General features: G+C 68.0%; 121 protein-coding genes, 2 tRNA genes and 1 pseudogene (2 of these 124 only partly in view). 55 read left to right on the forward strand and 69 right to left on the reverse strand.

The window, feature by feature from the left end:
• Together ACGFH6_RS01140 and msrA are read left to right on the forward strand one after the other, a co-directional pair.
• Positions 1–1,218: the 3' portion of a PLP-dependent aminotransferase family protein gene (locus ACGFH6_RS01140; RefSeq protein ID WP_393379419.1), read on the forward strand. It extends 225 nt beyond the left edge of the window; only the last 1,218 of its 1,443 coding nucleotides appear in the window; the start codon falls outside the window, past its left edge; the stop codon is at positions 1,216–1,218.
• 88 nt (positions 1,219–1,306) lie between these two features.
• Positions 1,307–1,951, forward strand: a complete 645-nt coding sequence (gene msrA, locus ACGFH6_RS01145; protein ID WP_393379421.1) for a peptide-methionine (S)-S-oxide reductase MsrA — start codon at positions 1,307–1,309, stop codon at positions 1,949–1,951.
• Positions 1,952–1,989: 38 nt separating this feature from the next.
• Here the strand turns inward: msrA and ACGFH6_RS01150 are convergent, their stop codons facing one another.
• Positions 1,990–4,872, reverse strand: a complete 2,883-nt coding sequence (locus tag ACGFH6_RS01150) for a BTAD domain-containing putative transcriptional regulator (protein ID WP_393379423.1) — start codon at positions 4,870–4,872, stop codon at positions 1,990–1,992.
• 172 nt (positions 4,873–5,044) lie between these two features.
• Here ACGFH6_RS01150 and ACGFH6_RS01155 point away from each other — a divergent pair, with 172 nt between their 5' ends.
• Both ACGFH6_RS01155 and ACGFH6_RS01160 read left to right on the forward strand, forming a co-directional pair.
• The gene (locus tag ACGFH6_RS01155) at positions 5,045–5,587 is read left to right on the forward strand and encodes a DUF6653 family protein (protein ID WP_393379424.1); all 543 of its coding nucleotides are present in this window, start codon (positions 5,045–5,047) and stop codon (positions 5,585–5,587) included.
• Positions 5,588–5,625: 38 nt separating this feature from the next.
• Entirely contained in the window at positions 5,626–6,540 is a 915-nt protein-coding gene (locus tag ACGFH6_RS01160; RefSeq protein ID WP_393379426.1) for an alpha/beta fold hydrolase, read from the forward strand.
• A 57-nt stretch (positions 6,541–6,597) separates the two neighbouring features.
• On the opposite strand, the gene ACGFH6_RS01165 is transcribed toward ACGFH6_RS01160, so the two are convergent.
• The 4 genes from ACGFH6_RS01165 to ACGFH6_RS01180 form a co-directional block, all read right to left on the reverse strand.
• Positions 6,598–7,224 carry a histidine phosphatase family protein gene (locus tag ACGFH6_RS01165; protein ID WP_393379428.1) on the reverse strand — a complete coding sequence of 209 codons (627 nt, stop codon included), beginning with the start codon at positions 7,222–7,224 and terminating at the stop codon, positions 6,598–6,600.
• Between the two features lie 11 nt (positions 7,225–7,235).
• Positions 7,236–7,724, reverse strand: coding sequence for a bacterioferritin (bfr, locus tag ACGFH6_RS01170; protein ID WP_393379429.1), 489 nt, complete (start codon positions 7,722–7,724; stop codon positions 7,236–7,238).
• Positions 7,711–7,920 (reverse strand): bacterioferritin-associated ferredoxin, encoded by a 210-nt coding sequence (locus ACGFH6_RS01175; RefSeq protein WP_393379431.1) that lies wholly within the window; start codon positions 7,918–7,920, stop codon positions 7,711–7,713. The genes bfr and ACGFH6_RS01175 overlap by 14 nt, the downstream gene beginning before the upstream one ends.
• Before the next feature lie 61 nt (positions 7,921–7,981).
• Positions 7,982–8,803: a class I SAM-dependent methyltransferase gene (locus ACGFH6_RS01180; RefSeq protein WP_393379433.1), complete on the reverse strand. Its 822-nt coding sequence runs from the start codon at positions 8,801–8,803 to the stop codon at positions 7,982–7,984.
• A gap of 178 nt (positions 8,804–8,981) precedes the next feature.
• Here ACGFH6_RS01180 and ACGFH6_RS01185 point away from each other — a divergent pair, with 178 nt between their 5' ends.
• Genes ACGFH6_RS01185 through ACGFH6_RS01200 form a run of 4 tightly spaced genes read left to right on the forward strand, consistent with a single transcriptional unit; the run spans position 8,982 to position 10,571 of the window.
• Positions 8,982–9,911, forward strand: a complete 930-nt coding sequence (locus tag ACGFH6_RS01185) for a hypothetical protein (RefSeq protein WP_393379435.1) — start codon at positions 8,982–8,984, stop codon at positions 9,909–9,911.
• 18 nt (positions 9,912–9,929) lie between these two features.
• Entirely contained in the window at positions 9,930–10,109 is a 180-nt protein-coding gene (locus ACGFH6_RS01190; RefSeq protein WP_393379436.1) for a hypothetical protein, read from the forward strand.
• Positions 10,106–10,306 (forward strand): hypothetical protein, encoded by a 201-nt coding sequence (locus ACGFH6_RS01195; protein WP_393379437.1) that lies wholly within the window; start codon positions 10,106–10,108, stop codon positions 10,304–10,306. The genes ACGFH6_RS01190 and ACGFH6_RS01195 overlap by 4 nt, the downstream gene beginning before the upstream one ends.
• Entirely contained in the window at positions 10,287–10,571 is a 285-nt protein-coding gene (locus ACGFH6_RS01200) for a hypothetical protein (RefSeq protein WP_393379439.1), read from the forward strand. Before ACGFH6_RS01195 ends, ACGFH6_RS01200 begins: the two co-directional genes overlap by 20 nt.
• Positions 10,572–10,580: 9 nt before the next feature.
• On the opposite strand, the gene ACGFH6_RS01205 is transcribed toward ACGFH6_RS01200, so the two are convergent.
• Positions 10,581–11,111 carry a DinB family protein gene (locus ACGFH6_RS01205; protein ID WP_393379441.1) on the reverse strand — a complete coding sequence of 177 codons (531 nt, stop codon included), beginning with the start codon at positions 11,109–11,111 and terminating at the stop codon, positions 10,581–10,583.
• Positions 11,112–11,330: 219 nt separating this feature from the next.
• Between ACGFH6_RS01205 and ACGFH6_RS01210 the strand changes: the two genes are divergently transcribed.
• The 3 genes from ACGFH6_RS01210 (at position 11,331) to ACGFH6_RS01220 (ending at position 13,667) form a co-directional block, all read left to right on the forward strand.
• Positions 11,331–12,155 carry an alpha/beta fold hydrolase gene (locus ACGFH6_RS01210; RefSeq protein ID WP_393379442.1) on the forward strand — a complete coding sequence of 275 codons (825 nt, stop codon included), beginning with the start codon at positions 11,331–11,333 and terminating at the stop codon, positions 12,153–12,155.
• Between the two features lie 91 nt (positions 12,156–12,246).
• Entirely contained in the window at positions 12,247–13,068 is an 822-nt protein-coding gene (locus ACGFH6_RS01215) for an alpha/beta fold hydrolase (RefSeq protein WP_393379444.1), read from the forward strand.
• Between the two features lie 77 nt (positions 13,069–13,145).
• A complete protein-coding gene (locus ACGFH6_RS01220) occupies positions 13,146–13,667 on the forward strand; it encodes a GNAT family N-acetyltransferase (RefSeq protein WP_393379446.1) in 522 nt (173 codons plus the stop codon).
• 58 nt (positions 13,668–13,725) lie between these two features.
• Here ACGFH6_RS01220 and ACGFH6_RS01225 read toward each other — a convergent pair whose 3' ends face one another.
• A complete protein-coding gene (locus ACGFH6_RS01225) occupies positions 13,726–15,201 on the reverse strand; it encodes a M28 family metallopeptidase (RefSeq protein ID WP_393379448.1) in 1,476 nt (491 codons plus the stop codon).
• 164 nt (positions 15,202–15,365) lie between these two features.
• Here ACGFH6_RS01225 and ACGFH6_RS01230 point away from each other — a divergent pair, with 164 nt between their 5' ends.
• On the forward strand, positions 15,366–16,115 hold the full coding sequence (locus ACGFH6_RS01230) for a DinB family protein (RefSeq protein ID WP_393379450.1): 750 nt from the start codon (positions 15,366–15,368) through the stop codon (positions 16,113–16,115).
• A 92-nt stretch (positions 16,116–16,207) separates the two neighbouring features.
• The gene (locus tag ACGFH6_RS01235) at positions 16,208–17,092 is read left to right on the forward strand and encodes an SDR family oxidoreductase (protein WP_393379451.1); all 885 of its coding nucleotides are present in this window, start codon (positions 16,208–16,210) and stop codon (positions 17,090–17,092) included.
• On the opposite strand, the gene ACGFH6_RS01240 is transcribed toward ACGFH6_RS01235, so the two are convergent.
• Entirely contained in the window at positions 17,089–17,487 is a 399-nt protein-coding gene (locus ACGFH6_RS01240; RefSeq protein ID WP_393379452.1) for a nuclear transport factor 2 family protein, read from the reverse strand. The genes ACGFH6_RS01235 and ACGFH6_RS01240 overlap by 4 nt on opposite strands.
• 80 nt (positions 17,488–17,567) lie before the next feature.
• Between ACGFH6_RS01240 and ACGFH6_RS01245 the strand changes: the two genes are divergently transcribed.
• Entirely contained in the window at positions 17,568–18,317 is a 750-nt protein-coding gene (locus ACGFH6_RS01245) for a hypothetical protein (RefSeq protein ID WP_393379453.1), read from the forward strand.
• Here ACGFH6_RS01245 and ACGFH6_RS01250 read toward each other — a convergent pair.
• On the reverse strand, positions 18,314–19,702 hold the full coding sequence (locus ACGFH6_RS01250) for an FAD-binding oxidoreductase (protein ID WP_393379455.1): 1,389 nt from the start codon (positions 19,700–19,702) through the stop codon (positions 18,314–18,316). The two genes, ACGFH6_RS01245 and ACGFH6_RS01250, sit on opposite strands and share 4 nt — an antisense overlap.
• 281 nt (positions 19,703–19,983) lie before the next feature.
• Here ACGFH6_RS01250 and ACGFH6_RS01255 point away from each other — a divergent pair, with 281 nt between their 5' ends.
• Positions 19,984–21,231, forward strand: a complete 1,248-nt coding sequence (locus ACGFH6_RS01255) for a lactate racemase domain-containing protein (RefSeq protein ID WP_393379457.1) — start codon at positions 19,984–19,986, stop codon at positions 21,229–21,231.
• Positions 21,232–21,253: 22 nt separating this feature from the next.
• Entirely contained in the window at positions 21,254–22,705 is a 1,452-nt protein-coding gene (locus ACGFH6_RS01260) for a flavin-containing monooxygenase (RefSeq protein ID WP_393379459.1), read from the forward strand.
• Positions 22,706–22,967: 262 nt separating this feature from the next.
• On the opposite strand, the gene ACGFH6_RS01265 is transcribed toward ACGFH6_RS01260, so the two are convergent.
• A complete protein-coding gene (locus tag ACGFH6_RS01265) occupies positions 22,968–24,341 on the reverse strand; it encodes a cystathionine beta-synthase (RefSeq protein ID WP_393379461.1) in 1,374 nt (457 codons plus the stop codon).
• 94 nt (positions 24,342–24,435) lie between these two features.
• Between ACGFH6_RS01265 and ACGFH6_RS01270 the strand changes: the two genes are divergently transcribed.
• Complete coding sequence (locus ACGFH6_RS01270) at positions 24,436–25,464, forward strand: SGNH/GDSL hydrolase family protein (RefSeq protein WP_393379463.1); 1,029 nt, start codon at positions 24,436–24,438, stop codon at positions 25,462–25,464.
• A gap of 197 nt (positions 25,465–25,661) precedes the next feature.
• Positions 25,662–25,892 (forward strand): DUF4287 domain-containing protein, encoded by a 231-nt coding sequence (locus ACGFH6_RS01275; protein ID WP_131363087.1) that lies wholly within the window; start codon positions 25,662–25,664, stop codon positions 25,890–25,892.
• A gap of 77 nt (positions 25,893–25,969) precedes the next feature.
• On the opposite strand, the gene ACGFH6_RS01280 is transcribed toward ACGFH6_RS01275, so the two are convergent.
• From ACGFH6_RS01280 to ACGFH6_RS01290, 3 genes are all read right to left on the reverse strand, one after another.
• Entirely contained in the window at positions 25,970–27,220 is a 1,251-nt protein-coding gene (locus tag ACGFH6_RS01280; RefSeq protein ID WP_393379465.1) for a VOC family protein, read from the reverse strand.
• Positions 27,221–27,337: 117 nt separating this feature from the next.
• The gene (locus ACGFH6_RS01285) at positions 27,338–28,177 is read right to left on the reverse strand and encodes a Bax inhibitor-1/YccA family protein (protein WP_393379467.1); all 840 of its coding nucleotides are present in this window, start codon (positions 28,175–28,177) and stop codon (positions 27,338–27,340) included.
• A gap of 290 nt (positions 28,178–28,467) precedes the next feature.
• The gene (locus ACGFH6_RS01290) at positions 28,468–29,217 is read right to left on the reverse strand and encodes a DUF4118 domain-containing protein (protein WP_393379469.1); all 750 of its coding nucleotides are present in this window, start codon (positions 29,215–29,217) and stop codon (positions 28,468–28,470) included.
• 113 nt (positions 29,218–29,330) lie between these two features.
• Between ACGFH6_RS01290 and ACGFH6_RS01295 the strand changes: the two genes are divergently transcribed.
• Genes ACGFH6_RS01295 through ACGFH6_RS01310 form a run of 4 tightly spaced genes read left to right on the forward strand, consistent with a single transcriptional unit; the run spans position 29,331 to position 31,701 of the window.
• Entirely contained in the window at positions 29,331–30,530 is a 1,200-nt protein-coding gene (locus ACGFH6_RS01295) for a GNAT family N-acetyltransferase (protein ID WP_393379470.1), read from the forward strand.
• A 4-nt stretch (positions 30,531–30,534) separates the two neighbouring features.
• Positions 30,535–30,909: a VOC family protein gene (locus ACGFH6_RS01300; RefSeq protein ID WP_393379472.1), complete on the forward strand. Its 375-nt coding sequence runs from the start codon at positions 30,535–30,537 to the stop codon at positions 30,907–30,909.
• Between the two features lie 20 nt (positions 30,910–30,929).
• Positions 30,930–31,124 (forward strand): hypothetical protein, encoded by a 195-nt coding sequence (locus ACGFH6_RS01305; RefSeq protein ID WP_393379473.1) that lies wholly within the window; start codon positions 30,930–30,932, stop codon positions 31,122–31,124.
• Positions 31,125–31,155: 31 nt separating this feature from the next.
• Complete coding sequence (locus ACGFH6_RS01310; RefSeq protein WP_393379474.1) at positions 31,156–31,701, forward strand: hypothetical protein; 546 nt, start codon at positions 31,156–31,158, stop codon at positions 31,699–31,701.
• On the opposite strand, the gene ACGFH6_RS01315 is transcribed toward ACGFH6_RS01310, so the two are convergent.
• The gene (locus tag ACGFH6_RS01315) at positions 31,684–32,016 is read right to left on the reverse strand and encodes a hypothetical protein (RefSeq protein ID WP_393379476.1); all 333 of its coding nucleotides are present in this window, start codon (positions 32,014–32,016) and stop codon (positions 31,684–31,686) included. The genes ACGFH6_RS01310 and ACGFH6_RS01315 overlap by 18 nt on opposite strands.
• A gap of 226 nt (positions 32,017–32,242) precedes the next feature.
• Here ACGFH6_RS01315 and ACGFH6_RS01320 point away from each other — a divergent pair, with 226 nt between their 5' ends.
• On the forward strand, positions 32,243–32,995 hold the full coding sequence (locus ACGFH6_RS01320) for a hypothetical protein (protein WP_393379478.1): 753 nt from the start codon (positions 32,243–32,245) through the stop codon (positions 32,993–32,995).
• A 144-nt stretch (positions 32,996–33,139) separates the two neighbouring features.
• On the opposite strand, the gene ACGFH6_RS01325 is transcribed toward ACGFH6_RS01320, so the two are convergent.
• Positions 33,140–33,514: a hypothetical protein gene (locus tag ACGFH6_RS01325; protein WP_393379480.1), complete on the reverse strand. Its 375-nt coding sequence runs from the start codon at positions 33,512–33,514 to the stop codon at positions 33,140–33,142.
• A 274-nt stretch (positions 33,515–33,788) separates the two neighbouring features.
• On the opposite strand from ACGFH6_RS01325, the gene ACGFH6_RS01330 reads away from it, so the two are divergent.
• Complete coding sequence (locus ACGFH6_RS01330) at positions 33,789–34,304, forward strand: CbrC family protein (RefSeq protein WP_393379481.1); 516 nt, start codon at positions 33,789–33,791, stop codon at positions 34,302–34,304.
• A 254-nt stretch (positions 34,305–34,558) separates the two neighbouring features.
• Here the strand turns inward: ACGFH6_RS01330 and ACGFH6_RS01335 are convergent, their stop codons facing one another.
• The gene (locus tag ACGFH6_RS01335; protein WP_393379483.1) at positions 34,559–35,080 is read right to left on the reverse strand and encodes a cupin domain-containing protein; all 522 of its coding nucleotides are present in this window, start codon (positions 35,078–35,080) and stop codon (positions 34,559–34,561) included.
• A 74-nt stretch (positions 35,081–35,154) separates the two neighbouring features.
• Here ACGFH6_RS01335 and ACGFH6_RS01340 point away from each other — a divergent pair, with 74 nt between their 5' ends.
• From ACGFH6_RS01340 to ACGFH6_RS01360, 5 genes are all read left to right on the forward strand, one after another.
• Entirely contained in the window at positions 35,155–35,760 is a 606-nt protein-coding gene (locus ACGFH6_RS01340; protein WP_393379485.1) for a TetR/AcrR family transcriptional regulator, read from the forward strand.
• A gap of 507 nt (positions 35,761–36,267) precedes the next feature.
• The gene (locus tag ACGFH6_RS01345; RefSeq protein ID WP_393379487.1) at positions 36,268–36,537 is read left to right on the forward strand and encodes a hypothetical protein; all 270 of its coding nucleotides are present in this window, start codon (positions 36,268–36,270) and stop codon (positions 36,535–36,537) included.
• A 146-nt stretch (positions 36,538–36,683) separates the two neighbouring features.
• Positions 36,684–37,160, forward strand: a complete 477-nt coding sequence (locus tag ACGFH6_RS01350; RefSeq protein ID WP_393379488.1) for a hypothetical protein — start codon at positions 36,684–36,686, stop codon at positions 37,158–37,160.
• A 235-nt stretch (positions 37,161–37,395) separates the two neighbouring features.
• Complete coding sequence (locus ACGFH6_RS01355; protein WP_393379490.1) at positions 37,396–37,848, forward strand: hypothetical protein; 453 nt, start codon at positions 37,396–37,398, stop codon at positions 37,846–37,848.
• A 461-nt stretch (positions 37,849–38,309) separates the two neighbouring features.
• A complete protein-coding gene (locus ACGFH6_RS01360) occupies positions 38,310–38,669 on the forward strand; it encodes a hypothetical protein (RefSeq protein WP_393379491.1) in 360 nt (119 codons plus the stop codon).
• A 184-nt stretch (positions 38,670–38,853) separates the two neighbouring features.
• Here ACGFH6_RS01360 and ACGFH6_RS01365 read toward each other — a convergent pair whose 3' ends face one another.
• The 6 genes from ACGFH6_RS01365 to ACGFH6_RS01390 form a co-directional block, all read right to left on the reverse strand.
• Positions 38,854–39,312 carry a hypothetical protein gene (locus ACGFH6_RS01365; RefSeq protein ID WP_393379492.1) on the reverse strand — a complete coding sequence of 153 codons (459 nt, stop codon included), beginning with the start codon at positions 39,310–39,312 and terminating at the stop codon, positions 38,854–38,856.
• A gap of 584 nt (positions 39,313–39,896) precedes the next feature.
• Positions 39,897–40,616, reverse strand: a complete 720-nt coding sequence (locus ACGFH6_RS01370) for a class I SAM-dependent methyltransferase (RefSeq protein ID WP_393379493.1) — start codon at positions 40,614–40,616, stop codon at positions 39,897–39,899.
• A gap of 160 nt (positions 40,617–40,776) precedes the next feature.
• A complete protein-coding gene (locus ACGFH6_RS01375; protein WP_393379494.1) occupies positions 40,777–40,947 on the reverse strand; it encodes an ankyrin repeat domain-containing protein in 171 nt (56 codons plus the stop codon).
• 75 nt (positions 40,948–41,022) lie between these two features.
• A complete protein-coding gene (locus ACGFH6_RS01380; protein ID WP_393379495.1) occupies positions 41,023–41,649 on the reverse strand; it encodes a CbrC family protein in 627 nt (208 codons plus the stop codon).
• Positions 41,650–41,692: 43 nt separating this feature from the next.
• Complete coding sequence (locus ACGFH6_RS01385) at positions 41,693–42,286, reverse strand: hypothetical protein (protein ID WP_393379496.1); 594 nt, start codon at positions 42,284–42,286, stop codon at positions 41,693–41,695.
• A gap of 155 nt (positions 42,287–42,441) precedes the next feature.
• On the reverse strand, positions 42,442–42,993 hold the full coding sequence (locus ACGFH6_RS01390; RefSeq protein ID WP_393379498.1) for a hypothetical protein: 552 nt from the start codon (positions 42,991–42,993) through the stop codon (positions 42,442–42,444).
• 162 nt (positions 42,994–43,155) lie between these two features.
• Between ACGFH6_RS01390 and ACGFH6_RS01395 the strand changes: the two are divergent.
• Positions 43,156–43,353, forward strand: a pseudogene (locus ACGFH6_RS01395) (DUF6924 domain-containing protein); the annotation flags it as partial.
• Entirely contained in the window at positions 43,349–43,579 is a 231-nt protein-coding gene (locus ACGFH6_RS01400; RefSeq protein ID WP_393379500.1) for a DUF6924 domain-containing protein, read from the forward strand. The pseudogene ACGFH6_RS01395 and the gene ACGFH6_RS01400, both read left to right, overlap by 5 nt.
• A 66-nt stretch (positions 43,580–43,645) precedes the next feature.
• Here the strand turns inward: ACGFH6_RS01400 and ACGFH6_RS01405 are convergent, their stop codons facing one another.
• The 4 genes from ACGFH6_RS01405 to ACGFH6_RS01420 form a co-directional block, all read right to left on the reverse strand.
• Positions 43,646–43,882: a hypothetical protein gene (locus ACGFH6_RS01405; protein ID WP_393379502.1), complete on the reverse strand. Its 237-nt coding sequence runs from the start codon at positions 43,880–43,882 to the stop codon at positions 43,646–43,648.
• A gap of 584 nt (positions 43,883–44,466) precedes the next feature.
• Positions 44,467–44,549 (reverse strand) — tRNA-Leu (locus tag ACGFH6_RS01410).
• A 25-nt stretch (positions 44,550–44,574) separates the two neighbouring features.
• Complete coding sequence (locus tag ACGFH6_RS01415; RefSeq protein ID WP_393379503.1) at positions 44,575–45,141, reverse strand: peptide deformylase; 567 nt, start codon at positions 45,139–45,141, stop codon at positions 44,575–44,577.
• Complete coding sequence (locus tag ACGFH6_RS01420; protein ID WP_393379504.1) at positions 45,138–45,644, reverse strand: glycine cleavage system protein R; 507 nt, start codon at positions 45,642–45,644, stop codon at positions 45,138–45,140. Before ACGFH6_RS01420 ends, ACGFH6_RS01415 begins: the two co-directional genes overlap by 4 nt.
• A 104-nt stretch (positions 45,645–45,748) precedes the next feature.
• On the opposite strand from ACGFH6_RS01420, the gene ACGFH6_RS01425 reads away from it, so the two are divergent.
• Both ACGFH6_RS01425 and ACGFH6_RS01430 read left to right on the forward strand, forming a co-directional pair.
• Positions 45,749–46,870 (forward strand): sensor histidine kinase, encoded by a 1,122-nt coding sequence (locus ACGFH6_RS01425; RefSeq protein WP_393379505.1) that lies wholly within the window; start codon positions 45,749–45,751, stop codon positions 46,868–46,870.
• Positions 46,867–47,526, forward strand: a complete 660-nt coding sequence (locus ACGFH6_RS01430) for a response regulator (RefSeq protein ID WP_393379507.1) — start codon at positions 46,867–46,869, stop codon at positions 47,524–47,526. The genes ACGFH6_RS01425 and ACGFH6_RS01430 overlap by 4 nt, the downstream gene beginning before the upstream one ends.
• Here ACGFH6_RS01430 and ACGFH6_RS01435 read toward each other — a convergent pair whose 3' ends face one another.
• Positions 47,527–48,834, reverse strand: coding sequence for an NAD(P)/FAD-dependent oxidoreductase (locus ACGFH6_RS01435; RefSeq protein ID WP_393379508.1), 1,308 nt, complete (start codon positions 48,832–48,834; stop codon positions 47,527–47,529). It lies immediately after the preceding gene.
• 297 nt (positions 48,835–49,131) lie between these two features.
• Here ACGFH6_RS01435 and ACGFH6_RS01440 point away from each other — a divergent pair, with 297 nt between their 5' ends.
• The gene (locus ACGFH6_RS01440) at positions 49,132–49,521 is read left to right on the forward strand and encodes an ester cyclase (RefSeq protein WP_393379510.1); all 390 of its coding nucleotides are present in this window, start codon (positions 49,132–49,134) and stop codon (positions 49,519–49,521) included.
• Between the two features lie 103 nt (positions 49,522–49,624).
• Complete coding sequence (locus ACGFH6_RS01445; protein WP_393379512.1) at positions 49,625–50,743, forward strand: serine hydrolase domain-containing protein; 1,119 nt, start codon at positions 49,625–49,627, stop codon at positions 50,741–50,743.
• 41 nt (positions 50,744–50,784) lie between these two features.
• On the opposite strand, the gene ACGFH6_RS01450 is transcribed toward ACGFH6_RS01445, so the two are convergent.
• The 3 genes from ACGFH6_RS01450 to ACGFH6_RS01460 form a co-directional block, all read right to left on the reverse strand.
• Positions 50,785–51,114 (reverse strand): nucleoside triphosphate pyrophosphohydrolase family protein, encoded by a 330-nt coding sequence (locus ACGFH6_RS01450; protein ID WP_393379514.1) that lies wholly within the window; start codon positions 51,112–51,114, stop codon positions 50,785–50,787.
• A 19-nt stretch (positions 51,115–51,133) separates the two neighbouring features.
• Positions 51,134–51,964 (reverse strand): uracil-DNA glycosylase, encoded by an 831-nt coding sequence (locus tag ACGFH6_RS01455; RefSeq protein ID WP_393379515.1) that lies wholly within the window; start codon positions 51,962–51,964, stop codon positions 51,134–51,136.
• 83 nt (positions 51,965–52,047) lie between these two features.
• Positions 52,048–53,505 (reverse strand): MFS transporter, encoded by a 1,458-nt coding sequence (locus tag ACGFH6_RS01460; RefSeq protein ID WP_393379516.1) that lies wholly within the window; start codon positions 53,503–53,505, stop codon positions 52,048–52,050.
• A 133-nt stretch (positions 53,506–53,638) separates the two neighbouring features.
• Here ACGFH6_RS01460 and ACGFH6_RS01465 point away from each other — a divergent pair, with 133 nt between their 5' ends.
• The gene (locus ACGFH6_RS01465) at positions 53,639–54,220 is read left to right on the forward strand and encodes a TetR/AcrR family transcriptional regulator (protein WP_393379518.1); all 582 of its coding nucleotides are present in this window, start codon (positions 53,639–53,641) and stop codon (positions 54,218–54,220) included.
• On the opposite strand, the gene ACGFH6_RS01470 is transcribed toward ACGFH6_RS01465, so the two are convergent.
• The 16 genes from ACGFH6_RS01470 to ACGFH6_RS01545 form a co-directional block, all read right to left on the reverse strand.
• Positions 54,217–55,134 carry an exopolyphosphatase gene (locus tag ACGFH6_RS01470; RefSeq protein ID WP_393379519.1) on the reverse strand — a complete coding sequence of 306 codons (918 nt, stop codon included), beginning with the start codon at positions 55,132–55,134 and terminating at the stop codon, positions 54,217–54,219. The genes ACGFH6_RS01465 and ACGFH6_RS01470 overlap by 4 nt on opposite strands.
• Complete coding sequence (locus tag ACGFH6_RS01475; RefSeq protein WP_393379521.1) at positions 55,127–55,609, reverse strand: DUF501 domain-containing protein; 483 nt, start codon at positions 55,607–55,609, stop codon at positions 55,127–55,129. Before ACGFH6_RS01475 ends, ACGFH6_RS01470 begins: the two co-directional genes overlap by 8 nt.
• Positions 55,606–56,211: a septum formation initiator family protein gene (locus ACGFH6_RS01480; protein WP_393379523.1), complete on the reverse strand. Its 606-nt coding sequence runs from the start codon at positions 56,209–56,211 to the stop codon at positions 55,606–55,608. Before ACGFH6_RS01480 ends, ACGFH6_RS01475 begins: the two co-directional genes overlap by 4 nt.
• A gap of 21 nt (positions 56,212–56,232) precedes the next feature.
• Positions 56,233–57,513, reverse strand: coding sequence for a phosphopyruvate hydratase (gene eno / locus ACGFH6_RS01485; RefSeq protein ID WP_393379524.1), 1,281 nt, complete (start codon positions 57,511–57,513; stop codon positions 56,233–56,235).
• 38 nt (positions 57,514–57,551) lie between these two features.
• Positions 57,552–58,097: an RNA 2'-phosphotransferase gene (locus ACGFH6_RS01490; protein ID WP_393379526.1), complete on the reverse strand. Its 546-nt coding sequence runs from the start codon at positions 58,095–58,097 to the stop codon at positions 57,552–57,554.
• The gene (locus tag ACGFH6_RS01495; RefSeq protein ID WP_393379528.1) at positions 58,094–58,936 is read right to left on the reverse strand and encodes a LysR family transcriptional regulator; all 843 of its coding nucleotides are present in this window, start codon (positions 58,934–58,936) and stop codon (positions 58,094–58,096) included. The genes ACGFH6_RS01490 and ACGFH6_RS01495 overlap by 4 nt, the downstream gene beginning before the upstream one ends.
• Positions 58,937–59,601: 665 nt before the next feature.
• The gene (locus ACGFH6_RS01500) at positions 59,602–60,108 is read right to left on the reverse strand and encodes an NUDIX domain-containing protein (RefSeq protein WP_393379530.1); all 507 of its coding nucleotides are present in this window, start codon (positions 60,106–60,108) and stop codon (positions 59,602–59,604) included.
• A gap of 2 nt (positions 60,109–60,110) precedes the next feature.
• Positions 60,111–60,965 (reverse strand): phosphotransferase enzyme family protein, encoded by an 855-nt coding sequence (locus ACGFH6_RS01505; RefSeq protein WP_393379532.1) that lies wholly within the window; start codon positions 60,963–60,965, stop codon positions 60,111–60,113.
• Between the two features lie 42 nt (positions 60,966–61,007).
• Positions 61,008–61,991: a MazG family protein gene (locus ACGFH6_RS01510; protein ID WP_393379533.1), complete on the reverse strand. Its 984-nt coding sequence runs from the start codon at positions 61,989–61,991 to the stop codon at positions 61,008–61,010.
• A 9-nt stretch (positions 61,992–62,000) separates the two neighbouring features.
• Positions 62,001–62,630: a hypothetical protein gene (locus ACGFH6_RS01515; protein ID WP_393379535.1), complete on the reverse strand. Its 630-nt coding sequence runs from the start codon at positions 62,628–62,630 to the stop codon at positions 62,001–62,003.
• Between the two features lie 28 nt (positions 62,631–62,658).
• Positions 62,659–66,297, reverse strand: a complete 3,639-nt coding sequence (gene mfd, locus ACGFH6_RS01520; RefSeq protein ID WP_393379537.1) for a transcription-repair coupling factor — start codon at positions 66,295–66,297, stop codon at positions 62,659–62,661.
• Positions 66,294–66,869, reverse strand: a complete 576-nt coding sequence (gene pth, locus ACGFH6_RS01525; protein ID WP_360442070.1) for an aminoacyl-tRNA hydrolase — start codon at positions 66,867–66,869, stop codon at positions 66,294–66,296. Before pth ends, mfd begins: the two co-directional genes overlap by 4 nt.
• Before the next feature lie 42 nt (positions 66,870–66,911).
• Complete coding sequence (locus tag ACGFH6_RS01530; RefSeq protein ID WP_393379539.1) at positions 66,912–67,559, reverse strand: 50S ribosomal protein L25/general stress protein Ctc; 648 nt, start codon at positions 67,557–67,559, stop codon at positions 66,912–66,914.
• A gap of 269 nt (positions 67,560–67,828) precedes the next feature.
• The gene (locus tag ACGFH6_RS01535; protein WP_393379540.1) at positions 67,829–68,590 is read right to left on the reverse strand and encodes an NAD(P)-binding domain-containing protein; all 762 of its coding nucleotides are present in this window, start codon (positions 68,588–68,590) and stop codon (positions 67,829–67,831) included.
• Between the two features lie 23 nt (positions 68,591–68,613).
• On the reverse strand, positions 68,614–69,255 hold the full coding sequence (locus tag ACGFH6_RS01540) for a response regulator transcription factor (protein WP_393379542.1): 642 nt from the start codon (positions 69,253–69,255) through the stop codon (positions 68,614–68,616).
• The gene (locus ACGFH6_RS01545) at positions 69,243–71,210 is read right to left on the reverse strand and encodes a sensor histidine kinase (protein WP_393379543.1); all 1,968 of its coding nucleotides are present in this window, start codon (positions 71,208–71,210) and stop codon (positions 69,243–69,245) included. Before ACGFH6_RS01545 ends, ACGFH6_RS01540 begins: the two co-directional genes overlap by 13 nt.
• Before the next feature lie 136 nt (positions 71,211–71,346).
• Between ACGFH6_RS01545 and ACGFH6_RS01550 the strand changes: the two genes are divergently transcribed.
• Together ACGFH6_RS01550 and ACGFH6_RS01555 are read left to right on the forward strand one after the other, a co-directional pair.
• Positions 71,347–72,006 carry a hypothetical protein gene (locus ACGFH6_RS01550; protein WP_393379544.1) on the forward strand — a complete coding sequence of 220 codons (660 nt, stop codon included), beginning with the start codon at positions 71,347–71,349 and terminating at the stop codon, positions 72,004–72,006.
• 111 nt (positions 72,007–72,117) lie between these two features.
• Complete coding sequence (locus ACGFH6_RS01555; protein WP_393379545.1) at positions 72,118–72,594, forward strand: hypothetical protein; 477 nt, start codon at positions 72,118–72,120, stop codon at positions 72,592–72,594.
• A 53-nt stretch (positions 72,595–72,647) separates the two neighbouring features.
• On the opposite strand, the gene ACGFH6_RS01560 is transcribed toward ACGFH6_RS01555, so the two are convergent.
• The 3 genes from ACGFH6_RS01560 to ACGFH6_RS01570 form a co-directional block, all read right to left on the reverse strand.
• A complete protein-coding gene (locus tag ACGFH6_RS01560) occupies positions 72,648–73,628 on the reverse strand; it encodes a ribose-phosphate diphosphokinase (RefSeq protein WP_393379547.1) in 981 nt (326 codons plus the stop codon).
• A gap of 14 nt (positions 73,629–73,642) precedes the next feature.
• Entirely contained in the window at positions 73,643–75,130 is a 1,488-nt protein-coding gene (glmU, locus tag ACGFH6_RS01565) for a bifunctional UDP-N-acetylglucosamine diphosphorylase/glucosamine-1-phosphate N-acetyltransferase GlmU (RefSeq protein WP_393379548.1), read from the reverse strand.
• Between the two features lie 155 nt (positions 75,131–75,285).
• The gene (locus ACGFH6_RS01570; protein WP_393379549.1) at positions 75,286–76,338 is read right to left on the reverse strand and encodes a hypothetical protein; all 1,053 of its coding nucleotides are present in this window, start codon (positions 76,336–76,338) and stop codon (positions 75,286–75,288) included.
• A 214-nt stretch (positions 76,339–76,552) separates the two neighbouring features.
• Here ACGFH6_RS01570 and ACGFH6_RS01575 point away from each other — a divergent pair, with 214 nt between their 5' ends.
• The 3 genes from ACGFH6_RS01575 (at position 76,553) to ACGFH6_RS01585 (ending at position 77,898) form a co-directional block, all read left to right on the forward strand.
• Positions 76,553–77,050 carry a DUF664 domain-containing protein gene (locus ACGFH6_RS01575; RefSeq protein WP_393379551.1) on the forward strand — a complete coding sequence of 166 codons (498 nt, stop codon included), beginning with the start codon at positions 76,553–76,555 and terminating at the stop codon, positions 77,048–77,050.
• Between the two features lie 13 nt (positions 77,051–77,063).
• Complete coding sequence (locus tag ACGFH6_RS01580) at positions 77,064–77,396, forward strand: VOC family protein (protein WP_393379553.1); 333 nt, start codon at positions 77,064–77,066, stop codon at positions 77,394–77,396.
• 133 nt (positions 77,397–77,529) lie between these two features.
• Positions 77,530–77,898 carry a VOC family protein gene (locus tag ACGFH6_RS01585; RefSeq protein WP_393379555.1) on the forward strand — a complete coding sequence of 123 codons (369 nt, stop codon included), beginning with the start codon at positions 77,530–77,532 and terminating at the stop codon, positions 77,896–77,898.
• A gap of 7 nt (positions 77,899–77,905) precedes the next feature.
• Here ACGFH6_RS01585 and ACGFH6_RS01590 read toward each other — a convergent pair whose 3' ends face one another.
• On the reverse strand, positions 77,906–78,388 hold the full coding sequence (locus tag ACGFH6_RS01590) for a hypothetical protein (RefSeq protein ID WP_393379557.1): 483 nt from the start codon (positions 78,386–78,388) through the stop codon (positions 77,906–77,908).
• A 219-nt stretch (positions 78,389–78,607) separates the two neighbouring features.
• Between ACGFH6_RS01590 and ACGFH6_RS01595 the strand changes: the two genes are divergently transcribed.
• Together ACGFH6_RS01595 and ACGFH6_RS01600 are read left to right on the forward strand one after the other, a co-directional pair.
• Positions 78,608–79,429 (forward strand): alpha/beta fold hydrolase, encoded by an 822-nt coding sequence (locus tag ACGFH6_RS01595; RefSeq protein WP_393379558.1) that lies wholly within the window; start codon positions 78,608–78,610, stop codon positions 79,427–79,429.
• 22 nt (positions 79,430–79,451) lie between these two features.
• Positions 79,452–79,775 (forward strand): hypothetical protein, encoded by a 324-nt coding sequence (locus tag ACGFH6_RS01600; RefSeq protein ID WP_393379560.1) that lies wholly within the window; start codon positions 79,452–79,454, stop codon positions 79,773–79,775.
• A gap of 6 nt (positions 79,776–79,781) precedes the next feature.
• Here ACGFH6_RS01600 and ACGFH6_RS01605 read toward each other — a convergent pair whose 3' ends face one another.
• From ACGFH6_RS01605 to ACGFH6_RS01615, 3 genes are all read right to left on the reverse strand, one after another.
• Positions 79,782–80,438, reverse strand: coding sequence for a nucleotidyltransferase domain-containing protein (locus ACGFH6_RS01605; protein ID WP_393379562.1), 657 nt, complete (start codon positions 80,436–80,438; stop codon positions 79,782–79,784).
• Between the two features lie 8 nt (positions 80,439–80,446).
• A complete protein-coding gene (locus tag ACGFH6_RS01610) occupies positions 80,447–80,851 on the reverse strand; it encodes a GNAT family N-acetyltransferase (protein ID WP_393379564.1) in 405 nt (134 codons plus the stop codon).
• Positions 80,852–81,198: 347 nt separating this feature from the next.
• The gene (locus ACGFH6_RS01615) at positions 81,199–81,699 is read right to left on the reverse strand and encodes a hypothetical protein (RefSeq protein ID WP_393379566.1); all 501 of its coding nucleotides are present in this window, start codon (positions 81,697–81,699) and stop codon (positions 81,199–81,201) included.
• A gap of 138 nt (positions 81,700–81,837) precedes the next feature.
• Here ACGFH6_RS01615 and ACGFH6_RS01620 point away from each other — a divergent pair, with 138 nt between their 5' ends.
• The gene (locus tag ACGFH6_RS01620; protein ID WP_393379568.1) at positions 81,838–82,107 is read left to right on the forward strand and encodes a hypothetical protein; all 270 of its coding nucleotides are present in this window, start codon (positions 81,838–81,840) and stop codon (positions 82,105–82,107) included.
• Positions 82,108–82,416: 309 nt separating this feature from the next.
• On the opposite strand, the gene ACGFH6_RS01625 is transcribed toward ACGFH6_RS01620, so the two are convergent.
• Both ACGFH6_RS01625 and ACGFH6_RS01630 read right to left on the reverse strand, forming a co-directional pair.
• Positions 82,417–83,346, reverse strand: coding sequence for a phosphotransferase family protein (locus ACGFH6_RS01625; protein ID WP_393379570.1), 930 nt, complete (start codon positions 83,344–83,346; stop codon positions 82,417–82,419).
• A gap of 885 nt (positions 83,347–84,231) precedes the next feature.
• Positions 84,232–84,303 (reverse strand) — tRNA-Gln (locus ACGFH6_RS01630).
• A 123-nt stretch (positions 84,304–84,426) separates the two neighbouring features.
• Between ACGFH6_RS01630 and ACGFH6_RS01635 the strand changes: the two genes are divergently transcribed.
• The 6 genes from ACGFH6_RS01635 to ACGFH6_RS01660 all read left to right on the forward strand — a co-directional run bounded on the left by ACGFH6_RS01635 (position 84,427) and on the right by ACGFH6_RS01660 (position 91,619).
• A complete protein-coding gene (locus ACGFH6_RS01635) occupies positions 84,427–85,434 on the forward strand; it encodes an acyl-CoA desaturase (protein WP_393379571.1) in 1,008 nt (335 codons plus the stop codon).
• Between the two features lie 65 nt (positions 85,435–85,499).
• Entirely contained in the window at positions 85,500–86,141 is a 642-nt protein-coding gene (locus tag ACGFH6_RS01640; RefSeq protein ID WP_131362973.1) for a TetR/AcrR family transcriptional regulator, read from the forward strand.
• A gap of 205 nt (positions 86,142–86,346) precedes the next feature.
• Positions 86,347–87,531, forward strand: a complete 1,185-nt coding sequence (locus ACGFH6_RS01645) for a sensor histidine kinase (protein ID WP_393379573.1) — start codon at positions 86,347–86,349, stop codon at positions 87,529–87,531.
• Positions 87,532–87,609: 78 nt separating this feature from the next.
• Positions 87,610–88,275 (forward strand): response regulator transcription factor, encoded by a 666-nt coding sequence (locus ACGFH6_RS01650; protein ID WP_393381141.1) that lies wholly within the window; start codon positions 87,610–87,612, stop codon positions 88,273–88,275.
• A 103-nt stretch (positions 88,276–88,378) separates the two neighbouring features.
• Entirely contained in the window at positions 88,379–89,158 is a 780-nt protein-coding gene (locus ACGFH6_RS01655) for an ABC transporter ATP-binding protein (RefSeq protein ID WP_393379575.1), read from the forward strand.
• Position 89,159: 1 nt separating this feature from the next.
• Positions 89,160–91,619, forward strand: coding sequence for an ABC transporter permease (locus ACGFH6_RS01660; protein ID WP_393379577.1), 2,460 nt, complete (start codon positions 89,160–89,162; stop codon positions 91,617–91,619).
• On the opposite strand, the gene ACGFH6_RS01665 is transcribed toward ACGFH6_RS01660, so the two are convergent.
• Both ACGFH6_RS01665 and ACGFH6_RS01670 read right to left on the reverse strand, forming a co-directional pair.
• The gene (locus tag ACGFH6_RS01665) at positions 91,620–91,967 is read right to left on the reverse strand and encodes a VOC family protein (protein ID WP_393379579.1); all 348 of its coding nucleotides are present in this window, start codon (positions 91,965–91,967) and stop codon (positions 91,620–91,622) included.
• Between the two features lie 2 nt (positions 91,968–91,969).
• A complete protein-coding gene (locus tag ACGFH6_RS01670) occupies positions 91,970–92,758 on the reverse strand; it encodes a methyltransferase domain-containing protein (RefSeq protein WP_393379581.1) in 789 nt (262 codons plus the stop codon).
• A gap of 97 nt (positions 92,759–92,855) precedes the next feature.
• On the opposite strand from ACGFH6_RS01670, the gene ACGFH6_RS01675 reads away from it, so the two are divergent.
• Entirely contained in the window at positions 92,856–93,353 is a 498-nt protein-coding gene (locus tag ACGFH6_RS01675) for a MarR family winged helix-turn-helix transcriptional regulator (RefSeq protein WP_131519133.1), read from the forward strand.
• A 441-nt stretch (positions 93,354–93,794) separates the two neighbouring features.
• Here the strand turns inward: ACGFH6_RS01675 and ACGFH6_RS01680 are convergent, their stop codons facing one another.
• On the reverse strand, positions 93,795–95,597 hold the full coding sequence (locus ACGFH6_RS01680) for an ABC-F family ATP-binding cassette domain-containing protein (protein WP_393379583.1): 1,803 nt from the start codon (positions 95,595–95,597) through the stop codon (positions 93,795–93,797).
• Between the two features lie 49 nt (positions 95,598–95,646).
• Here ACGFH6_RS01680 and ACGFH6_RS01685 point away from each other — a divergent pair, with 49 nt between their 5' ends.
• Positions 95,647–96,504: a fructosamine kinase family protein gene (locus tag ACGFH6_RS01685; RefSeq protein WP_393379585.1), complete on the forward strand. Its 858-nt coding sequence runs from the start codon at positions 95,647–95,649 to the stop codon at positions 96,502–96,504.
• A gap of 287 nt (positions 96,505–96,791) precedes the next feature.
• On the opposite strand, the gene ACGFH6_RS01690 is transcribed toward ACGFH6_RS01685, so the two are convergent.
• Complete coding sequence (locus ACGFH6_RS01690; RefSeq protein WP_393379587.1) at positions 96,792–98,690, reverse strand: GTP-binding protein; 1,899 nt, start codon at positions 98,688–98,690, stop codon at positions 96,792–96,794.
• 295 nt (positions 98,691–98,985) lie between these two features.
• On the opposite strand from ACGFH6_RS01690, the gene ACGFH6_RS01695 reads away from it, so the two are divergent.
• From ACGFH6_RS01695 to ACGFH6_RS01705, 3 genes are all read left to right on the forward strand, one after another.
• Positions 98,986–100,311 carry a hypothetical protein gene (locus tag ACGFH6_RS01695; protein WP_393379588.1) on the forward strand — a complete coding sequence of 442 codons (1,326 nt, stop codon included), beginning with the start codon at positions 98,986–98,988 and terminating at the stop codon, positions 100,309–100,311.
• 167 nt (positions 100,312–100,478) lie between these two features.
• Positions 100,479–101,828 (forward strand): class I tRNA ligase family protein, encoded by a 1,350-nt coding sequence (locus tag ACGFH6_RS01700; protein ID WP_393379590.1) that lies wholly within the window; start codon positions 100,479–100,481, stop codon positions 101,826–101,828.
• Position 101,829: 1 nt separating this feature from the next.
• The gene (locus ACGFH6_RS01705) at positions 101,830–102,195 is read left to right on the forward strand and encodes a hypothetical protein (RefSeq protein WP_393379592.1); all 366 of its coding nucleotides are present in this window, start codon (positions 101,830–101,832) and stop codon (positions 102,193–102,195) included.
• Positions 102,196–102,200: 5 nt separating this feature from the next.
• On the opposite strand, the gene ACGFH6_RS01710 is transcribed toward ACGFH6_RS01705, so the two are convergent.
• From ACGFH6_RS01710 to metG, 10 genes are all read right to left on the reverse strand, one after another.
• Positions 102,201–102,590, reverse strand: coding sequence for a type II toxin-antitoxin system VapC family toxin (locus tag ACGFH6_RS01710; RefSeq protein ID WP_393379594.1), 390 nt, complete (start codon positions 102,588–102,590; stop codon positions 102,201–102,203).
• Complete coding sequence (locus ACGFH6_RS01715) at positions 102,587–102,841, reverse strand: type II toxin-antitoxin system Phd/YefM family antitoxin (protein ID WP_393379595.1); 255 nt, start codon at positions 102,839–102,841, stop codon at positions 102,587–102,589. Before ACGFH6_RS01715 ends, ACGFH6_RS01710 begins: the two co-directional genes overlap by 4 nt.
• 50 nt (positions 102,842–102,891) lie before the next feature.
• Positions 102,892–103,824, reverse strand: a complete 933-nt coding sequence (locus ACGFH6_RS01720; protein WP_393379597.1) for a 4-(cytidine 5'-diphospho)-2-C-methyl-D-erythritol kinase — start codon at positions 103,822–103,824, stop codon at positions 102,892–102,894.
• Between the two features lie 63 nt (positions 103,825–103,887).
• Complete coding sequence (gene rsmA, locus ACGFH6_RS01725) at positions 103,888–104,709, reverse strand: 16S rRNA (adenine(1518)-N(6)/adenine(1519)-N(6))-dimethyltransferase RsmA (protein WP_393379598.1); 822 nt, start codon at positions 104,707–104,709, stop codon at positions 103,888–103,890.
• 69 nt (positions 104,710–104,778) lie between these two features.
• On the reverse strand, positions 104,779–105,900 hold the full coding sequence (locus ACGFH6_RS01730; RefSeq protein WP_393379600.1) for a ubiquitin-like domain-containing protein: 1,122 nt from the start codon (positions 105,898–105,900) through the stop codon (positions 104,779–104,781).
• Positions 105,901–106,120: 220 nt separating this feature from the next.
• Positions 106,121–106,735: a nitroreductase family protein gene (locus tag ACGFH6_RS01735; protein ID WP_393379601.1), complete on the reverse strand. Its 615-nt coding sequence runs from the start codon at positions 106,733–106,735 to the stop codon at positions 106,121–106,123.
• Positions 106,722–107,645: an ornithine cyclodeaminase family protein gene (locus tag ACGFH6_RS01740; protein WP_393379602.1), complete on the reverse strand. Its 924-nt coding sequence runs from the start codon at positions 107,643–107,645 to the stop codon at positions 106,722–106,724. The genes ACGFH6_RS01735 and ACGFH6_RS01740 overlap by 14 nt, the downstream gene beginning before the upstream one ends.
• On the reverse strand, positions 107,639–108,553 hold the full coding sequence (locus ACGFH6_RS01745; protein ID WP_393379604.1) for a TatD family hydrolase: 915 nt from the start codon (positions 108,551–108,553) through the stop codon (positions 107,639–107,641). Before ACGFH6_RS01745 ends, ACGFH6_RS01740 begins: the two co-directional genes overlap by 7 nt.
• A gap of 10 nt (positions 108,554–108,563) precedes the next feature.
• A complete protein-coding gene (locus tag ACGFH6_RS01750; protein WP_393379605.1) occupies positions 108,564–108,989 on the reverse strand; it encodes an SRPBCC domain-containing protein in 426 nt (141 codons plus the stop codon).
• Positions 108,990–109,053: 64 nt separating this feature from the next.
• Positions 109,054–109,591 carry the final stretch of a methionine--tRNA ligase gene (metG, locus tag ACGFH6_RS01755; RefSeq protein ID WP_393379607.1) on the reverse strand. 1,217 nt of this gene lie beyond the right edge of the window, so only the last 538 of its 1,755 coding nucleotides appear in the window; its start codon lies off the right edge, out of view; its stop codon occupies positions 109,054–109,056.

The following is a 109,591-nucleotide window of genomic DNA, read 5'->3' on the forward strand; positions in this document are numbered from 1 at the left end:
GGCTATCTGATGAGTCGCCGCGGGTCGGGCAGTGTGACCGCCCTCCCGTCCAAGGTCGCGCCTGAACTCGGGCGGCACCACGCGCCTGGGATCGATACGGACGGGCTCTACGACTTCACCTGCGCGGCGCCGTCCGCCGTACCGGGGATCAGTACGGCGGTGGCGGAGGCTGCCGGGGACCTGCCGGTGCATCTGGCGACGCCCGGGTACCACCCGCAGGGCCTGCCGGTGCTGCGCTCGGAGATTGCGGCGGCCTATGCGGAGCGCGGGTTGCCGACGACGGCGGACCAGATCATCGTGACCGCCGGTGCGCTGGCGGCGACGTCGATCGCGATCCGGGCGATCACGCAGTTCGGCGACCGGGTGCTGACCGAGAGTCCGACGCATCCGAACTCCGTCGACGCGATCCGGCGCAGCGGCTGCCGGGTGGTGGCGGTGCCGATGAGCCCCGGCGGCTGGGACCTTCCCTTGCTGGAGGCAACGATCAGGCAGACGGCGCCGCGGGCCGCCTGGATGGTCGTGGACTTCCAGAACCCGACCGGCTGGTTGATGCCGGCCGCCGACCGGCAGCGGCTGGCGATCGCGTTCGCCCGCAGCCGGACGACGGCGATCGTGGACGAGACGTTGTTCGAGCTGTCGCTGGACGGCCAGGAGATGCCGCCGCCGTTCGCGTCGTACGACCCCGAGGGCGTGATCACCGTCGGGTCGGTGAGCAAGTCGTTCTGGGGCGGGCTGCGGATCGGGTGGATGCGGGTGCCGGAGGCGCTGGTCGCGCGGATCCTGGACGCGCGGGCGTCGATGGATCTGGGGGCGCCGGTGCTCGAGCAGTTGGTCGTCGCCGGGTTGCTGCGGCAGCGGTCGGCGATTCTGCCGGAGCGGCGGGCGGAGCTCGCGCGGCGGCGGGATGCGTTGGCGTCGGCGGTGGCTTCGGAGTTGCCGTCGTGGCGGTTCCGGGTGCCGGGTGGTGGGTTGTCGCTGTGGTGTGAGTTGCCCGAGCCTGTTGGGTCGAGTCTGGTCGGGGTCGCGCAGCGCAACGGCGTACTGCTGGTGTCCGGTTCGCGGTTCTCGCCGGATGGTGGGTTGGAGTCGTTCATCCGGTTGCCGTTCACGCTCGACACGGATGCGCTGCGTGATGGGGTCGGTCAGTTGGCCGCGTCGTACGCGTCGCTGACCACGGGCGGGGCGCCGGCCCGGCGTTCGGCGGCCATGATCGCCTGACGTCATCTCGCCGTAAGGGGTGTGGGGAAGGTTCGCCTTACCCCTGGCGTTGAAGGATCATGAGAGTACTTCTGCGAGAGGCGTGAGAATGTCGTTCTTCAAGCGCAACACAGCCCTGGTCGAGCCCGAGGCCGCACTGCCCGGCCGGCCGGAGCCCGGATTCGCCGTACCGGCGGACAACATCGTGCTCGGTACGCCGCAGACCGCTGCTGCCCCTGAGGGGTTCGAGGAGGTCTGGTTCGGCACCGGATGTTTCTGGGGCACCGAGGAGATCTTCTGGCAGCAGCCCGGGGTCTACACCACGGCCGTCGGCTACGCGGGTGGTTACACCCCGAACCCGACGTACGAGGAGGTCTGCACCGGACGCACCGGCCACACCGAGGCCGTGCGAGTCGTCTACGACCCCACCAAGACCACCTTCACCGACCTGCTGAAGGTCTTCTGGGAGACCCACGACCCGACACAGGGCATGCGCCAGGGCAACGACCTCGGCTCCCAGTACCGTTCCGCGATCTACTACACCACCGACGCCCAGCGTGCCGAGGCCGAGCGCACCCGCGACCTCTACGCCCCCGTCATCAAGCCCCTCGGCTACGGCGACATCACCACCGAGATCGCCCCCGCCACCACCTTCTACTACGCCGAGGGCTACCACCAGCAGTACCTGTCCGACTACAAGAACCCCAACGGCTACCGCTGCCACAGCAACACCGGCGTACCGTTCCCGGCCTGACAAGGGCTGACGTGGTGACCTGGTCTACCTAGACCAGGTCACTGCTGGTTCAGGGCCTTGGTGGCCAGGGTGTGTGGGTCTCCGGCCAAGGCCAGGTAGAAGAACTGGCGGGCGTGGGTGTTGGCGTGTTCGGCCCAGGTGAGGACCTGCTGGAGGGTGTGGGATGCCGCTTCGTCGTCGCCCTTCGAGCGGAGGGCGGTGGCGAGGCCGACGCGGGCGAGGGCCGCGAACCAGCCTGCTCCGGCTGCCTCGGCTGTCATCAGCGCTTCGCGGTAAGCGCCTTCGGCCGCGGCCTGATCGCTGTCCAGCAAAGCGGTCCGGCCGACCTGGACCAGCGCGAACGACACATAGTGGTTGAGCTGGGTACGACGGGCCGCGAGGACGGCTCGTTCGGCCTCTGCCCGAGCTGTCGCGGTCTGGCCCCGGAGCTCCGCGACCCGGCTGCACATCAGGTACGCCCAGCAGCGGAACGGTTCGTAACCGATCAGGGCAGCCCGGCTGAGTACTTCGTGACTCGCCTTGTCGAGGTCGTCCTGCTCGCCGGAGCGAAGTGCTCGAACGCAGGTGACCAGGTCGTTCGCAGCGACGTACCAATGCTCTCCCATCGCATCCATCACGGCCCGGGCTTCGGCGAGAAGAACAGCGGCTCGCTGGTGATCGCCCGCGACCTCGAGCGCCAGCCCGATCGACTGCTGGGACCAGGCGATGGTCCACGCGTCAGCGGACTCCCTGGCGAGGGCGAGGGCCTGCTCGCCGGCGGCGACGGCGTACTCCAGATCGAACTGCTGCCCGGCCAGGTAGGAGCTCACGGTCAACGCGCGGACACGCAGCAAGGGGCGCACCTGACCACCTGATCCACGCAGCGCGGCATCGATCCACTCACGTCCGACGGCATGGCGGTCACTGCTCGACCAGAACCACCACAGGGCGCAGGCGATCCGCAGGGAGTCCTCGAACGTCCCGCTGGAGACAGCCGTTCGCTGGGCTGCCTGGAGGTTGCCGAACTCCGACTCCAGCCGGAGCTGCCAGGTCCGGTAGTCCTTCGACGTCAGGCCGGCCTCGGCGTCTTCGGCCAGAGCGACGAAGTAGTTGCGCTGCGTCCGGCTCGCGTCCGCCAGCAGACCGGTCTCCTGGAGCCGTTCGCGGCCGTACTCGCGAAGGGTCTCGAGCATGCCGTAGCGCCCGCTCAGCTGTCCTGCTCCTTCAGGCACGACGAGTGACTTGTCGACGAGCTGCGTGAGCAGATCCAGGGTTCCGGCCGGGTCGATGCCGCCGACCCGGGCCAGCGCCATCGCGGCCTCGATCGAGCAGCCGCCCTCGAAGACCGAGAGCAGGCCGAACAGGGTCCGCTCCCGGTCGTCCAGCAGGTCGTAGCTCCAGTCGATCGTGGCCCGGAGCGAATGATGGCGCGCCGGCGACATCCGGCCGGGAGAAACGAGCAGCGTGAAGCGGTTGCCGAGCTCGGCGGCGATGTAGGTCACCGGCAGGGCTTTGGTCCGGGCCGCGGCCAGCTCGATCGCGAGCGGGAGCCCGTCGAGGTGCCGGCAAAGATCTGCAACCTCGGCCGCGTTGTCCGCTGTGAGCTCGAAGGTGCTCACCCGCTGCGCTCGCTCCTCGAACAGCCGGACCGCTTCCGTTGCGGCCAGCGGCGGCACGAGCCAGTGGATCTCGCCCACGATGCCGAGCGGTTCGCGGCTCGTGGCCAGCACGTGGAGCCGTGGACAAGCCGACAACACCAGCTGCGCCCACTCGGTGACGCCCGGGAGGAGATGCTCACAGTTGTCCAGGACCAGCAGCAACTGGCGAGGGCGCAGGTATTCGAGCAGGCCGGCTCCGGCCGACGCGGGTCCGTCGTCCGCGCTGGGCGACAGCCGCCCGGCGGCACCGCCGGCAAGTGCGGAGGCGACGGCCTGCGGTACGGCGGTCGCATCGGCGAGCGGCTCCAGCTCGACCATCCACACTCCGTCGGCGAAGTCGTCACCGCTGGCCGACGCGGCCTCGATCGCGAGGCGCGTCTTGCCGGATCCGGCCGCGCCGGTCAGTGTGACCAGGCGATGTTCGCCGACTGCGCGCCGTACCTGCGTCAGCTGGGCTTCTCGTCCGACGAAGCTCGTGAGCGGGATCGGCAGGTTGCCCTGGCCGGCCGGCCCGGCTCGAGCAGGTGAGCCGTCCAGAGGCGACCAGTTCAGCGCCGGGTCGTGCCGCAGTACCGCTGCCTCCAGGTCACGCAGCTCGGGCCCGAGGTCGATACCGAGGTCCTCGGCCAGCAAGGACCGGGCCCGCTGCAGCGCCGCCAGCGCGTCGGCCTGCCGCCCGCAGCGGTAGAGCGCGACCGTCAGGTGCGCCCAGAGTGTCTCCCAGTACGGGTGCTCCCGCACCGACGACTCGAGCTCGCCAACGACCTCGCGGTGGTGGCCGAGCCGTAGATCGGCGTCGATCCGGTCTTCGAGCACGTTCAGCCGCAACTGTTCGAGGCGGACCGCGTCGGCGCGGGCCCAATCTCCGTCGAACTCCGTCAACGCGGGACCACGCCACAGCTGTTCGGCCCGGCGGAGAACGGCGCAGGCCGACTGGATGTCACCCAGCCGCAGCTCGGCCCGTCCCTCGGTGGCGAGCCGCTCGAACCGGACGGCGTCGACGTCCTCCGGCGAGATGTCCAGCACGTACGTCGGCCCCTGACTGGTGATCGTCTCCCGGCCGACCGCCTTGCGCAGGCGTGACACCTGGTGCTGCAGCGTGTTGCGCGCATCCGAGCCCGGCTCGGTCCCCCAGACAGCGTCGACCAGCGTCTCGACCGGCACCGGCCGAGCCGCGTTCAGCGCCAGGATGGCGAGCACTGCGCGCTGCTTGGTCCCGGCGACCGCGACGGCCTTCCCGTCGGCGTCCTCGACCTCGATCGAGCCGAGCAGCTTCACCCTCACGGCATCTCACCCCCGGCATTTCACGCTGCCTCGGACCCGCCGCCTCGTCAATGCCGCCGCCACGGCAGCGCGACGGCAGCCCCGCGGCAGTGAACGGCCCCGCGAGGGGAATCCGGTGGCAGCGCCTCGGCGCAGTCTGCGTCTCGAAAGCACCGACCCCCTGGAGGTACTGATGAGCACACACTCGGCCACACCCACTCGCGAGACCAGGCTCGCGCGGATGTTCGGCCTCGAAGGCGGCAACTGGATGCGGCACGCGAATCCGGTCAGCGTCTGGACCCGGTTCGCTGTCCTGCCGCTACTCGCGATCTCGGTCTGGAGCCGGGACTGGATCGGCTGGTGGTCGCTGATCCTCATCGGGCTGTCGCTGGTCTTCATGGTCGTCAACCCGGTGTTGTTCCCGGCTCCGTCGTCGACGCGCCACTGGACGTCCAAGGCGATGTTCGGCGAGCGCATCTGGGCCGACCGGAACTCCGTCGAGATCCCGGACCAGTTCCGGCTGTCCCGGACACCCAACGTCACCTACGGATTCCAGGTCTTCGGTATGGCGCTCCTGACCTACGGGCTCGTCGTACTGGGGCCGCCGGGCCTGATCGCCGCCGTCGCCGGTCTCGTGATCGTGCAGTGCGCGAAGGCCTGGTGCCTGGACCGCATGGTGCTCCTCTTCGAGGACATGAAGAGCCGCCGCCCGGAGTACGCCCGCTGGGAGTTCTGACCTCCCTGCAATTCCTACTGAAAGAACGGACCAAGATCATGAACAGACGAACCTTCATCGCCGGTACGGGCGTCGCGCTCGCGGGTGCCGCAGGCACGGCCACACCGGCAGCCGCCACCGACGACCAGCAGAACTTCCTCTTCGTGCACGGGGCCTGGCATTCCTCGGCGCACTGGAACGACGTCGCCGAACGCCTCACCGCGATGGGTCACCGAGCCTTCGCCATCGACCTTCCCGGCAGCGGGCTCAACGCCGCCTACCCGCAGTCGTACCTCAGCAACGACTTCGCCGCGTTCGCGACCGAGCCGTCACCGATCGCGAACATCGGCCTCGCGGACTACGTGAAGGCTGTCACCGACCAGGTCGAGAAGATGGCCGAACACGGCAAGGTCACCCTGGTCGGTCACAGCATGGGCGGCCTGACGATCACCCGCGTGGCAGAGGCCGTCCCGCACCTGCTGCGGCGGCTGGTGTACCTGAGTGCCTATGTGCCGGTGAACTTCGCCTCCGCCAACGACTACAGCCAACTCCCGGAGAACCAGACCGGGATCTCCGGTGCGATCGTCGTCGCGGATCCGGTGGCCACCGGTGCGGTGCGGATCAACCCGCGCAACGGCGATCCGGAGTACGTCGAACGCGGCCGGCAGGCGCTGTACAACGACCTGACCACCGACGACTACCTCAGGTTCGCCGTCGCCTTCAACCCGGATCTCCCCGTGCGGGTGGGGATCGAGGACGCCCGGGGCAGCGCGCAGCGCTGGGGCAAGGTCCCGCGTCTGTTCATCCGGACCACCGAGGACCACACCGTCCCGCCGGCGTTGCAGGACCGGATGATCCGCGAGGCCGACGCGGCGACACCCCGGAACAAGTTCGTGGTCCGCACCCTGCCGTCCAGCCACTCCCCGTTCGCCTCAATGCCCGACCGGCTCGTGAAGGCCCTGGTCCAGCGCTGACCCCGGATGAAGAGCCCTCGGTTGCCCCGCCTTTGGAGGCGGTGGCACCGAGGGCCTTCAGATGTGCGGCTCTGCGGGGAAGCCGGTCCAGCGCAGGTCGGCAGGCAGATGTCGCATGTCGTTGTAGACCAGGACCGAGGACGGGCGGCCGGGCGCGAACCGGAGGACAGTCAGTGCCGCGTTGCAGTGGTTGAGAGCGAGCCACCGCCACTTCGGCGAGTCCATGGTGTGTCGAACCAGCCAGCCGACCACGAAGTTGTGGGTGATCAGCAGCTGGTGTTGTTCGTCGTTGCCGTCCACCGGCCCGGTGAACTGCTCGAGGGCCGCGCGCGCCAGCTCGGCTCCGCTTTCGAGCTCCTCGGCCGTGAACTGCTGGAGGAAGCGCAGCAGGAAGTCAGCCGAGTCCGCCGGCAGCTCGTCCCGCGTCGGCACATAGGGGACATAGTCTCCGGCTGCTTCCGAATCCTCCAGCAGAACGTCGTTCTGGAGCTCCTGCTGGACCAGGCGCGCGGTTTGGGCTGCCCGGGGAAGCGGACTGTGATGAAGAGACGAGAATGGGACGTCCTTCAGTCGCTGTCCGAGCAACACGGCCTGACGACGGCCCTTCTCTGTCAACCCACTCTGATCCGGCACCGCCTCGGCATGCCTGACGAGGTACAGGTAACGCGTGGCCGTAGTGGTCATGCGGTCAGGTGTCAGCCGGGTGATTTGCCGGGCTCGATCTGCTGGGCGAGGTACTGCTGGACGCCGACGCGTTCGATCGCGTCGAGTTGGGACTCGAACCAGTCCACGTGCGTCTCCTCGTCGCGGACCATCTCCTCGAACACCGCTGCGGTGCCGTGGTCGCCGAGGTCGTGGCACTCCTTCGCGGCGGCGTTGAACTGCGCCACCGCGACGAGCTCGCCCTCGAGGCCCAGCCGGAGCATCTCCTGGGCGTCCTCACCGACCGCCACAGCGCCGAGCTTCTGCAGATTCGGGTGGCCGTCGAACAGCAGGATGCGGCTGATCAGCGCATCGGCGTCCTTCATCTCGTCGATCGACAGGTCGTAGAAGGCCTTGCCGAGCCGCCCGAATCCCCAGTTGTCGAGCATCCTGGCCTCGAGGAAGTATCCGTTGATGACCGTCAGCTCGAGGGTGAGCGCCTCGTTGAGCAGTACGACGACGCGTGGGTTAACCGGCTGCACCTGCCACCTCCGTGATTGAGGCTGCCGAGACCGACCTCCCATGCTGGCACAACAACCGCTTCAACGAGAAGACACAGCCGCCACAGTTCCGTCCCGCCCCGGTCGACCCGCAGACCTGCGCGAGCGTGCGAGCGCCGCGGTCGATGCTCTCGACGACGTCGCGGTCGCTGACGACCTCACAGTGGCAGACAATCACACAGGTGAGGCTACCCTAACCGTCCAGTGCTCGTCACGGCCGTGTCCAGGACCTGGCTCGGTCAGAACCGGTAGTGCAGGACGATGGTTCCCTTCCGGGACCACGCCGTACTGCGGGCCTGGGCTCGGTAGTAGAGGCGGAGGACGGACGGGAACTGCGCGACCTCGGGTTCGCGGCTGATCAGGATCTCCTTGATCAGTTGCAGCTTCGGGTTCCAGCGCTCGAAGTCGCGCGGGTCGTCGACACCGGGGAACTTGATCAGGTCCGCGACCGTCTTGGTGCCGCGCGAGTGCCGGGCCGCCCAGACGGCGAACTTGGTGTAGCTGTTGAAGACCAGGTTGCCGCTCGGGAAGTGCTCGACCAGCCGCTCCAGGAGACCTGTCACCTCGTCCTGGCTGAGGAACCCGAACAGACCGTCGGCCACGATGATCGCCGGCTTGTCGGAGGGTACGGCGTCCAGCCAGCCCTTGTCGGTCACGTCGGCGGCGATGTTGTGGGAGTGCGGACGCTCCGGGATCAACTCCCGGCGTGCGGTGACGACCTCGGGGAAGTCGACGTCGTACCACTCGACGGTGTCCGGCGGGGCGAGCCGTTCCCGGCGGGTGTCGAGGCCGGCGCCCAGGTCGAGGCCGACGGCATCGGGGTGACGGTCGATGAACCTCGACGCCACCTCGTCCATCTTCTTCGCCCGGATGGTCGCGTTCAGGAGCAGGTTGGTGTCGATCTTGAGCCGCTCGTAGTCGTAGCCGGACGTACGGACGATCTGGTCGGCCATGGCATCGCCGAGGATCGGGGTCGGTCTGCGGTTGTCGAGTGCGCGGCAGCACAGCGTCAGCCACAGGCTGTCCTCGAGCGGCGTGAAGGCCGGAAGCGTGGTCCCCATGGCGGATCCCTCCGGGTTGGCGATGGACTTCGCACCACCCTCGCCGCCGCCACGTCCGACGGCATCATCCGTATCGAGTGATTTCGGTGTCGCTGCATGAGTTTGCATCGCAGGTCGCCGGGTACCTGCCGAGTGGCTGGGGGCCTGATAGGTGATTCGACATCAGGGAGGCAGCGACATGGCCGGAACAGGCACCGCAGGCAGGTTGGCGAAGGCCTGGGGCAACGGGGTCAAGGACCTCCCGCAGAACGCGTCCTGGCTGCTGTCGAAGGCGTTGACGCCTTTGGATGCGACGAAGGATGCCGCCGGCAGCGCGACTCATGCGGCTGGAAGCGGCCTGGTGGACATCGCTCGCCACGCAGGTGCATCCGTCATGGATGTACTGCCCGTGGGCGACTCGATCGAACTGCGCCTCCAGCGAGCCAGAGCCGCGGCCGACGAGGCCAAGCAGGCCGAGGACGACGCGGTACGCGAGGCCGAGGAGGCGAAGGCGCGCAGCGACGAGGCGCGTCAGGTCGCCGAACGGTGCCGGGCGTACGTGCGCGACGTCGAGCGGGAGCAGACACAAGAGGTCAGCGACAAGGTCGCCGAGGCACGCCGCGAGGCCGATGCGCGAGTGGAGCGGGCTCGGGCCTCGGCACAGGCAGACGCTGACCGCGTCGTGCAGCGGGCGCAGGCGGAGGCGGACGACCGGGTCGCGAAGGCCCGCGAGGAGGCCGAGGCGGCACAGTCGAAGGCCAAGCAGGCGATGGCCGACGCGACCGCCAGCCTGGCAGAGGCCAGGCGGCTGGCGGACGAGGCCACCGAGGCGACGAAGGCTGCGGCCGAGGAGGCACACCGACAGGCCGCGCAGCTTGCCGCGGACGCCGATCGCGAGGCCAAGCACGCCGACGAACGGGTCCGCGAGGCCGAACAGGTCCGGTCTCGAGCGGCCGCACAGCGCAAGCGCAACGGCGGTGGGAATAGCAGCGCTGCCGACCTCAACGAGATGACCAAGACGGACCTGCTGAACCTAGCCACGGCCGAGGAGGTCAAGGGCAGGTCGGCGATGAGCAAGACCGAACTGGTGACCGCCCTGAAACGCTCGACCGGAACCAAGCGGCGATAACCAGGAGTGGAGACGATCATGGGACTGTTGCACAGGAAGAGCCGGACCGAGCGGATGGTCGAGCAGATCGCGACCGGCACGACGAACGCGATGCGCCGCGGCGCTGTGCGCAACGGCCTCGCCGCCGCCGCAGCAGCGATCGGTGTGAGCGCGGCCAGCGCCGTGGTCTCCTCGCGGCGGCAGAAGGACAAGAAATGAAGCTGCGCACCGCGGCGGTGTTCGGCGTGGGGTACGTGCTCGGGGCCAAGGCGGGACGTGAACGCTATGTTCAGATGGTCGAGGCGCTCCAGCGGGCGTCGCAGCGGCTCGACGAGGCTCGCCGTCAACGCGGCAAGCCTTCCCGAACCGGGAGTGACGGGCTCGACAGCTATCTGGATGAGACCAGCCCGAACTAGCACCCTGGCCGGCGGGGCCGTCGTACACACCTCGCTGGTCGCCCGGCTGCTCGGAGTGAGGCTTTTGACCGTCGAGGGGACAGTTGTGCTGTCACCGGTCTCGTTCGGCGACCCGCCCGCGGACAGTGTTCCGGCTGTCCGCGTCGACACCACGACATCCCCCGTGGACGCCAGGACCGCACCCCAAGGGATAGGCGCCAGGCTCGGACCGTCGGCGCGCCTGATCGACGAGAGCGTCAAGGACCTGCACACGCTGGACCACTGAACCAGCGGATCAGCCCATGGTCTTCTGGCCGTCGATCGTTTCGCGGATGATGTCGGCGTGGCCGGCGTGCTGCGCGGTCTCGGCGGTGATGTGCAGGAAGACCCGACGTACCGTCCAGAACACGCCCGGTGGCTGCCACGGCGCGGCCGGGAGCTCGTAGGCGACGTCGAGGTCGAGAGTGCGGACCAGGTCGTCGGTCGCGGCGGCGACCTTCTCGTACTCCGCCAGCACGCCGGCCAGCGTCTCGCCCTCGGTGAGCCGGAACTGGTTCTCCCACTCGGCGATCGCTTCCGGGGTGTACTCGGTCTGCTCGGGCGCCTGCTGGTCTGGACCCGTCTGGGCGAAGCCGGTCCACATCCGCTCGACCGCGGTGACGTGCTTGATCAGCCCGCCGACGGTCAACGCGCTGACCGTACTGCGAGTGTTCGCCTGCTCGTCCGTGAGCCCTTCCGCGGTGTGCCGAAGGAAGTACCGATGCTTGGCAAGGAAGTCGAGAATGTCGGCCCGCTCACCAGTCAGAACCTGCTCGTTCGTCGTCATGCTTCGACCCTAGGAGCCGTAGCGGCCAGGGGGTGTCCGCTACTTGGGGGCTCCTCAGATCGGCTGTCGGGGGCTAGGGTGGCGTGGGGGTGGTGAGGTCACCAAACCCGTTGCTGACAAAGGGTTTCGGGCTGACGACGATTCGGTACCGGGCTCCTGGTCCCGCGTGCCGTTCGTGGCCGGGGACAACTTCGTCACGCACTTTGAGGGGGCACCACAGTGGGAATGATCACGACCAGCGACGGCACCGAGATCTTCTACAAGGACTGGGGCAGCGGTCAGCCGATCGTCTTCAGTCACGGTTGGCCGCTGTCGGCCGACGACTGGGACAACCAGATGCTGTTCTTCCTGCAGCAGGGGTACCGCGTCGTCGCCCATGACCGCCGCGGTCACGGCCGGTCGACGCAGACCGGCGACGGCCACGACATGGACCACTACGCCGACGACCTCGCCGCGGTCGTCGAGCATCTCGACCTGCACGACTGCCTCCACGTCGGCCACTCGACCGGCGGCGGCGAGGTCACGCACTACCTCGCCCGGCACGGTGAGACCCGGGCCGCCAAGGCCGCACTGCTCTGCGCGGTACCGCCACTGATGGTGAAGACCGACGCCAACCCGGACGGCCTGCCCAAGGAGGTCTTCGACGACCTGCAGGCCCAGCTGGCGGCGAACCGCTCGGAGTTCTACCGCGCGCTGCCGTCCGGACCGTTCTACGGGTACAACCGGCCCGGCGCGGAGGCATCCGAGGCGGTCATCCAGAACTGGTGGCGCCAGGGCATGATGGGCGGGGCCAAGGCGCACTACGACGGCATCGTCGCGTTCTCCCAGACCGACTTCACCGAGGACCTGAAGCAGATCGGCATCCCGGTGCTGGTGGTCCACAGTGAGGATGACCAGATCGTTCCGTACGTCGCAGCAGGCCCGCGGTCCGCGGAGCTGCTGAAGAACGGGATCCTGAAGACGTACAAGGACCTCCCCCACGGCTTGCCGACCACCCACGCCGACGTGGTCAACGCCGACCTGCTGGAGTTCTTCCAGTCCTAGCGCTCTGCCCCCGCACCACCACACTCATCAACTGACTTCGTCATGCTCGCGCGCCCTCCCGGCGACAGTCGCCTGACGAAAGGACCTGTCGATGAACAGGAACCGATCACCGCTCTTCCGTGTGCTGACCGTGCTCACGGCCGTCCTGGGTCTGGTGCTGACCGCGATAACGCCTGCGGCGGCGTCACATCCCGGTGGCCCGAAACCCACCATCGTGCTGGTCCATGGTGCCTGGGCCGACGGATCCAGCTGGTCCAAGGTCACCAGCCGTCTCCTGAACGACGGCTACACCGTCCGCGTGCCACCGAACCCGCTGCGCAACCTCACCACCGACGCCGCAACCATCAGAAGCTTCCTGTCCACGTTGTCCGGACCCGTCGTCCTGGTCGGTCACTCGTACGGCGGCGCCGTCATCACCAACGCGGCGACGGGCAACTCGAACGTCAAGGCACTGGTGTACGTCGACGCGTTCGCACCCGCTGCGGGTGAAACGATCTTCCCGCTGGCCGGCGAGGACTCCGCACTGAACGTCGACCCCACCACTGTCTTCGACTTCGTCCCCTACCCGGGCGCGCCCGCCGGTGACGTCGACCTCTACCTCAAGCGCGAGACCTTCCTGACGTCGTTCGCGTCCGGCGTCCCACAGCACGAGGCCGAGAACCTCTACCCGTCCCAGCGACCGTTGACGTTGAGCGCCGGAAACACACCGTCAGGTACGCCGGCGTACCTGACCATCCCGTCCTGGTACGTCCTCGGCACCGGAGACCTCATCATCACCCCCGACGCCCAGCTCGCCATGGCCACCCGAGCCAACGCCAAGATCACCAAGATCAAAGCCGGCCATCTGGGCCTGATCTCCAAGCCCAGCCCCATCACCAAAGTCATAGAACAAGCCGCCCGAGCATCCCGCTGACAGGTCCGCCACCCGGGAGCTGGTTGTGCGCGAAAACCCAGCGACCGGGTGGCGGTTCTGCGGTTACATTCCCAGGCATGCAGACGGAAGGGGATGTGGTGGGTGGCGGGTATGCGATCCGGGTTTTGCGGGATGGGGATCCGGTGGTTATTTCGGGGGCGTTCACGGCCATCGGGTGGGACAAGCCGGTTGAGCAGTATGAGAAGTATTTGGCTGAGCAGGCCGCCGGGGTGCGGGATGTGTTGGTGGCGACTGTCGACGGTGAGTTCGTCGGCTATGTGACGGTGCGGTGGGAGTCGGCGTACTTCGACGGGCTGCCGGAGATCCAGGACTTCAATGTGCTGCCGCCGTACCGGCGCCGCGGGATCGGCAGCGGGTTGATGGACGCGGCCGAGGCTTTGGTGGCACAACGGTCGGCGGTGGTCGGGATCGGCGTCGGTCTGTACGCCGACTATGGCCAAGCCCAGCGCATGTACGTCCGCCGCGGCTACCTCCCCGACGGCCAAGGCCTCATGTACGGCAACCAACCAGTTGCCCCAGGCAACACTGTCCGACTGGACGACGACGCCACCCTGATGTTCACCAAGTCACTGGTCTGACCCGTGAAGGGGTGCGTCTCCACCCCGCATCGGGGGCGGGGTGGAGACGCGGCTGGGGTTAGTCGGGGATGGTGGTGAGGTTGAAGGCGTAGCGGGCGGTGGAGTCGGCGATGGCGTCGGAGTTGACGTCCAGGGCGGTCGCGTTCACGTTGGTGAGGGTGTCGCAGGCCTGGTGGTAGCAGACGTCGTACGCGACGCCCGGCGTACCGCCGAACAGGTTTGCTTCCTCAGGTGTCTTCTCGCCTTCGGCGCCGGTGAAGATGCCGCCGGCGGGGATGCCTGCCGCGATGAACGGGCCGTAGTCGGAGCGACCGTCGAAGTCGGTGCCGACGTGACCGAGGCCGCGGCTGTCGAAGAACGTCTCCAGCCGCTGCTCGATCTGGTCCGAGCCAGGCGGTCCGGCCGGTGCGCCGGTCGCGTCGGAGTCGTCGCCGTCGTACAGCTTGTAGGCGAAGTTCGGCGAGGCGATCATGTCGAAGTTGAGGTACAGCCGGATCCGTTCCCGATCCGCCGCGGACAGCTTCGCGACGTACTGGTCGGACCCGAGCAGCCCGAGCTCCTCGGCGGCCCAGAACGCGAACCGGACCTTGTTCTTCACCGGGACCTTGGCGAGTTGCAGCGCGGTCTCCAGGATCGCGGCCGCACCGGAGCCGTTGTCGTTGATCCCTGGGCCTTCCGGCACGCTGTCGAGGTGAGCGCCGACCATGACCACGTTGTCCGGATCGCCCTTCTTGGTTTCGGCGATCACGTTGTAGTCGGTGCCGAGTTGCAGGTTCGCGTCGACCTTCAGATGAACGACCGCGCTCGGATTCGCGGCCAGCTCGGTGCCGATGGAGAAGTCGGCGTACACCATCGGGATCTCGAGTCGCCACTCACCGAGGTCGAGCGGTCCCGCATCCGTCCGGCCCGGCTGGCCCTCGTTGAAGACGATGATCGCGCTGGCTCCGGCGTCGCGAGCGTTCTGCACCTTGGTGATGAACGGACACGTGCCGCGCTGGACCAGCGCGATCCGGCCGGCCACGAAGCCGGCGAAGTCCGACGTCTCGCATCCACTCGTCGAGGTCGGGGTGGGTGTCGGCGGCAGGACCAGGTCCACGGCCTGGATCTGCGCCGTCACGTCACCGGACGGCGACGGCTGGAAGGTGAAGAACTGATCGTTCGGTACGTACGTCTGACCGCCGGTCACCGCGAGCGTCGGCGGGCTGTTCTCCGTCCAGCTCTCGACGAAGTTGGCCGGATCGAGTTTGACCTTGTACCCCACGGCCCCGAGCCGGAGTGCGACGTACGCAACCGAGAGGTCGTAGCCCTTGGTCCCGGCCGCACGGGTCCCGCCGGAGGTGTTGGCGATCGCCTGCAACGCGTCGAGGTGCTTCTTGACGTTCTTGCCGTCGACTTTCTTGACCAACTGCTTGGCGTAGTGCTCGTCGTTCGGTACGGCGCTCGCCGGTGCCTGCTGCCCGGCGACCAGGGCGAGCACAACGGCAACGCCGACGGCGCCACGACGACGGTAGGGATGATGACGGAAAACACTCATAGCTCCCCCACGAAGCGGATCGACCAGTCCCCCAGGTCCCACGCTGCTCGCAATCTAACCCGGCCGATCAGACGCGGCCAGACCTCGCGAGATGTCCGGCCGGATTGCTGCGTTTATTGAGGTTCCGGAAGGGGGGTGTCCGGAATGTGTTCTAGCGTGAAGATATGGAAAACGTCGATGCGATCGAGCGGGCTGATTTGCAGGGTGTCTTGGTTCGGGATGCTGATCTGCGCGGCGCCCGGTTCGAGCGGGTGAAGCTGCGTGGCGCGGTGATGCGCGGGATGGATCTCGGCCAGGTGCGGATCGACGGTGACATCGAGGGTCTGGTGATCAACGGTGTCGAGGTTGAGGCCTATGTGTCCGCCGAGCTGGACCGGCGGTACCCCGATCGCGCGAAGATGCGGCCGACCGACGTACCCGGGTTCCGGGAGGCGTGGGATGTGGTCGAGCGGCTGTGGGACGGGACGGAGGAGCGGGCGCGGAAGCTGCCGCCCGAGTTGCTGCACGAGAGCGTGGACGGGGAATGGTCGTTCATCCAGACGCTGCGGCACCTCGCGTTCGCCACGGATGCGTGGATCTGCCGGGTGATCCTGGGTAACCCCGCGCCGTGGCATCCGCTGGATCTGCCGTTCGACGAGATGGCCGAAACACCCGGCGTTCCGCGGGATCGCGACGTACGCCCGTCCCTCGAGGAAGTCCTGGAGTTGCGCCGGGACCGGATGGCCGTCGTACGCCGGTACGTCGACGGCCTCACCGAGGACGCCCTGAACGCCGACACCACCCCCGTCCCCGGGCCCGGCTGGCCGCCGCCCGACAACTACCCCATCCGCGAGATCCTCCTGCTGCTCCTCAACGAGGAATGGCAACACCGCCTGTACGCCGAACGCGACCTCGCCATCCTCGAGTCGACCTAGCGCCTGGTTGCCGACCACAACCTCCGTGATCTCGGGTTGAGGGGTTGTGTGGGTGGGGGTTGGGGGTCACCTTCGAGGTAGGGGGTGGGTTGATGTTGCTGGTCGTGGGTGGGACGGGTGAGTTGGGTGGGCGGGTTGCTCGGCTGCTGGTCAAGGCCGGGCAGGAGGTGGTGTGCCTGGTGCGGCCGCAGTCGGATGGAAGTCGGCTGGAAGAGGCTGGGGCGAAGGTGGTTCGGGGGGATCTCACGGACAGCGCGAGTCTGCGGAAGGCGTGTGAGGGCGTCAGCACGGTTGTCGCCACCGCGACTGCGATTGCTCGGCTGTTGGCGCGCGTACCTGGACCGTCGCTGCACGAAGTCGACGAGGTGGGGATGGTTGCCCTGGTCGACGCGGCCCAAGCGGCCGGTGTGGAGCGGTTCGTCTATGTTTCGTACGCCGGTGTCGAGGCGGGTCTCGGTCTACCGATCGAGCGTGCCAAGCTGGCTGTCGAACAGCGACTGAAGGCCTCGAGTATGCGGGCCGTCATCGTGCGGCCGGATGCCTTCCACGAGATTCATCTGGCACCACCGGGCCGCTTCGACATCGCCACCGGCAAGGTGTCGACGATCGGGAAGGGCGACGCCAAGCAGCGCTGGGTGAGCACCGACGACGTCGCGGCTCTCGTCGCGGCTGTGGCGGTCGAGCCCGATCCGCCCGAGCTGATCGAGTTCGGCGGACCGGAGGCGCTCAGCCGGAACGAAGCAGTCGCAATCGCCGAGCAGTTCACCGGCCGGCGCCTGAAGGTGCAGCACATGCCGCGGCCCGTCGTCCGCGTGATGGTCCGCATCCTCAGCCGCACCAACGACGGGATGGCGTCGGCGTTGGGTGTCGGCCTGCTCCAGGACCTGCACGACGCACCCTGGGACGACGAACCGTTGCGCAGCCGGGGCATCACGCCGCGCTCCACCACCGACTACCTCCGCGACTGCACGAGCTAGGCCTCCAGCGCGTCCGCGTGCCGATGGAAGACCTTCCAGGCGCCGGCTTCGCGGCGGTAGAGCTGGGTCACGCGCAGCGTGTACTGGCGCGGCTCCCCCTGCCAACTCGCGCTGGTGTGTTCGTAGCCGATCGTGTACCCGACGTCCCCGCTGACGTCAGCTGAGATCAGTTCGAAGGTGTACGACGTACAGTCGGTGAAGTTCTTCTCCAGGCGCCCGAAGATCTCCTCCGCCGTGGTCGCGGTCGTTCCCGTCATCCAGGCACCGAACACGGTCACCGGATCGCGCACCGACCAGATCGCCCGCCGCGGCCCGGAATCACCGTTGTGGATGGCAACTTCCGCCTCCCGGAGCTGCGTCCCCACCCAGTCCAGAAACTCGTCCCGTTCGCTCATGATCCCCTCCCCTTCCTTGCAGTGAACCCACGCGCTCCGGCAAGCGTCAACCATTGCGGGCCGGATGAGAGGGTGGGCGCGTGCAGTGGCTGAGGCGGCAGGCGGGATTGTTGTCGGGGTTGGGGCTCGTGTGCGGGCTGGGGTGGGCGATCGCGGTGTCGACGGCGATGCCGAGCTGGTTCGATCCGGGTGAGGCGTGTGCGAAGAAGCTCCACGGCGGCAGCCCGGACAGCACGATCGAGGTGCACACGTCCTGGTTCCCGCCGTCGGCCACCTGTGACTTCGGTGGCGGCGACGTACGCCAGTACATGTCGACGACTCGATCGACGGTGCTGTCCGTTCTCGGCGTACTGATCCTTGTCGTCCTGGTGACCGGTCTCGTGCTGACGATCAAGCGGTTGTCCGGCGAGCCGGGTCCGACCCGGCCTGCGGAGGGGGTCGAGCTGCGGCGACGCAGGCGCAACCAGTTGACCTTCGGAGCGTTGGACGTACTCCTCGCCGTCGCTGTGCTGGTGTTCTTCAACGCGGTCGCGATTGTGCTCGGCGAGATCGTCGGCGGGGTCCTGTTCGTCGTCACCACGATCGCCGGACTGAGCGCGCTCTGCACCGCCCTCGATCGGCATATGGGTCCATTGCCCAGTACGGCGCTCGAGAGCCGGCGGCGAGGCACCGTCACGGGCGCGACCCTCTTCGGCGTGATCTTCACCGCGACCGCGGTCACCGGCCAGCTACCGTTCTTCCGCCTGTGGGCAGCCCCGCTGGCCGCACTCACGTACGCCGCCGTCGTACACCTCCAATGGTCCCGGCAGCGCGATCCGGTGAAGGTCTAGCCCGGCCAGCCCGGCTCGATGTTCTGGTTCAGGTGGAAGACGTTCTCGGGGTCGTACTCGCACTTCACCCGGGACAGCCGCTGGTAGTTCGCCTCACCGAATCCGGCGATCACCCGGTTCTGCCCCTCGTTGCCGATGAAGTTCAGGTACACATACCCGGTCGCCCACTCCTTCAGGTCGGCGCACAGATCCCGCGCCCAGCGGATCCCGCGCGCGTCGTCCGCCGGTTCCGCCCACAGCCCGAACGGATGTGCCACCCAGGCGGCCTCGCGGTGCGGCAGCGGCCACTTGTCCGCGGCCCGCAGTACCTCACCGCCCCACGGCACGAGCAACTGCTGCGACGGTGACGGCGACGGCATGTCCACCACCCGATCGCAGAAGGCCTGGATCGCCGGATCAGGCAGCGACGACAGGTGCTCGGCCGACCAGTAGTTGCGGAACCCTGGCGGATCGTCGAGCGCCGACTGCACCGCGTCGTACGGCATCTCCGCGACCAGCTGCCCCTCCGGCGCCAGCGCGAACAGCGGCGCGAGCGTGTCCCGCAGCTCCGCCTCGCCGCCGGCGTAGACCGCGCCCACCGCGACGACGAGCTTGCCCTGCAGGTGTTGCGGCACGAAGTCCTCGGGCGGCCCGGTCAGATAGATCGCCCCGCCACCGAGCTCCTCCGGCGCCCCCTGCTCGAGGAGATCCCGGTACGCGCGGATCACCGCCGGGCCCGCGTCGGCGGGCCACAGCATCATCGCGAGGGTGACCGCCGGCAACGGCTGGAGCTTGAACGTCATCGACGTCGCGACCCCGAAGTTCCCGCCGCCGCCGTGCAAGGCCCAGAACAGCTCGGTGTTCTTCGTCTCGTCCGCGATGATCAACCGTCCGTCGGCGGTCACCAGTTCGACCGACACCAGCGCGTCGCAGGCCAGGCCGAACTTGCGTTCCAGCCACCCCGATCCGCCACCGAGGGTGAGCCCGGCGACACCGGTCGTCGACACCCGGCCGCCCGTCGTCGCCAGCCAGTACGGCCGGCAGGCCCGGTCGAAGTCACCCCAGGTCGCGCCGCCGCCCACTCGCGCGAGCCGCGCCTCCGGGTCGATCTGTACGTCGTTCAGCCGGCGCAGGTCGACGACCAGGCCGCCCTCGGTGACCGCCGTCCCGGCCACGCCGTGACCGCCGCCGCGGACCGCGATCTCCAGGTCCCGGCCGACGCCGTACCGGACCGCCGCCTGGACGTCGGCCGCGGACTCACACTGCGCGATCATCGCCGGCCGCTTGTCGATCATCGCGTTGAACACCGTCCGGGCGTCGTCGTACGCCGCGTCCCCGGACCGCAGGACCACTCCCCCGAATCCCTCGGGTCGCGCCCCCGGCGGCCGTTCGATCGTGTCGGACATGCTGATTTCCCCCTTGCACTAGCTCCCGCTCCCCCAGGTGCCACCCCGATCGTGCAACGCCGCCACCAACCGGTCAACGGCTGAACCCGGGTGTCAAGGGCACGTCTCTCGATTCCCTGCAGTAGCGAGCAGGTGCTCGGCGGAGTGCAGCGCAAGGCGGAGGGCGAGGCTCGGAGTGGGGTTCTCCGTGCCTCGTCCTCCAACGCCGCGATGTGCCCGCCGAGTGCCGCGCAGCACGCAGGGAGTCGAGAGACGTGCCCTAGGGTCGGTAAGGTCGGGGTGTGAGCACAGCGGCGGTGATCGGTGGAGTGGGCCAGGTCCTGACCGACGACGAGGTGATGAGCTTCGTCGGCGACTCGTTGGCCGGTGCCGGGCTGGACGGGCGCAGTGTCTGCGTGATCGTCCCGGACGCCACCCGGAGCTGCCCGCTCCCGTTGCTGATGAAGGCGGTCCACCAGGCCCTCGACGGCCGGGTCAGCAAGCTCACCACCTTGGTTGCCCTGGGCACGCATGCGGAGATGACCCCGGACCAGCTCCGCGACCACCTCGGCGGCGAGTACGACGGCGTACTGAATCACGAGTGGTGGAAGCCGGACACGTTCGTCGATCTCGGCACGATCAGCGCGGACCGGGTCGGCGAGATCTCCGACGAGATGCTGCGCGACGAGGTCCCGGTCAAACTCAACCGGGCCGTGGTCGAGCACGACGTCGCGCTGGTCGTCGGCCCGGTGTTCCCGCACGAGGTGGTCGGCTTCTCCGGCGGCAACAAGTACTTCTTCCCCGGTGTGGCCGGCCAGGAGGTGATCGACCTGTCGCACTGGCTCGGCGCCCTCATCACCAGCGCGAACATCATCGGTACGCCGGGCATCACGCCGGTGCGGGCGCTGATCGACGAGGCCGCGTCGCTGATCCCGGCGGAGAAGCTCGCGCTGTCCGTGGTCGCGCAGTCCGGCACGGACTCCCTGCACGCGATCGCCTTCGGCGACACCGCCTCCTCGTGGCGCGCGGCGGCCGAGATCTCCGCCCAGACCCACATCCGCTATCTGGATCAGCCGGTCCGGCGGGTGGTCTCGATGATGCCGGCGAAGTACGCCGACATCTGGACCGCGGCGAAGGGCTTCTACAAGGTCGAGCCGATCGTCGCCGACGGCGGCGAGGTCATCCTGCACGCGCCGCACGTGACCCGGCTGGCCGCGATGCACCCGGAGATCGAGGAGATCGGGTACCACTGCCGCGACTACTTCATCGGCCAGTGGGAGAAGTTCCGCGACCTGCACTGGGGTGTGCTCGCCCACTCGACCCACCTCCGCGGCGCCGGCACCTGGGACCCGGCGACCGGCGAGCACCTCCGCGTCCAGGTCACGCTGGCCACCGGCATCCCGGAGGACGTCGTCCGCGGCGCCAACCTCGGCTACCTCGATCCGGCGAGCGTCGACCTGGCCGCCCTCGAGAACGACCCCGGGACCTTGGTCATCCCGAACGCCGGCGAGATCCTGCACCGGCTGAAGCAGCCATTCCCAGCGGAGTGACCGGCCGGTAACCTTCGTCGGTATGACGGAGGTCGTGATCATCGGGGCCGGGTTCGCCGGGCTGTGTATGGGGATCAAACTGCGGCAGGCCGGGTGCGAGGACTTCGTCATCCTCGAGAAGGCCGCCGAACTCGGCGGCACCTGGCGAGACAACACCTATCCCGGCTGCGCGTGCGACATCCCGTCGTACCTCTACTCGTTCTCGTTCGAGCAGAATCCGCACTGGACCCGCATGTTCGCGCCCTGGGACGAGATCCTCGGCTACCTCCGGCACTGCGCGGTCAAGTACGGCATCACGCCGAAGATCCGGTACGGCGCCGAGGTGACCGAGGCCGCGTTCGACGAGGCCACCGGGCAGTGGACCGTGACCGTGAACGGCGACGAGACCATCGAGACCCAGGCCCTGGTGACCGGCGTCGGCAGCCTGCACGAACCCAAGCGGCCGGACCTCCCCGGCCTCGATTCCTTCGCCGGTACGACGTTCCACTCGGCGCAATGGGATCACGGGCACGACCTGCGCGGCCGCGACGTCGCGGTGATCGGGACCGGCGCGTCCGCGATCCAGTTCGTGCCGCGGATCGCGGAAGAGGTAGCTCACCTCGACGTGTTCCAGCGGACCGCGCCATGGATCACACCGAAGCCGGACCGCGCGATCGGACCGATGGAACGCCGCCTGCACGAACGGTTCCCGGCCGGCCAGCGAGCGATCCGCAACGTCATCTACTGGGGCCTCGAGGGCCGCGGCGCCGGCTTCGCGGGCAACCCGAAGTTGATGAAAGGCCTTGAATTACAGGCGAAACGGCACCTGCGCAAGCAGGTGCCGGATCCCGATCTGCGGGTCCGGCTCACGCCCGACTACCAGATCGGCTGCAAACGGATCCTGATCTCGAACGACTACTACCCGGCCCTCGCCCGCCCGAACGTGGACCTCGTCACCACCCCGATCACCCGGGTCACGCCGACCGGCGTGGTCACCGCCGACGGGATCGAGCGGCCGTGCGACACGATCGTGCTCGGCACCGGGTTCGACGTGTCGGCGAACCTGACCCGGATGCCGATCCTGGGCAAGGACGGCATCGACCTGGCCGACCACTGGAAGCGCGAGGGGATCGGCGCGCACCTCGGCATCACCGTCGCCGGCTACCCGAACCTGTTCCTCCTGGCCGGCCCGAACACGCTGCTCGGTCACTCCTCGATGGTGTTCATGATCGAGGCCCAGGTCCGCTACGTCATGCAGGCCCTGCACCTGCTCCGCCGCCGCGGAGCGTCGTACGTCGAGGTCCGCGAGGAGGCGCAGGAGCGGTTCGTCGGCGGGATCCAGGGTGAGCTCGGCGACACGGTCTGGCAGTCCGGCTGCAGCAGTTGGTACCTGGACGCGGCCGGGCGCAACTCGACGATCTGGCCGGAGTTCACGGTGTCGTACTGGCGCCGCACCCGGCGGCTCGATCCGGCCGACTTCGTCCTTGTCCATTAGGGGTTTACCCGCACTCCCGAAGTAGGAGTCGGCAGGCCCCGGCGTACGACCTTGGGATGAAGGCAAGACCGGTCCGAGGGCCGATGTCCGAGCGGCCCCGGTGAAGGATTCTTGAGGTATGGAAATTCTTCAGATTGCCGGAGCGGCGGCGATCGTGATCGGCATCGTGGTCACGGTCCTGCTCGCCATCGTGCCCTCGGTCGTAGACCGATAAGTCTCCCCCCACCGGGGAGTCAGCCCGCGCGGTCACCCCGCGCGGAGGTCAGCCGGCGGACAGGTGGACCAGGAGGTCCTGACGGGTCAGGACGCCCACCGGTTTGCCGTCGTCCAGCACCATCAGAGCGTCGCGGTCCTCGAGCAACTGGACCGCCCGGGTGACCGGTTCGCCGGCGCCCAGGGACGGCAGCGCGGGATCCATGTGCAGCTCGACCATGTCGGCCAGCCGGGCCTTGCCGGAGTACAGGGCGTCCATCAGCGTCCGCTCCGACACCGCCCCGGCGACCTCGGCCGCCATCACCGGTGGCTCCGCCCGGACCACCGGCATCTGCGAGACGCCGTACTCGCGCAGGATCTCGACCGCCTCGGCGATCGTCTCGTGCGGGTGCGTGTGCACCATCGGCGGCAGGCCGCCGTCCTTGCGGGCCAGGATCTCACCGAGCGTGACGCCCTGCCGGGTGTGCGCGAGGAACCCGTACTGCGCCAGCCAGTCGTCGTTGAACACCTTCGTCAGGTAGCCGCGGCCGCCGTCCGGCAGCAGGACCACGACGACAGCTTCGGGATCGTCGAGTTCGTGCGCGAGCCGGATCGCGGCCGCCGCGGCCATACCCGCGGAGCCGCCGACCAGCATGGCCTCCTCGCGGGCCAGCCGCCGGGTCAACGCGAACGAGTCCGCGTCCGAGACCTCGATCACCCGGTCGCAGATGTCCCGGTCGTACGTCTCCGGCCAGAAGTCCTCGCCGACACCCTCGACCAGGTACGGCCGGCCGGTGCCACCGGAGTACACCGAGCCCTCCGGGTCCGCGCCGATGATCTGCACCCGGCCGCCGGAGACCTCCTTCAGGTACTTGCCGGTGCCGCTGATCGTGCCGCCGGTGCCGACGCCCGCGACGAAGTGGGTGATCCTGCCCTCGGTCTGCTCCCACAACTCCGGACCGGTGGTCTCGTAATGGGAGCGGGGATTGTTCTGGTTGGCGTACTGGTTCGGCTTCCAGGCACCCTCGATCTCGCGGACCAGGCGGTCGGAGACGTTGTAGTACGAGTCCGGGTGCTCCGGCGCCACCGCGGTCGGGCAGACCACGACCTCGGCGCCGTACGCCTTCAGGACGTTGCGCTTGTCCTCACTCACCTTGTCCGGGCAGACGAAGACGCACTTGTAACCCTTCTGCTGGGCGACCATGGCCAGCCCGACCCCGGTGTTGCCGGACGTCGGCTCCACGATCGTGCCACCCGGCTTCAGCTCGCCGGAGGCTTCCGCGGCCTCGATCATCCGGACCGCGATCCGGTCCTTCACCGAGCCACCGGGGTTGAAGTATTCGACCTTCGCCAGCACCAGCGGCTTGGCGCCGTCGGTCGTACTCCCCAGCTTCACGAGTGGGGTGTTGCCGACCAGGTCCAGGAGTGAGTTCGCGTAGCGCACGTCCTAACTGTAGTGCTCATCCGGCCGGACGAAGTCGGGCGCGTCTTTGCCGTATTTCACTTGCTTGTCTGTCACAGCGTGTAATCCTGGAGGTATGACAAGAGCCCGGGCCGCGAAGCGACTGGCCCAGGCCGCAGCCTTCGGGGGCGGGGGACTCGGACTCATCGGTGCCACCGTGTACGGCGTACTGACCGCTGAGGCCGAGTACGCGAAGCGCGTGATCGGGCCGATGCGTTATTACCCCACTCCGGGCGACGGCCTGTACGGCCGGTATCCAGGACGACCGATCACCTTCGCCATGCTCGGCGACTCCAGTGCGGCCGGGTACGGCACCGAGTCGCCGGACGAGACGCCCGGGGTGATGCTCGCCTCCGGACTCTCCGAACTGGCCAAACGGCCGGTTCGGCTGGTCGACGCGGCGAAGACCGGAGCGAAGTCGACCGACCTCGCCGGGCAGGTGGACACCGCCCTGCAGGCCGGGCCGCATGTCGCGGTCATCCTGATCGGCGTGAACGACGTGAAGGCGAAGATGCCACCCTCGACGTCGGTCCGGCTGCTGTCGGCCGCGGTCCGCAGGTTGCGGGCCGCGAACTGTGAGGTGGTGGTGGGCACCTGCCCCGACCTGGGTGTGGTCCGGACGATCATGCCGCCGCTGCGGCAGGTCGCCCGGTCCTGGAGTCACCGGCTGGCCGCCGCTCAGACCATCGCAGTGGTCGAGGCAGGCGGCCGGACTGTGTCTTTGGGCTCCCTGCTCGGCGAGGTGTTCCGGACCAACCCGTCGATGTGGGGCCGGGACAACTTCCACCCCTCGGCCACCGGGTACGCCGCCGCGTCCGCCGCGCTGCTGCCGTCGGTGGCGGCCGCGGTGGGGGTCGGGCCGGAGTCGTTCGTGCATCCGGAGCCGTTCCGGGGCGAGGCGATCCTGCCGATCGCGGAGGCCGCCGTCCAGGCCGCTCGGACGGCCGGCACCGAAGTCGCCGCGACCGAGGTCGCCGGGCGGGAGCGCGGCCCGCGGGGTCCCTGGGCCTCCTTGCGCCACCGCCGCCGCCACCCGAAGGCCGAGGTCGACCGGGTCGACGAGGACACCAGCGAGACGACAGACGCCGTACCGGTCGGAAGCTAGGGCCGCGTCACCCGCCACGTCCGTGACGAGCCGAACGGTCTTGCCGCGACACGTGCTCAACACCCCGCCCTGGAAGAGGCTTGGGACGATTTCGTGCGTCCGCTGAGCGGGGACATTCATGGCGGAAGTCTTGCCTGCGGGTGTCCTCGTGGTGCACAGTCGATAACTACGCGGTACCCCGATGACGGGAGGCGAAGATGGGCTTGAGCCACTCCGAGGAGACGCATCAGCGTCTGGTGGAGAGGGTGCCCAGGTGCACCGGACGTGAGATGACCGAGTGGTTCCAGCTGATGAACGACGGACCGTCGTTCCTGCGCTTCGATGACCGAGTGAGATGGCTCTCCAGCGAGTACGCCCTCGCCCACGGGCACGCAACCGCCATCGTTCACGAGTACGACCTGGTCCGGGCGCACCGGCGAATGAGCTGACCCCCGAAGGAGAACCTCACAAGACCTGCCCTTTCAGGTGGAAGGGCGGGTCTTCGCCGTTCCGGGGGAGTTCTCGGTCAGAGGTCGGCGATGACGGCCACCTCGTTGCCGTCGGGGTCTGCTAGCCGGTGGTGGTTCGGGGTTCGGGAGATGAGGCGGCCGCCGGTCGAGAGGGCCGCGGTGACGCGGTGTTGGACTTGGTCTTGGGGGACCGCCAGCTCTAGGTGGAGGCGGTTGCGCTGGTGGTGGCGGGGCTCGTCGGCCGGGTCCAGTTGCTGGAAGAACAGGACCGGGTTGAGTCGGCGCGGGTCGTAGATGTCGGTCAGGAACAGCCGGGGGTCGTGCTGGTAGCCGAGCAGGGCAGTCCAGAACGCGCGGACTGCTGGTACGTCGACCGCGTCGAAGCCGAGCTGGACGAAACGCAGGCGCGTGGGATCGGCGGAGAGTCCTAACTCACCCGCTGCCTTCTGGACCCCAGCGGCCAGGTCCACGAACGCGGGCAGAGGTGCGTCCTCGTCGTCCTCCCACTGATCCTTTCCGCTGTCGATCGTGACGCCGTCCGGGCGTACGTCGACCAGGACCGGCACACCACCGTCGTCCGCCAGCTGGGCGACCGCCGTCGCCAGAGCGACCGCCTGCTCGGTCGATGTGGTCGGGTAGAACGTCATCGCGCCGAAGTTCGCCAGCCAGTCGGTGGTCTCCGTCGAGAGCTCACCCCCGGCGACCAGGTCGGCCTCGTTGCCCTCATTGTCGGCGAGCGTGAGCTCGTAGGCGCCGAACGGCTCCTGACCGAGAGCCGCCTTGACCGCATCCACCGCGGCGGGGTCCCGGCCGACGTCGACGTGGATCCGGTTGCGCAGCGGCCGTGGCTCATCCAGCCCGCGGATCGACACGGCCGGATCACGCCGCAGGGGATCCCGGAGACTGTCGGCACCGGCCGGCTCATAAGCCAGCATGGTCTGCCAGAAGTCCTTCACCGACGGTGTGTTCGCGGCATCGATCACCAGCCGCATGACCTGCAACGCCGCCGGATCCGCCGCCAGGCCCAGCTCGCGAGCCGCCGCCGAAACCACACTGGCCAACTCCACGTCTGCCCCGGTCAGATCCGCCGACGGGCCGCCGATCCGCACCCGCACACCACTGGCGCGCAGATCCACATCCGGGAGACCGTCACCGCCCGTCAGACCCGCGATCCGGGCGGCCAGCGCCGCACCCACGCTCAGCGAGGGCGCGTCGTACCAAGCACTCGCCGCACCATCGACCACCCGCCAGTCACCGACTCCGTCGGCTTGCTGGAACTCGGTGGCGGTCACTCGTTCCTGGGTCATGGCCTCAGACTAGGACCACATCCGGACGATTCCCGTCCGGATCCGCGAACTGCCCGAGAAAGGCCGAAGGGCCGGTCCACCTGGCCCGGCCCTTCGGATGTCGTGGTGAGTGTGGGGTCAGTCGCCGCCGCGCAGGATCGCGAGGATGCGCAGCAGGTTCCAGTACAGCCAGACCAGGGTGACGGTCAGACCGAACGCGGCCCGCCAGGCCTCGCTCTGCGGGGCGCCGTGGCGAACACCCTGCTCGATCATGTCGAAGTCGAGGATCAGGTTGAAGACCGCCAGCCCGGCACCGATCGCGGCGAACAGCAGGCCCATCGCGCCGAAGCCGCCGATCCCGGAGTTGAAGCCGAACAGGCTCGCGATCAGGTTGATGACGAGTACGCCGGCGAAGCCCATCGTCGCCAGGATCACCATCTTGGTGAACCGCGGCGTGACCTTGATCTGGAAGTACTTGTACGTCGCCAACGTCAGCGCGGCCGTCACGAGCGTGGCCAGCACCGCCTGCACGATGATGCCGGAGTCGCCGACCCAGTTCGCGATGAACTTGCTGCCGATCCCGAGGAACACACCCTCGGCCGCGGCGTACAGCATCACCAGCACCGGGTTGACCCGGCGCGAGAAGGACAGCACCATCGCCAGCGCGAACGCGACCAGGGCACCGGCCAGGAACGCCGGGGTGACCACGCTGACCGGGATGACGTTCCAGGAAATAGCGGCGACGATCGAGACGACACCCAAGGTGGCGGCGGTCCGGACGATCACGTCGTCCATCGTCATGGGGCGGCTGTCGGCCGGCGCGCCTTGGTACTGCTGGGGCGGCATGCCGGGACCGCCGTACTGGCCCGGCTGCTGGTAGGGACCCGGCTGACCGTACGGAGCTGCCCCGGGATAGGCCTGGCCTTGGCCAGGCGCGAACGCACTCGACCGGTTCAGGACCGGGTTACTGCTCTGCATGTCTGTCAATCCTCCTGGTGACCCACATCCGGGGCCGTAGCGAGATACTACGGTCCCACCCTTAACAACATCTGAGAATCACTCGTCTGTTCCCCAACCGAAATCCCCACCTGGCAAACGGTTGCACAACTCAATCGCTCCCCGATGCAACCCCCGAAAACCCCGCCAGCAACCACCCAACCCGCTCCGCCGGCAGGACCCGGCCCAGACGCGGCTCGGCGTCGTACCTGTATGGGCAGGTACGACGCTTTGCCGGTGGCCACCCGGGACGTGGTGCTCCCGCAGGCCGATCAGAGGTGCGGGTGGAGGGGTTCCTGGGTGGAGAGGGCGGCGCCGACCTGGTCGGCCAGGGCCACCGCGACGAGGCGCTGCTCGAGATCGGGGCGGGCGATCCGGGCGGCGGCGGTGAGGAGGAAGCGGCCGCGGGTCGCGCCGGCGTGGTGGACGGACAGCTCGATCTCGGAGTTGGTCGGCAGGCCGTCCCGCTCGACCTTCAGCACATGTCCGCCGCGGGTCACCGTCCCGTCGGCGTTCAGCTGTGGCGCCGACGTCTGCTTGTCCCCGGCAACGAACTTCGCTCCGTCGATCCCCAGTACTGCGGTCAGTTCCGCCCGCACGTGGTCGATCAAATCGTCGGCGGACCCGCCACTCGCAACAGCCTGGGAGGTCGTGATCACACCGTCGAGGTAGCCGCGGTGCCGCGACGCCCGGGCTTGTTGCCGACGGCCCCAGATCGCGATCTCGCTGACGACGACACCGATCAGGACCAGCAGGATCGTGGTCTCGACGTCGTCGCGACTGTCGATGGTGAACGTGTTGTACGGCACGGTCAGGAAGAAGTCGAACCACACCGCGCTCGACACCGCGGCCAGTACGCCGGCCAGCCGGATTCCGAACGCGGCGACCGCCACGATCACCACCGCCAGCAACAGTGCGGCGTTGGCGTTGTCGAAGCTGTCGCGGAACGGCGTCAGCAGTGCGCAGACAGCAGGTGGTGCGAGCAGCGAGGCCGCCAGCACGGGATTGCGGTAACTCTCCACACCTCTATTGATGCTCGCCGTACCCCGCCCGATCAACACTTCTCACAGACGTCTATCAGAGTCCGATGAAATCCGGTGGCCGATCGGAGGCGCCGGACCTAGGTTGGGTTGCCATGGCGTATCGGATCCGGCCGGCCACACCGGCAGATTTTGAGTTCCTGACCGACGTTGTCCTCGAGGCGACTCGGGCGCAAGGGCGCTTGCCGGCGGATTTCGACGAGGCTGCGTGGCGGGCCGGATTCGCCGGGTGGTCCGTCGAGCAGGCCGAGGGCCCGTCGGCTTTGTCCGTGGTCGAGGTCGACGGCCGTTCCGCGGGCCGGCTGCGGGTGAGCCGTACGCCGGAAGCCGTTGAGCTGAACGGGATCCAGCTCCATCCGTCGGTGCAGAACCGCGGCATCGGTACGTCGATCATCGCGGAACTGCAGGCCGAGGCGGGGGCTCGCGGCGTACCGCTGGAGCTGCAGGTCGAGCGGAACAACCCGGACGCTCGGCGCCTGTACGACCGGCTCGGCTTCACGAAGGTCGGGGAGGACGGCGGGGAGGACGTGATGCGGTGGTCGAAGGAATCGCATCAGAACCAGTTGTGGAACGCGGATACCGCACGGCGGTACGACACCCCTGGGACGGGGATGTTCGCCGATTCCGTGCTCGGGCCGACGGTGGATCGGCTGGCCGAGCTAGCGGGTGATGGACGGGCGCTGGAGTTCGCTGTCGGCACCGGCCGGGTCGCCATTCCGCTGGCGGAGCGCGGCGTACCGGTGAGTGGGATCGAGCTGTCCACGGCGATGGTCGAGCAGCTGCGGACCAAGGCCGATGAGGAGACAATCCCGGTCGTCGCCGGCGACATGTCCGCCGTACGGGCGCCGGGTGAGTTCACGCTCGTCTACCTCGTCTTCAACACGATCTCGAACCTGCTGACCCAGGAGGAGCAGGTCGCCTGCTTCCGCAACGCCGCCCGCCACCTCACCCCTGGTGGTCACTTCGTGATCGAACTGTGGGTCCCCGAGCTCCGCCGTCTGCCACCCGGAACGCCCGCCACGGTCGGCGTCGCCGAGTCCGGCTACATCCTCCTCGACACGTACGACGTACTGAAGCAGCACGTCGTTTCCCACCACTTCCACTTCACCGCAGGCAGCACCCAGGCCGAGCTCTACCGGACCCCACACCGCTACATCTGGCCGGCCGAACTCGACCTGATGGCCCAGCTCGCCGGCTTCACCCTCGAATCCCGCCACGCCGACTGGTCCGGCTCTGCCTTCACGGCCGACTCGCCCAGCCACGTGTCCGTCTACCGCCTGCTCACTGGAGACTGAGCCCATGTCCGCCGATCCGCTGTTCACCCGACTGGCGCCCGTACTGAACGTGTCCGATCTCGCCGCCGAACGGGAGTTCTACGAGAAGCTCGGACTACCGGTCATCTACGAAGGCGAGGAGTACCCGGACTTCATCGCCTTCGGCACCGACACGATCCACTTCGGCATCCAGCAGGCGACCGGCGACAACGACCCACCCAGCGTCCTCACCTGGCAGATCGCCGTCTCCGACATCGACGCCGCCGCTGACCGCTGCAAAGCAGCCGGCCTCCAATACGAACTGGAAGTCAACGAACCCACCCCCACCTGGAAATACCGCCGCCTCCTCCTCCAAACCCCCAGCGGCTACCGCCTGGCCCTAGAAGGCGAGTCCGAGTAACTTCCTGAAATACTCGTCCCGTGGTGAGCGATGCGAGGCCCGTCGAGGTCGATGCGGTCATCAACCGGTTCGTGGAGTTCACGGAGCTGCATGACGATGTTCGCGGCCTTCTGCTCGCCGGCTCATGGGCGAGAGGCGACCTGATCCGCCGACAACACTGGGGCCAGACGGCCACCGAATCCTGCACGACCGAGCCGGCCTCCTCGACCAACTAGCCGCCGCCTGCAAGTAGGAGCCGGGATCACCGTGACGCAGTCCGACTACGCAATCTTTCTGAACGGTGGATATGGAGTCGGCAAATCATCAACCCTTGACCATGTCGGGGATCTGCTCGCGAAAGCAGGCAGGCCCTTCAGCCTGATGGACGTCGACTGGTTCCATCGCTCCTGGCCACCTGCCGATCCGGACAATGCTCTGATCGAGGCTCACAACATCGCCGAAGTCTGGAAGTGCTATCGGTCTGTCGGCCCGCGCCAGTTGGTCATGTGTGGGGTGATCTCGACCGCGGCTGATCGAGAGCGCTACGCAGCCGCAGTCGAGTGCCGAGTTCGCATGGTTCGTCTCACCGCCGATGCCGGCATCATCAGGAAACGACTGCGGGGCCGCTACAGCGCGAGCCAGCGTTCGGCGTTGGAGTGGCACCTGGAGCGCTGCGATGAGATCGCCGCCCGCCTCGAGGCCGCGGATCTGGACGAGTTGGTCATAGACACGAGCACGCTCGAGCCGCATGAGGTGGCTGAGCGCACCCTGCGCCACTTCGGACTGTTGAACCACTCAGCCAGCACCCACTGACAGTTTCCAGAGCGCCGCGATCGCCGCAACCTGCTGGTTGATGTCGTGGCCGGTGACATCAAGATGATGATCCGCGGGTGGAGGGTGCCGCAGGTCTTCCAGGTGCAAGGTCTCGAACTCCTCGGCCGTGAGGTACTGCGTGCGGCTCATCGCTCGTCGCCGGGCTTCATCCATAGTGACCTGCAGGCGGATGACAACGGCGTTCGGGAGCCACTGCCGGTACAGCGGCATCGTGTCGGGAGTAATCACATCCGCCATCACCACCTCGATGTCCTGCGCCACGAAGTTGCGAGCCAGGCTGCACGCGTTCTCCACACCCAGGCGCTGCTGGCGTCGTCCGTCTCCCCCGTCCCATGGGGCTGCGTGACCACTGACGACCATCTGGCGTACGTCGTCGACGTCAATGACGGCCGCTCGCGGACGCGATTGAGCCAGGAGGCGCGCTGCCGAACTCTTCCCGACGGCCGGACCGCCGGTGAGGACGAGGAGTGGTCGCATATCAGCAGTATCCCGGGTAGCGCCGCGGTTAGACTTTCCTCATATGAGTAAAGACGCGGGGATATTCTGGATAGGTGGTCCGGCGGCGGCGGGCAAGACCACGGTGAGTCGCCTACTCGCGAGAAAGCACGGATTTCTCTGGTACAGCGTAGATGCGCATGCATTCACTCATGAGCAGCGCGCGGCCGCAGCCGGGCTTCATGTCATGGACACCGGCCCAGGAGACTTCGACCGCAGGCCGATGATCCTGGAAGACATCCACGCACTGCCTGTGGACACATCGGTTGTTGTCGAAGGCGCATTCGTAACTCCCGCAATGGCAGGAGTTGCCGAGAACGCAGTGTGGCTGATGCCTTCCCGAGAGGAACAACTCGCAAGACTGGAACACCGGCATCCAGGCGGCGTACACAAAGACTACGTCTGGGGACGGAACCTCGTGCAGACCCAACTCGAGGGAACCACCGCAACCGTCATCGTGGTCGATGGCCAGACGGTCGAGCAAACACTCACCGCAGTCGAGCGGAAGTTCGGCGCAACCCTGGAATCCTCCCCCGCAGCCCGCACCACCAAAGACCGGCAGTCCCTGATTCGCATCAGCAATCACCAACTAGCCAAACAAGCAACCGAAAGACTCCAATCAGGCCACACCAAGCACAACGCGGTCTACACCTTCGATTGCGAATGCGCACACCCAAACTGCACTGAACTCGTCAACCTCACCATCGAGCAGATGCCACCATTGCTAACCCAGGCACCCCCATCAATCACCCCACCCAAACACCCCAACCTGCCCTGAACCGACCATCCCCCAAAAACGGCGTCCTACCCGCCACGAGGGCCCGACCTGCAGAGCACCCGCACGCCTGACCACACCCTCCTCAAACCACAGTGCCCGAGACAGGATTCGAACCCGCATGCCTGAGGCACGCGACCGGCCACGTCACGTCTCGTCGCAGTAGACCTCGACCGCCGTGGGATGCATCGACTCCAGAACTGACCATTCCGGACGCTGGTTCACCGCGGCGACCCACTCCGGCAACTGTCTGCCGTCGCCGGGGAACCACCATTCCGTGTGTGATCCCAGTGCTTCGAGCGCCGGCGATGGCAGATACTGGACGTCGCAGTGGAACTGCAGATACTCGTCGGAATCACGCAAGCCGAACTGCCTGGTGAGATCGAAATGAAAGCGTGGCGCGCCGGCGAAGTCATAGGTCCCGAACTGATAAAGAAGTCCGTCGGAATCCGCCTCCCGCGGGACATCGAACTCGATCTTGCCGAACGCGCCGAACACCGACCACGCGCTCGCCGCGGTCAACGACCCAACCGTCAGGCCGGACCGACGTACAAGGGAGTGAAACACCTCCGGCGAGCCCCACGGACTCGGCTGCCGACCAAGCATCACAAGACCCCAATCCCACGCATCAGCCGACTAACCTATGCCAACAGGCCGACCACGGTGGCCTCTCAATCGACTCGTCCGCCAGATGGATCCGCGACAGCCGAAAGTAGGTATCGCGGCATGAAGGGGACGTGGCGCCTCGCCGTCGGGCTGGTTGTGCCAACGTCCGCCGATCCACGATGCTTCCGGCATGAGCGACGAGCTACCGCAGTTCCCGTACCACCCCGACCCTGTCGCCACAGGGTCTGTCGCTGAATCTTCTGAGGTGTGCGAGCGATGTGGCAAGGCTCGCGGGTTCGTGTACGCCGGCCCGGTGTACGCCGTCGACGAAGTCGAGTTCCTCTGTCCGTGGTGCATTGCTGATGGGAGCGCCGCCGATCAGTTCGATGCGGACTTCACGACGGCGGATGGCGCGCCGAGCGACGTACCGGCGGCGGTATTGGAGGAGATCGTGTGTCGGACTCCGGGCTTCGCGGGATGGCAGCAGGAACGCTGGATGTTCCACTGCGCCGACGGCGCGGAGTTCCTCGGTCGAGCTGGCTGGGAAGAGGTGTCAGCGTTGCCCGGCGCGGTGGAGTCGCTCCGCTCGGACGGAGGCTTGGACAATCCGGCGATGCGGAACCTTAGTGCTGACGGAGACCTGACGGGTTACCTCTTCCGCTGTCGCCATTGCGGGCTTGGGCTCGCCTACGCGGACTACACGTAATGCAGCCTGCTTCCCCGTCTGGCTTGCCGTCGGCTCTGCAGAGCCCCTTCCGCATCGGTGTTCGATACGGCACTACGCGGACTTGGATGTGATCGGCTACGAGTTCGCTAGCGCCGCCGTCTGGCTCGAACGACGATGACCAAGGACTAGGCCATCTAGTACTACAGCCGTCGATCGTGATCGCGTTCCAGTCGAAGCGAGTCGTCCTTCGCGAACGGGTGTGGCCGCCTGGCTTGCATCCAGGCGGCCCCGGACTAAGGCGTCGGTATGGAGAGCTGGTAGCGCTCGATGACGTCCGCGAACCATTCGGGTTCCGCGATTGGGACCTCGTAGCGGGTCGCGAGCTCGACGATCTTCGACATCTCTGCGTCGCCGCGCTCGGTCAGGTCGACGACCGTCCGGAAGAGCTCTTCGAGTCCGGCAGGCGAGATGATCTCGATCATGCGTGCCGGCGTCGGCCCGGCGTTCCACATCGCGTGGACCTCGCCGCGCGGCTTCACGATGTATCCGCCTGGACCGAGCACGATCTCCTTGTCCTCGGACCGGAAGCCGATGTCGCCCTCGAGCACGATGGAGATCTCATCCTCGCGGTGGTGGACGTGGGGCGGGACGAGTCCGCCGACGTCGAAGGGGTGTTCGACGACCGCGAGGGCTCCACCGGAGTCGGCACCGTCGATCTTGAAGATCACCCCGACGCCGGGCATCAATCCGCCGCGCCGACCCTCACCGGGCTGGACAACCTTCACGGTCGTGGCCGCTGCAGTCGCTGCACTCATGCCGCACCTCCATTTGGATGACACCTCTGTACAATGAAGCAGCAGCACAGCGCCCTGTCAAGATTGGCTAACACATGTGTTCAGCGAACATCGCGTCGCCACGCCCCTACCGGAAGACGAAGCGTGCGCTCACCGAAGCCGAGACCCGGCAACGAATCATCGAAGCGACGGTCGAGCTCCACGAAACGCTCGGCCCCGCGAAGACGACCATCAAGGCCATCGCCGAGCGCGCGGGCGTGCAGCGTGCCACGGTGTACAACCATTTCCCCGAGCTCCAGGCGCTCTTCGAGGCGTGCAACGCCCACTACTACGAGCGGCATCCCATGCCCGACCCCACGTCGTGGGCCGGCATCGCCTCACCCAAGGAGCGCTTTCGCGTCGCGGTGCGCGAACTGTATCGGTGGTACGAGGAAACGGAGGCGATGCTCTCGGCAGGCATCCGCGATATCGATGCTGTCCCGCCGGCGGCCCGCGAGGCGTTTCTCCGATACTTCAGCCACATCGCTCGTTCACTGATGAAGGGACGCCGCGAGCGCGGTCGTGTGCGCGTGCGCACAGCGGCAGCCGTCGGCCACGCGATCTCGTTCGTGACATGGCACTCGCTCGTCCGGGAGGGATCGCTCACGAACGAAGAGGCTGCCGATCTCATGGAGGCGATGGTCGGCGCGGCGACGGGATGACGGCTTCGTCGAGCGAGCGCCGTGACGACGGGCACAAGCACGGCTTCTGGGAACTGCCCAGAGCCATGCAACGCGCCTCGGCCGCCTAGTACTACAGCCGTGGATCGTCGCCTAGGCTGATTCGCCTTCCTGGTATGGGATCTGGGATCGGCGTGGCTGTGTGACGCGAGGCGGCCACCGCTTGATCATGCAGTGCTTGTGAGAACAACTGAAGACTCGGCGGTGGCCGCTGCGCTTAGCGTGGAGGCTGCGATCTGGGAACGGGAACTCGACGCTCCGGCGCCTCGTGAGCGCCGGCGCCCGATCCAGATCACGTCAACGCGTCAGGACGGTCACCCAGAGAGCTGGCCGGGATGATCGCGAACTACGACACAGCTGGCTTCTTCGACAGCCCCACCTGATCCCGCGGTCCTGGGTACATTCGCCGTCCGCATCTGCCGCGACGTGAGCTCGTCTGACGATGAGCGTGCCGTCTGCGAGAATCGCACCGTGGCCTGGTGGCGGATCGTGCGAACAGACAGGGGCCCACGACTCGCACCACGCTGGGTTACCCGTAGTCGCCTCCCGGACCTGCTGCCGGGCGTTCTCTGGCGTCGCGGTGTCGTGGCTCTGGGTGGCCGGCTGCACTTCTGCGTTGGTCATCAGGACGCTGCTCGCCGGACCATCGAGTGGAAGTCGTACGACTGGCTCGTCGGTCATCGCGTCTTCATGGGACCTCACCGGGAGCGCGAGCCGAACCGCTTCGACGATCCAGACTCGTACGACGGCGCGCTCTGAGGCTTATGCCGCGTTGAGGGAAGGGCCGCGGTCACGCCGATCAGCGGGCTGTCCGATTGACCGTCGCCTGACCGAAACGGACGGCACTTTGATCGTGCGAGGATGCGGTTGCGTCCATCCGATATCTCGTCTGCCACGACTACGGCATGGGTGCTCTCTGGTGGTGGATCCGCGCCGAGTCGGCCAGCGACATCACGGACACCTTCGCCGAGGTCGAGGTAATTGAGGACCCCGACACTAGACGGAGAGTCGAGTCTTGGGACCTCGAGGAATTCGACGTCGCACAGGCTGCTGCCGGTCCGCTGGCGCAATTGGCGCAACAACGGGCTGAGCAGCGACGCGACCCCTCCTACGGACAATTGTTGGGGAGGGAACGCGTGTATCTGCGATTCGCTGACCCCGCCGTCGACCCTGGCCAGTGGTTCACCGAGCACGACGAGACTGGACGGCGTCTGCGGCAGGTGGAGGTGCGAGCGGACGGGACTACTGAGGCGACCACGGAAACAGACTGGCCGATGAACCCACCGATCGACCTAGGCGATCCCGAGTTTGCCGGCATGGAGATCACCCAGGCGGAGTTTGAGCAGGTGTGGGAGCACGCGACCCGCGAAGAGCCCACCTGAAACGCACGCGCATGCCGCGATTCGTGCGTCCACTGTCGCAGACCACGTGGCGGATGAGCGTCGCGTCTGGTTGACGGAGAACACAGGGCCGTGGCGGGAGGACTGACCGCGCGCCTGACACGTCACCGTCAACGGCGTGTGATCATTGCGCGTGCATTGGAGAGAGTTCGTGCGACGACCGATGTCGTGGCTCGGAATCACTGCCGCGGTGTGCACTGTCTACGGAGCGATCGCGGTGACCGAACTGACTCTTCGAGCCGAGACCGGACAGGGCTTCCTGGGCTCGGGTCTCCCAGCCGTCGCGGACTCTGTGACTCTGGACGTTCAGGTCGGAAAAGGAGATCCTCACCTCAGGGAAGTCCAGGTCGAATTCAAGTCTGCCGATCAGCAGAGCATCCAAACCACGCTGTCGTGGATCGATCTGGACACCCCGATCCCGCGCAACGAAGAGCGCCAGAGCCCCAACCCGGGAACCCGGTATGCACCCCCACTCAGAATCCTCTACCTTCCAGACAACTCTCGCACAGCGGTCGCTGAAGCCGACGCCCAACGACTCGTCGCCAACCGTGACAAGTACCGAGGATGGGCCGCAGCATGTCTCGGTGTCGGCCTGATCTCGCTGGGAGGTCTGCTGTCTATCCTCATAAGGCAAGAGCTGGCTTCGAGAGCAGCCCGCCGACGCCGATGAATCGGACGTCGCACTGCGCGGCAACCGAAACGTCAGTGGTTGCATCTGTTGCAGTTCGAACCCCGTCCCGGGCACTGTGGTTCCGAGGGGGCGCGCTCAGCCCCACGCGTGCTACGCAAGCACTCCTCCTATGACCGCTCCGCCCGACTTTGTCGTCGTGCATCCTTGCCGGGCTAGCGCCTGCTTCCGCGCGCTGCCGCGCGACCACCCGCCTCCACCTCTCGCCGTCTCCTACTCAGCGAGCCCACCCGTGGCAGCGCGGCCACACAGCTTGCCCAACACGCCCAACAGGCCCAAGGGTCTTAATCCAGCCCCGGACACTTGCGGTGATCCGCCAACCAACTCGCGACAGGCGATAAGCCTGGCGACCACCTGGGACACCAGCCAACGCACGCACATGCCGAATTGAGTGCGCTGGCGCCGGGTAGCGCTACTCACCAACGTCACGGGAGGATGCGGCCATGCGTGATGAGCCGCCCGAGACTACCTATGGACCGGACTACGGGCCCCGAATCGAGTGGGAGAACGGTGTCCTCCTGCAGGCGCTCCAAGCCTCCCAGGGCCGAATCGGTACCGCTGTTCGAGGACTGGCGGTCGAGGCCGGCTACGAGCGGGTGATCCTGCATGCTTGCGTAAGCACCGATGACGCCGACACTCGCGAGGACATGCAGGAACTGGTTGATGATCTGGAGTTGGCAATGGATCCAATCGTCGACCCAATGCCGAGCGTCGAGCTTCATCTACAGGTCGGAGACACTGATCAGTCCTGGAGCGGATATCACCACCGGCGGCTCTACCTGATGCACTGGCGTGCGCGGTAGCAAGAGACCGCACGACGACAGCTGGAGGCGGAAAGGCCTGGACGGGGTTCCGCGCCCAGCCCGAGTTGAGGATCAGCACGACTCGCGGCGTGTGGAGACCTGGCCGCCGCAACTCGACCGCTCCAGCCCATAAGCGAGGACGCACGTACATGCCGCAGATAGTGAAGATGCGACCCTGCCGAGCTCAGCGCAGATCAGGCATTGATCGGGCGGCGAGATAAAGGTTTGGCGACGTCGCGAAGACGAAGACATGCCCTTCAGGAGAGAAACCACACGCTCGGAATTCCTCGTCGTCAGCGATCGCGATCTCGGTGCCGTCGGGACCGACCAGGCCGGCTCCGGTCAACACACGCCGGTATGTCCACCCGTCCTTCGTGGTGTTTGGGAGATCGCCACCCCATAGCCCCGCGACCGGAACTCGATGCTCACCGTCGGCGTCGGCGTACACGGCCGATGGCGGGGACTCTCTGTACCAGCCATAGTCGCCGTCGGGGTCCCTGACACGGTCGAGTCGGACTCCGCTGATCGCCTCGAAGACGCCAAGGCCGTCATGGCTGCCAACGATGACGCGGTGCTCATCCAAGAAGCCGACCGCGAGTAGACCGCCAACCATGATCGGCCGGATCGGTCCCCATAGCGCCACGACGTGACTCTAGCCCCCGAAGGCGTCGAAACGTCCGCTCATGCCGCTGAGCGTGATGCGCGATCGCCGCTGAGTACAGCGCTCGGACCAGCATCTGGCCATGCCGAATCGACCTCAGGTGATCGTCAGTGGCCCGCGGGCCTGGAGGCGCTGGTTGAAGAGCGTCTCGCCGAGTATCGGCGTACCAACGTCTACGTCTTCGACATGTTCATCGCCGACGCCGACGATTCGACAGATGGCCCGCCCGACCTGTGGGTTGCACGTGACCACTACACCGGTGAACTGATCCAGCGGCTGGCAGGGCGAACTAGAGGACTAACTCAAGTACGAGCCGTAGCTAGACACCAACGCCACGAGAACCCGGCACCTTTGTGATCCACCACTAGATCCGCGATACGTCACCAAATCGGCGGTCTTGAGCCAGTCGAACAGGACGATGGCGTCGGCTCGCCAGAGCTCAAGTTGCACTCGTGGGAGCGAAGGATCCATGTGGCGATCATGCCTGAACCAATGCACTGACATGCCGCAGATCGTGCCCCCGCATGACGAGTTGCGGCGCTGAGCTTCTGCGGCGTGCGTATCAGTCAGGGCGTGCTGGTTCTGCGCGCGAGGACAAGCCGGTACCGCGGGCTGCCGTCCTCGCGTCGGCCGAGAGCCGCCAAGGGGACCGTCGTCACGATGAATCCGGCCGCTGTCAGGTCGTTGCTGACCGCGTGCTGCGGGCATGTGCGGTAGTACATGACGAACCGGGGACGCCACACTGCATTGCGGACCCGCATCGCCAGATCGAATCCGAGCAGCGTCCAGTACCAGCCCGAGGTGATGGGTGGCGGCGCGCCGATCGGGAAGGCGAAGAGCCCGCCGGGCCGTAGCGCGCGGTACACCCCGGCGAACAGCGCGGGCCGTTCGGCGGGCAGGAGGTGCCCGAGCGCTCCGAAGCTGACCGCCAGGTCGAAGGCCTCGGCGAAGGGCAGAGCCCGGACGTCGGCGCGTACCCACTCGGCGTCCGGGTGCGCACTGCGCGCCTGCGCGAGCATGCCAGTGCTGAAGTCGACGCCCGTGATCCGTCCTTGGCACAGGGATTGCAGGACCCGCATGCCCGCACCAGTGCCACAGCACACGTCCAGTCCTCGGCCGAACGGCCCGAGCGGACGCAGCGCGTCGGCGGCCGCGTCAAGGATGCCCTCGGGGGTGCGAAAAGGCGTGTGGTCGAACTTCGGAGCGAGCAGATCGTAGCCGCGCTCGACCGAGGACAGCGCCTGGATCGCCAGTTCACGCAGAGACGGGCCTTGAGGCGAGAACATCGGCCAAGGGTACTTCGCGGATACCAGACGGGCTGTCAGCTCCAGGATCGCGCATCGCAGCTCGTGTCAGCCGCAATCGACAACACTTCTCCTCCAAGGATGCGCCCTGGCGGGCGCCGGCTCGGACCGGCGCACCGGCATCCAGCAGCACCTCAACGACCTAAGCGCGGTACTGCTGACATGTGAAGTGCAGCGGAGTGAACCCTTGCCTGTCCGTCGCCGCGACGTTCGCGCCGCTCGCCAGGAGGTTTTTGACCTGGTCGACGGGACCATCTACTGCTGCGGAGTGCAGGGAGGTTCGGCCCAGCCGGTCCGGATCATTCGGAGCCATGGCGACAGTGTGTCGATCGTCAGGCTCACCCGCACGCACATCGCAGAGCGCGCGGAACGCGGCAGATCCGTGCGTCTAGCTGGCGTCTGAGTAGGCCAGGTGGGTGCCGCAGTGGAGGCATCGGAACAGGTAGCCGGTCAGATCGCCGTCGCGATGCATTGCGGCGACTTGTTCGTCGGCAGCGGATGCATCCACGCCCAATTGGGCGAGCTCGGCCCGCAGGGAGGCGAGTGCATCTGGCAGGTGTCTGACATCGTCCCAGCCGACACGTCCCAGGAATGCTGCGGCATCGGCGCAGTGATAGAGCCAGTGTTCCTGCTGCCAGCCGATGAAGCCGGGTGTCCGCTGCGAGATCTCTTCGAGGACAGCCTTCGGCACGTCGTCGGGCACGCCCCAGCCAACATCGGTGAACTCAGCTTGGCTGCCGTCCGGCAACCCGAGACTGACGGCGGCCGTGCCGTCCGCAATACACCGCAGGCAAAGGACCTCCGGTCGACGCCCATAGACAGGCCCCGTGTACTTGAGGCCGGCTGGCCGATTGCAGACGTCACACGCCTCGTCTGATCGCACCGCGGACCCTGTCCCCACTGGGTCGGGGTGATAGCAGAACCTGGGGGCATCGAACACGGGATGAAGAGTCTCAGGAAACAGTGCGGACGTCGACCGCTCTGCGGCAGATCCGGTTGCCGCAGCGCACGCCATCTGCGGCACGTCCGAGCCACATGGTCCCTTCGTCGGGCGACGGTCATGGATGGTTGCCCAGTCGTCGCCGCACCACACGCCGCCGCAGGGTGGGCGAAGCCACCACCTCGTAACCAGCCTCGAGGAAGACCTGCACCAGCCCGACCGACGCCTCGTCCCAGATCACGGTCTTGCCCGGCGGCGGCTCGATCGGGTACCCCTCCAGGACCCGGGCGCCGACCTGCTCGCCGTACTCGACGGTGGCGGCGGCGAGCTCGTAGGTCAGCCCCGACTGACGCCGGCCCTTGCGCACGACGAAGCACGTGACTGACCAGACGCCCTCAAGCTCGGGGTCCATCCGCATCCACGCCTGCTTCCGGCTCCACAGCCTCGGGTAGTTCTCCCGCGGCTCGACCGCGACCCAGCCGGCCGCCTCGCCGTCGACGTACCCGACCAGCCCCGACGTCGGTCCGGTGGTACCGCAGGCGGTCTGCTCCAGCAGCGCGGCATCCCTCTGCTCCTGGGTCGTGTCCCGCCAGATCCAGCCGGGCACCTTCAGCGCTTGGCAACGGCACTTGTGGGCTCCGCCCGTGGCGAAGACCGCCTCGACGTCCTCTGTCGATGCTTGATTGGCCGGGAGCCACATGAAATCGGGCATGCAGCCATCATGCCCTTCCCTGGGCATGCCATCGTCGAAGACCGCGGTCCACCAACGGCACGCGAATGAACGGGCGGAGGGTCTGGGAGAGACGATCGTCATACCAGCAGGTCCACGCCTTCACTATCTGCGGCAGATCCGGTCGTTCCGAGTTGTCACCTGGCGATGTCTGGAGGAGCCTCGGCTCGGAGCATGCTGCCGTATTCGTAGGCGAGATGGAGGCGACTGATGGCGTTCGCCGCCTGCGGGAGGATTGGATGTGACCCCACCTTGTCCACCGCGATCGATCGAATGGCGCGATTCAGCCGGCCTGAGGCCCGGGTTACCGCAGCCCAGTCCCAGTCGTCGGGCGTTCCGAGCTTCGGGTAGGCATCCGCCCACTTCTGCGCGCGCTTCTGGGTGTTGTGGTTCGTGTGGCAGCTTGCAAGCCGGCCGTCCTTGACGAGCCCTTCGAGCAGGAGTTGGATCAGGCCCCACCCCCGGCACGAGAATCGGAAGGATGCAGGGGCCCCCAGGTGAGGACGCAGCTCGATCCGGTCGATCACCGGTGCCGGACCAGAGTCCGCAGCGAACAGCATGAGATGCGAACCCAGGCGCTGCGCTGATAACGGGACTTCACCCGGGCCTGCGAACTCCCGCAGTTCCATGCCTTCGTCGGAGTACGCCTCGAACACTCGGAAGTCGAGCCTGAACACTGCGTCGAGCACCGCTTTGTGATCGTCGTCGACGGCGTAGAAGTCAAGGTTAGGCACTCGCCAATTGTGCCCACCCAGAAGTCGGCCAGCCAACGACCGCTCATCGGCATGACCACGCCTTACTGTCTGCGGCACATGAGTGCGTCCGAGCGCCGACGCTGCGAGGATCTGTCCATGCCTACCCTGCCAAGAACGGACTCCTCGCTGCTTGTTCGCACCGACTTCGCTAGTGACACCGCATGGCAACACCTGAGCGACGAAGCGCAGCGGGAGAACGAAGATGGTTTCCGGGCCTACATCGAAACGGTGAGCGATCCAGCATTCGACGGCGCCGACTGGCAGGCCATACAGGCCGCGGTTCCGGTCAGTGACACTGGCGCCTCGGTGCTGTTCATTCGCAGACAGCGTGGCCCTCGGATCGGCAGAGCACCCAATCCTGGTGGTGGCGCTTGGAGAAAGCAGCAGCGAGCCGCCGTTCCGGACGCTGCCGTCGGAGCTATGGGCCATCGAGAACAACCTGAACATCGCCAACATGGACTGGCAGGAGTTCGCCGCGGCAGTCGATGAGGACGGCGTACTCCGCGGGTTCGAGGACTAACCGACGTGCTACATGTCGGCCCTCTATCCATCGCACGACCAACACCTGCGCGCCATCAGCAGCATGTCAGTGTGTTGGTTCGCGACCAGGATCAACACCGAACTTCTCGAGCAGGAATCGCCAAAACAGCGGAACCGCATCAGCTACTGGCTTGTCGATGACATCGTTGTGGCCCGTCGTCGAGAGGTGTTCGATGCGCACGAAGCCCATGGCTGGCTGGTGGATCGAGCCCGGGGCCCGCACCGCAACCAGGCCGTACGGCGGCTCAGGGAGTGGTGTCGGCACCACGATCAGGTCGTGCATCGACGTGCACGCCGCCAAGGCCCCGGTCTGATCCGAGGCGAGGACGCTCTTGACTATGTCTGACATATGTCGGAACTCCGCATGCCGGTCTGCCATGTCGCCAAGGAAGGCGTTGATCTCATCCCATGGTCGTTGCCGAAAGGGATATGGCCAGCCGTGCGTCCTCATACGGCCCAAGGATGGCAGGGGTGAACGGTGTTGGGGCGCGTCAGCAACATCCTGAACTCGGCATGTGCGTGCGCGTTGGCTGGCGTCCCGGGTGGTCGCCAGGCTTATGCCTGTCGGGAGTTGGTTGGCGGCTCACCGCAAGTGTCCGGGGCTGGATTGAGACCCTTGGGCGTGTTGGGCGAGCTGTGTGGCCGCGCTGCCACGGGTGGCTCGCTGAGTAGGAGGCGGCGAGAGATGGAGGCGGGTGGTCGCGCGGTAGCGCGCGGAATCGGGCGGTAGCCCGGAAGTCGTGGGCGGTAGCCCGCAGATTGCCGGCCAGAGCCGGCAGGACCCGGCGACGGCCGGAAGGGGATGCACCGGCGACAAGCCGGGGGTGGGTGGGAGCGGGCTGAGCGCGCCGCTGCTCGGAACCGCAGTGCCCGGGACGGGATTCGAACCCGTATGCCTGTGAAGGCCGCGAGGTTTAAGCTCGCTGCGTCTGCCGTTCCGCCACCCGGGCCAGGGCGTGGGACTGAGGTTACAAGTTACTGGTAGACCTTTCGCGGGTAGACGGCGTGGGCGCCGGCGACTCGGTCGAGGAAGAGTTGGCCGTTGCAGTGGTCGATCTCGTGCTGGAGGGCGCGGGCCTCGAAGGCGTCGGTGGAGATCGTGACGTGGTCCGTCGTACCGGGGAGGACGCCGGTGACGGTCAGCCTGGTGGCGCGCCTGACGTCGCCGGTGAAGTCGGGGACGGACATGCAGCCCTCGCGGCCCTTCTCCTGGCGGCTGGACTCGACCACGACCGCGTTGGACAGCACGAAGACACCGTGGCAGGTCCGCGTCTTGGGATGCCCGGTCACGTCCAGCGCGAACATCTGCGCCGCGATCCCGACCTGCGGAGCCGCCAGCCCGACACAGCCGGGCGATACCCGCATGGTTGCGACCAGATCGGCGGCAAGAGCGACCATCACGGGGTCGAGCGGGTCCACGGTCGCGCCTTCGGTGGCGAGGACCGGGTGAGGCGCTCGTACCACCTCCAGAACGTCGCCGGTGATCCCGAGCTGGGCGGGGCTCCAGCTGGCGAGGGTCTGGTTGAGGTGTGCCACGCTCACAGGTCGTCGCTCTCCGCGGGCCGTAGTGTGACGCCGACCCCGAGCTCCTCCGCGGTGATCTCCAGCGCCCGGTCGAGCCATGCCAGCTCGGCGGTCGGCGGGATCTCGACCTCCGCAGTCAGTACGTACAGCTCCCCGCTGAGCCGCGTCGCCAGGTCCGTGATCGTCCCACCGGCGGACGCGATCATCCGGGTCACCGCCGCGACGATCCCCGGGCGGTCCGCGCCGTGCACGCTCAGCAGGTACGACGGCCCGATCGGTGCGTGCTCGTGTTCGGGTCCCATGACGCGCACTGTGATCACCAGCTCGCCTCGCAGCGGCTCGAGCGCGGACTTGACCTCGTCGAACGGTCCCGAGCACACGATCATCATGGCGAAGTGGCCGCGCAGCAGCGTCATGGTGGAGTCCTCGAGGTTGACCCCGGTACCGACGAGGGCCTCGGTGACGTCCGCGATGATGCCCGGGCGGTCCGGGCCGATGACGGTGACGGCGAGCTGACTCATGCCCGGCAACCTACCGCCGACCTAAGTAGGCGATCACACCGACTTCGGTATCCGGACAACCGTCCTCGGCCCGGAGTACGCTTACGCACCGCTACATTCGTGTCATGGCCGAGTCCGCGAACCATCGCCGCAGTACGCGCGACTGGATCGTGGACAGCATCGTCTTCGTCATCGCGGTCCTGCTCGGCCTGGTCCTGTACGACCAGAGTCAGAAGGAAGGGGTCAGCTCCACCCTGCTGGCGGTGGACTTCTACGCGGGGATGGCGCTGTGCCTGACCCTGTGGTTCCGCAGGCGCTGGCCGGTTCAACTGGCGCTGGTCGCGGCGGTGATCTCGGTCTTCTCCGACACAGCCAGCGCTGCGACGCTGATCCTGATCCTGTCGGTCGCCGTGTACAAGCCGTGGCGAGCCACACTGCTGGTGTTCGCGGTGAACTCGATCTCCCTGTTCGCCTACATCCAGGTCAAGAACCAGAACGACGACGCCGCGATCGTCATCGCCGCCACGTCGATCTACGTCGCCGTCGCCGGCTGGGGTCTATACATCCGGTCCCGCCGCCAGCTGCTCCAGACACTTCGCGACCGGGCCGATCGCGCCGAGACCGTCGCCAAGCTGCAGGCCGAGCAGGGCCAGATGCGTGCCCGTGAAGAGATCGCCCGCGAGATGCACGACGTACTGGGCCATCGACTGTCGCTCCTGAGCGTGCACGCGGGCGCTCTCGCCTATCGCCCCGACGCGTCCACCGAAGAGGTCGCCGGAGCCGCCGAGATCATCCGGGCCAGCGCTCATCAGGCATTGCAGGACCTCCGCGAGGTGATCGGCGTACTGCGGGCACCCGTCGGAGAGCTCCCGCAGCCGACGTTCGCCGATCTCCCCCAGTTGGTCGAGGCATCCCGTACGGCGGGAGTCCCCATCGACCTCACCCTGAACGCTCCCGGCGCGTTGCCTGACCACGTCGGACGTACGGCGTACCGGATCGTCCAGGAAGGCCTCACCAACGCGATGAGGCACGCGCCAGGCGAGAAGCTGACGATCACCGTGACCGGTGCCCCCGGCAACGGTCTGTCGGTGGAGGTGCGCAACCCCGCGCCGCACCGGAGACGAGGAGATGGACAGGGTTTGATCGGACTGACCGAACGGGCGGCGCTGGTCGACGGACGGCTCGAGCACGGCCGCACCCCCGATGGCGAGTTCCGCCTCTTCGCCTGGTTACCGTGGCCGGCATGACGATCCGGGTCCTCATTGTCGACGATGATCCGCTGCTGCGTGCCGGGCTGAAGCTGATGCTCGGCGGCGCTCCCGACATCCGCGTGGTCGGTGAGGCCAGCGACGGCAGCGGCGTACAGGGCCTGATCGATCGGCTGGCTCCGGACGTCGTACTGATGGACATCCGGATGCCAGGCACCGACGGCCTGACCGCGACGGAAGCGGTACGACGCCGCCCGGGCGCGCCCGAGATCGTCATCCTGACCACGTTCGACGCGGACGAGCACGTACTGCGCGCGCTCCGCGCCGGGGCGGCCGGGTTCGTACTCAAGGACACCCCGCCGGCCGAGATCGTCGATTCGGTACGCAGGGTGGCCGGTGGGCAACCGGTGTTGTCACCGGCCGTCACGAAACGACTGATCACCCGGGTGGCGGCGTCCGGCCAGGACCAGCGCAAGGCCAAGGCGATGGACCGTCTCGCCGACCTGAACGACCGCGAACGCGAGATCGCCGTTGCGGTCGGCGAGGGCAAGTCCAACGCCGAGATCAGCGCGACGCTCTATCTGAGCGTGCCGACCGTGAAGACCCACGTCTCGCGGATCCTGACCAAGCTCGACCTGAACAACCGGGTCCAGATCGCGCTCCTGGTCCACGACGCCGGTCTACTGCACGACTGATCAGGACCGGGTCGCGCGGCGGAACTCCTCGTTGGGCATCTGGAGGCTGCCGAGCGAGATCACCTCGCGGCGGAAGAACAGCGCCAGCGTCCAGTCGAGGACGACGCGGGCCTTCCGGTTGAAGGTGGGAACGCGGGACACGTGGTAGGTCCGGTGCAGGAACCAGGCCGGCCAGCCCTTGACCTTCACGCCGTACAGCTGCGCGACGCCCTTGTGCAGGCCGAGGCTCGCGACCGAACCGACGTACTTGTGCTTGTAGTCCTGCGGCGGCTGTCCGTCGACCACCCGGAGGATGTTCGCGGCGAGCCGGTTCGCCTGGCGGACCGCGTGCTGCGCGTTCGGTGCGCAGTACGCCCCGGTCTCCGAGGTCAGGTCAGGTACGGCGGCGTTGTCGCCGGCCGACCAGGCGTCGTCAACGCCCTCGATCCGCAGGTTGGGCAGGCACTTGACCCGGCCCCTGTCGTCCAGCGGGAAGTCGGTGCCGGCCAGCGCCGGGTTCGCCTTCACGCCGGCGGTCCAGACGATCGTGTCGGCGTCGAACTCGTCGCCGTCACTGAGGATCACGTGACCCTTCTCGCAGGACTCCAGCCGGGTCTCCAGCTTGATGTCCATCTTGCGCTTGCGCAGCTGGTCGACCGTGTACTTGCCCAGGTCCGGGCCCACCTCGGGCAGGATCCGGCCGGTCGCCTCGACCAGCACCCAGCGCATGTCCTCGGGCTTGATGTTGTCGTAGTACCGGGTGGCGTAGCGAGCCATGTCCTCCAGCTCAGCGAACGCCTCGACACCGGCGTACCCACCGCCGACGAAGACGAAGGTCAGCGCGGACTTGCGCAGCGCCGGGTCGGGCTGGGACGACGCGACGTCCAGCCGGTCCAACACCTTGTTGCGCAGCGCGATCGCTTCCTCGACGTTCTTGAACCCGGTCGCCTCCTCGGCCAGCCCGGGGATCGGCAGCGTCCGGGCGATCGAGCCGAGCGCGACCACGACCTGGTCGTAGGCCAGCTCGTACTCCGGTCCCTCCTCAGGCATCACCTTGGCGACCTTGTTCGCGTGGTCGATCCCGGTGACCCGGCCGGTCACCACCCGGCAGCCCTTGAGGGTCTTGCGTAGCGGCACCACCACGTGCCGCGGTTCCACCGAGCCGGCTGCCGCCTCCGGCAGGAACGGCTGGTACGTCATCACCGACCGCGGGTCCACCACCGTGACCCGGATCCGGCCTTTCCTGGCCGCGCGGCGCAGGCCGTACGCGGTGTACATCCCGACGTAACCGCCTCCGACGACGAGGATGTGCGGCACCTGGGCTGTCATGCGGCTCACTCTCCCTGAGTGGTCGTCCGACTTAATGTCTACTTCAGGTTATCTGCTCGTGAAAACTTTCACAAACCCTCTGCAGAGTGATCTCACGCACCGGAACATCCCTCGTCCGAGCGACCTCTCATCCCCTCATGGTGACGCCATCCGGGCCGTACGCCGAGCCCTCACGCCACCCGTCACAGAACCGCAAGAGCTCTGCGTCTGTCAGTACCAGGTGGTGTTCGGCCTTGCCGGGGTGCGGGATGCGTCCTAGCTTCACAGCAGATGAATCGCGGCAGGGTGGGAGCAGGCATGGATCGCGAAGAGATGGTGCGGATCGACGATGCGATCACCGACGCGATCGCGGCCGGTGATCTCGGCGCCTTCGACACCCTGATGGGGCCGGCGCTGGCGGCGGACTTCCGGGCGGGCATCGGCGAGATCCGCAGCGCCTTCCCCGACTATGCGGGCATCGTGGTGAGCCGGGTGGTCGAGGGTGACCGGATGGCGAGCCATTTCGTCTATCACGGCACGCACCAGGGCGAGTGGCTCGGCGTACCCGCGACCGGTCGGCGGGTGCGGTTCGTCGGGACCAGCATGAATCGGTTCGCGAACGGCGTGATGGTGGAGGCCGACGTCGTGGTGGACATGCTGGAAGTCCTCAAGCAACTAGGTGCGTTCCCGGACGACGAGCCCGCCTAGAACCAGGGCCGACCCGCACGGATTCGGGGGTGTTCCCGGGTGCTTCGGCATGCGCCGGTCCGGAAGGGTGGCGGGCACGGATTGCCGAACTGGGAGGCTGGGGATGAGGCGCGCACTTCAGGCGTTGGTGGCTGTGACGACTGTGTCGGCGATGGTTGCGGTGCCTGCCGCTGCTGTTGCCGCGCCGGCGGAACGGGATCGGACGGGGCTGCAGAAGCAGCTGGACGACGTTGTGGATGCTGTCGCGGTCGGGGCGGTTGCGGAGGTGCGCGATGGGCACCACGTGTGGCGTGGAAGTAGCGGTGCGACCGAGCTGGGGACGACGCGGGAGGTTCCGGTCAGCAGCCGCTTCCGGGCTGGGAGCATCACGAAGACGTTCGTCGCGACCGTCGTACTGCAGCTGGTCGACGAGGGGTCACTGCGGCTGGACGACACGGTCGAGTCGTGGCTGCCTGGCGTCGTACCGGGTGGCGACGGGATCACCGTGCGGCAACTGCTCAACCACACCAGCGGGGTGTTCGACTACCGGCTGACCTTGACGCTGCCGCCGAGTCCGGAGTTCCTGGACTATCGATGGCGGACCTGGAGCGCGAGCGAGCTGATCCAGCGCGCGGTCGCGCAGCCGCCGCAGGTCGACCCGCCCGGCTCGGCCTTCTCGTACTCGAACACCAACTACACGCTGCTCGGCGAGATCATCCGCAAGGCGACGGGCCACTCGTACGCCGACGAGGTCGAACGCCGGATCATCAAGCCGCTGCGGTTGAAGGACACCGAGATGCCGGGTACGTCGCCCCGGATCCGCGGGCCGCACCCGCACGGCTATCTTCCGGTGCAGCGCGGCGAGAACGACATGGAGCTCGTCGACTTCACCGAGATGAACCCGTCACTGTTCGGCGCCGGCGGCGAACTGATCTCGACGACAGCCGACCTCAACCGCTTCTTCACCGCACTCCTCGACGGTCGGCTGCTGCCACGCCACCTCTTCGACGAGATGAAGACCGCAGGCACCGAGACCAGGGCCTACGGCCTCGGCCTCGCCTGGCGAGACACCACCTGCGGCATCCGTCTCTACGGCAACGACGGCGACGCCCTGTCCTACCAGTCCTGGTCGTTCTCGAGCCGCGACGGCCGGCACCAGGTCACCATCGCCGTCACCCCCACCTTCAAAACCAACCCCGACGCCGCGGTCGACACCTTCCTCGACAAAGCCATCTGCGGCTGACGCGATCCGTAACCGCTGAACACGTTCGTTCTCCAGTAGGTTCAGCGGTTGTCGCCGCTGCCGCCCAGCACGGAGCGCTTCTGACGGCTGGCGAGTTTCTCGATGTTCTTCTCGCCGACTTCACTCAGCGGAATGTCGAAGTAGTCGGCAAGCACAGCTACGTACCACATGACATCGCCGAGTTCTTTGGTCAGATCCTCGACGTCCACCGTCGACAGGTCGCTGTCATGGTCACGGATGATCTTCTTGACCTTCTCGGCGATTTCACCAGACTCCCCGACCAAGCCGAGCACGAGATGCAGGAACTCGTTCTTCTTCTCACGGGGAGCAGCCGTACGGAGCGCAGCCTTCTGGTAATCGTCCAAGTCCACGTCGCGAGTGTAGAACCGGTCAGATGCCGGCGATGGTGCGGGCGCGGTTGAGTACGGCGTCGAGCATGGCTTCGGTCAGGCGACCGGTGAAGGTGTTCTGCTGGCTGGGGTGGAAGCAACCCAGGACGGTGACCTCGCCATGAGGGGTTCGTAGCTGGTGTTCTACGGCGTGGCCGAACTTGGGACGGGGCTTGGGGATGGTGGCGCCCAGGGCGGCCAGGCCGTTGAGGAGGGCGTCGTACCCGAACTTGCCCAAGCAGACGATGGCCTGGGTGGCCGGGAGGACCAACTCGAGCTCCCGGCGGTACCAGGGCGCACAGTTGTCGCGTTCTTCCGGCGTCGGTTTGTTGGCGGGTGGCGCGCAGCGGACGGCGGCGATCATGCGAGTGCCGATCAGGTGGAGACCGTCGCCGGCGTGTTCGCTGGTCGCCTGGTTGGCGAGGCCGACGCGGTGGAGCGCGGCGAACAGCCAGTCGCCGGAGCGGTCGCCGGTGAAGACGCGACCGGTGCGGTTGCCGCCGTTCGCCGCGGGCGCGAGGCCGACGATCAGGATCCGCGGCTCGGCCACACCCCAGCCGGGGATCGGCCGGCCCCAGTACGGCTCGCCGGCGAAGGACTTTCGCTTGCTGACAGCAACTTCTTCCCGCCACTCCACGAGTCGCGGACAAGCCCGGCACATCGAGACCCGTGCCTCCAACTCCCGCAGGTCCCGCGTCTCGGTCAGCGCGACCACCTCGTCCGCATCCCGCGCAACCGGAGTACGACGTACGGCGGGATCCTCCGGCCACCCGGTCCCCGGCGGAACCGGGCTGTCGAACAACTCCCCGGTCAACGGGTGCGGAAGCTTCATCAGCACAGGCTAGTCCTCGCCCGCATCCGGCCACGGCCCACGCGAGGTGTCCCGCGTGGGCCGGTTGGGTCGAGTGGAGTGGGTCAGCTTGCGACCTCTTCGAGGATGGGTTCGGGTGAGTGGCGGAGGGTACGGCGGTGGGTGGGGATGGCCAGGGCCAGGAGGACGGCGGCTGCGGCGAAGGCGGCCAGGAGGAGGAAGGTGTCGGTGAAGCCTGCTTCGGTGGGCAGGCCGGAGGGTTGGGTGTGGCCGGTGATGATGGAGCTGGCCAGGGCAGTGCCGATCGAGCCACCGATGGTGCGGATGTTGGCGTTCATGCCGGTCGCCGCTCCCGTTTGCTCGCGCGGCACGTTCTGCACGATCAGGCTCGTCATCGACGCATAGGCCATCCCGAGGCCGATGCCGAACACCGCGGTCCAGAGCGCGACCTGCCAAGGCGCATCGTGGAACTCGGCGAACGCGATCGAGGCCACCAGGATCAGCGCAGATCCCCAGACCACCTGGGACTTCACACCGAAGTACGGCGTGATGGGACCACTGAGCGACCCGGTGACGGCCATCGTGACCAGCATCGGCAGCATCAGGAGACCCGCCTGCGTCACGCTCGAGCCGAACCCGAAGCCCGCGGCCTTCGGGATCTGCATGAACTGCGGCACGAACGCGTAGACCGCGAACATCGCCGCACCGAACAGCAGCGCGACCAGGTTGGTCGTCCAGACCGCCGGCAGCCGCATCATCCGCATGTCGATCAGCGGGTTCCGCGACCGAAGCTCAACGGTGATCCAGCCGGCCAGCAGTACGACGGCAGTCGCGAACAGCACGATCGTCTGCGGCGAACCCCAGCCCCACGACCGCCCAGCACTCAGCGGCAGCAGGAGAGCGATCAGCCAACCGGACAGGAACGCGGCGGCCAGCCAGTCGATCCGGCCGGGCACACGGACAGGCGACTCGGGGACATAGCGACGTACAAGCACCGACGCGAGGGCGATCACGATCAGCGGGATCCAGAACAGCCAGCGCCAACCGAGCGCCTCGACGATCGGGCCGGCCAGCACGATTCCGAGCCCGCCGCCGGCCGCGATGATCGCGGAGACCACGCCGACCACCGACGGCACGCGCTCGCTGGGGAACTCGTCCCGGATGATGCCGAACGACAGCGGGAACACCGCGCCGCCGACGCCCTGGACGACCCGGGCCGCGATCAGTACGCCGATGTTCGGGGCGAGCGCGGCGATCAGACAGCCGACCGCCAGCGCGATCAGCGCGCCGAGCAGAGTGCGCTCCTTGCCGGTCATGTCGCCGATCCGGCCGAGCAGCGGCGTCGCGACGGAGACGGACAGCAAGAGCGCGGTGAAGACCCAGGTGACCGTGCTCGGGGTGGTGTGCAGGTCGTGCTGGATGACGGGCAGTGCCGGGCTCACCAGCGACTGCAGCATCGAGAAAGCGGCCACGACCGACGCCAGCACAGCCAGCGTCACTCGTGGTGAGGACATATTTCCAGGCATGCAGAAGTCCTTCGAAAGGGTGTGAGCGCGCCGCACCCGCGGCGCGGGAATCCCCCGGCCTGGTAAAGTCGAGGTATGCCTCCACTATAGCGGAGGGATGCCTCCGCTTGCAACAAGCATCGCTACAGGTATGGCTACAGGTATGGCGCACGATGGATAGGGTGATCGGATGGTGAGTGAGACCAGGCCAGCCCTGCGGGTCGACGTACGACGGCCGCAGCGGGCCGACGCGCGACGGAACTTCGACGCGCTGCTCGCCGCTGCCCGGGACGCGTTCTCCACCAAGGGCACCGAGGCGTCGCTGGAGGACATCGCGCGACAGGCCGGTGTCGGGATCGGCACGCTGTACCGCAACTTCCCCACCCGCCAGGATCTGCTGCGGGCTGTGTACCTGGGTGAGATCGAGGAGTTGTGCCTCGCCGCGGAGGATGCCGCTGACCTCCCGCCGTGGGAGGCGCTGGCCACCTGGGTCCGTCGCTTCGTGGAGTACGCCGCGACGAAGCGCGCGATCCACGAGTCGCTGAACCGGGAGGCCGCGGAGTTCAGTGAGGCGCGGGATGCGATGTACGCCGCCGGCACGCCGCTGTTCGAGCGGGCCCAGGAGGCCGGCGAGGCGCGCAAGGACGTGTCCTTCGACGACCTGCTCCGGATGATCAGCGGCCTGACCGCCGCCGGGTTCGTCGACGACGAGCAGCGCGAGCGCGTGCTCAGGATCGCCCTGGACGGTGTCCGCGCCCGCGCGGCCGACTAACCGATCGAGAGGGCGACGCCGTCGAGGATGTCGTGCTCGGAGACGATCACCTCGCCGACGGCCATCTGGTCGTACAGGCGCTGCAGGATGAGCGCGCCGGCGCCGATGACGTCCACCCGCCCGGGGTGGATCACCGGGACGCTGCTCCGCTCGGCCCGTGTCGACCGCATCAGCCAGTACGTCGTCTCGCGGAGCAGTGAACCCGGGATCCGCAAGTGATGGATCCGCTCGGCGTCGTACTCGGTCAGCTTGGACGCGACCGCGGCGACGGTGGTGACCGTGCCGGCGGTCCCGATCAGGGCGCGTGCCGCAGTGATCGGGACGGCGGTCGAGGCCAGGAGTGCGTCGACGTCGTGGGTGGCGGCGGCCAGTTCGGCGGCCGTCGCCGGGTCGGAGACGAGGTGCCGCTCGGTCATCCGGACCGAGCCCATGTCGAGCGACTCGGCGGCGATCACGCCGTTCGCGTCGCCCAGGACGAGTTCGGTGGATCCGCCGCCGATGTCCGCGACGAGGTACGGCCCGGGTACGGCCAGAGCAGTCAGACCACCGGTCGCTCCGCGGAAGCTGAGCTCGGCCTCCTCGGCACCTGAGATGATCTCCGGCTCGACGCCGAAGCGTTCCGAGATCCCGGCGAAGAACTTGTCCCGGTTGCTCACATCCCGCGCAGCCGAGGTCGCCACGAACCGCGTCCGCGAAGCTCCGGCGGCTCGAATCACGGCGGCGTACTCGTCGGAGGCCTCGAACACCCGCTCCAAGGCCTCCGGCGCGAACGCCCCGGTCGCATCCACGCCCTGCCCGAGCCGCACGATCGTCATCCGCCGATCGATCTGCTTCAGCTCACCGTCCACAACATCCGCGATCAGCAGACGGAGAGAGTTGGTCCCGCAGTCAACGGCGGCGACCCGGTCAAACACAGGGACCTCTGCGGCCCCAGTCGTCCAGGGCGGCCAGGGCCTCGTCGCCGAGGGGGTTCACACCGGGGCCTGCGGCCAGGGAGTGGCCGACGAGAACGTGGAGGCATTTGACCCGCGTCGGCATGCCACCGGCGGTGATACCGGCGATCTCCTCGACATGCTCGATGGACTCGCGATGGGCGAGGTAGGACTCATGAGCGGCCTGATACTTCGCCGCCAGGTCCGCGTCGGTGCCGAGCCGGTCGGTCATTTCCTTCATCATGCCCTCGGCCTCGAGCGTCCCGATCGCCGACGCCAGTCGCGGGCAGGTCACGTAGTACGTGGTCGGGAACGGCGTACCGTCCGGCAGCCGCGGCTCGGTCTCGACGACGTCGGGCAGGCCGCAACTGCAGCGGTGCGCGATCGAGCGGATGCCACGGGCGGTCCGGCCCAACTGCTTGCTGACCGCCTCGATGTCCTCCGGGCCGACGCTCACCGGGTCGCCTTGGGAGAGGGTGTGATGATCGGCTTCGGGGTGGGTTTGGCCGGGCTCGCCCCCGGCGGCGCGGGCGGTTTGCCGGCGCCTTCGACACTCCCCCAGAGCTTCGTGTACCAGGTCGGCTTCTGCGCGTCCGCCGTACCGTCCGCCGGCGTGCTGGGCTCCGGCGGCGCACCGACCGGTTTCCCGTCCGCGCCGATCACCCGGTAGCCGACCTCGCCCGGCATCACCCAGCCGAGCCGCTGCCGCGCCTGCGCCTTCACATAGGCGTCGTCGTTCCAGCGGGCGATCTCGTCGTTCAGCTCGCCGACCCGCTTCTCCCGGTCCCGGATCTCCTGCTGCAGCGCGGTGATCTGCTGGTGCTGGTCGAACCACACCCGCAGGCTCTGCGCGTACGACACGATCAGCGCACCCAGCACCAGCAGTACGACGGCCGCCCGGCCGGTCAGGTTGCGGGAGCCCCGGGTCCGGGCCGGTCCGGCGGCCGTCCCCGTCGTACGGCGCTTGGGCTGGTCGCCCCGCCGGGCCGGTGGACGCGACTGGGTACGGCTCGACGGACGCGAGCCGGGTCGTGCACCGGATTCCCGACGGGACGGCATGCTGTCTCGACTCCTCCTGGGTCAGCCCTGGTACCGCGGGAAGGCGGAGCGACCGGCGTACGCCGCGGCGTCGTCCAGCTCCTCCTCGATCCGCAGCAGCTGGTTGTACTTCGCGGTGCGGTCGGACCGGGCCGGGGCACCGGACTTGATCTGGCCACAGTTCGTCGCGACCGCGAGGTCGGCGATGGTGGTGTCCTCGGTCTCGCCGGAGCGGTGGCTCATCATGCAGGTGAAGCCGCTGCGGTGGGCCAGGTCGACCGCGTCCAGGGTCTCGGTCAGCGAACCGATCTGGTTCACCTTGACCAGCAGGCTGTTCGCCGCCTTCTCGCTGATGCCGCGCTGCAGCCGCTCGACGTTGGTGACGAACAGGTCGTCGCCGACCAGCTGGGTCTTGGTGCCGAGCTCGGTGGTGATGGCCTTCCAGCCGTCCCAGTCCTCCTCGTTCAGCGGGTCCTCGATCGACACGATCGGGTACGACGCGACCAGGTCGGCGTAGTACGCGATCATCTCGTCGGCCGACTTCTTGCCACCCTCGAACGCGTACACGCCGTCGGTGTGGAACTCGCTCGCGGCCACGTCCATCGCCAGCGCGATGTCCTTGCCGAGCTGCAGACCGGTCTTCTCCACCGCGACCGCGATCAGGTCGAGGGCCTCGCGGTTGCTGGCCAGGTTCGGCGCGAAGCCGCCCTCGTCGCCGAGGCCGGTGGACAGGCCGCGCTCCTTCAGCACCGCCTTCAGCGCGTGGTAGACGGTCGCGCCCTGCATCAGCGCCTCGCCGTAGGTGGCCGCGCCGATCGGCGCGATCATGAACTCCTGGACGTCGACGTTGCTGTCCGCGTGCGCGCCGCCGTTCAGGATGTTCATCATCGGCACCGGTAGGACGTGCGCGTTCGGGCCGCCGACGTAGCGGAACAGCGGCAGGCCGGCGCTGTCCGCGGCCGCCTTGGCCACCGCGAGGCTGACGCCGAGGATGGCGTTCGCGCCGAGCTTGGCCTTGTTCGGGGTGCCGTCGAGGTCCAGCAGCGCGTGGTCGATCAGCCGCTGCTCGTGGACGTCGTACCCGACGATCTCCTTGTCGATGTCCTCCAGGATGGCCGTGACGGCCTTCAGGACGCCCTTGCCGCCGTACCGGGCCTTGTCGCCGTCACGCAGTTCGACGGCCTCGAACTGGCCGGTGGACGCGCCCGACGGGACGGCCGCCCGGGCGACGGTGTCGTCGTCGAGCAGAACCTCGACCTCGACAGTGGGGTTGCCGCGCGAGTCGAGGATCTCGCGGGCGCCGACGGCCTCGATGGTGGCCACATTGACTCCCAAGTTCTCGATGACGAATCGTCCTGAGCCTAGCCGCCAGACCAGCGAGGCCAGTGGACCGCATCGGCCCCTACGATCGCATCCGGAGGTACCTCCCGCGTCAGTAACACTCCGTTGGGCGCCCGATAGACCGCCAGATTGCCCGGATCCACGGCCAGCAAGACTTCTACGCTCGTCCGACGTCCGACGTGGCTGTCCTTGGACGGCGCGAGATGGACGTGCGTACGTCGTCCCGGCTTGAGGCCCTCGCGCTGGATCGCGGTCAGCGCTTGGCGGTTGGTCCCGTGCCAGAGCAGGTCGTCGGGGTGCACGCGTTCCCAACTCTTCTCCAAGGCTTCACGTGTCACCGGCATCCCCGCGCGTGAGTGCCCCTGACAAGCCCGGACCCGGTCTCCGTCGACCTGCAACCGCTGTTTGTCGTTGTCCCGGACTGCAGTGTCCAGCCGCTCGCGGTCCATCGCGAGCAGTTCCAGTACGTCGGCGATTGCCGCCCAGCCGTCCGCACTCATCGTGAGGCCGCGCTCACCCGCTGTGTGCCTGAGCAGCCGTGAGACCATCCGGCTGTCTCTGCTCACGACAGCATCCGCTTCAGTTCGTCCACCCTTTCGCTCCGGTCGGGTCGCGTGACGACGTAGTACCGCACCGGTGGCAGATCCTTGACCGGGATCTTCCGGACGGCGCCCGTCGTACGGACCGAACCGTTGACGACGGCCGGTCCTATCCCGAGACGCACGAAGTGGACCAGCAGTTCCCATCCTTCCGCCTCGACCGCCACGGACCACCGCAGCCCCTGGTCGAGCATGCTCCGCTCCAACTGCTGCCGGTGCGGCCGGTCCTTGGGCGGTACGACGAGCGTCTCGTCCTGCAGATCCTTCAACCGGACGCTCCTCCGGCCGGCCAGGCGGTGGTCGGACCGGGTGATCAGGGTCTGTGGAAACTGCTGGAGCAGGTCGCAGTCAAGGTCGTCGGGCGGGACCGTGAGCGCGGTGACTCCCACGTCGGCGGACCCCTCCCGGACCGCAGCCAGGGTGGTAGCCGCATCGCCGGTGCGCAGCTGCAGCTCGTGGCCTTTGGCAAGGATTCGCCGGATCGGATCGCCGAGCAGGTAGAGGTAGGTGCCCGATCCCGCGATCAGGACCAGCGGCCTCGGCGCGGCCGCGTCGAGCGTGACGAGGAAGTCGGCCGCCCGGTCGCGGGTGTCGTTCGCGAACGCAGCCAGGCGATCCCCGATGTCGGTCAGGTGCAGCAGCCGGCCTTGCTTGACGTACAGGGAGTGGCCGAGGCTGCGCTCGAGTTTGCGGATGCGGGTGTGGAGTGCAGGCTGGCTGACGTGCAGCTCTTCCGCTGCGCGGGTGAAGTTGCGGTGTCGCGCGAACACCGCGAACGCTGCGAGATCCTCCGCCACCAGAGCCATTGACAGAAACTATAGCTGCTGCGCCGATCGCTAGTTCTGCTGAAGTGCTGTGAAAGGCGAGCCTTGACACATGAAGAGATTGGGGATTGATATCGGACGGGTGATCATCGACGGATCGTCGGGATCCGGGGACACCTCGTTCTTCTCCGGCGACACCGCGGCGATGCTGCGGACGCCCGCCGTACCGGGTGCGTTCGAGGCGATCGCACGGCTGGTGCCACTGTTCGACGAGGCCTGGCTGGTCTCGAAGTGCGGGCCGCGAGTGCAGCAGCGGTCGCTGGAATGGTTGCGTCATCACCGCTTCTTCGAGCGGACCGGGCTTGCCGACGGCAACGTTCGGTTCTGCCTCCGCCGGCCACAGAAGGCGATCCACTGCGCCGACCTCGCCATCACCCACTTCGTCGACGACAAGCCCGACGTGATCGCGGCCATAGAGCCCGTGGTGGCTCACCGCTACCTGTTCAGGAACTGGGCGGCCACCGAAACCGCGATCCTGCGGGACCTAGTGCCCTGCGTCGGAGATCGCTTGAGCGATTGCGGTGTCCAGGTGCGTGCATCGCAAGGCGGAGAAGCGTCCTCGATGCGGAGCATCGTGGATGCTTCTCCAACGCCGCGAGGTGCGTGCCTGGGCGCCGCAATCGCCAAGGGATCTCCGACGCAGGGCACTAGACGTCTGAGCTCCTGCGATCGATGGCCAGGTGGCGGAGCTCGGTCGCGTCCTCCATCAGGCAGTCCCGGATCTGTGGCGGCAGGAGATCCACGCCGCCCAGGTCCGCGCGGCGTACCCAGCGGAAACTGTGCGCGAGCTCCAGGGTGTCCTGCGCCGCGTCCGGCGAGAGGCCGTCGGGCCAGGCGAACTCGTAGTAGAAGCAGACCTCCTGATGCAGCGTGCCGTTCAGGGTCAGCATGTCCTCGGTGACGAGCCGGAGCTCACCGGCAGTCAGCTCGAGCTGCATCTCCTCGCGGAGTTCGCGGACCGCCGCGGCCGCCGCGGTCTCGCCGTACGCGACCTTCCCACCCGGCAGGAACCAGCCGTCGAGGTCATCGACCGCACACAACAGGATCCGGTCGCGATCGCGCACGATCGCCCCGGCCCGCAGTTTGAAATTGCCGTCCGGACCCACGCAAGCGATGTCCTCCGGCTGCCCTGCCCAGCCAACCTGTCGTTCCACAGTCAGTGCTCCTCGGAGGCGAAAGCGCGGCGGGCGTCGGCGAGGCCCTTGCGGTTCTCGGCTGGGTCGGCGATGCCGGTGCGGACGTCGGTCGAGCACCGCCAGGCGAAGTACCCGGCCTGGACCGCCCATCTGAGCCGGAGGAAGGCTGTGAGGCCGGTCTCGACCTCGTGGGCGGACTCCGGCCGCTGCTCGAGGTACGCCGGTACGACGTGGTCCGGAGTACCGGCGTACATGACCGCCGACGCCACGTCGTACAGGACTGGCCCATGCATAGCGCCACCCCAGTCGATCAACGCGACCTCACCGTCGGGCTGCCGCAGGAACGCCTCAGCGGCCGGATCCCCGTGCAACCCGGCCCAGGACAGGCCGTCGAGTGCCTGCACACCCTCTATCGCGCCCTGAACCGCCGGCCGGATCCACGCTTCCAGATCCAGGTACTCGTCGAACTGCGTCAGCAGGTGAAGCCAATCCGCCAACTCCCCCGGCGGCGTCGCCGACACACTGTGCACCCGCCCGAGCAACTCGCCGACCGCACGCTGATCCTCAACACTCCCCACCAGCGGCCGCCCGTCAACAAACTCCAGCACCCCGACCTGCCGGTCCTCGACCAGTTCGGCCACCCGTCCCGCCGAACTCACGACAGGCCGCCCAGTAGCCACCCCCGCATCCCCCAACCGCGCCGCGAGTTCAAGCCCAGGCACGAAAGCGCCATCCCCCACGTCCACGGACTTCACCACCACCCGCCAGCCATCCGCCGCAGCCAGCCACACAGCGGAGTTCATCCCACCGGTGAGCACCTCCACCTGCGTCGGTTTCAGATCCCAACGCTCCAACAGCACCCCAGCGACGTCCACCGGCCCACCCTGTCAGCCACGCACCTGCGCCGCACCGGGTTTTCAGTCGGTGGATTCGACCTCGCGGATCTCGCCGGCCAGGTCGTGAACGGTGCTGCGCAATGCCTGTTCGGCGTCGATCCCCAGGCTGCGAGCTTCACGGACCAGCTCCAGAAGCTCTTGTCCGAGGCGATCCGCCTCATCAACGGGCTCGGCCGTCTTCACGTCCGGAAGAACCTTGGCGGCACGGCCGAGGACCTTGTCGGCCAGGGCCAGGGCCGGGAGGGCGAGCGGGATTCCTTCCAGGACGGAGGAACGCTGCTTCTCTGCGGCCTTGATGGTTTCCCAGTTGGCCTCGACGGCGGCGGCGTCGGCCGCATCCACCGTGCCGAAGACGTGCGGGTGCCGGCGGACGAGTTTCTCGACGATGTCGCCGGAGACGTCGTCGATGGAGAATCCGTCGTCGGAGCTGTCTTCCTCGGCGATGCGGGAATGGAAGGCTACCTGTAACAACAGGTCGCCCAGTTCTTCGCGCAGATGGGGGCGGTCGCCGGTGTCGATGGCTTCGAGGGTTTCGTAGGTTTCCTCGAGGAGGTACTTCGCCAGGGTCTCGTGGGTCTGCTCCTGGTCCCACGGGCAGTTGCGGCGCAGGCGGTCCATGACGCGGACGAGGTCGATGAGTCGCGCGCCCGGTACGTCGTACGAGCCGTGCAGGATCTCCACGTCGAACGGCGGCCGCGGCTCCCGGCTGACCTGGTCGGCGACCACGCGGAGCAGACCGGGTTCGCCGTCCTCACCGACGAGCCACGCGACCTGACGGCCCGAGGCGGCCGCGGCCGACAGCCAGGTCCAGGCCTCGGTGAACCCGCCCTCGACCTGGGTGACGACCAGTCCAGAGCCGACCACTGCCTGGACATCAGGGCGTGAGGGACCACCCGAGGCGCCGATCTCGTCGGCATCGCCCAGCACCTGCCAGGCGGCACGAGTCAGCAGGCCCGGCGCCACCCTAGGGCTGGTGAGGACCACCTTGATCCCACCAGTGGTCATGCGGGAGCCTCAGCCCTGTCCCTGCTGCTGTTGCTGCTGCTGTTCCTGGGCCTCGCGCGTGGCCTTGGCCTGGTCGGACTCCTCCGACAGCGAGCCGGAGATCTTGCCGTCGATGGCGCCGTCGGTCCACTGGCCGAACCGCGGCGCGATGCTGACGTCGATGTTCTTCGACGCGTCCTTGACGACCGCCATGCCGTCCTGCTGCTTCTGCTGCGCCTGCGGGTCGTTCACGCCGGAGCCGCCGCCGAGCTTGATGGTCGCGACCGCCGCCTTGGCGACACCGTTCAGGAAGTCGCGCGAGACCGGATTCGCCTGGAACTTCTGGAACGCCGCCTCGTCGCCGACCACCAGCTTCGCGGCCTGGGCGGTCTCCGCGTCACTGACCGAGATCGACTTCTCTTCGCTGACCTTGGACACCAGCACCGAGTTGACCATCTCGCTCAGCGTGACGCCGGCAGTGAAGTCCTGGCCGAGAGCATTGGTGACCGCGCGCGAGGTCTCGTCGACGTCGCCGACGCTGATCTCGGTCCCGCCGACCACGGCCGCCGCGCCCGGGTGCGTTCCCGCCGCGCAGCCGCCGGCCAGCAGCACCATGGCCGCTGCCACACCGATCGCCCCAAGCCGTCGAGATGTGCTCACCGAATCTCCTCGTGTCTTCCGTCCAGGTTCACGCCGGCACCCCGATCGGTTCGGCGATCACGTCATCGATCAACCGGGTGCACCACTGCAGCAACTCCTGGTCACGGAGCGGCTGACCGGCGACCGGCCGGGTGGCAGGTCTCGGCACCAGGATCGTACGCAGTTGCGGCTTCACCAGACTCTTCGGGTACAGCCTGTTCAGCCGCAGCACCTTCGAATCGGGCAGCTCGACCGGTCCGAACCGGATCAGATTCCCCTGCAGGGTGACGTCGTGCAGCCCCGCCCGGCGGGCGTGGTTGCGGAACTTCGCCACCTCGATCAGGTTCAGCACCGGCTGCGGGATGTCGCCGTACCGGTCGTGCAGCTCCTCGACCAGCTCGGCGATGCCCTCGTCGTCGCGGACCGCGGCCAGCCGCTGGTACATCTCCAGCCGCAGCCGCTGCGACGGGATGTAGTCGTGCGGCAGATGCGCGTCGATCGGCAGCTCGATCTTGACCTCGGGCTCCTCGACCTGGGTGTCGCCGCGGTACTCCGCGACCGCCTCGCCGACCAGCCGGACGTACAGATCGAAGCCGACGTCGGCGATGTGCCCGGACTGCTCGCCGCCGAGCAGGTTGCCGGCGCCGCGGATCTCCAGGTCCTTCATCGCGACCGCCATGCCACCGCCCAGATCGGCGTGCTGCGCGATCGTGGCCAGCCGGTCGTGCGCGGTCTCGGTCAGCGGCTTCTCCGGCGGGAAGAAGAAGTACGCGTACGCGCGTTCCCGGCCACGGCCGACCCGGCCGCGGAGCTGGTGCAGCTGGGACAGGCCGAGCAGGTCGGACCGCTCCACGATCATCGTGTTCGCGTTCGAGATGTCGATGCCGGACTCGACGATCGTCGTACAGACGATGACGTCGGACTGTTTCTCCCAGAAGCCCTGGATCACGTTCTCGAGCGTGTGCTCGTTCATCTGGCCGTGGGCCACCGAAACGCGGGCCTCGGGGACCAGCTGGCGGATCCGGGCGGCCGCCTTCTCGATCGTGTTGACCCGGTTGTGGACGACGAAGACCTGGCCCTCGCGGAGCAGCTCGCGCCGGATCGCGGCGGTCACCTGGCCCTCTTCGTACGCGCCGACGAAGGTCAGCACCGGGTGCCGCTCCTCCGGCGGCGTCGCGATCGTGGACATCTCCCGGATGCCGGTGATCGACATCTCCAGGGTCCGCGGGATCGGCGTCGCGGACATCGTCAGGACGTCGACCGCGGTCCGCAGCCGCTTCAGCTGTTCCTTGTGCTCGACGCCGAACCGCTGCTCCTCGTCGACGACGACGAGCCCGAGGTCCTTGAACTGCACCTCACCGGACAGCAGCCGGTGCGTGCCGATCACGACGTCGATGGTCCCGTCGGCCAGCCCGTCCATCGCGGCCTTGGCCTCCTTGTCGGTCTGGAACCGCGACAGCGGCGCCACGTTGACCGGGAAGGCGGCGTACCGCTCGGCGAAGGTCGCGTAGTGCTGCTGCACCAGCAGCGTCGTCGGAACCAGTACGGCGACCTGCTTGCCGTCCTGCACCGCCTTGAAGGCAGCACGTACGGCGATCTCGGTCTTGCCGTAACCGACGTCGCCACACACGATCCGGTCCATCGGCGTGATGCGTTCCATGTCGTGCTTCACGTCGTCGATCGTGGCCAGCTGGTCCGGCGTCTCCACGAACGGGAACGCGTCCTCGAGCTCGCGCTGCCACGGGGTGTCCTTGGCGAACGCGTGGCCCTTGGTCGCCTGCCGGGCGGCGTACAGCTTGATCAGCTCGCCGGCGATCTGCCTTACCGCCTTGCGCGCACGGCCCTTGCGCTTGGCCCAGTCGCCGCCGCCCATCTTGTCCAGGGACGGCTGCTCGCCGCCGACGTACCGGGTGACCTGGTCTAGCTGGTCGGTCGGCACGTACAGCCGGTCGCCGGGCTGGCCGCGCTTGCTCGGCGCGAACTCGATCACGACGTACTCGCGGGTGGCCCGCTGCGCTCCGGTGCCGACGGTCCGCTGCATCATCTCGACGTACCGGCCGACGCCGTGCTGCTCGTGCACGACGTAGTCGCCGGGCTGCAGCTCCAGCGGATCGATCGTCTTCTTCCGGCGCGACGGCATCCGTTGCTGCGAACGCCGTTCGGCCGCCGAGCGCTGACCGGCCAGGTCGTTCTCGGTGAGTACGGCGAACTTGATGCCCTCGGCAATGAATCCGTGCTCCAGCTGGCCCTGCGAGATCAGGACGACCCCCGGCGCCGGGATCTCGTCGATGCCCTCGACCGCGCGAGCCGGCAGCTCGGCCTCGGAGAAGACCTCGGCCAGGCGCTGCGCGGGGCCGTGGCCCTCGGTGACGCAGACGACGCGCCAGCCGTCGCGCAACCATCCACGGACGTCCTCGACCGCGGCCGCCGTCTCACCGCGGTACGGGTCGACCTCGTGCGCCGCGATCACCCGGCTGCGGACCGCGCCGGCGTCCGGGTCGATGTCGAACGAGATCCGCTCGCCCATCGAGTCGCGCAGCTCCGGCGCGTCGGTCGGGGCCGCCGCGAACGGCGACAGGCTCCACCAGGCCAAGCCCTTGCCCAGCGCATGCTCCCGGACGTCGCCGAGCGCCATGTACGCCGCCGCGCCCAGGTCGATCGGGGCCTCGCCACCACCGGCAGCGGCCGCCCACGACGCCTCCAGGAACTCCTGGCTGGTCGCGACCAGGTCGTGCGCCCGGGCCCGCACTCGCTCCGGGTCGCTGACCACGACGTGCGTCCCGGCCGGCATCAGGTCGACCAGCAACTCCATCTCGTCGACCAGCACGGGCGCCAGCGACTCCATGCCCTCGACGGCATGTCCTTCGGCCAGCTTCTCGAACAGCTCGGCCAGCTCCGGGTGCTCCTTCGCCAGTACGGCGGCCCGGGCGCGAACCTCGTCGGTCAGCAGCAACTCACGGCACGGGGGAGCCCACAGACCGTGCTCGGCGATCTCCAGCGACCGCTGGTCGGCGACCGCGAAGTACCGGATCTCCTCGATGTCGTCGCCGAAGAAGTCGACCCGCAGCGGGTGCTCCTCGGTCGGCGGGAACACGTCGATGATGCCGCCGCGGACCGCGAACTCGCCGCGCCGCTCGACCAGGTCCACCCGGTGGTACGCCGCCCCGGCCAGCTGCTCGACGACGTCCTCGAGCTCGACCGTGTCGCCGACGTGCAACTGCACCGGCTTGAGGTCGGCCAGGCCGGCCACCTGCGGCTGCAGCACCGACCGCACCGGCGCGACCAGGATCTTGATGGGCCTGGTGGTCTCGTCCGACGGATCCGGGTGCGCCAGCCGGCGCAGTACGGCGAGCCGACGACCGACCGTGTCGGACCGGGGCGAGAGCCGCTCGTGCGGGAGGGTCTCCCAGGCCGGGTAGTAGGCGACCGTGCCGGGCTCGACCAGGCACTGCAGGGCCTCGGTGAGCTCCTCGGCCTCGCGGAACGTCGCGGTGACCGCGAGCACCGGGCGATCGGCGCCCTTCTGCTCCGACGCGATCGCGGCCAGCAGGACCGGGCGGATCGGCCCCGGTGCGCTCAGGTCAAGGGTCGTGACGCCGTCAGGCTGCGTGGAACTCCGGGCATCACGAACGGCCTGGGCCACCACCGGATCGGTGATCAGGGTGTCGACCAGACCGCTGAGCTTCACGAGTTGTACTTCCCTTGGGTGACATCGAGGCCGTCGGTGAGCAGCGACTCGACCGCGTCCGCGGTCCGGTCGACCGCGAAGGGGAGGTCCTTGCGTTCGGTCGAGGAGAACTCGTTCAGGACGAAGTCGGCGGGGTTCTGCCGGCCCGGCGGACGACCCACACCGAACCGGACTCGATAGTACTCACCGGTGCCAAGCGATTTCCGGATCGACTTCAGCCCGTTGTGCCCGTTGTCCCCGCCGCCGAACTTGCAGCGCAGTACGCCGAAGTCGATGTCCAGCTCGTCGTGGACCACGACCAGGTTGGCGGGCTCGACCTTGAAGAACTTCAGCAGCCCGGACACCGGCCCACCGGACTCGTTCATGTACGAGCGGGGCCTGGCCAGCACGGTCCGGATCCCGCTGATCCGGGTCTCGATCACCTCGGACTTGACCTGCTTGTGCTGCTTCCACTTGCCGCCGGTCCGAGCGGCCAGCTCGTCGGCCACCAGGTGACCGATGTTGTGCCGGGTGCGCGCATAGGAAGGGCCGGGATTCCCCAGTCCGACGACCAACCACACGTCGTCCGCCACGGATCCCGGCCCTCCTGATGTCGCTGTGTGCTGTGCTGGAGATTACTCCGCGGCAGCGGCGACCGGCTCTTCGGCCGGGGCGTCCGGCTCGTCCCGCTCGATGCCGGCCTCGGCCTCGGCGTCGGCCAGCTCGGCGTCGACCTGCTCGGCGGTCTGCGCCTGGGTGATGTTCACGACCAGGGTGTCGGGCTCGATCGCCAGCGTCGTACCAGCCGGCAGCGGCAGGTCGGAGGCGTGGATCTGGGCGCCGACGTCGAGGCCCTCGATGGAGACGGTGACCCCGTCGGGGATGTGGGTCGCCTCGGCCTCGACCAGCACGCTCGGCTGCTCCAGCACGACCAGCGTGTCGCTGACGGCCTCGCCCTCGAGGTGAACGGCGATGTCGACCTGGACCTTCTCACCGCGCCGGACCATGACCAGGTCGACGTGCTCGATGAAGCCCTTGATCGGGTCGCGCTGAACCTGCTTCGGCAGCGCCAGGTGGCTCTCGCCACCGGCGACCTCGATCAGCAGCAGGGCGTTGGCGGTCTTCAGGGCCAGCATGGTGTCGTGACCGGGCAGCGTGATGTGCACCGGGTCACTGCCGTGGCCGTACAGGACGGCGGGAACCTTGTTGTCCCGGCGGATTCGGCGGGCAGCACCCTTGCCGAACTCCGTGCGCGCTTCGGCTTGGATCTTGACCTCGGCCACGAGATGAACTCCTCAAATGCGTTGCGGTGATCAGTTGACTAGGTGGAACTCGGCTGCGGCCTCAGCGGGCGCTTTGTGACCCCGGAGAAGGCGTCAGGCAACGAACCACCGCGTCGATCACGGAGCCGCGCCCAACAGTTCTCGGGGGGGCGTCCCTCGCCGAGGCAACCAAAACAGTCTACCCACCACTCCGCCCAGACGGGAAATCCGTTCCCCCAGGCACTTTGCTCCGGCTCCGCCACCACTCCCCGTGACCCTTTTCCGAACCCTCAAGTGAGCTTCGTCCACACCTGGCGGAGGGCGCGGGCCGCGTCGCCTTCGAGGCCGGCGGCGTCCAGCGTGGCAGCGAGTTCGTCGAACTCGGGTCCCCAGCGCCAGGCGACGCTCCGCAACTGCTCCGGCAGCCCGGGATCCTTGAGCGATCCCGCGTCCGCGCGGACCTGCTGCGCAGTCAACGCCTCCGTGACACCGTGCTTCTCGGCCAACTGGAAGGCCAGCACCGCGAGCGCTGCCTTGCCTTTGTTGTAGAGGGCGTACGACGACTTGGCCGCGCTGGCCGCACCCGGCTCCGCACCGACCACCATCGCGGTGACCGCAGTGCCGGCCCACAGCCCGGCGGCTTGATCAGCTGCAGCGCCGGACAGCATCAGATGTGTCGGACTCGGTCCACCGGTCGGCGGTGGGCCGACCACCCCGGCGTCCACGAACGTCGCCTCCGGTACGGCGGACTGCGCCTCACGCAACGACATCGGGGACAGCGGGTTCGCCTCGATGTACAGGCCGCCGAAGCCCGCCCTGCCGACCTGCTTGGCGATGTCCACCGCGCCTTGGGGAGCGCACGAGCACAGCACCGCGTCGGCCTCACGCACCGCCTCGGCGAACGGCGTACCGATCAGGCCGGCTTCCGCGGCGCGCGCAGCGGAAGCCTCGCTCCGTCCGTCCGGCACCCAGTGCACCTCATGCCCGGCGGCGACCAGTTGGGCCGCGAGCTTCGAGCCCATCGCACCGGGATGGAAGACAGCGATTCGCATGGGCCAGTCCTCTGGGAGAGCGGTCAGTGCCCACCAAGATAGGCCAGTACGGCGAGCACCCGCCGGTGCTGTTCGTCGTTGGTGATCAGCCCGAGCTTCGCCATGATGCTGCCGATGTGCGTCTCGACGGTCCGCTCGGTCAGGAACAGGCGGCGACCGATGCCGACGTTGGTGCACCCCTCGGCCATCAACGCGAGCACCTCGCGCTCACGCGGGGTCAACGGCGCCAGCCGATCGTCGGCGCGCTGGCGCCCGATCAACCGGGCAACCACCTCGGGGTCGAGCGCCGATCCGCCGGACGCGACTCGGTCCAGCGCGTCGAGGAACTGGTCCACCGCGAGCACACGGTCCTTCAGCAGGTAGCCGAAGCGACCTGTCGCGACGAGCTCGACCGAGTGCCGGGTCTCGACGTGTTGGGACAGCAGCACAATGCCCAGCTCGGGGTTCTGCATCCGGAGCCGCCGGGCGGCGCGGGCGCCGTCGTCGGTGTGGTCCGGCGGCATCCGGACGTCGATCACCGCGAGGTCCGGCGTCGTCTCGGCGACTGTGGTCAGCAGGCTGGGTGCGTCCACGGCCAGACCGGCGATCTCGTGCCCGGCGTCGGCCAGCAACCGCGCCAGCCCCTCGCGGAACAACGCCGAGTCCTCCCCGATCACGATCCGCATGGCAGCACCGCCTCAACCGTCGTACCGCTGCCGACCGGACTCCGCAGCTCCAGCGACCCACCCACGGCCGCGACCCGATCGAGCAGCCCACTCAGGCCCGATCCCGGCCGAGGCGCCGCTCCCCCACACCCGTTGTCCTCGATCCTCACCCGCACCTCACCCGTCGACCGCGCCACGTGGACCGCGATCGATGTCGCGTTCGCGTACTTCGCGGCGTTCGTCACCGCCTCCGCCGCGACGAAGTACGCCGTGGTCGCCAACTCCTCGGGCAGATCGGGCGGGATCTGCAGGCGGACCGGGATCGGCAGCGACTGCGTGATCGCGCTCAACGCCGCGTGCAATCCGTCGTCGAGGCTCCCCGGACGCAGCCCGTGCGCGATCTGCCGCAGCTCGGCGACCGCAGTGGTCAGCTCCGCGACGCCCTGATCGAGCAGTCCGTCGACATCGACCGATCCGTCGTCCAGATGGCGCTGCGCGAGCCGCAGGGCCATGCCCAGCGACACCAGCCGCTGCTGTGCCCCGTCGTGCAGATCCCGCTCGAGCCGCCGCCGCTCGGCATCCCCCGCCTGCACGAGCCGGGCCCGGCTCGCCGCGACCTCACGCAACGCACCAGCCAGCTCGGCCCGCAGCCGCGTCACCTCGACCAGGCTGGCTGCCCCAGCCGCCACAGCCTTCAGTACGGCGGGACTGGTCGCATCAGACGCCAGTACGCCGATCTGTGCGCCACCCAGCGTCACCGGAACCAGCTGTGGTCCGCTGACCGGCGTACCGGCCGCATCGACGAAGCCGGACGCACCTGGGACGAGCAAGCCCACCCGTAGCGCCGGATCGCGCAGTGCGGTGCGCAGTGCGGACTCCAGCTCCTCCGGCTGCGCCTGCTCGGTGTGAATCCGCCGCTGCAGGTCCTCGATCGCCAGCAGGGCAGCGCGACGCGGCGGATAGAGCCGCCGGTCCACCGAGCGCTGCAGGCGAGAGCGCAGTGGAGAAAGGACCAACGCACACAGCGCAGTGGCAGCCGCAGCCACCACGGCCGAGTCCCGACCCAGCACGAGCCCAAGCGATACGGCGGCGACGGCATAGGTGCCCAGCAGGACCACCATGACGATCCCGTACGTGACGGTGTCTGCCAGCACCCGGTCGACGTCGTACAGGTCGTGCCGGAGCATCGCCACCGCGACAGACGCCGGGAGGCTCACCAGCGCGATGATGCCGAAGACGGTCGCGACGATGCCGGTGTGTCCGGTGACGACGATCTCGGCTCCGCAGACCACCGGGTAGAGCACAGCGGCCAGTCCGGCGAGTGACAGCCACTTGAGCTGCGCACGCTCCTTGCCGGTCGACCGGCGGGCCCGGATCAGCACCGCGACCGCCGCGGCCAGGCACACGGCAAGGAAGCCGAAGAACACCACGTCGCTGACGATCCGCAGTACTCCGGACAGCGGTTCGTACGGCCGAGGCAGGTCCTGCAGAGGCGGCAGGAAGGGTTCCGCGGCGAAGACACCGAGAACCTGTTGTGCCACACCGAGTAGCAGCAGGGCTGGCGCGACCGGCATCCACCGGCGGCTCACCAGCTGACCGGTCGGGAAGTAGAGCAACAGGCAAGCAACCGCGACCAGCAGCCACCAGCCGCTCTCCTCGAGCCAGGCCACGACCCGACTGTCCAACGGCAGCCGACCGGGATCGTGGACCACGGCGTTGTAGTAGACGTCGCGTGCCGTCAGGAAGACCGTGATCGCACCCATCCAGCCGAGGATCGCCCCGACCGGGTTGACCGGCTCACGCCGGCTGACCGCGAGCCCGAGGACGGCGATCGCGGTCCCGATCGCGGCCAGACCGACGAAGTTCCGGACCGTGTGCGGACCGGTGCGGTACGCGATCAGCAGCCAGATGCTCCCCGCGACCATCGTCAGGACGAGCAGGAAGGTACCGAGCGCGACCCATCGTGGCCACCGCATGTCGTCAGGGTAAGGCCGCAACCCGCCGTCGAGGCTCCGCGCCAGCACGGAGATCCGGCTCCGTGCCCGCTCCGATGTGTCACCGCGCCCGCCCGGCGTTTCCTGAGGGCGTCAGCTCACCACACGGAGGAACACCATGACGACCCGAACCGCACCACCTCCCACCGTTGCCGATCCCGTCGTCCGGCGCCGGGTCGGAATCGTTGCCTTGCTCCTGGCGATCACCGCTCTCGCAGCGGTTCCGGGCGGGCTGCTCTGGCCGGAACCGGCCGCGGGCGGCGACACGTACGCCTACAGCGACATCCAGCCGGTCCGCGATCTGTGGTGGGGCTTGCTGGTGGTTCTCAGCGGTGCACTGGTGATCAACGTGCCCGCTCAGGCGCTGCTGACGACGCTCCTCGTGCGCCGCCGCGGAGCCGCCTGGGCGACCACGGGTGCCGTGGTGATGTGGATCGGCACCGCTCTGTACGCCGTCGGAGGCGCCGGCTGGGCAGCGGCGTACTACTTCGCCACCGCATCCGGCGTCGACGCGAGCGTCATCGAGCGGATCAACGACGACTCCGCCCACCTGTTCGGCGTGATGATCCCCGGCGCCCTACTCGTTGCTCTCGGCACCGTCATCCAGGCGGTCGGCCTCTGGCGCTCCCACGCCGTACCCCGCTGGATTCCGGTGCTGTGGCTGACGATCATCGCGACGTTCGTCGTACCCGGCAACGGCATCGCCGGCCTGCTCACCGCGCTGCCGATGACCGCCGCATCACTCGGAACGGCGTACTACGCATGGCGTCAGGCCTGACCGTCCGGAGGCGGGATGCTACGCCTCGTCGTAGTGGGGTCCGAACCGTTGCCCCGGGCTGCGACCAGGTGCAGCGTGGAAGAACAGCGGATCTCTGGGGAGGGGACTCCAATGAGCGAGAACGCAATGGGGCGCCGCCAGGCGCTGAGGGGTGCAGGCATCGCCGCGGGTGGTGTGGCGATCGCAGGGCTGGCGACTGCCACGCCGGCCATGGCAGACGACAACGGACTGTCCGGCAGCTGGATGTGCCGCCGGCAGGACGACGGCTCGACCGACAAGATCAGGCTGATCCTGAGCTTCGCCGCGGGTGCTGTGATCGTGTCGCACGACATCAGCCCGGCCGGACCGCCGTTCACCGGGACGTGGTCGAAGCACGGCAAGTGGTTCCAGGCGACCTTCTGGACCGGGTTCCCCGGCGAGCAGGGACCGGACTCGGTCGGCCCGACGGTCCGGGTACGGCTCCGCGGATCGGTGTCTCACGGCAAGCTGTCGGCGACGTACCGATTCACCGTGTTCGCGCCGAACAGCGAGACGCAGGTGGTGGAGACCGGCACCGGGAAGCTGACCGGTCGCCGGATCAACGCCTGACGGGGCATGCGGCCTGAGCGTCGGGCGTCCGATTGGCTACGACGTCCGACGGGTCAGGCGCGGCCGTCGAAGAGGCTGGTCACCGAGCCGTCCTCGAAAACCTCGCGGATGGCTCGGCTGATCAGCGGCGCGATCGACAGTTCGGTGAGCTTGTCGAAGCGGCGGTCCTCGGCGATCGGCAGCGTGTTGGTGACGATCACCTCGCTGGCCTGGCAGTTCTTCAGCCGGTCCACCGCCGGGCCGGACAGGATCGCGTGCGTCGCGGCGATCACCACGCCTGCGGCGCCCTCGGCGTACAGCGCGTCGGCGGCCTTGGTGATGGTGCCGGCGGTGTCGATCATGTCGTCAACCAGGATGCAGACCCGGTTCTTGACCTCACCGACGACCCGGTTCGCGACCGTCTCGTTCGGCCGCTCGATGTCGCGGGTCTTGTGGATGAAGGCCAGCGGCGCGTTGTTCAGCCGGGCCGACCACTGCTCGGCCACCTTGATCCGGCCGGCGTCCGGCGACACCACGGCCAGCTGCTGGTCGCCGTACTTGGTCCGGACGTACTCGCTCAGGATCGGCAGCGCCATCAGATGGTCCACCGGGCCGTCGAAGAAGCCCTGGATCTGCGAGGTGTGCAGGTCGACGCAGATCAGCCGGTCCGCGCCGGCGGTCCTGAACAGGTCGGCCATCAGCCGGGCCGAGATCGGTTCGCGGCCGCGGTGCTTCTTGTCCTGCCGGGCGTACCCGTAGAACGGCAGCACCACGGTGATCCGCTTGGCCGACGCCCGCTTCAGCGCGTCGACCATGATCAGCTGCTCCATGATCCACTCGTTGATCGGCGAGGTGTGGCTCTGGATCACGAACGCGTCGCTGCCCCGGACCGACTCCTCGAACCGGACGTAGATCTCGCCGTTGGCGAAGTCGTACGCCGCGGTCGGGACCAGGCCGGTGCCGAGCTGCTCGACGACCTCCTCGGCCAGACCGGGATGGGCCCGGCCGGAGAACACCATCAGGTTCTTCTCGGTGGTTCGCTTCATCCCGCTCATGGCCCGGCCTCCCGTTACTTCTTCTCGCCAGTGTCGCTCAGCGCCGCGTGATCCGCCGGTGCCTGTCCGGCATCGGCCGACAGCGCTTCTTCGGCCGCCTTCGCCGTCTTGGTGCCGGCCCGCTTACGCGCGACCCAGCCCTTGATGTTGCGCTGCCGTCCGCGCGCGACCGCGATCTCGCCCGGGCCGACGTCCTCGGTCAGCGCCGTACCGGCGGCCAGGTACGCGCCGTCGGCGATGGTCCGCGGCGCGACCAGCACCGAGTTGCTGCCGATGAACGAGTGCTTGCCGACGTGCGTCGGGTGCTTCGCCACGCCGTCGTAGTTGGCGAAGATCGTGCCGGCGCCGATGTTCGCGCCCTCACCGATCGTCGCGTCTCCGGCGTACGACAGGTGCGGCACCTTGGCGCCGTCGCCGATGGTGCTGTTCTTGGTCTCGACGAACGTACCGATCTTGGCCTTCACACCCAGCCTGGTGCCGGGGCGGAGGTAGGCGAACGGTCCGACGTTCGCGCCGTCGCCGATCACCGAGCTCGACCCGTGCGCGCGGATGATCGTGGCGCCGGCACCGATCTGTACGTCGGTCAGCGTCGTGTCCGGGCCGATCGTCGTACCGGACCCGACCGTGGTCGCGCCGTGCAGCTGCGTGTTCGGCAGCAGGGTGGCGTCGCGCTCGATCCGGACCGTCTGGTCGACCCAGGTGGTGTTCGGGTCGACGACCGTCACGCCGGCGCGCATCAGCTTGTCGAGGTTCCGGCGGTTGAGCTCGGCCCGCAGCGTGGCCAGCTGGACGCGGTCGTTCACGCCCTCGGTCTGCATCGCGTCGTCGGTCGCGTACGCGCCGACCCGCTTGCCGTCACTCTTCGCGATGGCCAGGACGTCGGTCAGGTACAGCTCGCCCTGCGCGTTGTCGGTGGTCAGCCAGCTCAGCCCATCACGCAGCGTGGCCGCGTCGAAGGCGTAGATGCCGGCGTTGATCTCGTCGATCTGCCGCTGCTGGGGCGTCGCGTCCTTGTGCTCGACGATCCCGGCGACGGTGCCGTCGTCTCCCGGGATGATCCGCCCGTACCCGGTCGGGTCCGGCACCCGCGCGGTCAGCACGGTGATCGCGTTCCCCTGCCTGTCGTGCTCGGCGATCAGCTCCTGGAGCGTCTCCGCCTCCAGCAGCGGTACGTCGCCTGACGTGACGACGACCGAGCCGTCGAAGTCGGCCGGTACGGCGGTCAGCCCGGCGCGAACCGCGTCACCGGTGCCGAGCTGCTGCTCCTGGACGGCGGTCCGGGCTCCGGGGTCGATCTCCTGGAGATGAGCCTCGACCAGCTCCCGGCCGCTCCCGACCACGACCACCAGGTGTTCGGGGTCGAGTGCACGGGCGGTGACCACCGCGTGCCCGACGAGACTGCGCCCGCCGATCTCGTGCAACACCTTCGGGATCGCCGATTTCATCCTGGTTCCCAGACCGGCGGCCATGATGACGACCGCCGCGGGACGTTGGGAAGTCACGCGGTCTTCTCCTCGAGTTCCCTGCGAGTTTCTGGAACAAGTATCGGCACGGACACTCGAAACTGTGCCCGCGCAAGCGTACTTGCTCCTCAGACCGGATCCCGCACGGCCTCCGCGCGGCCGTGCGGGATCACGTGACTCGTCTCACGGCATGGTCAGCGGGCGAAGGCGGTGAAGGCCGAGAACGGAGCGTCCGGAGTGGCGCTGGTGAGGCCGGCCGTCCACAGCCGCCCGTTGGCGGCGGCGGCTCCGGTCAGGGTGCCGTACGCGGCGCCCGGGCTCGGTGCTTCGACGAACTTCGAACCGCGGTACTCCAGCACGTAGGGCTTCGCGAAGATGCTGTTGCCGGATTCCTCGAATCGCTCCCCCACCGCGACCGGGCGGTTGTCACGCAGTGCGACGTCGTACAGCTGTGACCATCCGGTCGGGGCCGGCACCCGGGTCCAGGAGACGCCGTCGTAGTGCAGGACCAACGGACGGTCCTGGGCGACATGCTCCACGCCGACGAGCCAGATGTTCTTCGGCCCGGCCACCGCGATGCCGGTGGGGATCTGGGAGCCATCGGCCGGTACGTCGTCCACCAGCGTCCACCGCTTGCCGTCGAAGTGCGCCAGTCCGCCGTTCAGCCCGAGCCAGGCGTCCTTCGCGGAGACGATGGCGAGGGTGTTGCCGTTGATGGATCCCTCAAGTCCTGTCGTCAGCGGCTGCCACGATCCGCCGGAGTACCGGTAGACGACCGCGTGCTCCTTCCCATCGACGTTGGCCCAGCCCGTCGCCCAGACGGCGCCGTTCGGACCGATGGCGACGCTGCCGAACGACCCGGTCGGCACGGGCGGTCCCGGTACGACGCGCCAGCGGGTGCCGTTCCAGTGCATGACCAGCGGCTTGGGGGTCGCGGGATCGGCACGGTCCTCGCCGACCGCCCAGACGTTCTTGGCGCCGGCCACTGCCACGCTCTGAAGCGTCGCGTTCGTGCGCACCGGCTGTGCGGTGGCCTTCCAGCGCTTGCCGTCCCAGCGCAGCGCGAGCGGCCGCCGGTCCTGGAACCCGTCGATCTGGTCACCACCCACCGCCCAGGTCTCCCCCGCCCGGCTGTCGATGTCGTCAAGGTTCGCCGGCTGCCGCCCGGTCGGAGTCACCGTCCACTGCAACGCCGCCTGCGCGGCGACCGGCTGTGCTTGGGCGGCGATCGAGCTGCCTGTGAACACGCACGCAACGACCCCGAGAACCGCCACAAGCCTGCGCGTCCCCCGATTGTTCTCCCGCACCAGAAGGCCTCCACCTCATGTCCCGTCCCACGCGAATCGCAGGCACCAACCCTCTAGACGCGATCACCGCCACATCCGTTACACCTGATCCATCGGTGGTCTCTGGTCTGCTGCGAGGTACTCGACTGACCCTCGTAGGGGAGGATGGGGTGGTATGGAGCGGGTTGGGCAGCCGGGGGACGGCGATGAGCGGGGGATCTTGCTGGGGTGGTTGGGGTTTCATCGGGATGCGTTGCGGGCCAAGTGTGACGGGCTGGACGCACAGCAGCTGGTGACGCGGGCGGTGGTGCCGTCGGCGTTGTCGTTGCTCGGAATCGTTCGGCACATGGCGGAGATGGAGCGGGCGTACGGCGTCTGGGCGCTCGGCCCGAAGGCGGAGCTGGAGTGGGTCTGGGGGCAGTACACGGACGACGGCTCCGAGTGGGACTTCGACGTCGACGCCTCGATGGTGGACGCGTCGATGGCTGCCTGGGAACGCGAACGCACGGCCCACGACGAACTCATCGCGCGGCACACTTCACTCGACGACATCGGACCCGCGAGCGGCATGAGCCTGCGCTGGAACCTGCAGAAACTGGTCGGCGAGTACGCCCGCCACAACGGCCACGCCGACCTGATCCGCGAAGCACTCGACGGCAGAACCGGCGAATGAGCAGGAGCGAAGCATGGGACTCACTCTCGGAGCAATCGTTCTCAACGTGAACGACATCGGCCCCGCGGCCGAGTTCTGGCGCCAGGCCCTCGGGTACGGCGCCGCACCTGGCAACCCCGACTTCCTAGTCCCGCCAGGCGGCCGCCCTACCGAACTCCATCTCGACGAGACTGACCGCACCCACCTGGACCTCTGGGTCGACCGCAGCACCTCCACCGTCGAGGCCGAGATCGACCGCCTGATCGCCCTCGGCGCCCGCCGCGTCGAGGACTGGACCTACCCACCGAACGCGGACTTCGTCGTACTGGCCGCCCCCGACGGCACCATCTTCTGCGTCATCGGCTGAACGGTCCCACCCGCGGGATTGCCCTGGTGCTGAACGCGTTCCGGCTCCCGAGCACGTCCCTGCAGGTCACGCTCTGGAACTGTCGGCGGCGGGTGTGATGCTGTCCACGTTCGATCGGCGAAAGGGGACACAGGTGTCCGGCAGTGACGTTCCTCGTCTGACGCATGTCCGCGCGAACGTGCGCGATCTGCCCAGCGCGATCACGTGGTACGAGGATTTGCTCGGCGTCCAGGCCCAAGGGCATTGGCCACCCGACGCCCCGACGTACGCCCACTTCACTCTCGGCCCCACGCAGTTCGCCCTCGGCCGGTACGACCCGGCACCGGCCGTAGGTGCCCGCTTCAACTTCGAGGTCGACGACGTCGACGCCTGGTGGGAACGCACGAGCCCGGACACCGACGTACTCGAACCCCTGCAGAACACCCCCTACGGCACCCGCAAGTTCACCATCAAAGACCCCGACGGCAACGAACTCGGCTTCGTCCAGGCCAAGCCGGGTTGACCGCACATCAAGCGAACGACCGCTCCGCGAAGCTGAGCCCACCACGCTCCACCGCCGTGAGGATCTGCTGACCGACGTGCTGGGGCGGCATGCGCAAGTATTGCGTGTACCCCGCGGCGCGGAGGCGGAGGTCGAAGTTGTGGCCCTCGAGGTGCCACAGCGGAGCCGGGTCGCGGTCGGGTGACGCGAGGCGGTGGAGCGCGTCGATCTCCAGCAACTCGTGCAGCGGCCCGAGTTCGCCGGACACGTCCCACGCGCGGTCGAACACCAGCGTGGCCGGAGCGATCCAGAAGCTGAAGTGCCGCTGCCCGTACGCCGGGTCCACCCAGCGCACGATGTAGTCGAGGTCGAGCAGCACCCGGGCCGGCGGGAGCGCGCCGTCCTCGTGTTCACCGATGCTCAGGGCGTGGACGCGGCAGTCGTGCCAGCCCATCACCTCGAAGTCCGCGTCCGTCCACGTCGCTTTCGCCAGCCCCGATGCTGCATGCACCGGCTCAGTATTCACGGGACGCGGTTGTCGATTGCGAGGGGTGGCGGGGGTCATCGTGGTGACAGAGTTGTCCTGCAGGCGACGGAAGGTGGGCTGATGGCGCGGAAGCGGTGACGGCGTACGACGCCGCCCTCGCAGCCTGCGGCAACGCGGCTGAACGGGACCATCTGACGCACCGACGAGCGACGCTCCGGCCTGAGGTTTGGCATGCTCGGTGACATGGGTGACGGGGCGCTGGTCGATGTCGGGGACGTCACGTTGTTCGTGCGGGAGCTCGGCGTGCGTGGCGACAAGCCGTCGTTGGTGGTGATGCACGGCGGGCCGGATGTCGGGCACGGCTACCTGGTGCCCGGGTTCGAACCGCTGGCTCGCGACCATCACGTCGTACTGTTCGACTTCCGTGGTTGCGGCCGGAGCACCCGGGGCCTTCCCGACGAGGACCTTCAACCGGAGTACGTCGTACAGGACACGCATCGGCTGATCGACAAGCTCGGCCTCGGGCAGGTGGACCTGCTGGGGTTCTCCACCGGTGGCAGGGCGGCGATGCGGTTCGTGGACAAGCATCCTGAGCAGGTACGGCGGCTTGTCCTCGCGTCGACTACGGCGTACACCGATGCGGAGCAGTACCTGGCGGGCTGGGAGGAATACCAACGGCGCCAGCGAGCGGAGGACGCCGCCGGCGGGAAGCTGCGGAACTCCACCGTCTTCGTTTGGGACCTCGACCTCGCGCCGGCGTACCTGGAACTGCTGGAAAGCCTAGGTTCCGACACCGGCGACTGGAGCGAGGAACGCGCCATCAGCGGCGACATGCACCCGTGGTGCCCCGGCGACCCCGAACGCATCCTCCGCGACTCCGGCAAGCCCATCCTCATCCTCCACGGCGAACAAGACATGGGCTTCCCCGTCCAACTCGCCCGCCGCCTCCACACCGCCCTCCCCACCAGCCACCTGGCCGTCATCCCCAACACCGCCCACATGTGCCACTTCGAAAACCCAACCACCTGGTCCAACCACATCCGCAAGTTCCTCCAGTCCCCCTGAGCAGCCCGGCATACTTGCCGCCATGGTGAACAAGGTCAGTGGTTGGGTCTGGCCCGCCAACGTCCGCATGGCGCTGGAGTACATCTCGGCGTGCGTCGACTACCGGTTCGACGACCTCGACTGGATGGCCGTCGAGACCGCTCTCCCCCAAACCAGCTGGGACCCTCCCGAACGCTGGTACGACTACCCCATCGTCGGCACCCAGACGCTCACCGTCCTCCTGGCCTGCGACTCCCCCGGAGACCCGGTCGGCATCACCGTCCAAGGAGACCTCGACCCAGTCCAAGTCGCCACGATCGAAACCACCATTGCCATCCTCGCCGACATCGTCCCCGCCGACAGCTGAGGCCGGTCAGCGGCTGAGTTGGTGCAGCCAGGGGTGGTTGTCGTCGATACGACGGATCATGTCCCGGAGCCACAGCTGCTTGTCCTCACTGAGCAGCGGCCAGGCGCACGCCAGATCGCGCTCATCCTTCGTACGCCGCTTTCGGGCCTTGAACAGCAGAACGATCTCGGGGTTGAGGTACCGAATGCCATCGCCCGCAATCCACGTGACCTCGTCGAGCGGCGCAACGTGATCAGCGATGAACTTGTTCGTCCACAGACCGTCGCGATCCGGCGTCAACGGCAGGTCGATCACCCAGGGCGCATCACCGTGCTCGCGAACCCAGATCTGACTCGCCGGATGAAACACCTCCGGATGCCGATCAGTCAGCGGCCGCATGTCCTCCCCGGCAAGACACCACAGATGCCACCGGTCCCCGACATGCGCCCGAAGCGCAGGCACATCAGAAGCAAAGATCGAGACATCCACATCGTCATGCCGGCGGGCGACTCCGGTGAACGCATCTACAGCCCACCCACCGACCACCCACCACGGCCGCCCGAACCCCTCCATGAACCCGGCAACCCCCGCCAGATCCATCGCCTCCCAGCGCCCATAAAGCCGAGCCCAGTACGCCGCCTCAGCCAACTCTTCCACCGTCGGCCACTCGGGCTGCTGGCTCATCCAGCCGTTCACAGAGTTCGGCGTACGACGACGTTGCGTTTCGCCTGGGTGCGTTCCTCGCCGTACACCGTGAACCCAGCAGCGAGAAAGGTGCTCAGCATCCCGCGCCCAGGATCCCCAGGCAGGGTCTTCACCGGATAAGCCTCCACCATCCGCGCGCCCGAACTGCGAGCGTATTCGACGGCCGCCTCGACCATCGGCAGCGTCGTACCACGCCCGCGATACCCACTCTTCACGAACAGGCAGTTGATCGCCCAGATCGACTCATCGTCCGGCTCGTCGATCGGCAACGCCCGCGAGTGGACGATCGCGTAGTACTCCGTCCGCGGCGCAACCGCACACCAAGCAGCCGGCCGCTCATCGACGTACCCGATCAGCCCCACCGGCTCCCCCGCCCGCACAAACCCTTCCATGGCAGCCCGATTCTCCGCACCGCCATTCACCGCAACCACCGAACTCGGCAACCGCCGAGACATACACCAACACCCCCGCGTCCCCCCACTAGGCCCAAACACCTCAACCAGGTCCCCCCACCGCCCCTGATCAACCGCCCGAACCCTCACACCCATCCCCGCATTCAACCACCACCCACCGACCACAACCTCGCCCTCCAGACGACGCAGGTGCACGCGAGTACGCCGATCACCGGAAACTATGCGTCGCTGGGAGCCCCTTTGTTTCCGAGGAACGCAACGGTCACCGATCCGGCGTCGAGCACGGTCTACCGCGCTACCTGCGTTGTCCGACGCTGAGCGTGGAGCTAGCGTCGGTGGCTTGCCGTCTGGTCGAGGCATGCCTGCCGCACGATTCGGGCTAGTTCATCGTCGGTCCTGCTCCAGGGCTCGCCGGCCTCATCGTCGATCCCGTACAGCTCGCCCAGTGGCTGTCTGAAGGCCTCGCATTCCTCACCGGCGCGGTATAGGACATCGACGACCTGGTTGACGACCCAGGCCCACCGTGTGCGTCCACTGAGATGCTGGTTGGCGATGTGGTCGAAGGCCACCCGTACGGCGGCGTCCTTCGAGGACAGCGGACGAACTCCGGTCTCCGCCAGAGCGGCCGGGAGAACGTCTCGGACCTCGCGAGTGTCGCGTCCGCTGAGGCCTGCGAGTTCCGCTAGCGCGGCACCGTCATAGCCCTGGACGAGCCAGTTGGCAGCCCACATTGGAACGGACTCCGCACGCAGGTCGTCCAGGGCCAGCCACGCGGCCACCAACTCAGGTGTCGGCGTCGCCCCATCCCGCACGAACTCCTGTGACATGCGCCCATTGTGCGGACCTTCATGCGTAGCCGCACGGGATTTGTCCTCGTCGGCTTCCCGCGCAACAGTCGTTCGCCAGGCGAACTCCGACGGTCGGGAGCGCGGATCGCGGCATGAGTCTGCCTCTAGCATTCCGGGGTGACCAAGTCCGAACTGGACCTTCTCTCAGACGACTACGAGAGCGCGGAGATGCAGTTCCTCAGGGCTGTCCGCGACAACGCGGATCGCGCGCAGCTCGCCGTGAAGGCAAGGGCCGTCGCCACCGCCGCCGACGGGTTCAATGCTGAGGCCTATCGACGCTTCCATAGCGGCGTGGAGGACGCCTGGATGTCCCTCGATCAGTTGACCGAGCGGACAGAGGTCCTGGCCGAGCTGTGGCAGGACATCGCAAGTGCCTACGAGACGTAGCGTTCAGGGTCAAATCCGTGCGCGGATGGTTCCAGCGCGGGCGTGGGTCCTGACGATCCATCGGGGTGCGACCCCACGGTGTATTCGCAGGCGGGCGACGCAGGAGCGCGCGTACCTCCGCGCGGGGCTGAACCACAGTCCGTCGTCGTACAAGAAACCCGCAGGTCAGGCATACGGGATGGTTGCTCCCTCGCCAGGGTTCGATCCTAGGGGGCCTGCCGCGAGGCCGGTTCGCGTTCAGTGGCGGGATTGCCGGGGTCGGCGTCAGGTGGAGGGCGCGGTACGCCGCGCACCCGGCATGGAGGTGGGTCACCGTTGCAGGAGTAGGGGCTCGAGGTCTGGGAGGCGGGTGAATAGGTCGGGGAGGCCGCGTAGGCCGTTGCGGACGGACTCGTGTGAGAGTGCGAGGTCGGGGCCGGTGCTTGCCTCGACGCCGGCGAGGCAGCGGAGGATGTTCCATCTTGTGTGCCCCAGCCAGCCGCCGATCATGAACACGAACCAGCTTGGACCCGACGGCGGCAGCGCTCCGCCACCGGCGACGTAGCCGTCGAGGACTGAGCGGAAGATGGTCGGCTCGATGGTGTCGAAGCCGGGTCCCTTCGAGAGGCTCAGCGCGGTCGAGCCGAGCTCACCGGCCAGGTCGAGCATCCCCGAGAGCTCCCAGTCGAGCACTACCGGCCGACCGTCTCGAGCCAGCAGGTTCCACGGTTGGATGTCCTTGTGGGTCAGTACAACGGGGCCTGGCCGTTCGCAGGTGTCGACGAAGTGGGCAATCGCGAGGAACGTCTCGACGTGGGAGGCGAGTTCGTCGGCCCACGGCTGTTCGGTCGCCGCCGCCCGCTTGGCGAGCTCGGGCCAGTCCCGTGACGCCGGGTCCTCGGGCGACACGTCCGTCCACTCGACGTCCAGCGCGTGGATGCGCGCGAGGATCTCACCGATCTCGAACGCGTACGCCGCCGACACCGGTGCTTCGGGCACCTTCTCTCCGTCCACCCACCGGTGGACGAGCGTGTCGTGGCTGACCGAGATCGGCTCAGGCATCGGTACGCCGGCAGCGAAGGCCGCCCGCTCGAACCTGAACACGTCCTCGACGCGGTAGGTCCAGCGGCGGTCGACGAGGTTCAGCTCCTTCACCGCGAACGAGCCCTGGTCGGTGTCGAGCCGGTACATCCGGTTGGCGAACCCGCCGTGGACCCGGATCATCGGTCGGATCGGCGTACCGAGATGCGAAAGATCCACCCCACGCACTCTAGGACTCGCAGTTCATCGACGCACCGGAATTCCCCGGGTGCACGGGCCGAGTACGACCCTGTGAGCAAAACCCCGGCTCAGAGTGCAGTGCCTTCCGCCATACTCCGACGCGACTCCATAGTCCCCGCTACGAGGGAGTGCCTAGAGCCAGGGCGGGTCGTATCGGCCCACATAGGCGCGTGCGCGTTCTGTCGGATCTGCCCAGTACTGGTGTGGTTGTCGATGCACGTGCTCTTCACAGAACTCCCGAAGGTCACTTCTGATCGTCTCCACCTGACGGACGGGGAGACCCTCGAAGTCGCTGTTGACCCGCAGGAGTTCGGACTCAGGGTTCCAACCCGACGCATCGAACGCCCACGTGCCCCACCTCGCGTACGTGTGAAGCGGATGCTCGAAGTCACCCAAGTACACCGCCGCCAAGGCGATCCCCTTGTCGGGATAGAAATCCCTGCACGTCCAGGCCAGCACATGGCATGCCCCACTCGAGAAGAAGGCCCGATCCGTTCGCTCCCAAGAGACCCGTTGATCTGACCGCTCGATCGCGGTACGCCGGAACACCCCAGACGCTGTCACTGCCACAGGGCGATGCTAGCGACGCGGTCCCCATCCGCGACGAGGCTCCAAGCACCCCCGATGCCTTCCCGTCTGCCGACCAAAGTCCCGGCCGAATCGGACCCGTCATCCCGGAGTCGTGAGGCCCCCACCGGAGGCAAATGCTCTCGGCTCGCCACCTCGCCGCTGCGGTTGATGAGACCACCCCCGCGGTCACCGCAGAGTCCGACGACGCCTCTGACTTAGTCGCTTGTCACCAGAACGGTCTCTGCATGGCAGAACCCCTAGGTCAGAGGCGCTCTGACCTGGGGGTTCTTGTTGCTCCCCCGCCAGGTTTCGATCCTGGTCTTCGAGATTCAAAGTCTCGCGGGCTGCCGATTACCCCACGGGGGATCGTGGTCGCCGGGACAGTTTGCCATGGAGTGGGGTGGACGACACGCTGAGGGGTTCCTTACCTACGGGTCCGTAGGTTACGGTAGCGTAGGTAAGCTGTCCTCCATCCGAGGGATCGAACACATGACTCCACCCGCCGTTGCCGCACCGGAGGCGCCCACCCGCGCCCAGCAGGCCGACGATTTCGACGTCGACACCGGAACGCTCGGGGGTGAGCAGAAGCGACCCTGGGAACAGGTTGCGCTGGCGTTGTTCATCGGCATCCCGTTCCTGGCCGTGCTGGCCGCCGTACCGATCGCCTGGGGCGGGTTCCTGGGCTGGCGCGACGTGGTCCTGGCGGTGGTCTTCTACACAGTGGCCGGCCACGGCATCTCGATCGGTTTCCACCGGCTGTTCACGCACAAGTCGTTCAAGCCGAACCGCCCGATGAAGTACGCGCTCGCCATCGCCGGCTCGCTGGCGATCGAGGGCCCGGTGGTCCGCTGGGTGGCCGACCACCGCAAGCACCACAAGTTCTCCGACCGTGACGGCGACCCGCACAGCCCGTGGAAGTACGGCAACAGCGTGCGCGCACTCACCAAGGGCTTCATGCACGCCCATGTCGGCTGGCTGTTCGACACCGAGCAGACCCCGCAGCGGCAGTACGCGCCGGATCTGCTGAAGGACAAGGACATCGTCAAGGTGTCGCGCCTCTTCCCGCTGATGGTCGCGGTCTCGCTGCTCGCGCCGGCCGTCATCGGCGGTCTGTGGTCCTGGTCGATCGAGGGCGCGCTGACCGCGTTCTTCTGGGCCAGCCTGGTCCGGATCGCGCTGCTGCACCACGTCACCTGGTCGATCAACTCGATCTGCCACACGATCGGCGACCGGCCGTTCAAGAGCCGGGACAAGTCCGGCAACGTGTGGTGGCTGGCGATCCTGAGCCAGGGCGAGTCGTGGCACAACCTGCACCACTCGGACCCGACCTGCGCGCGGCACGGCGTACTGAAGGGCCAACTCGACACATCGGCGCGCTGCATCTGGTTCTTCGAGAAGATGGGCTGGGTCAGCGACGTCCGCTGGCCGGTGCGCGAGCGCCTGGAAGCCCGCCGTGTCGACGCCGACGCCAAGACCCCGCTGAAAGCGGCTGCCTGAGGCACCACCGGTAAATCTCCCGCTGGCAACACCGAAGTACGGCATGATGCTGACGTGATCTCGACGTGACGGAACCCAAACCGCGGCGGTCCGGCCGGATCCGGATGACGAGTGCCGAGCGTCGCGAACAACTCATCACCATCGCCCGTGGCCTGTTCGCCCAGAAGGGGTACGAGGCGACGTCGGTCGAGGAGATCGCGGCCCGCGCCGAGGTCTCCAAGCCCGTCGTCTACGAACACTTCGGCGGCAAGGAAGGCCTGTACGCCGTGGTCGTGGACCGCGAGGTACGGGCGCTGCTCGACGGTGTCACCCAGTCGCTGACGGCAGGCCGCGCGCACGAGCTGGTCGAGCAGGCCGCGCTCGCGCTGCTCGACTACATCGAGAACAACTCCGACGGCTTCCGCATCCTGGTCCGCGATTCGCCGGTCGGGTCGTCCACCGGTTCGTTCATCTCGATCCTCAGCGACGTCGCGACCAGGGTCGAGCACATCCTGGCCGAGGAGTTCAAGCGCCGCGGCCTGGACCCGAAGAACGCCCCGATGTACGCCCAGATGCTGGTCGGCATGGTCGCGCTCACCGGCCAGTGGTGGCTCGACGCCCGCCGCCCGAAGAAGCCGGACGTCGCCGCCCACCTGGTCAACCTCGCCTGGAACGGCCTGTCCGGCCTCGAAGCCAAGCCGACCCTGTCGACCCGCCCGCACAAGTAACCCTCCCGGCCCAAGCGCATTCGAGGGGAGATCCCCTCGAATGGTGGGTTCTCTGCTCGTATAGGAGGGGAGAAGGCACAACCCCCGGGGTTATCCCCTCGTGTTGGCAGGGGGCGGCGCCGAGGGGGGCTCAGTCTGCGGCGGTACGGCGACATCCGCCCGTGGCATGATCTCCGGGCGAGGGCGGCGCCGTACCCTGGCCCGCATGACGGGGATCCTGACCGCGCGGCCCGTGCCTGCCCGCAGCAAGGCGTTCGACCTGCTGCTGACCGGCAGCCTGTGCATGGTCTTCGGACTGCTGTCGATCGCGCAGTCCGGGTTCGAAGGCATCCTCGGCTTCGGCATGCTCGTGCCGCTGATCTGGCGCCGCACTCATCCCGAGCTCGTCTTCTTCGGCGTCTCCGCGGTTGCCTCGGTGCAGTGGCTGTTCGGCGCCCAGCTGATGCCGGCCAACGTCGGCCTGCTCGTCGCCCTCTACACGATCTCGGTGTACGGCGAGGTCCGCTACAGCCGGATCGCGCTCGGAATCGGCGGCCTCGGCGTCCTGATGGCGACGTCGCGGTACTGGACGAACTCCGACTGGCGCCAGCAGGTGACCATGATGGTTGCCCTCGGCGCGCTGGTCTTCGGCGTCTGGGCGTTCGGCGAACGGCGCCGTACCCGCGGCCTGTACGTCGCCCAGCTCGAGGAACGCGCGGAGCAGTTGGAACGCGACCGCGACCGTGAGGCCAAGCTGGCCGTGTCCAACGAGCGGACCCGGATCGCGCGCGAGATCCACGACGTGGTCGCGCACGGTCTGTCGATCATGATCGTCCAGGCCGACGGCGGACTGTACGCCGCGGACAAGTCACCGGAACAGGCGAAGAAGGCACTGGCCACGATCGGCGACACCGGACGGGCGAGTCTGACCGAGATGCGCAAGATGCTCGGCCTGCTCAAGCAGGACGAGCAGCCCGAGCTCGACCCGAACCAGCCCCGCCCGCAACCGGGAGTCTCGTCCCTGCCCGAGCTGATCGACAACGTCCGCGACGCCGGGCTCACCGTCGACTACCAGGTGACCGGCGAACCGCGCGACCTGGAGGCGTTGCTGGGGCTGACGGCGTACCGGATCGTGCAGGAGGGCCTGACCAACACGCTGAAACACGCCGGGCCGGGAGCGCGGACCTCCGTCCTGCTGGACTTCGGGCGCGAGATGCTGACCGTGGTGGTCACCGACGACGGCCGGGGTGCCGGGGTCGCGCCGAGCGCGGACCCGGGGCACGGTCTGGTCGGGATGCGGCAGCGCGCCTCGATCTCGGGCGGTACGGTGAGCGCCGGACCGAAGGCGGGCGGCGGTTACGAGGTGATCGCAAAACTCCCGTACCACCTTCCCATTGGAGGCGACCAGTGAGCGAGCGCAGCGAGTGAACAAGAGGTACAGCACTCTTATCGGTCACGCCGGAACCGAGCGAAGCGAGGTGGAGGTGTGATCGATGACGTGATCAGGGTCTTCCTCGTGGACGACCAGGAGCTCGTCAGGGCCGGGTTCACCATGCTGGTGGACTCGCAGCCGGACATGCGGGTGGTCGGCCAGGCCGGCGACGGCGGCGAGGCGGTGGAGAAGATCCAGGTGACCGCGTGCGACGTCGTACTCATGGACGTCCGGATGCCCCGCCTGGACGGCGTGGAGGCCACCCAGCGGCTCCAGTCGTTGCCGCAGGCACCGAAGGTGATCGTGCTGACCACGTTCGACCTGGACGAGTACGCGTTCGCCGCGATCAAGGCCGGCGCGGCCGGCTTCCTGCTCAAGAACACGCCGCCGGCCGACCTGCTGTCGGCGATCCGCCAGGTGTACTCCGGTGACGCCGTGGTCTCCCCCAGTACGACGAAGCGGCTGCTGGAGCACTTCGCCGGCGCGCTGCCCGACGCCGGGACCGAACGGCCGGATCTGGCCGAGCTGACCGCCCGGGAACGCGAGGTCCTGCTCGAGGTCGCCCGCGGCCTGTCGAACACCGAGATCGCCCAGCTGTTCACGTTGTCCGAGGCAACGGTCAAGACCCATATCGGCCGGATCCTGGCCAAGACCGGGCTGCGTGACCGTGTCGCCCTGGTGGTGCTGGGCTACGAGACGGGACTGGTCCGGCCGACCAAGTAATACCCAGGTAGTACTCCGACTCCAGTCTGCGGTCCGACGAGATGCGGCGGCGGAATCACTAACTTCTTGACCAACGTCAGGTTCGGTTGAATCAAGGAGTGACATGAGTTTGCAGACCGGTGAGCTTGCGGTCGGGCGGTTGCCGCAGGACGGGACGCCACGGACCGCGATCCGGGCGCACGAGTTGCGCAAGGTGTACGGACAGGGCGACACCGCGGTCGCCGCGCTCGACGGCGTGTCGGTCGACTTCGGCGTCGGCCGGTTCACCGCGATCATGGGTCCGTCCGGCTCGGGCAAGTCGACGTTGATGCACTGCCTGGCCGGCCTCGACACCCCGACCAGCGGCCAGGTCCTGCTCGGCGAGACCGAGCTGACCCAGCTGCCGGACGCCGAGCTGACCAGGATCCGGCGGGACCGGGTCGGCTTCGTGTTCCAGTCGTTCAACCTGCTGCCGATGCTGTCGGCGAAGGACAATATCCTGCTGCCGCTCGAGTTGGGCAACCGCAAGCCCGACCAGCAGTGGCTCACCACGCTGGTCGACGTACTCGGACTGCAGGACCGGCTCACCCACCGCCCGTCGGAGCTGTCCGGCGGCCAGCAGCAGCGCGTCGCTGTCGCTCGCGCGCTGGTCGGGCGGCCGGAGGTCGTGTTCGCCGATGAGCCGACCGGCAACCTCGACTCGCGGTCCGGCGCCGAGGTGCTCGGGTTCCTGCGCCGCTCGGTCCGCGAGTTCGGCCAGACCGTGGTGATGGTCACCCACGACCCGCTCGCCGCGTCGTACGCCGACCGCGTCGTGATGCTTGCCGACGGCAAGCTCGCGGGCGAGCTGCACAACCCGAAGCCGGAGACCGTGCTGGACGCGCTGCGGCAGCTGGGGGCCTGACGTGCGACGTTCGATTCTCTCCTCGCTGCGCGCCCACCTGGGCCGCCTGGTCGCCGCCTGCCTGGCGATCGTGCTGGGGGTCGGTTTCGGCACCCTGGCGATGACCGCGCACGGGTCGGCGTCGCACGGCGTCGACACGACGATCGGAGCGCAGTACCGCGGCGTCGACGCCCTGGTCTACCCGGAGAACGCCGAGATCACCGCGGCGGACGTCGCGAAGGTCCAGAAGGTGCCGCAGGCCGCGTCGGTGGTGACCATGACGACGGCCTACCTCGAGGCGTCGTACCCCGGGCTGGTCCGGGACGAGGCCCTCGAGGTCGACGCGCTGTACGACACCACCAAGATCGCCGGGCCAGGTACGTCGTCCGGCCGGTTGCCGACCGCAACGAACGAGATCGCGCTCCCGGCCAAGCCGGCGGAGAAGCACAAGGTCTCGGTCGGCCAGAAGCTCCGGCTCAACTCGTGGAACAACAAGTCGTGGGACGTCACCGTGGTCGGCCTGCTGGACGACTCGAACTCGGTCGGCCAGGCGCATGCCGTCGCCACCCCGGCGGCGGTGAAGATCTTCGAGCCGGACGGCTTCACTCGAGCGGTCGCGATCGCGGCGAAGCCTGGCGTGGACCAGGAGGCGCTCGCCGCGGCCGTCCGCAACGTCGTCCCGCAGGATCTGAAGGTCTACACCGGCGAGGAGTGGATCGACCACCAGGTGAAGGGCTTCACGAACGGCATCGATGTCCTCGGCGGCGTGTTCGGCATGTTCGCGGTGATCGCGCTGTTCGTCGCCTGCCTGGTGATCGGCAACACCTTCACGATCGTGATCGCCCAGCGCACCCGGGAGATGGCGCTGCTGCGCTGCGTCGGCGCGTCCCGCCGGCAGGTGTTCTCCTCCGTGCTCGCGGAGGCGAGCGTGGTCGGCGTGGTCGCGTCCGCGATCGGTGTCGTGTTCGGGGTCGCGCTCTCCGCGCTGGCGCTGGCGCTCGCCCGCGAGTTCGACTGGGGCATCCCGCCGGTACCGCTGCACCTGGACGTGTGGTCGGTGCTCCTGCCGCTGCTGCTCGGGACCGTGGCGACCATCGTGGCCGCCGTCGTACCGGCTCGCCGGGCGACCCGGGTTGCGCCGTTGGCAGCGCTTCGTCCCGAGGCCGCTCCGGCCGCCGGGTCGAAGGCCGGCGTAGTGCGACTGGTCCTCGGCTTCCTGTTGCTCGCCGGTGGTGGCCTGTTGCTGGCCGTCGGGGCAGGGAGTAGCCAGGTGATCGTCGGCGTGGCCGGCGGTGTGCTGTCGTTCCTCGGCGTTCTCGCGGTCGGTTCGCTCCTGGTACCGGCGCTGATCCGGGTGCTCGGCGCATTGCCGGCGCGTACCGGCGTACCGTCGCGGATCGCCGTCGCCAACGCGGTCCGGAACCCGAAGCGTACGGCGGCCACCACCTCGGCTCTGCTGATCGGTGTGACCCTGATCAGCCTGACCTGTGTCGGGATCGCGTCGGTGCGCAAGACGTTCGACGTGTCGATGGACAGTCAGTACCCGGTCGACCTGGTGGTGCGGGCGTACAACGACAAGATGCCGGCCAGTGCCGAGCAGCAACTGCGTGACATCAAGGGCATCACGCAGGTGGTCCCGGTGAGCCAGGTGACACTGAAGGCCGGCGATCAGCAGGTGCCGGTGACCGGGATCGACCAGGCCGGGGCCGGGTCGGTCATCCACGACCCGACGCTGGCCGGTCAGCTGAAGCCTGGTACGGCGCTGCTCGACTACCAGACCATGAGCGGGTTGGACATCAAGAGCGGCACACCGATCACGCTGGTCTCCGGTCAGCACAAGCTGATCGTCACGGCACAGGGCGCGACCGGGCTGGACCCGATGACGATCACGGCCGCCGACCTGGCGAAGCTCGTCCCGAACGCCGCGGTGAACGGGTTCTGGGTGGCGTCCGACCCGAAGGCGGACGGGTCGCAGGTGATCGACTCGGTGGAGCAGTCGATCCCAACGGTCAAGGATCTGTCCGTCAGCGGCGGTCTGGCCGAACGGACCAGCTACACGAAGATCTTCGACGTCCTGCTGCTCGTCGGCATCGGTCTGCTCGGGGTCTCGGTCCTGATCGCACTCGTCGGTGTGGGCAACACGCTCAGCCTGTCGGTGCTGGAACGGACCCGGGAGAACGCCCTGCTCCGGGCCATGGGTCTGACCCGGCGCCAGTTGCGCGGGATGCTCGCGGTCGAGTCGTTGCTGATGGCACTGGTCGCGGCCGCGCTCGGCATCGTCCTCGGCCTGATCTACGGCTGGACCGGGACCAGCGCCCTGATGGGCGGCCAGACCGTCGACGGCGGCGTGGAGTACGCCGTACCCGTCACGCTGCTGGTCGCGATCGCCGCGGTCGCCGCGGTCGCCGGCCTGCTCGCGTCGGTCCTGCCGGCCCGGCGGGCTGCCAAGGTCGCTCCCGCCGGCGCCTTGGCAACCGAGTAGTCAGACGATCTCGACCCGATTCCCGTGGCCGTCGGCGGTGTGGAACCGCCGGCGGCCCGGGATCGTCTCGTTGTCCCACGTCACCGGATATCCGAGCCCGGTGAGCTTGGCGGCCAGCGCATCCAAGTCGTCCACGGCCAGCGCAGGGTGCGCCTTCTTCGCCGGCCGGAAGTCCTGCTCCACGCCGACGTGCACCTCCGCGGCACCTTCCTTGAACCAGCAGCCGCCCCGAGGTTTCAGCAACTCCGGCTTCTCCACCTCGGTCATCCCGAGTGCGTCCCGGTAGAAGGCCCGCGCGACGTCCTCCCCGCCTGGCGGACAGGACACCTGCACGTGATCAAGCCGCATCCTCAGCTCGCCTTCTTCTGAGCCACGGCAAAGATCCGCCGGAACGGCAACAGAGTCCCGTAGTCCCGCTGCGGGTACGCCTCCGCCAACCGAGCGCCGTACTCCGCCTCGAACCGCACCCGTAGGTCATCTGGCAGCGACTGCAGCACCGGCCGCGCGCCGGTCCCTTTCACCCATTCGAGTACGGCGTTGTCGCCCTGCAGCACGTGGAAGTACGTCGTCTCCCAGGCATCGACGACACACCCTTCAGCACTGAGCACGTCGATGTACTCCGCCGGACCGGGAACGTCCGGGCGTAGCGACGTGTCCTTCGCGTACTGCGCGTACGGCTCGGTGGCGGCGAGGTCACGCAGGATCGAGTGCGACGGGGCGTTGCCGTTGCCGGGGATCTGGATCGCCAGCCACCCACCCGGCCGCAGCGCCTTGACGAACCCGGGCAGCAGGTCCACCTGCTCCGGAATCCACTGCAGCGTCGCGTTGGTCACGATCACATCGATCGAACCTTCCGGCGCGGACCATTCGCGTACGTCGCCGAGCTCGAACGTCAGTCGGTCGTCGGCGTACTGCTGCGCCGCCTCGAGCATCTGCGGCGAGTTGTCGACGCCGACGATGGTTGCCTCCGGCCACACCTCCCGCAGCGTCACGGTCAGGCCGCCGGGACCACAGCCGAGATCGACGACCGTGCGGACGTCCTCCGCCCGGACCCGGCCGACCAGATCCGCGTACGGCCGGCCGCGTTCGTCGGCGTACGTGCCGTACTGCACTGGATTCCACACCGGTGACGTGCGCATGGCGAGCACCTCTCTGACGCATTTATCTTGATGTCGAGATACTCTAGTCCTCCCACTTGTCTTGATGTCAAGACTCTTGATGACGTAATCTCGAAGCATGGATGACGAGGTCGACCGGCTGATCGAGGCCTGGCGCAGGGAACGCCCCGACCTCGACGTCGCGCCGATGGAGGTGCTGTCGCGGGTCAGCCGGCTGGCCCGGCACCTGGACCGCGCCCGCAGCCAGGCCTTCGAGACCCACGGCCTGGAGTCGTGGGAGTTCGACGTACTCGCCGCCCTTCGTCGCGCGGGAGCGCCGTACCAGCTGTCGCCGGGCCGGCTGCTCAAGGAAACCCTGGTCACCTCCGGCACCATGACGAACCGGGTCGACCGGCTCGCGGCCCGCGGACTCGTCGAGCGGCTTCCGGACCCGGGTGACCGGCGTGGCGTGCTCGTCCAGCTCACCACCACCGGCCGCGACGCGGTGGACGCCGCGATGGCCGATCTGCTCGCGCACGAGCGCTCGCTGCTCGGCACGATCAGCGAGCGCGACCAGGCCAAGATCGCCCGCGTACTGCGCGAACTGGTCCGGCCGTTCGACCTGGAAAAGCACTGACCGGTGCCGTTTGTATACATTCACGGGTGACTTTTTCCGGCCGCGGAGAAACCCTCGGGAATTGTGCCGGAATAATCCGAAAAGACGACCCGTCACTTCACCGCGTTCCGATCGTTGCTAGTTGCAACGAGATCGAGAGACTGCTGTAGCGGACGGCTATCGACACTGAGTGATCACGCGCACTAGGGTCCTCACTGTCGGTGTCCAACCGACCACGAAACGTCAAGAATACGGTGACTTCGGCGGCAAGAGGTGGTCCGCCGAAAGTGGCCGCGCGGTGTCCGGGGCTCGGGGCCCGAACAACGCCGGCCGGCACGGGGCCCGCTCACCCGGTAGGCGCGGCGCGCCCTCCGAAGAACAGGGGATCGGAGGACGCGCCGCGACTCGGGAGGATTTGCTCACGCCGCGATTCAGCGGTTGAAAATCACACGGGATTCGCGCTCATTCGGCGCGTTCGGCCGCCTCGAACCACGCGGTTTCCAGTTCGCCGCGTTCCTCGGCCAGCTTGCGCAACTCCGTGTCCAGCTCGGCCAGCCGCTCGTAGTCACTCGCGTGCGTGGCGATCTGGTCGTGCAGCTTGGTCTCCGCCTCGGTGAGCTTCGCGAGCTGGCGTTCGATCCGGTTGAGTTCCTTCTTCGCCGCACGGGCCACTGCCGCGTCAACGACCGGCTCGTCCGCCGGCGACGATTCGTTGGACACCACGGGCTCGGATGCCGAGGACGCGTACGTCGTACGGCGAGGGCCTCGGTCGGCGAGCTCCTCGATGTACTGGTCGACACCGCGCGGCAGATGCCGGACCCGGGCGTCGCCCATGATCGCGTAGACCATGTCGCTGACGCGCTCGAGGAAGTACCGGTCGTGGGTGACGGTGACGACGACACCCGGCCAGCTGTCGAGGAAGTCCTCGAGCACGGTGAGGGTCTCGACATCGAGGTCGTTGGTCGGCTCGTCGAGGATCAGAACGTTCGGTTCGTCGAGCAGGATGCGCAGCAACTGCATGCGGCGCCGTTCACCACCGGACAAGTCCGAGATCCGGGTCGTCAGCTTGTCGCCGGTGAACCCGAACCGCTCCAGCAGTTGTGACGACGTGAGCTCGCCGCCCCGCCCCGCGAGGGCCGCCGTACGCCGGATCGCCGTGATGTGGTCGAGGACGGTCGCCGTACCGTCGACCTCTTCGAGGTTCTGCGACAGGTTGGCGGTCCGCACCGTCTTGCCCTGCTTGACCCGGCCGTGGTCCGGCGCGAGCTGACCGGTCAGCAGCCTCAGGAACGTCGTCTTGCCGGCGCCGTTCGGTCCGAGCAGCCCGATCCGGTCGGCCGGTCCGAGGCGGAACGTGATGTGGTCGAACATCAGCCGGTCGCCGAAGCTGAGGCTCACGTCCTCGGCGTCGAACACGTCCTTGCCGAGGCGCGCGGTCGCCAACTGGGACAGCGCCAGCTTGTCGCGCGGCGGCGGCTCGTTCTCGATCAGGGCGTTCGCGGCGTCGATCCGGAACTTCGGCTTGCTGGTCCGGGCCGGAGCACCACGCCGCAGCCAGGCGAGTTCCTTCTTCAGCAGGTTCTGCCGCTTCGTCTCCGAGACCTGGGCGCTCCGGGCGCGTTCCGCCTTCGCGAGCACGTAGGCGGCGTACCCACCGTCGTACGACGTGACACGGCCGCCCTGCACCTCCCACGTGTCGGTGCACACCGCGTCGAGGAACCAGCGGTCGTGGGTGACGACGATCAGCGCACCGGCTCGGTCGACCACATGATCGGCCAGCCAGTTGACCGCCTCGATGTCGAGGTGGTTGGTCGGCTCGTCCAGGATCAGCAGGTCGACCTCGGTCAGCAGCAGCCTCGCCAGCGATGCGCGACGGCGTTCACCACCGCTCAGGGTGCCGACGAACGCGCCGTGGTCCACTCCGCCGAGCAAGTGCTCCATCACCGACCGCGCCCGTGGATCGGCGGCCCAGGTGTAGGTCTCGACATCACCGAGCACCGCGTGCAGCACGGTCTGCTCCGGGTCGAGGTCGTCACTCTGACCGAGATACCCGAGCCGGAGGTCGCGATTGTGAGTGATCCGGCCGCTGTCGGGCTCCTCCCGCCGGGCCAGGAGCCGGAGCAACGTCGATTTACCGTCGCCGTTGCGCCCGACCACGCCGACGCGCTCGCCCCGGCCTACGCCAAGACTTACCGAGTCGAGCAGTGTCCGGGTCCCGAAGCCCTTCGAAACAGCTTCCAGATTGACCAAGTTAGGTGCCGCCATAACGCGCCCCAGGGTAGCCGAACGGTGCGCACGTGCCAGGATCGTCCACGTGCTGAATCCCGCCTGGCTCGACGGACTCTCCCTCGGCGACGCCGTGAGCGCCTCACCGGTGGACGGTGGGTACGCGAGCAAGACCTATCGCGTGAGTACGACGCTGGGCCGGTCGGTGATCGTGAAGACACACGACGACGTACCGGTCGATCTGTACGCGCTCGAGGCGGATGGGCTCGAGGCGTTGGGCGTGCCGGGGGCGTTCGTCGTACCGGAGGTTCTGCGGGTCACGCCGACGTTCATCGTTCTGTCCGACCTCGGGCCGTCGTCGCTGCCTGCGGACTCTGACGACTTCTGGCGTGATGCCGGCCGTCGGCTGGCCGTGCAGCACCAGCAGACCGCGGACAAGTTCGGTTATCACCAGGACAACTACCTGGGCGTCCTCCCGCAACGCAATCCGTGGAACGACGACGGCCACGCCTTCTTCGCCGAGCACCGCCTGCTCCGCTACCTAGAAGTCCCCAACTGCTCCAACGCCCTCTCCCCCGACGACCGCCACCGCCTGGAACGCCTCGCCAACCGCCTGCCGGACCTGATCCCGCCCCAGCCCGCGTCCCTCCTCCACGGCGACCTCTGGCACGGCAACCTCCTACCGGCGCCTGCCCTGATCGACCCGGCCGTCTACTACGGCTGGCCCGAAGCCGAACTCTCCATGCTCCACGGCTGCGGCAACATCCCCACCCCCTTCTACGACGCCTACCAAGAACTCCACCCCCTGAACCCCGGCTGGCTGGACCGCCTCCCCCTCCTCCACCTCCGAGAACACCTCTGCGTCCTGGCCCATTTCGGCCCGGCCCCCGAAACCCTCACCAAACTCCACACCACCCTCGAGCCGTTCAGGGATTCTCGGACTTGATGAGGTGGCTTCGGTAGCTGTCGTCGGCTACGAGTTCCCGGGCGGCGGCGAGGATCGCATCGACGCCGGGCCGGGACGACAAGTACCCTCACCATCCCCGCGACAACAGCTCTCACCGGCTCGCGTACGACGTTCTCCGGCCGCACGACGGCTTCCAGGATGGAGCTCCCCGCCACCTTGGGTCTCGCCCGCCCCCAGGCTTTTCGGAGCATTTTCGCCCCCACGTGCAACTTTGTTTCCGAACAGAGGGCATTCACCGGTTCGTCTGGGCGCGTGCAGGGGTTCGGTCATTGGCGGCTGAGGTGGACGAGGTATTCGTTGTGGTTCAAGGGGTTTCCGTCGGTTCGGGGGCGGGTCGGGGCTGGGGTGGAGACGGGGTGGTGGGTGTGGAACGCGGTGGTGAGGAGAGCCTCGCCGTGGGTGAGGGCCGGTAGGTGGGACTCGAAGGGGTGGGTGGTGGCAGCCGGGATCGTGCCTTCGAGGTGGGCGTGCTCGGAGTGCAGGGCGGTGTGTTCGACCAGGCCGCGGGATTCGGCGAGGTGGCCGAGGACTCGGGAGATCGAGTCGGCCGGGATGTCGAGCTCGAAGTGGTTGATGGGTTCCATCACCGTGGTCCCGGCCTCGTGGATGGCCTGCATCAGGACCGGCGGGACCAGGCGGCGGAAGTCGGCGGCGACCGTGCCCGCGCTGCTGTAGTCGGTGTAGGTGAGGTCAATCCGGCAGTTCGGAATCTCCCAACCCGACAAGCCCTGCTGCAGGGTGTTCCGGACCGCCTCCTCGATCGCCGTGTGGAACGCCCGCGGGAGCGCCCCGAGTTCGACCTCGATCCGGTAATCGATGCCCTCGGCAATCGGTGCGACGCGGAAACCGACGCCCGCCGTCCAAGGGTTGCCGGCAGCACCCATCTCCCGGTACGACGTTCCCACGCCGTCCAGCCGTTCGATGTGGATGGGCCTGGTCTCGCTGAAGGTGACCGACAGCCCGTACTCCGTGTCCAGCAACGAGGCGATCACCTCCTTCTGCACCTCGCCGTACAGGCTGACCGTGAGGTCGTCCGCCTTGCGCACGCGGATCAGCGGGTCCTGCTCGGCCAGCTGGGTCAGCGCCTGGAAGAGCCTCATCCGATCCCGGGCGGAGACGACGGTCTCGAGCGTCGGCGGTGCGAACAGTTGCCCGATCCCGGACGACCGTACGCCGAGCTGATCGCCGATCCGGACCTCCTTCAACCCGCGCAACGCCACGATCTGCCCAGCCTCTGCTCGCTCGACGGACCGCCGCGACCCGCGCTCGAAGACGTCCACGGCCGTCGGGCGAGCCTGGTACGACGGCCCGTCCGCGGGGTGCACGTCGACGTACGCCCGGGACGAGAGTGAACCGGCGAACACCCGAGCCGACGCGATCTTCTGCCCGGCCGCACCCCGCTCGACCTTGAACACTCGTGCCCGCAGGTCGTCCGATGGATCAGCCGTAGCCCGCGGCAACCACGACCGAATGCCTTCGATCAACTCCGGCACCCCGTCGCCGGTCATCGCCGACCCGAAGTACACCGGATGAACCTGCGCGGCCTCCACCTGCCGCCGCAACTCGACCGCATAGGCGTCCACCGGCAACGAGTCCTCCAGATACCTGGCCAGGAACTCGTCGTTGCGCTCGGCAAGCAGTTCGCCAAGTCCCTTGTTCTGCAGGGAGAACGGCGAGAACCGCGCCGCCCGCGTACCGAGGTCCCGCACCGATCCCATCGGTACGGCGGAGGTCGTCAGCAATCGCGCGATGTCTGCGAGCAACTCGTCGTACCGGGCACCGACCCGGTCGATCTTGTTCACGAACAGGCAGGTCGGGATGCGCAGCCGGGCCAGTGTCCGCATCAGCAGGCGGGTCTGGACCTGCACACCCTCGACCGCCGAGATCACCAGCACGGCGCCGTCCAGCACGGACAGCGCCCGCTCGACCTCGGCGATGAAGTCGGCGTGGCCGGGGGTGTCGATCAGATTGACACTCAGGTCGCCCAGCTCGAACGCCACCACCGCCGAGCGGATGGTGATGCCGCGCTTCCGCTCGAGGTCCATCGAGTCGGTCTGGGTGTCGCCCGCATCGACCCGGCCGACCCGGTCGATCACACCGGCGGCGTACAGCAGCCGCTCGGTCAGGCTGGTCTTACCGGCGTCGACATGCGCCACAATGCCCATCGTCAGAGAGTTCAAGGGTCCTCGCGAATACGTCGAAGTGATCAGTCCTGTCGAGGTAGATCACTGCGCGGCGCATCCCGGTCTCCTGTCACTGGTCCTGGTCATTCGGACCTTCGATGGCAAACGCTTGGATGGTAACCCCGGTCCCGGTACGTCGCGAGCGATTTTCCCGTCAGCCCTTTCAGAAGGCGATCGGCGCCGATTAACCTGCCGCCCACGCAGCCGCCCAGGTCCCGTTACATACTTCGCGGAACGGGACTTCCAGGGCGGCCGCTGGGGAGGACAAGGAGTTCTCATGTCTCTGACGGACGACTATCTCGCCGCCGCCATCACCCGGGGTCCCACGCCGAGCGCGATCCGCGCGGCGGTCGACCCGAAGCTCGACGCCACCACGTTCCTCGGCCGGTCCCTCAGCCGCCCGGCCTTCCTGGACGCGGCCGAGTACGGCCGGCTGACAACCGACCTGGATCTGCTGCACTCTGCCCTGACCCGGCTGCCGGAGCGCGTGTTCAACGGCGACCTGGGAGCCTTCGCCCGCGCGGTCGGCCTGACCGAGGCGCAGACCGAGGCCGTCGTTCGCGGTCGCGGGCCGGCCCCGAGCCGGATGGGTCGCGCGGATCTGTACAAGGACGAGCAGGGCTTCCATCTGCTCGAGATCAACATGGGCAGCACCGTCGGCGGGGTGGACAACCCGGTGCTGAACCGGGCGCTGCTGGAGCTGCCGTTCTTCGCCGAGTTCGCCGACGAGCACCGGCTCACCTTCACCGAGACGATGGAGGAGGTCGTCCGGACGATCCTGACCGAGGCGAAGGTGCCGACCGGCGTACGGCCGGTGATGGCGATCGCCGACTTCCCGGACAGCTATCCCGACCTCGAGCGGCAATTGCACAAGAGTGCCGCGATGCTGGCGCCGATGGGGATCGACGCGCTGCCCTGCCCGGTGGACGCGCTGACGTACCGCGATGACCGGGTGTGGCTCGGCGATCAGGCGATCGACGTGGTGTTCCGGTTGTTCATGATCGAGGACCTGCTGAAGCCGGGTGCGGTCGAGATGCTCGAGCCTGTCCTGCAGGCGGCCGAACGCGGACACGTCGCGATCTTCACCCCGCTCGACGCCGAGCTGTACGGCAGCAAGGGATCGCTCGCGCTGCTGTCCGACGAGGCGTACCGCGATCGCTACCCGGCCGACGAACTCGCCGTCCTCGACCGCATCCTCCCGTGGACGCGAATGGTCCGCGCCGGTCAGGTCACCGTCGACGGACGGCAGGTGGATCTCCGGGAGCACGCGATCGCCAACCAGCAGGAGCTCGTCCTCAAGCCGACCGCGCTGCACGGCGGGCACGGCGTACTGCTCGGCTGGCAGACCGACGCGGCGACCTGGGCCGACCGGCTCGACAGCGCTATGGGCAACCCGTGGGTGCTGCAACGCCGGATCCATCCGGTGCCGGAGACGTTCCTGACCGATGACGGGGACGAGCAGTGGTTGCTGACCTGGGGAGCCTTCCTGGTCGCCGGCGGCCTGGGCGGATTCCTGATCCGCGGATCGCGCGATCTCGACGGTGGCGTGGTCGGCATGTCCACGGGCGCGACCGGGGGCTGCTGCTTCTTCCAGGCACCGTAGTCAAACGTTCGCTTCGCCTGCCGGTCTGAAATCCCCTTGTTTTCAAGGGTTTTCAGGCTGGCGGGCGACGGCTCCGGGGAGTAATCTCGCGGACTGCGACCGGCCCTGTGAGGAGAGTGATCGGGGCTCGGCCGCACACACTGCCGCCCTGAGGTAGGAGCCGCCGCATGATCACCTCCACCGGTGTGACCGTTGTCGTCGTGCCGCCGGCCACGGCCAACGGGCCCCTGCACGTCGGGCACCTGTCCGGGCCGTACCTCGCCGCGGACATCGCGGCCCGGGCGGCGCGGGCGCGCGGCGAGCGGGTGGTGACGACCGCCGGGTTCGACGTCCACCAGAACTGGGTGCTGACCCGCGCCGAGAAGGAGGGCGTCGACGTCGAGAAACTGGCCGCCGCCTACCGGGACGAGATCGTCGAAGCACTGGATGCCGCCAGAATCCGGTACGACGTGTTCCTCGACCCGCAGAGTACGGCGTACCAGCACGGCGTCACCACCCTCGCCGCCGACCTGACCGAGGCCGGCCGGTTCCCCCTGCGCAGGCTGACGTTGCTGGCCTGCGAGGACTGCGGACGCACGCTGCACCAGTCGTACGTCGTCGGCACCTGCGCCTGGTGTGGATCCGAGGCCGCGGGTGGCGGCTGCGAGGGCTGCGGCGGTTACACCTCGGCCGAGAACCTCGTGGACCCGGTCTGCAACCGCTGCGGTGGCGCACCGAAACCGTTCCAGGCGAACGTCCCGGTGCTGTCGATGGAGGACTACCGCCAGGAACTGATCGAGATCTGGTTGCGTGCCGAACTCCCGGACCGCGCCCGCCGGATCGTCACGCACTACCTCGAGCACCGGCTGCCCGACGTACCCATCGCGTATCCGACCAACTGGGGACTCAGAGGCACCGGCCCGCACGAGGGCCTGCGGCTGGAGGTGTACGCCGAGGTCGGGTTGTCCACCGTGTACGGCGTCGCGCAGTCGCTGCAACCCGGGGCCCTGGGATTGGAGGAGACCTCGCGGGCCTGGTCCGAGGTCGGCGCGTTGTGGCACTTCAACGGGATCGACAACGGGTTCTACTTCGCCCTGTTCTGGCCCGCGGTCTATCTGGCCTGCGGGGTGCCGCCGGAGGCGATCGGCGGGGCGCAGGTGAACGAGTTCTACACGCTGGACGGCTCGAAGTTCTCGACCAGCCGGAACCACGCGATCTGGGCGAACGACTTCCTGCACCACGAGGACGTCGACATCGTGCGGCTGTATCTCGCGTGGGACCGGCCCGACCGCTACGCCAGTGACTTCACGGTGGCGTCGTACCGGGAGTTCGAGGCGTACGTGCGGCCGCTGCTCGACGGTGCGGGCACGACGTCGCCGGTGCCCGCCGTACTGGCCGAGGAGGACGTGAAGCGGGGTGCGGCGGCGTTGCGGCCGCGCGGGTTCGATCCGGCGCTCGCGGTCCGGGCGGCGCTGACCGGGCTGGCCGCGAGTGCGCCCGGAGTCGATCAGTTGCTGTCGATCCTGATCGGGCGGTGACATGGACGTCCCGAACTACGACGGCCGGATCTTCCGCCCGCTCGGCAACCCGCCGGACGCGCCGACCGGCCGCTACCACCAGAACGGCAAGCTGATCTGGGCCGAGTTCGGCGGCGGCCGCCTGTACTTCGGCCGCCTCGTCGGCAGGTGTGACGACGACGGCGTCATCACCGCCACCTACTGCCAACTCGCCACCGACGGCACCGTCACCGCCGGCCAGGTCACCAGCACCCCCGCCTACACCCCCGCCGGCACCCTCACCCTCACCGAGCACTACCACCGCCTCGACGGCGCCACCGGCACCTCAGTGATAGAAGAGGTAGACGCGTCCCTGGCCCCACCCCCACCCGATTCCCTGACAGGCTGAGGAAATCAGGCCTTGAGGAGCGGAACGTCGTACTGCTGAATGCGCTCGTCCCGGGTGACCAACGTGAGCCGCTCGGCGAGAGCCTGCGCAATCAGCATGCGGTCGAACGGATCACGATGCACAGCGGGAAGTCGACCCGCGACATCCGCATGCCGGTATCGGACAGGCAGTTCGCTCAGCCCGCTCTCGTCGATCAGTTCTGTCAGGTCATCCGGGATCTGCAACTTTCCCAGCGAGGTTTTGATGGCCAGCTCCCAGATCGTCGCGGCGCTGACATACACCTCGAGCTCCGAATCGATCTGATCCTTCACACCATGAGAAAGCTCGGAGCTGTCCTCGAGCCACCACAGCAGCACATGCGTGTCCAGGAGCAGCCGGGCAGGGGTGGTGATCACGAGAGCAGGCCGAAGTCGCGGGCGATGGACTCGTTGGTCTCGTGAGAGTCCCAGTCGTCCGCCCGGTGGATCCGGCCGGCCAGAGATCCCCGTCCCACCCGCCGTACGGTCGTCGGCAGTGGGACGACCTTGGCCACCGGCCGTCCCGCCCGGCTGATGATGACCTCCTCGCCGTGCTCGACGCGCTCGATGATCCGCGACAACTGAGTCTTCGCCTCGTGGATGTTGAATTGCGCTGCCGGCTCGCCCATCAAACCTCCTTAGTCCACTTAGCTAAGTGTACTCGGGCCCCGGAGGTCGGCTAGCGGTTGGCGGGGGCGGGGAGGATTCGGGCTCCGGGGACGGGGGCTTCGGCTTGGCGGACCATGCGGCAGAGGCCGGACTCGGCGAGTTCTACGGCGAGGTCGACGGCGCTGCGGCTGTCGGCGGCGAGGAACAGGCAGGTGGGACCGGAGCCGGAGACCTGGGCCGCGAGGGCGCCCTGGTCAAGGCCGAACTGGAGGGTGTCGCCCAGCTCGGGGCGGAGGGAGAGAGCGGCCGCCTGGAGGTCATTGCTGAGGGCAACTGCGAGTGCGTCGGGCCGGCCGGAGAGCAGGGCGGTGAGGAGCTCGGGGCGTACCTCGGGAGACTCGACCCGGCGAAGCGGGCGCAGCCGGTCCAGCTCGCCGTACACGGCCGGCGTCGACAGTCCACCCTCGGCGATCGCGAAGACCCAGTGGAACGTACCGCGCGACATCACCTCGGTGACCTGCTCGCCGCGGCCGTGGCCGAGCGCGGTGTGGCCGACCAGGCAGAACGGTACGTCGCTGCCGAGCTCGGCCGCGAGATTCTGCAACTCGGTCTGCGACAACTGCAGGCCCCACAGCCGATTGCACGCCACCAGAGTCGCTGCCGCGTCAGTGGATCCGCCGGCCATCCCACCGGCGACCGGGATGGTCTTCCGGATCGTCAGCGCGACGCCTTCCTCGACGTCGTACTCCGCCTGCAGCAACCGCGCCGCGCGGACCGCGAGGTTCGTCTCGTCGGTCGGTACGTCGGACGCGAAGTCACCGACCGCCTCGACCGAGACCGCCGCGTCGTCGTCCCGCACCACCGCGGTCACATCGTCGTACAGGGCAACGGCCTGGTAGACCGTGGCGACGGGGTGATATCCGTCCGGGCGCGGCGGACCGACCGACAGACCGAGATTGATCTTGGCCGGCGACCGCACCGTGACCTCAGCAGAAGGTGACACGCGGACAGGCTAGGGCATGTGCCGCGCAGTAGGCGCGGGAGACCGCGACATGCCCTAGGGGCATCAGATGGCTCGACCCGCACCGGCGAGCGCCGCGAACTCGGTGATTCCGAGCATCTCGCCGCGCAGGCCCGGATCGATGCCTGTGACGCGGAACACCTGGTCGAGGCGACCGCGGTCCGGCATCCAGCGCGCGAGCGCCGAGCGGACGGTCTTGCGCCGCTGCGAGAACGCCGCCTCGATCACCGCGAACACCTCCTGCCGGCTCGCACTGGTGACCGGCGGTTCCCGCCGCTCGAAGGCGACCAGCCCGGAGTCGACGTTGGGCGCCGGCCAGAACACGTTCCGCCCGACCGGGCCGGCCCGGCGGACCTCGGCGTACCAGGCGGCCTTCGCGGACGGTACGCCGTACGTCCGCGAGCCGGGCGGGGCGGCGAGCCGGTCGGCGACCTCGGACTGGACCATCACGAGCCCGTGCCGCAGCGACGGCGAGACCTCGAGCAGATGCAGCAGCACCGGTACGGCGACGTTGTACGGCAGATTGGCGACACACGCCGTCGGCGACCCGATCTGCTCGGGGCCGACCGTCATCGCGTCGGCCTCGACCACCGTGAAGTCACCGGCCTGGTCCGGGGCGTACGTCGCGATCGTCGACGGCAACGCGGACGCGAGCACCGGGTCGATCTCGACCGCGGTGACCGGGTGCCCCTCGGCCAGGAGCGCCAGGGTCAGCGACCCGAGCCCCGGCCCGACCTCGAGCACCGTCTCGCCGGCCGTCAGCGCGGCGGCCCTGACGATCCGGCGGACCGTGTTCGGGTCGATGACGAAGTTCTGGCCGCGCTGCTTGGTCGGGCGGACGCCCAGCGCGGCGGCCAGTGAACGCACTTCCGCCGGACCGAGGAGTCTCGGTCCGGCGGAAGTGGATGAATCAGACGAGGTCACCCCGTCAGTGTGTCAGGCTCGCTTGCCGCACACCGGCCAGGCGCCGTACCCACCGCGGTCGGCCTTGACCTTCTCCGCGATCGCGATCTGCTGCGCCTTGGACGCCAGGTGGGCGTTGGAGGCGTAGGCATCGCCGCCGTAGGCCACCCAAGTGCCGTGGTCGAACTGCAGACCGCCGTAGTACCCGTTGCCGGAGTTGATCGACCAGTTGCCACCGGACTCACACTCGGCGATCCGGTCCCAGGCACCGGTGTTGCCGCTCGCGGGCGGCTCGGTGTCGGTGGTCGGCTCCTCGGGCTTGGCCTTGGTGCCGACGAGGACCTTCTCGTCGACCGGTGCGGTGACCACCTTGGTCGCGAGCACCTTGCTGGTCGACAGCTTGCCGTCCAGGTAGGTGAACACGTAGGTGACCGCCTTCGAGCCGTCGGTCCCCTTCGTGGTGGTCTTCTTGGTGCCCTCGAGCATCGTGGCCGACTTGGTCTGGTCGGTCCCGTGCGCGATCGCCAGGGTCTTGGTGACCCTCTTGACGTCGACCTTCACGTACCCGACCCGGTTCACACCGGGCTTGAGGGCGGTGGTCGCCGCCGGGCTGATCCGGTCGTCGGAGTCCCAGGCGATCTTGGCGCCGGTGAGAGCCTCACCGACGGTCGATGCCATGGACTTGACGGTCGCGACCTTGCCCTGCCGCACGATCTGCACGGTCTTCGGGGTCTTGACCACGAGCTCCAGGCCCTGGCGCCCGATCGGCGCGCTCCGGCTGGTGGAGAACACCGCGGCGCTGTCGTACCGCAGACCCAGGTCGGCCAGCGCCTCGTTCACGCTGTCGGCGGTGGTCCAGAAGGCCTTCTTGGTGCCGTCGGCGTTGACGATCAGCTGGCGGCCGTACTGCACCGCGATCTCCTGGCCGTCCTTCAACTTCGAATCCGGCGACGGGGCAACGACGTCGTGCTCGCCGATCTGAACTTTCTCGGCCTTCAGGGCGTCTGCCACGGTGGAACCGAAGGTGTGCACCTTCTGCACCTGGCCGTCGACGGAGAGGCTCACGGTCTTGCTCTTCGCGGCATACGCCACGGAACCGCCCGCAACGGCGAACGCAGCCGTCGCACCGACGGCCGCGATGATGGACTTACGCACTAACGCTCCCAGGTAGGGCCACCCGGGCACGGGGTCGGACAGCGCTGGCGTAAGGCCGCAAGCTCCGGGTAATTCAGGGCCCGGGGTCCACGGTCATCGCCGAGGGGCGCGCTGCCCGGAACCTTCCCCGATCCCGGCCAACATCACGAGACAGTAACGAAGATGTCCCGGAAGCGCCAATCCTCTCGTCGGCGAGTCGCAAATTAGTGTAATGGGCCAGTTACACCAGGTGATGGCCCCAGTGCCCTCGATGCACCACTTCGGCCGTGCTCCGGCGGCCTCGTTTCAGCGACGGGGAGCGCCTGTCCGGGGCCCGGTGGCCGACCGCCAGCAGACCGATCAGGTCGAACCCGGCCGGTACGCCGAACTCGTCGTACAACTTGCCCACCTTGTCCGCCGGAGGCCCGAAAAAGCAGGCTCCCAGGCCTTCGTCGACGACCGTCTGCAGCATCAGCAGCACCGCCATCCCGGTGTCGACGTACCAGTACGGCGCCGTCCAGTGGGACTCGTCGCGGTCGGTCCAGCCCTTGTCCGCTTCGGCGTACCGATCGAGGTACGCGTCCTTGTGGGCGAAGGCGAGGATCAGCAGCGGCGCCCGGCGCAATCCTGTGAGCCATCCCACATACTTCTCGTCGGGATCGGCGGCCGCGATTCCCCAGTACCGCTCCCGATCGTCGCCCTCCAGGGTCAGGAACGCCCACCCCTGGCTGAAACCGCCGGACGGGGCGTGCAGACCGTTCTCCAGGATCCGTTCCCGGACCTCTGCCGGCACCGGCCGGTCGGGGTCGAAGTTCCGCACCATCCGGCGCCGCCGCACTACCTCACTGAACTCCATGGGCACTGTCTACCAGCCGCGCCAGCAGGTAGGCCTCGGTGCCCGCGAGCCCGACCGAGCAGAAGATCACCGTCTGCTCGGCACTCGTCCTCCCCGGAGCGTCCCCGGCGAGCACCGCACCAAGACCGGTCAGCCGATCGTGCTGCGGGCTCCCGACCAGGATGAACGGCGGGTCGTACGCCGACGTCTGCGCGATCGAGTCCGTCACCGCGACGTCCGCCCGGGCGACCAGGTCGGGACCGAACTCGACCCGCCCGACCTGCTTGGGTCCGAGGGTCGTCACATACGCACCCGACGCGATCCAGCCGGCCTCGATCACGGGCACCGGACTGCTCGTCGCGAGTACGACGATGTCCTTGCCCTCGACCGCGTCCCGCGCCGACTCCACCGCGACCGCAGGCAGTCCCAACTCCGCGGAAACCCTTGCTGCAAAGGCATTCCGGCGTACCGGATCACGACTGAAGATCGCGACCGACGAGAGCGGACGGACCGTGGCGATCGCCCAGAGCTGGGTCCAGGCCTGGCTGCCGGTCCCGATCAGACCGAGGGTCGTCGCGTCCGGATTCGCCAGCGCGTCGACCGCGACACCACCGATCGCACCGACCCGTCGCGGGCCCAGTTCGTTGCCCACAGCAATGGCTCGGACGGCGCCGGTGGTCCAGTCGTGCACCACGACCACCTGGCTGCCGGGATCGGTGTCGAACGAGTCGTACGACCGGTAGCCGAACCACTCCCCCGTCAGCGCCCCCGTGGTGAACACGAGCCGGCCGTCACCCAGGACCGTGCTGACCCGCGGCGGAGTGTGCAATCGCCCCGCGTGCGCGGCCAGGATCGCCTCGCGCATCCAGCCGACCGCGGCGGCGGGCTGGAGCCGGGCCGTGATGTCGGCGTCGGTGAGGACGTCTACCACGAGCCGCCGAAGGCCCGGTCGGCGTTGTCGCTCAGGGCACCACACAGTTCGGCGACCGAGATGTTCAGTACGCCGGCCATCTTCCGAGCCGTGTGCGGGATCAGGTACGACGCGTTCGGCTGGCCGCGATGCGGAGACGGGGTCAGGTACGGCGCGTCGGTCTCGACCAGGACGCGGTCGAGCGGAGTCACCGCCAGCGCGTCGCGCAGGGACTGGGCGTTCTTGAACGTCACCACGCCGGCGAAGCTCAGGAACGCGCCCCGCTCGACGCACTTGCGGGCGAACTCGGTGTCGCCGGAGAAGCAGTGCATCACCAGCCGGTCCGGCACGCCCTCGTGGTCCAGGATCTTCAGGATGTCGTCGTGGGCGTCGCGGTCGTGGATCATCAGCGTTTTGTCGAGCCGCTTCGCCATCTCGATGTGCGCGGCGAACGACTCGTGCTGCGCGGCCCGCCCGTCCTCGCCGGTGCGGAAGTAGTCCAGCCCGGTCTCGCCGATCACGCGGACCTTGTCCGAGGTCTGCGCCAGCCGCTCGATCTCGGCCAGCGCGCTGTCCAACTCCCCTGCTGCCTTGAGCTTCGGCGCCTCGTTGGGGTGCAGGGCGACGCCCGCGATCAGGTTCGGGTACTGCTCCGCGGCCTCGACCGCCCAGACCGCGCCCGGCAGGTCACAGCCGACCTGGACGATCCGGGTGACGCCGACGGACGACGCCATCCGGATCGCCTCGGCCGGGCTCAGCCAGGCGCCGTCTTCGCCGTCGGCGATGTCGAGATGGCAGTGCGCGTCGACCACGCTCATCGGCAGCGGGTCGGGCAGCGCCGGACGGCGCCGGTCGCGCGACCGGCCGTCCTCCCCGATCGCTGCGCGTTCCCGGGTCGGCCGGTCGACCTCCACACCATCAGCAGACATACGGCCCAGGTTACTGACCTTCCGCCGCCTCCTTGACCTTGGCCACGAGCATCTCCCACATGCCCTGGGAGTGCTCGGCCTCCTCCTCGCTCGCGTTGTTGTCCTGCGTGAGCTTGAGGTGGGTCGCGTCGTCGCCGGTCAGCTCATAGGTGAGCGTGTGGTAGTTCTCGGGTACGTCGGGCTGTCCGGTCAACGGGCTGAAATGCGTCAGCCTCAGCAAGCGGCCGGACTCGACCTCGAGGATCTCGCCCTTGTCCTGGTACGGCTTGCCCTCCCACTCACCAGTCCAGGTGATCGGGCTGCCAACCTGCCAGTCCGTTTCCACCTCGGCACCGAACCACAGCTGCTTCAGTTGCTTCGGGTCGGTCAGCACCTCCCAGACCTGCGCAGGAGTCGCCGCGATGTCGGTCTCGGCAGTCGCCAGGTAGCCGGTCATTGTCATCAGCTCCTTTCTGCTTCGACCGTACGACCGCCGCTCCTTACGGTCTTGTAGAAACACGTCACCCGAGTCGCGCCAGCTCCTCGTCGACCACTTCCGGCGGCAGCTTCGCGAAGACCGGTGTGGGCGTGGGCACCACGGTTCCCGGTACGACGGGCTCCGATTCCCAGCGTGGTTGCGCGGTGTAGTCGCCGGTGATGATCGGGTACGACGGCCCGCCGTCGAGGTCGTCGACCTCACGAACCTCCGGCTGCGGCTGGAACACCCCGGTCCCGCCCAGCGTCTCGTGCACCTTCTGCGCCGAGTGCGGCAGGAACGGCGCGAGCAGCCGGTTGCTGTCGGCCACCACCTGCGCGGCGACATGCAGGATCGTCGCCTTCCGCTCCTGGTCGGACTCCTTCCAGGGCGCCTGCTGGGAGAGGTACTGGTTGGCGTCCGCGGCGTTCCTCATCGCTGCCCCGATGCCGAGCCGGAGCCGATGGTGCCCGAGGTGATCGCCGACCGTCCCGAACGCTTCCTTGCTACTGGCAAGCAGTTCGCGATCGGCCGGGGTCAGCTCCCCGGCCGCCGGGATCGCGCCGAAGTTCTTCGAGATCATC

It is taken from the genome of Kribbella sp. NPDC049227 (assembly GCF_043197265.1).
Classification (GTDB): domain Bacteria; phylum Actinomycetota; class Actinomycetes; order Propionibacteriales; family Kribbellaceae; genus Kribbella.

Bases quoted from the DNA above. Each gene is read 5' to 3' on its own strand.
- msrA (WP_393379421.1), top strand. From the start codon at position 1,307: ATGTCGTTCTTCAAGCGCAACACAGCCCTGGTCGAGCCCGAGGCCGCA.
- ACGFH6_RS01155 (WP_393379424.1), top strand. From the start codon at position 5,045: ATGAGCACACACTCGGCCACACCCACTCGCGAGACCAGGCTCGCGCGG.
- ACGFH6_RS01160 (WP_393379426.1), top strand. From the start codon at position 5,626: ATGAACAGACGAACCTTCATCGCCGGTACGGGCGTCGCGCTCGCGGGT.
- ACGFH6_RS01165 (WP_393379428.1), bottom strand. From the start codon at position 7,224: ATGACCACTACGGCCACGCGTTACCTGTACCTCGTCAGGCATGCCGAG.
- ACGFH6_RS01180 (WP_393379433.1), bottom strand. From the start codon at position 8,803: ATGGGGACCACGCTTCCGGCCTTCACGCCGCTCGAGGACAGCCTGTGG.
- ACGFH6_RS01185 (WP_393379435.1), top strand. From the start codon at position 8,982: ATGGCCGGAACAGGCACCGCAGGCAGGTTGGCGAAGGCCTGGGGCAAC.
- ACGFH6_RS01190 (WP_393379436.1), top strand. From the start codon at position 9,930: ATGGGACTGTTGCACAGGAAGAGCCGGACCGAGCGGATGGTCGAGCAG.
- ACGFH6_RS01195 (WP_393379437.1), top strand. From the start codon at position 10,106: ATGAAGCTGCGCACCGCGGCGGTGTTCGGCGTGGGGTACGTGCTCGGG.
- ACGFH6_RS01200 (WP_393379439.1), top strand. From the start codon at position 10,287: ATGAGACCAGCCCGAACTAGCACCCTGGCCGGCGGGGCCGTCGTACAC.
- ACGFH6_RS01205 (WP_393379441.1), bottom strand. From the start codon at position 11,111: ATGACGACGAACGAGCAGGTTCTGACTGGTGAGCGGGCCGACATTCTC.
- ACGFH6_RS01215 (WP_393379444.1), top strand. From the start codon at position 12,247: ATGAACAGGAACCGATCACCGCTCTTCCGTGTGCTGACCGTGCTCACG.
- ACGFH6_RS01220 (WP_393379446.1), top strand. From the start codon at position 13,146: ATGCAGACGGAAGGGGATGTGGTGGGTGGCGGGTATGCGATCCGGGTT.
- ACGFH6_RS01225 (WP_393379448.1), bottom strand. From the start codon at position 15,201: ATGAGTGTTTTCCGTCATCATCCCTACCGTCGTCGTGGCGCCGTCGGC.
- ACGFH6_RS01230 (WP_393379450.1), top strand. From the start codon at position 15,366: ATGGAAAACGTCGATGCGATCGAGCGGGCTGATTTGCAGGGTGTCTTG.
- ACGFH6_RS01235 (WP_393379451.1), top strand. From the start codon at position 16,208: ATGTTGCTGGTCGTGGGTGGGACGGGTGAGTTGGGTGGGCGGGTTGCT.
- ACGFH6_RS01240 (WP_393379452.1), bottom strand. From the start codon at position 17,487: ATGAGCGAACGGGACGAGTTTCTGGACTGGGTGGGGACGCAGCTCCGG.
- ACGFH6_RS01250 (WP_393379455.1), bottom strand. From the start codon at position 19,702: ATGTCCGACACGATCGAACGGCCGCCGGGGGCGCGACCCGAGGGATTC.
- ACGFH6_RS01260 (WP_393379459.1), top strand. From the start codon at position 21,254: ATGACGGAGGTCGTGATCATCGGGGCCGGGTTCGCCGGGCTGTGTATG.
- ACGFH6_RS01270 (WP_393379463.1), top strand. From the start codon at position 24,436: ATGACAAGAGCCCGGGCCGCGAAGCGACTGGCCCAGGCCGCAGCCTTC.
- ACGFH6_RS01275 (WP_131363087.1), top strand. From the start codon at position 25,662: ATGGGCTTGAGCCACTCCGAGGAGACGCATCAGCGTCTGGTGGAGAGG.
- ACGFH6_RS01280 (WP_393379465.1), bottom strand. From the start codon at position 27,220: ATGACCCAGGAACGAGTGACCGCCACCGAGTTCCAGCAAGCCGACGGA.
- ACGFH6_RS01285 (WP_393379467.1), bottom strand. From the start codon at position 28,177: ATGCAGAGCAGTAACCCGGTCCTGAACCGGTCGAGTGCGTTCGCGCCT.
- ACGFH6_RS01295 (WP_393379470.1), top strand. From the start codon at position 29,331: ATGGCGTATCGGATCCGGCCGGCCACACCGGCAGATTTTGAGTTCCTG.
- ACGFH6_RS01300 (WP_393379472.1), top strand. From the start codon at position 30,535: ATGTCCGCCGATCCGCTGTTCACCCGACTGGCGCCCGTACTGAACGTG.
- ACGFH6_RS01320 (WP_393379478.1), top strand. From the start codon at position 32,243: ATGAGTAAAGACGCGGGGATATTCTGGATAGGTGGTCCGGCGGCGGCG.
- ACGFH6_RS01330 (WP_393379481.1), top strand. From the start codon at position 33,789: ATGAGCGACGAGCTACCGCAGTTCCCGTACCACCCCGACCCTGTCGCC.
- ACGFH6_RS01335 (WP_393379483.1), bottom strand. From the start codon at position 35,080: ATGAGTGCAGCGACTGCAGCGGCCACGACCGTGAAGGTTGTCCAGCCC.
- ACGFH6_RS01340 (WP_393379485.1), top strand. From the start codon at position 35,155: ATGTGTTCAGCGAACATCGCGTCGCCACGCCCCTACCGGAAGACGAAG.
- ACGFH6_RS01350 (WP_393379488.1), top strand. From the start codon at position 36,684: ATGGGTGCTCTCTGGTGGTGGATCCGCGCCGAGTCGGCCAGCGACATC.
- ACGFH6_RS01360 (WP_393379491.1), top strand. From the start codon at position 38,310: ATGCGTGATGAGCCGCCCGAGACTACCTATGGACCGGACTACGGGCCC.
- ACGFH6_RS01370 (WP_393379493.1), bottom strand. From the start codon at position 40,616: ATGTTCTCGCCTCAAGGCCCGTCTCTGCGTGAACTGGCGATCCAGGCG.
- ACGFH6_RS01375 (WP_393379494.1), bottom strand. From the start codon at position 40,947: ATGGCTCCGAATGATCCGGACCGGCTGGGCCGAACCTCCCTGCACTCC.
- ACGFH6_RS01380 (WP_393379495.1), bottom strand. From the start codon at position 41,649: ATGGCGTGCGCTGCGGCAACCGGATCTGCCGCAGAGCGGTCGACGTCC.
- ACGFH6_RS01385 (WP_393379496.1), bottom strand. From the start codon at position 42,286: ATGCCCGATTTCATGTGGCTCCCGGCCAATCAAGCATCGACAGAGGAC.
- ACGFH6_RS01405 (WP_393379502.1), bottom strand. From the start codon at position 43,882: ATGCACGACCTGATCGTGGTGCCGACACCACTCCCTGAGCCGCCGTAC.
- ACGFH6_RS01420 (WP_393379504.1), bottom strand. From the start codon at position 45,644: ATGAGTCAGCTCGCCGTCACCGTCATCGGCCCGGACCGCCCGGGCATC.
- ACGFH6_RS01425 (WP_393379505.1), top strand. From the start codon at position 45,749: ATGGCCGAGTCCGCGAACCATCGCCGCAGTACGCGCGACTGGATCGTG.
- ACGFH6_RS01430 (WP_393379507.1), top strand. From the start codon at position 46,867: ATGACGATCCGGGTCCTCATTGTCGACGATGATCCGCTGCTGCGTGCC.
- ACGFH6_RS01435 (WP_393379508.1), bottom strand. From the start codon at position 48,834: ATGACAGCCCAGGTGCCGCACATCCTCGTCGTCGGAGGCGGTTACGTC.
- ACGFH6_RS01440 (WP_393379510.1), top strand. From the start codon at position 49,132: ATGGATCGCGAAGAGATGGTGCGGATCGACGATGCGATCACCGACGCG.
- ACGFH6_RS01445 (WP_393379512.1), top strand. From the start codon at position 49,625: ATGAGGCGCGCACTTCAGGCGTTGGTGGCTGTGACGACTGTGTCGGCG.
- ACGFH6_RS01455 (WP_393379515.1), bottom strand. From the start codon at position 51,964: ATGAAGCTTCCGCACCCGTTGACCGGGGAGTTGTTCGACAGCCCGGTT.
- ACGFH6_RS01465 (WP_393379518.1), top strand. From the start codon at position 53,639: ATGGTGAGTGAGACCAGGCCAGCCCTGCGGGTCGACGTACGACGGCCG.
- ACGFH6_RS01480 (WP_393379523.1), bottom strand. From the start codon at position 56,211: ATGCCGTCCCGTCGGGAATCCGGTGCACGACCCGGCTCGCGTCCGTCG.
- ACGFH6_RS01495 (WP_393379528.1), bottom strand. From the start codon at position 58,936: ATGGCTCTGGTGGCGGAGGATCTCGCAGCGTTCGCGGTGTTCGCGCGA.
- ACGFH6_RS01510 (WP_393379533.1), bottom strand. From the start codon at position 61,991: ATGACCACTGGTGGGATCAAGGTGGTCCTCACCAGCCCTAGGGTGGCG.
- ACGFH6_RS01535 (WP_393379540.1), bottom strand. From the start codon at position 68,590: ATGCGAATCGCTGTCTTCCATCCCGGTGCGATGGGCTCGAAGCTCGCG.
- ACGFH6_RS01540 (WP_393379542.1), bottom strand. From the start codon at position 69,255: ATGCGGATCGTGATCGGGGAGGACTCGGCGTTGTTCCGCGAGGGGCTG.
- ACGFH6_RS01545 (WP_393379543.1), bottom strand. From the start codon at position 71,210: ATGCGGTGGCCACGATGGGTCGCGCTCGGTACCTTCCTGCTCGTCCTG.
- ACGFH6_RS01550 (WP_393379544.1), top strand. From the start codon at position 71,347: ATGACGACCCGAACCGCACCACCTCCCACCGTTGCCGATCCCGTCGTC.
- ACGFH6_RS01555 (WP_393379545.1), top strand. From the start codon at position 72,118: ATGAGCGAGAACGCAATGGGGCGCCGCCAGGCGCTGAGGGGTGCAGGC.
- ACGFH6_RS01560 (WP_393379547.1), bottom strand. From the start codon at position 73,628: ATGAGCGGGATGAAGCGAACCACCGAGAAGAACCTGATGGTGTTCTCC.
- ACGFH6_RS01575 (WP_393379551.1), top strand. From the start codon at position 76,553: ATGGAGCGGGTTGGGCAGCCGGGGGACGGCGATGAGCGGGGGATCTTG.
- ACGFH6_RS01580 (WP_393379553.1), top strand. From the start codon at position 77,064: ATGGGACTCACTCTCGGAGCAATCGTTCTCAACGTGAACGACATCGGC.
- ACGFH6_RS01595 (WP_393379558.1), top strand. From the start codon at position 78,608: ATGGGTGACGGGGCGCTGGTCGATGTCGGGGACGTCACGTTGTTCGTG.
- ACGFH6_RS01600 (WP_393379560.1), top strand. From the start codon at position 79,452: ATGGTGAACAAGGTCAGTGGTTGGGTCTGGCCCGCCAACGTCCGCATG.
- ACGFH6_RS01605 (WP_393379562.1), bottom strand. From the start codon at position 80,438: ATGAGCCAGCAGCCCGAGTGGCCGACGGTGGAAGAGTTGGCTGAGGCG.
- ACGFH6_RS01610 (WP_393379564.1), bottom strand. From the start codon at position 80,851: ATGGAAGGGTTTGTGCGGGCGGGGGAGCCGGTGGGGCTGATCGGGTAC.
- ACGFH6_RS01615 (WP_393379566.1), bottom strand. From the start codon at position 81,699: ATGTCACAGGAGTTCGTGCGGGATGGGGCGACGCCGACACCTGAGTTG.
- ACGFH6_RS01635 (WP_393379571.1), top strand. From the start codon at position 84,427: ATGACTCCACCCGCCGTTGCCGCACCGGAGGCGCCCACCCGCGCCCAG.
- ACGFH6_RS01645 (WP_393379573.1), top strand. From the start codon at position 86,347: ATGACGGGGATCCTGACCGCGCGGCCCGTGCCTGCCCGCAGCAAGGCG.
- ACGFH6_RS01655 (WP_393379575.1), top strand. From the start codon at position 88,379: ATGAGTTTGCAGACCGGTGAGCTTGCGGTCGGGCGGTTGCCGCAGGAC.
- ACGFH6_RS01665 (WP_393379579.1), bottom strand. From the start codon at position 91,967: ATGCGGCTTGATCACGTGCAGGTGTCCTGTCCGCCAGGCGGGGAGGAC.
- ACGFH6_RS01670 (WP_393379581.1), bottom strand. From the start codon at position 92,758: ATGCGCACGTCACCGGTGTGGAATCCAGTGCAGTACGGCACGTACGCC.
- ACGFH6_RS01675 (WP_131519133.1), top strand. From the start codon at position 92,856: ATGGATGACGAGGTCGACCGGCTGATCGAGGCCTGGCGCAGGGAACGC.
- ACGFH6_RS01680 (WP_393379583.1), bottom strand. From the start codon at position 95,597: ATGGCGGCACCTAACTTGGTCAATCTGGAAGCTGTTTCGAAGGGCTTC.
- ACGFH6_RS01690 (WP_393379587.1), bottom strand. From the start codon at position 98,690: ATGGGCATTGTGGCGCATGTCGACGCCGGTAAGACCAGCCTGACCGAG.
- ACGFH6_RS01695 (WP_393379588.1), top strand. From the start codon at position 98,986: ATGTCTCTGACGGACGACTATCTCGCCGCCGCCATCACCCGGGGTCCC.
- ACGFH6_RS01700 (WP_393379590.1), top strand. From the start codon at position 100,479: ATGATCACCTCCACCGGTGTGACCGTTGTCGTCGTGCCGCCGGCCACG.
- ACGFH6_RS01705 (WP_393379592.1), top strand. From the start codon at position 101,830: ATGGACGTCCCGAACTACGACGGCCGGATCTTCCGCCCGCTCGGCAAC.
- ACGFH6_RS01715 (WP_393379595.1), bottom strand. From the start codon at position 102,841: ATGGGCGAGCCGGCAGCGCAATTCAACATCCACGAGGCGAAGACTCAG.
- ACGFH6_RS01735 (WP_393379601.1), bottom strand. From the start codon at position 106,735: ATGGAGTTCAGTGAGGTAGTGCGGCGGCGCCGGATGGTGCGGAACTTC.
- ACGFH6_RS01745 (WP_393379604.1), bottom strand. From the start codon at position 108,553: ATGTCTGCTGATGGTGTGGAGGTCGACCGGCCGACCCGGGAACGCGCA.
- ACGFH6_RS01750 (WP_393379605.1), bottom strand. From the start codon at position 108,989: ATGACCGGCTACCTGGCGACTGCCGAGACCGACATCGCGGCGACTCCT.